The organism is Blastococcus saxobsidens (assembly GCF_010682065.1).
Taxonomy (GTDB): Bacteria; Actinomycetota; Actinomycetes; order Mycobacteriales; family Geodermatophilaceae; genus Blastococcus; species Blastococcus saxobsidens_B.
Window position 1 is genome coordinate 56,266 of sequence record NZ_JAAGWG010000009.1, and the last position, 96,131, is coordinate 152,396.

Annotated in this window: 99 protein-coding genes (1 of these 99 running past the window's edge); 56 read left to right on the top strand and 43 right to left on the bottom strand. The window is 74.1% G+C overall.

Features of this window, described 5'->3' with window-relative positions:
• The 12 genes in view from GCU60_RS07555 to GCU60_RS07610 are tightly spaced (at most 60 nt apart) and all read left to right on the top strand, a layout consistent with a single transcriptional unit that may run on beyond the window.
• A protein-coding gene (locus tag GCU60_RS07555; RefSeq protein WP_163203824.1) for a CaiB/BaiF CoA transferase family protein crosses the window boundary here: on the top strand, window positions 1–491 show its 3' end. Its footprint begins 676 nt before the window's first position; 491 of the gene's 1,167 nt are visible here — the last part of the coding sequence; the start codon falls outside the window, past its left edge; the stop codon is at window positions 489–491.
• Window positions 488–1,483 carry a zinc-binding dehydrogenase gene (locus GCU60_RS07560; protein WP_163203826.1) on the top strand — a complete coding sequence of 332 codons (996 nt, stop codon included), beginning with the start codon at window positions 488–490 and terminating at the stop codon, window positions 1,481–1,483. Before GCU60_RS07555 ends, GCU60_RS07560 begins: the two co-directional genes overlap by 4 nt.
• Before the next feature lie 47 nt (window positions 1,484–1,530).
• Window positions 1,531–3,225, top strand: a complete 1,695-nt coding sequence (locus GCU60_RS07565) for an AMP-binding protein (RefSeq protein ID WP_163203828.1) — start codon at window positions 1,531–1,533, stop codon at window positions 3,223–3,225.
• Entirely contained in the window at window positions 3,222–4,160 is a 939-nt protein-coding gene (locus tag GCU60_RS07570; RefSeq protein WP_204261626.1) for an NAD(P)-binding domain-containing protein, read from the top strand. The genes GCU60_RS07565 and GCU60_RS07570 overlap by 4 nt, the downstream gene beginning before the upstream one ends.
• On the top strand, window positions 4,157–4,567 hold the full coding sequence (locus tag GCU60_RS07575) for a carboxymuconolactone decarboxylase family protein (protein WP_204261627.1): 411 nt from the start codon (window positions 4,157–4,159) through the stop codon (window positions 4,565–4,567). The genes GCU60_RS07570 and GCU60_RS07575 overlap by 4 nt, the downstream gene beginning before the upstream one ends.
• Window positions 4,567–5,412: an N-acyl homoserine lactonase family protein gene (locus tag GCU60_RS07580; protein ID WP_163203831.1), complete on the top strand. Its 846-nt coding sequence runs from the start codon at window positions 4,567–4,569 to the stop codon at window positions 5,410–5,412. The genes GCU60_RS07575 and GCU60_RS07580 overlap by 1 nt, the downstream gene beginning before the upstream one ends.
• Window positions 5,409–5,798: a hypothetical protein gene (locus GCU60_RS07585; protein WP_163203833.1), complete on the top strand. Its 390-nt coding sequence runs from the start codon at window positions 5,409–5,411 to the stop codon at window positions 5,796–5,798. Before GCU60_RS07580 ends, GCU60_RS07585 begins: the two co-directional genes overlap by 4 nt.
• Window positions 5,795–6,682 (top strand): alpha/beta fold hydrolase, encoded by an 888-nt coding sequence (locus GCU60_RS07590; protein ID WP_204261628.1) that lies wholly within the window; start codon window positions 5,795–5,797, stop codon window positions 6,680–6,682. Before GCU60_RS07585 ends, GCU60_RS07590 begins: the two co-directional genes overlap by 4 nt.
• Window positions 6,679–7,584, top strand: coding sequence for an amidohydrolase family protein (locus tag GCU60_RS07595; RefSeq protein WP_163203836.1), 906 nt, complete (start codon window positions 6,679–6,681; stop codon window positions 7,582–7,584). Before GCU60_RS07590 ends, GCU60_RS07595 begins: the two co-directional genes overlap by 4 nt.
• 47 nt (window positions 7,585–7,631) lie before the next feature.
• On the top strand, window positions 7,632–9,194 hold the full coding sequence (locus GCU60_RS07600) for an acyl--CoA ligase family protein (protein ID WP_163203838.1): 1,563 nt from the start codon (window positions 7,632–7,634) through the stop codon (window positions 9,192–9,194).
• A 60-nt stretch (window positions 9,195–9,254) separates the two neighbouring features.
• Window positions 9,255–10,679 carry an NADP-dependent succinic semialdehyde dehydrogenase gene (locus tag GCU60_RS07605; protein WP_163203840.1) on the top strand — a complete coding sequence of 475 codons (1,425 nt, stop codon included), beginning with the start codon at window positions 9,255–9,257 and terminating at the stop codon, window positions 10,677–10,679.
• A 54-nt stretch (window positions 10,680–10,733) separates the two neighbouring features.
• Window positions 10,734–11,726, top strand: a complete 993-nt coding sequence (locus GCU60_RS07610; protein WP_163203842.1) for an NAD(P)H-quinone oxidoreductase — start codon at window positions 10,734–10,736, stop codon at window positions 11,724–11,726.
• Here the strand turns inward: GCU60_RS07610 and GCU60_RS07615 are convergent.
• From GCU60_RS07615 to GCU60_RS07645, 7 genes are all read right to left on the bottom strand, one after another.
• Window positions 11,712–12,083 (bottom strand): hypothetical protein, encoded by a 372-nt coding sequence (locus GCU60_RS07615; protein WP_163203844.1) that lies wholly within the window; start codon window positions 12,081–12,083, stop codon window positions 11,712–11,714. The genes GCU60_RS07610 and GCU60_RS07615 overlap by 15 nt on opposite strands.
• A gap of 82 nt (window positions 12,084–12,165) precedes the next feature.
• Window positions 12,166–14,427 (bottom strand): heavy metal translocating P-type ATPase, encoded by a 2,262-nt coding sequence (locus GCU60_RS07620; protein WP_204261648.1) that lies wholly within the window; start codon window positions 14,425–14,427, stop codon window positions 12,166–12,168.
• A 44-nt stretch (window positions 14,428–14,471) separates the two neighbouring features.
• On the bottom strand, window positions 14,472–15,401 hold the full coding sequence (locus tag GCU60_RS07625) for a hypothetical protein (protein ID WP_163203848.1): 930 nt from the start codon (window positions 15,399–15,401) through the stop codon (window positions 14,472–14,474).
• Between the two features lie 14 nt (window positions 15,402–15,415).
• On the bottom strand, window positions 15,416–15,628 hold the full coding sequence (locus GCU60_RS07630) for a heavy-metal-associated domain-containing protein (protein ID WP_345770461.1): 213 nt from the start codon (window positions 15,626–15,628) through the stop codon (window positions 15,416–15,418).
• Between the two features lie 32 nt (window positions 15,629–15,660).
• On the bottom strand, window positions 15,661–15,978 hold the full coding sequence (locus GCU60_RS07635) for a metal-sensitive transcriptional regulator (RefSeq protein WP_163203851.1): 318 nt from the start codon (window positions 15,976–15,978) through the stop codon (window positions 15,661–15,663).
• Between the two features lie 56 nt (window positions 15,979–16,034).
• Entirely contained in the window at window positions 16,035–16,376 is a 342-nt protein-coding gene (locus GCU60_RS07640) for a helix-turn-helix domain-containing protein (protein ID WP_163203853.1), read from the bottom strand.
• A 134-nt stretch (window positions 16,377–16,510) separates the two neighbouring features.
• The gene (locus tag GCU60_RS07645; protein ID WP_163203855.1) at window positions 16,511–16,996 is read right to left on the bottom strand and encodes an Hsp20/alpha crystallin family protein; all 486 of its coding nucleotides are present in this window, start codon (window positions 16,994–16,996) and stop codon (window positions 16,511–16,513) included.
• 190 nt (window positions 16,997–17,186) lie between these two features.
• Between GCU60_RS07645 and GCU60_RS07650 the strand changes: the two genes are divergently transcribed.
• The 4 genes from GCU60_RS07650 (at window position 17,187) to GCU60_RS07665 (ending at window position 19,981) form a co-directional block, all read left to right on the top strand.
• Entirely contained in the window at window positions 17,187–17,627 is a 441-nt protein-coding gene (locus tag GCU60_RS07650) for an anti-sigma factor antagonist (protein ID WP_163203857.1), read from the top strand.
• Between the two features lie 71 nt (window positions 17,628–17,698).
• Window positions 17,699–18,970: a YibE/F family protein gene (locus tag GCU60_RS07655; protein WP_163203859.1), complete on the top strand. Its 1,272-nt coding sequence runs from the start codon at window positions 17,699–17,701 to the stop codon at window positions 18,968–18,970.
• Window positions 18,967–19,647, top strand: a complete 681-nt coding sequence (locus tag GCU60_RS07660) for a class I SAM-dependent methyltransferase (protein WP_239520652.1) — start codon at window positions 18,967–18,969, stop codon at window positions 19,645–19,647. Before GCU60_RS07655 ends, GCU60_RS07660 begins: the two co-directional genes overlap by 4 nt.
• 4 nt (window positions 19,648–19,651) lie before the next feature.
• The gene (locus GCU60_RS07665) at window positions 19,652–19,981 is read left to right on the top strand and encodes a TraR/DksA family transcriptional regulator (RefSeq protein WP_345770462.1); all 330 of its coding nucleotides are present in this window, start codon (window positions 19,652–19,654) and stop codon (window positions 19,979–19,981) included.
• Window positions 19,982–20,034: 53 nt separating this feature from the next.
• Here GCU60_RS07665 and GCU60_RS07670 read toward each other — a convergent pair whose 3' ends face one another.
• The 5 genes from GCU60_RS07670 to GCU60_RS07690 all read right to left on the bottom strand — a co-directional run bounded on the left by GCU60_RS07670 (window position 20,035) and on the right by GCU60_RS07690 (window position 25,017).
• Window positions 20,035–20,946: a glycosyltransferase gene (locus GCU60_RS07670; RefSeq protein WP_163203861.1), complete on the bottom strand. Its 912-nt coding sequence runs from the start codon at window positions 20,944–20,946 to the stop codon at window positions 20,035–20,037.
• Window positions 20,943–21,800, bottom strand: a complete 858-nt coding sequence (locus GCU60_RS07675) for a glycosyltransferase family 2 protein (protein WP_345770463.1) — start codon at window positions 21,798–21,800, stop codon at window positions 20,943–20,945. The genes GCU60_RS07670 and GCU60_RS07675 overlap by 4 nt, the downstream gene beginning before the upstream one ends.
• A complete protein-coding gene (locus GCU60_RS07680) occupies window positions 21,797–22,882 on the bottom strand; it encodes a prenyltransferase (protein WP_163203863.1) in 1,086 nt (361 codons plus the stop codon). The genes GCU60_RS07675 and GCU60_RS07680 overlap by 4 nt, the downstream gene beginning before the upstream one ends.
• Before the next feature lie 10 nt (window positions 22,883–22,892).
• A complete protein-coding gene (locus GCU60_RS07685) occupies window positions 22,893–23,687 on the bottom strand; it encodes a methyltransferase domain-containing protein (RefSeq protein ID WP_163203865.1) in 795 nt (264 codons plus the stop codon).
• Between the two features lie 79 nt (window positions 23,688–23,766).
• Window positions 23,767–25,017, bottom strand: a complete 1,251-nt coding sequence (locus GCU60_RS07690) for a glycosyltransferase family 4 protein (protein ID WP_163203867.1) — start codon at window positions 25,015–25,017, stop codon at window positions 23,767–23,769.
• Between the two features lie 95 nt (window positions 25,018–25,112).
• Here GCU60_RS07690 and GCU60_RS07695 point away from each other — a divergent pair, with 95 nt between their 5' ends.
• The 3 genes from GCU60_RS07695 (at window position 25,113) to GCU60_RS07705 (ending at window position 27,394) form a co-directional block, all read left to right on the top strand.
• On the top strand, window positions 25,113–25,406 hold the full coding sequence (locus GCU60_RS07695) for a Dabb family protein (RefSeq protein ID WP_163203869.1): 294 nt from the start codon (window positions 25,113–25,115) through the stop codon (window positions 25,404–25,406).
• A gap of 40 nt (window positions 25,407–25,446) precedes the next feature.
• A complete protein-coding gene (locus GCU60_RS07700; protein ID WP_163203871.1) occupies window positions 25,447–26,202 on the top strand; it encodes a hypothetical protein in 756 nt (251 codons plus the stop codon).
• 82 nt (window positions 26,203–26,284) lie between these two features.
• Window positions 26,285–27,394: a DUF4192 domain-containing protein gene (locus GCU60_RS07705; RefSeq protein ID WP_163203872.1), complete on the top strand. Its 1,110-nt coding sequence runs from the start codon at window positions 26,285–26,287 to the stop codon at window positions 27,392–27,394.
• A gap of 15 nt (window positions 27,395–27,409) precedes the next feature.
• Here GCU60_RS07705 and GCU60_RS07710 read toward each other — a convergent pair whose 3' ends face one another.
• The gene (locus tag GCU60_RS07710; RefSeq protein WP_163203874.1) at window positions 27,410–29,488 is read right to left on the bottom strand and encodes an alpha/beta fold hydrolase; all 2,079 of its coding nucleotides are present in this window, start codon (window positions 29,486–29,488) and stop codon (window positions 27,410–27,412) included.
• An 83-nt stretch (window positions 29,489–29,571) separates the two neighbouring features.
• A complete protein-coding gene (locus tag GCU60_RS07715; protein ID WP_163203876.1) occupies window positions 29,572–30,297 on the bottom strand; it encodes an iron dependent repressor, metal binding and dimerization domain protein in 726 nt (241 codons plus the stop codon).
• Window positions 30,298–30,442: 145 nt separating this feature from the next.
• On the opposite strand from GCU60_RS07715, the gene GCU60_RS07720 reads away from it, so the two are divergent.
• Both GCU60_RS07720 and GCU60_RS07725 read left to right on the top strand, forming a co-directional pair.
• Window positions 30,443–31,624, top strand: a complete 1,182-nt coding sequence (locus GCU60_RS07720; RefSeq protein ID WP_163203878.1) for an acetoin utilization protein AcuC — start codon at window positions 30,443–30,445, stop codon at window positions 31,622–31,624.
• Entirely contained in the window at window positions 31,617–34,340 is a 2,724-nt protein-coding gene (locus GCU60_RS07725) for a bifunctional GNAT family N-acetyltransferase/acetate--CoA ligase family protein (protein WP_345770465.1), read from the top strand. The genes GCU60_RS07720 and GCU60_RS07725 overlap by 8 nt, the downstream gene beginning before the upstream one ends.
• Window positions 34,341–34,486: 146 nt before the next feature.
• Here the strand turns inward: GCU60_RS07725 and sigB are convergent, their stop codons facing one another.
• Both sigB and dtd read right to left on the bottom strand, forming a co-directional pair.
• A complete protein-coding gene (gene sigB / locus GCU60_RS07730) occupies window positions 34,487–35,473 on the bottom strand; it encodes an RNA polymerase sigma factor SigB (RefSeq protein WP_345770466.1) in 987 nt (328 codons plus the stop codon).
• Between the two features lie 282 nt (window positions 35,474–35,755).
• The gene (gene dtd, locus GCU60_RS07735) at window positions 35,756–36,187 is read right to left on the bottom strand and encodes a D-aminoacyl-tRNA deacylase (protein ID WP_163203880.1); all 432 of its coding nucleotides are present in this window, start codon (window positions 36,185–36,187) and stop codon (window positions 35,756–35,758) included.
• A gap of 163 nt (window positions 36,188–36,350) precedes the next feature.
• Here dtd and GCU60_RS07740 point away from each other — a divergent pair, with 163 nt between their 5' ends.
• From GCU60_RS07740 to GCU60_RS07750, 3 genes are all read left to right on the top strand, one after another.
• Complete coding sequence (locus GCU60_RS07740; RefSeq protein ID WP_204261630.1) at window positions 36,351–39,083, top strand: endo-1,4-beta-xylanase; 2,733 nt, start codon at window positions 36,351–36,353, stop codon at window positions 39,081–39,083.
• A 189-nt stretch (window positions 39,084–39,272) separates the two neighbouring features.
• Entirely contained in the window at window positions 39,273–39,536 is a 264-nt protein-coding gene (locus GCU60_RS07745; protein WP_163203882.1) for a GlsB/YeaQ/YmgE family stress response membrane protein, read from the top strand.
• Between the two features lie 189 nt (window positions 39,537–39,725).
• Window positions 39,726–41,546 (top strand): phosphoenolpyruvate carboxykinase (GTP), encoded by a 1,821-nt coding sequence (locus tag GCU60_RS07750; RefSeq protein WP_345770474.1) that lies wholly within the window; start codon window positions 39,726–39,728, stop codon window positions 41,544–41,546.
• Between the two features lie 72 nt (window positions 41,547–41,618).
• Here GCU60_RS07750 and GCU60_RS07755 read toward each other — a convergent pair whose 3' ends face one another.
• Together GCU60_RS07755 and GCU60_RS07760 are read right to left on the bottom strand one after the other, a co-directional pair.
• On the bottom strand, window positions 41,619–42,227 hold the full coding sequence (locus GCU60_RS07755) for a DUF305 domain-containing protein (protein WP_163203886.1): 609 nt from the start codon (window positions 42,225–42,227) through the stop codon (window positions 41,619–41,621).
• Between the two features lie 275 nt (window positions 42,228–42,502).
• Window positions 42,503–43,009, bottom strand: a complete 507-nt coding sequence (locus tag GCU60_RS07760; protein ID WP_163203888.1) for a DUF4188 domain-containing protein — start codon at window positions 43,007–43,009, stop codon at window positions 42,503–42,505.
• 100 nt (window positions 43,010–43,109) lie between these two features.
• On the opposite strand from GCU60_RS07760, the gene GCU60_RS07765 reads away from it, so the two are divergent.
• Window positions 43,110–43,718, top strand: a complete 609-nt coding sequence (locus GCU60_RS07765) for a TetR/AcrR family transcriptional regulator (protein ID WP_163203890.1) — start codon at window positions 43,110–43,112, stop codon at window positions 43,716–43,718.
• Window positions 43,719–43,817: 99 nt separating this feature from the next.
• A complete protein-coding gene (locus GCU60_RS20980) occupies window positions 43,818–43,946 on the top strand; it encodes a hypothetical protein (protein ID WP_275585458.1) in 129 nt (42 codons plus the stop codon).
• Window positions 43,947–44,014: 68 nt separating this feature from the next.
• Here GCU60_RS20980 and GCU60_RS07775 read toward each other — a convergent pair whose 3' ends face one another.
• The gene (locus tag GCU60_RS07775) at window positions 44,015–44,875 is read right to left on the bottom strand and encodes an MBL fold metallo-hydrolase (RefSeq protein ID WP_204261631.1); all 861 of its coding nucleotides are present in this window, start codon (window positions 44,873–44,875) and stop codon (window positions 44,015–44,017) included.
• Window positions 44,876–45,158: 283 nt separating this feature from the next.
• Here GCU60_RS07775 and GCU60_RS07780 point away from each other — a divergent pair, with 283 nt between their 5' ends.
• The 6 genes from GCU60_RS07780 to GCU60_RS07805 all read left to right on the top strand — a co-directional run bounded on the left by GCU60_RS07780 (window position 45,159) and on the right by GCU60_RS07805 (window position 48,503).
• Window positions 45,159–45,770 carry a TetR family transcriptional regulator C-terminal domain-containing protein gene (locus tag GCU60_RS07780; RefSeq protein ID WP_204261632.1) on the top strand — a complete coding sequence of 204 codons (612 nt, stop codon included), beginning with the start codon at window positions 45,159–45,161 and terminating at the stop codon, window positions 45,768–45,770.
• 43 nt (window positions 45,771–45,813) lie between these two features.
• Window positions 45,814–46,482, top strand: coding sequence for an enoyl-CoA hydratase-related protein (locus GCU60_RS07785; RefSeq protein ID WP_163203892.1), 669 nt, complete (start codon window positions 45,814–45,816; stop codon window positions 46,480–46,482).
• An 85-nt stretch (window positions 46,483–46,567) separates the two neighbouring features.
• A complete protein-coding gene (locus GCU60_RS07790) occupies window positions 46,568–47,029 on the top strand; it encodes a hotdog fold thioesterase (RefSeq protein ID WP_163203893.1) in 462 nt (153 codons plus the stop codon).
• Between the two features lie 76 nt (window positions 47,030–47,105).
• A complete protein-coding gene (locus GCU60_RS07795; RefSeq protein ID WP_163203895.1) occupies window positions 47,106–47,699 on the top strand; it encodes an HhH-GPD-type base excision DNA repair protein in 594 nt (197 codons plus the stop codon).
• 92 nt (window positions 47,700–47,791) lie between these two features.
• Window positions 47,792–48,139: a DUF3099 domain-containing protein gene (locus GCU60_RS07800; RefSeq protein WP_204261633.1), complete on the top strand. Its 348-nt coding sequence runs from the start codon at window positions 47,792–47,794 to the stop codon at window positions 48,137–48,139.
• 133 nt (window positions 48,140–48,272) lie between these two features.
• A complete protein-coding gene (locus GCU60_RS07805) occupies window positions 48,273–48,503 on the top strand; it encodes a DUF3039 domain-containing protein (RefSeq protein ID WP_104530044.1) in 231 nt (76 codons plus the stop codon).
• A 39-nt stretch (window positions 48,504–48,542) separates the two neighbouring features.
• Here GCU60_RS07805 and GCU60_RS07810 read toward each other — a convergent pair whose 3' ends face one another.
• The 5 genes from GCU60_RS07810 to ppgK all read right to left on the bottom strand — a co-directional run bounded on the left by GCU60_RS07810 (window position 48,543) and on the right by ppgK (window position 55,120).
• Window positions 48,543–49,607 carry a YihY/virulence factor BrkB family protein gene (locus GCU60_RS07810; RefSeq protein ID WP_345770467.1) on the bottom strand — a complete coding sequence of 355 codons (1,065 nt, stop codon included), beginning with the start codon at window positions 49,605–49,607 and terminating at the stop codon, window positions 48,543–48,545.
• Window positions 49,608–49,667: 60 nt separating this feature from the next.
• Window positions 49,668–51,992, bottom strand: coding sequence for a VanW family protein (locus tag GCU60_RS07815; RefSeq protein ID WP_163203899.1), 2,325 nt, complete (start codon window positions 51,990–51,992; stop codon window positions 49,668–49,670).
• A gap of 142 nt (window positions 51,993–52,134) precedes the next feature.
• Window positions 52,135–52,359 (bottom strand): DUF7455 domain-containing protein, encoded by a 225-nt coding sequence (locus tag GCU60_RS07820; protein WP_014377049.1) that lies wholly within the window; start codon window positions 52,357–52,359, stop codon window positions 52,135–52,137.
• Between the two features lie 389 nt (window positions 52,360–52,748).
• The gene (locus GCU60_RS07825) at window positions 52,749–54,092 is read right to left on the bottom strand and encodes an RNA polymerase sigma factor (protein ID WP_163203901.1); all 1,344 of its coding nucleotides are present in this window, start codon (window positions 54,090–54,092) and stop codon (window positions 52,749–52,751) included.
• A gap of 284 nt (window positions 54,093–54,376) precedes the next feature.
• Window positions 54,377–55,120, bottom strand: a complete 744-nt coding sequence (ppgK, locus tag GCU60_RS07830; RefSeq protein WP_163203902.1) for a polyphosphate--glucose phosphotransferase — start codon at window positions 55,118–55,120, stop codon at window positions 54,377–54,379.
• A 105-nt stretch (window positions 55,121–55,225) separates the two neighbouring features.
• Here ppgK and GCU60_RS07835 point away from each other — a divergent pair, with 105 nt between their 5' ends.
• A complete protein-coding gene (locus GCU60_RS07835; protein WP_345770468.1) occupies window positions 55,226–56,047 on the top strand; it encodes an inositol monophosphatase family protein in 822 nt (273 codons plus the stop codon).
• Between the two features lie 13 nt (window positions 56,048–56,060).
• On the opposite strand, the gene GCU60_RS07840 is transcribed toward GCU60_RS07835, so the two are convergent.
• Window positions 56,061–56,600, bottom strand: coding sequence for a LytR C-terminal domain-containing protein (locus tag GCU60_RS07840; protein ID WP_163203903.1), 540 nt, complete (start codon window positions 56,598–56,600; stop codon window positions 56,061–56,063).
• 119 nt (window positions 56,601–56,719) lie between these two features.
• Entirely contained in the window at window positions 56,720–57,766 is a 1,047-nt protein-coding gene (locus tag GCU60_RS07845) for a phosphotransferase (RefSeq protein ID WP_163203905.1), read from the bottom strand.
• A gap of 275 nt (window positions 57,767–58,041) precedes the next feature.
• Here GCU60_RS07845 and GCU60_RS07850 point away from each other — a divergent pair, with 275 nt between their 5' ends.
• From GCU60_RS07850 to GCU60_RS07875, 6 genes are all read left to right on the top strand, one after another.
• Window positions 58,042–58,341 (top strand): DUF4193 domain-containing protein, encoded by a 300-nt coding sequence (locus GCU60_RS07850; protein WP_163203906.1) that lies wholly within the window; start codon window positions 58,042–58,044, stop codon window positions 58,339–58,341.
• Window positions 58,342–58,426: 85 nt separating this feature from the next.
• The gene (locus GCU60_RS07855; protein ID WP_163203908.1) at window positions 58,427–59,311 is read left to right on the top strand and encodes a hypothetical protein; all 885 of its coding nucleotides are present in this window, start codon (window positions 58,427–58,429) and stop codon (window positions 59,309–59,311) included.
• 27 nt (window positions 59,312–59,338) lie between these two features.
• Window positions 59,339–59,845 (top strand): dUTP diphosphatase, encoded by a 507-nt coding sequence (gene dut, locus GCU60_RS07860; RefSeq protein WP_163203910.1) that lies wholly within the window; start codon window positions 59,339–59,341, stop codon window positions 59,843–59,845.
• Between the two features lies 1 nt (window position 59,846).
• Window positions 59,847–60,617 carry a DUF3710 domain-containing protein gene (locus GCU60_RS07865; protein WP_163203912.1) on the top strand — a complete coding sequence of 257 codons (771 nt, stop codon included), beginning with the start codon at window positions 59,847–59,849 and terminating at the stop codon, window positions 60,615–60,617.
• Between the two features lie 64 nt (window positions 60,618–60,681).
• Window positions 60,682–61,059, top strand: a complete 378-nt coding sequence (locus tag GCU60_RS07870; RefSeq protein ID WP_163203914.1) for an OB-fold nucleic acid binding domain-containing protein — start codon at window positions 60,682–60,684, stop codon at window positions 61,057–61,059.
• Between the two features lie 61 nt (window positions 61,060–61,120).
• A complete protein-coding gene (locus GCU60_RS07875) occupies window positions 61,121–61,927 on the top strand; it encodes a DUF3159 domain-containing protein (protein ID WP_345770469.1) in 807 nt (268 codons plus the stop codon).
• Between the two features lie 13 nt (window positions 61,928–61,940).
• On the opposite strand, the gene GCU60_RS07880 is transcribed toward GCU60_RS07875, so the two are convergent.
• Window positions 61,941–62,621 (bottom strand): potassium channel family protein, encoded by a 681-nt coding sequence (locus GCU60_RS07880; RefSeq protein ID WP_163203916.1) that lies wholly within the window; start codon window positions 62,619–62,621, stop codon window positions 61,941–61,943.
• Entirely contained in the window at window positions 62,621–63,289 is a 669-nt protein-coding gene (locus tag GCU60_RS07885; RefSeq protein WP_163203918.1) for an NAD-binding protein, read from the bottom strand. The genes GCU60_RS07880 and GCU60_RS07885 overlap by 1 nt, the downstream gene beginning before the upstream one ends.
• Window positions 63,290–63,519: 230 nt before the next feature.
• Between GCU60_RS07885 and GCU60_RS07890 the strand changes: the two genes are divergently transcribed.
• Together GCU60_RS07890 and GCU60_RS07895 are read left to right on the top strand one after the other, a co-directional pair.
• Window positions 63,520–65,505 (top strand): APC family permease, encoded by a 1,986-nt coding sequence (locus GCU60_RS07890; protein WP_345770470.1) that lies wholly within the window; start codon window positions 63,520–63,522, stop codon window positions 65,503–65,505.
• Window positions 65,498–66,829 (top strand): class I SAM-dependent RNA methyltransferase, encoded by a 1,332-nt coding sequence (locus GCU60_RS07895; RefSeq protein ID WP_163203921.1) that lies wholly within the window; start codon window positions 65,498–65,500, stop codon window positions 66,827–66,829. The genes GCU60_RS07890 and GCU60_RS07895 overlap by 8 nt, the downstream gene beginning before the upstream one ends.
• Window positions 66,830–66,839: 10 nt before the next feature.
• Here the strand turns inward: GCU60_RS07895 and GCU60_RS07900 are convergent, their stop codons facing one another.
• The gene (locus GCU60_RS07900) at window positions 66,840–67,193 is read right to left on the bottom strand and encodes a DUF6968 family protein (RefSeq protein ID WP_163203923.1); all 354 of its coding nucleotides are present in this window, start codon (window positions 67,191–67,193) and stop codon (window positions 66,840–66,842) included.
• 58 nt (window positions 67,194–67,251) lie between these two features.
• Here GCU60_RS07900 and GCU60_RS07905 point away from each other — a divergent pair, with 58 nt between their 5' ends.
• Window positions 67,252–67,479 carry a DUF4177 domain-containing protein gene (locus GCU60_RS07905; RefSeq protein ID WP_104529225.1) on the top strand — a complete coding sequence of 76 codons (228 nt, stop codon included), beginning with the start codon at window positions 67,252–67,254 and terminating at the stop codon, window positions 67,477–67,479.
• Between the two features lie 54 nt (window positions 67,480–67,533).
• Here the strand turns inward: GCU60_RS07905 and GCU60_RS07910 are convergent, their stop codons facing one another.
• Genes GCU60_RS07910 through GCU60_RS07925 form a run of 4 tightly spaced genes read right to left on the bottom strand, consistent with a single transcriptional unit; the run spans window position 67,534 to window position 72,417 of the window.
• Complete coding sequence (locus GCU60_RS07910; protein ID WP_163203925.1) at window positions 67,534–68,307, bottom strand: SDR family oxidoreductase; 774 nt, start codon at window positions 68,305–68,307, stop codon at window positions 67,534–67,536.
• Complete coding sequence (locus GCU60_RS07915; protein WP_204261636.1) at window positions 68,307–69,200, bottom strand: dihydrodipicolinate synthase family protein; 894 nt, start codon at window positions 69,198–69,200, stop codon at window positions 68,307–68,309. The genes GCU60_RS07910 and GCU60_RS07915 overlap by 1 nt, the downstream gene beginning before the upstream one ends.
• Before the next feature lie 5 nt (window positions 69,201–69,205).
• Window positions 69,206–70,234, bottom strand: coding sequence for a TAXI family TRAP transporter solute-binding subunit (locus tag GCU60_RS07920; protein WP_163203927.1), 1,029 nt, complete (start codon window positions 70,232–70,234; stop codon window positions 69,206–69,208).
• Window positions 70,231–72,417, bottom strand: coding sequence for a TRAP transporter fused permease subunit (locus tag GCU60_RS07925; RefSeq protein ID WP_204261637.1), 2,187 nt, complete (start codon window positions 72,415–72,417; stop codon window positions 70,231–70,233). Before GCU60_RS07925 ends, GCU60_RS07920 begins: the two co-directional genes overlap by 4 nt.
• A 121-nt stretch (window positions 72,418–72,538) precedes the next feature.
• On the opposite strand from GCU60_RS07925, the gene GCU60_RS07930 reads away from it, so the two are divergent.
• The gene (locus GCU60_RS07930) at window positions 72,539–73,249 is read left to right on the top strand and encodes a response regulator (protein ID WP_163203929.1); all 711 of its coding nucleotides are present in this window, start codon (window positions 72,539–72,541) and stop codon (window positions 73,247–73,249) included.
• Between the two features lie 19 nt (window positions 73,250–73,268).
• Window positions 73,269–74,684, top strand: coding sequence for an ATP-binding protein (locus tag GCU60_RS21540; protein WP_163203930.1), 1,416 nt, complete (start codon window positions 73,269–73,271; stop codon window positions 74,682–74,684).
• On the opposite strand, the gene GCU60_RS07940 is transcribed toward GCU60_RS21540, so the two are convergent.
• Entirely contained in the window at window positions 74,648–75,631 is a 984-nt protein-coding gene (locus GCU60_RS07940; RefSeq protein ID WP_163203932.1) for a TAXI family TRAP transporter solute-binding subunit, read from the bottom strand. The genes GCU60_RS21540 and GCU60_RS07940 overlap by 37 nt on opposite strands.
• Before the next feature lie 129 nt (window positions 75,632–75,760).
• Between GCU60_RS07940 and GCU60_RS07945 the strand changes: the two genes are divergently transcribed.
• From GCU60_RS07945 to GCU60_RS07955, 3 genes are all read left to right on the top strand, one after another.
• A complete protein-coding gene (locus GCU60_RS07945) occupies window positions 75,761–76,129 on the top strand; it encodes a hypothetical protein (RefSeq protein ID WP_163203934.1) in 369 nt (122 codons plus the stop codon).
• 102 nt (window positions 76,130–76,231) lie between these two features.
• Window positions 76,232–78,175, top strand: a complete 1,944-nt coding sequence (gene dxs, locus GCU60_RS07950) for a 1-deoxy-D-xylulose-5-phosphate synthase (protein WP_163203936.1) — start codon at window positions 76,232–76,234, stop codon at window positions 78,173–78,175.
• Window positions 78,176–78,177: 2 nt separating this feature from the next.
• Window positions 78,178–78,459 carry a thiamine-binding protein gene (locus GCU60_RS07955; RefSeq protein ID WP_345770471.1) on the top strand — a complete coding sequence of 94 codons (282 nt, stop codon included), beginning with the start codon at window positions 78,178–78,180 and terminating at the stop codon, window positions 78,457–78,459.
• Window positions 78,460–78,642: 183 nt separating this feature from the next.
• On the opposite strand, the gene GCU60_RS07960 is transcribed toward GCU60_RS07955, so the two are convergent.
• Window positions 78,643–80,727, bottom strand: coding sequence for a 3-hydroxyacyl-CoA dehydrogenase NAD-binding domain-containing protein (locus GCU60_RS07960; RefSeq protein WP_163203940.1), 2,085 nt, complete (start codon window positions 80,725–80,727; stop codon window positions 78,643–78,645).
• Window positions 80,724–81,935, bottom strand: coding sequence for a thiolase family protein (locus GCU60_RS07965; protein WP_345770472.1), 1,212 nt, complete (start codon window positions 81,933–81,935; stop codon window positions 80,724–80,726). The genes GCU60_RS07960 and GCU60_RS07965 overlap by 4 nt, the downstream gene beginning before the upstream one ends.
• A 230-nt stretch (window positions 81,936–82,165) precedes the next feature.
• Here GCU60_RS07965 and GCU60_RS07970 point away from each other — a divergent pair, with 230 nt between their 5' ends.
• The 3 genes from GCU60_RS07970 (at window position 82,166) to GCU60_RS07980 (ending at window position 85,497) form a co-directional block, all read left to right on the top strand.
• On the top strand, window positions 82,166–83,257 hold the full coding sequence (locus GCU60_RS07970; RefSeq protein WP_163203944.1) for a sugar ABC transporter substrate-binding protein: 1,092 nt from the start codon (window positions 82,166–82,168) through the stop codon (window positions 83,255–83,257).
• A gap of 139 nt (window positions 83,258–83,396) precedes the next feature.
• Window positions 83,397–84,200, top strand: a complete 804-nt coding sequence (locus GCU60_RS07975; protein ID WP_163203946.1) for an ATP-binding cassette domain-containing protein — start codon at window positions 83,397–83,399, stop codon at window positions 84,198–84,200.
• A gap of 10 nt (window positions 84,201–84,210) precedes the next feature.
• Window positions 84,211–85,497: a sugar ABC transporter permease gene (locus GCU60_RS07980; RefSeq protein WP_163203948.1), complete on the top strand. Its 1,287-nt coding sequence runs from the start codon at window positions 84,211–84,213 to the stop codon at window positions 85,495–85,497.
• A 105-nt stretch (window positions 85,498–85,602) separates the two neighbouring features.
• Here the strand turns inward: GCU60_RS07980 and GCU60_RS07985 are convergent, their stop codons facing one another.
• Complete coding sequence (locus GCU60_RS07985; protein WP_163204013.1) at window positions 85,603–86,841, bottom strand: ribonuclease D; 1,239 nt, start codon at window positions 86,839–86,841, stop codon at window positions 85,603–85,605.
• Between the two features lie 135 nt (window positions 86,842–86,976).
• Window positions 86,977–87,612 carry a DUF3000 family protein gene (locus GCU60_RS07990; RefSeq protein ID WP_163203950.1) on the bottom strand — a complete coding sequence of 212 codons (636 nt, stop codon included), beginning with the start codon at window positions 87,610–87,612 and terminating at the stop codon, window positions 86,977–86,979.
• Between the two features lie 103 nt (window positions 87,613–87,715).
• Here GCU60_RS07990 and hemE point away from each other — a divergent pair, with 103 nt between their 5' ends.
• Together hemE and hemG are read left to right on the top strand one after the other, a co-directional pair.
• Window positions 87,716–88,783 carry a uroporphyrinogen decarboxylase gene (gene hemE, locus GCU60_RS07995; RefSeq protein WP_163203953.1) on the top strand — a complete coding sequence of 356 codons (1,068 nt, stop codon included), beginning with the start codon at window positions 87,716–87,718 and terminating at the stop codon, window positions 88,781–88,783.
• A complete protein-coding gene (gene hemG / locus GCU60_RS08000; protein WP_163203955.1) occupies window positions 88,780–90,150 on the top strand; it encodes a protoporphyrinogen oxidase in 1,371 nt (456 codons plus the stop codon). Before hemE ends, hemG begins: the two co-directional genes overlap by 4 nt.
• On the opposite strand, the gene GCU60_RS08005 is transcribed toward hemG, so the two are convergent.
• Window positions 90,147–90,908, bottom strand: a complete 762-nt coding sequence (locus GCU60_RS08005) for a dienelactone hydrolase family protein (protein ID WP_163203957.1) — start codon at window positions 90,906–90,908, stop codon at window positions 90,147–90,149. The genes hemG and GCU60_RS08005 overlap by 4 nt on opposite strands.
• Window positions 90,909–91,539: 631 nt before the next feature.
• On the opposite strand from GCU60_RS08005, the gene hemQ reads away from it, so the two are divergent.
• Window positions 91,540–92,268 (top strand): hydrogen peroxide-dependent heme synthase, encoded by a 729-nt coding sequence (hemQ, locus tag GCU60_RS08010; RefSeq protein ID WP_163203959.1) that lies wholly within the window; start codon window positions 91,540–91,542, stop codon window positions 92,266–92,268.
• Between the two features lie 96 nt (window positions 92,269–92,364).
• Here the strand turns inward: hemQ and msrB are convergent, their stop codons facing one another.
• Window positions 92,365–92,784, bottom strand: coding sequence for a peptide-methionine (R)-S-oxide reductase MsrB (gene msrB / locus GCU60_RS08015; RefSeq protein WP_163203961.1), 420 nt, complete (start codon window positions 92,782–92,784; stop codon window positions 92,365–92,367).
• Window positions 92,785–92,924: 140 nt separating this feature from the next.
• Here msrB and GCU60_RS08020 point away from each other — a divergent pair, with 140 nt between their 5' ends.
• A complete protein-coding gene (locus GCU60_RS08020; RefSeq protein WP_163203963.1) occupies window positions 92,925–93,401 on the top strand; it encodes a hypothetical protein in 477 nt (158 codons plus the stop codon).
• A 97-nt stretch (window positions 93,402–93,498) separates the two neighbouring features.
• On the opposite strand, the gene GCU60_RS08025 is transcribed toward GCU60_RS08020, so the two are convergent.
• Window positions 93,499–93,702 (bottom strand): cold-shock protein, encoded by a 204-nt coding sequence (locus tag GCU60_RS08025; RefSeq protein ID WP_014377016.1) that lies wholly within the window; start codon window positions 93,700–93,702, stop codon window positions 93,499–93,501.
• A gap of 146 nt (window positions 93,703–93,848) precedes the next feature.
• Window positions 93,849–94,277, bottom strand: a complete 429-nt coding sequence (locus tag GCU60_RS08030) for a hypothetical protein (protein WP_163203965.1) — start codon at window positions 94,275–94,277, stop codon at window positions 93,849–93,851.
• Window positions 94,278–94,514: 237 nt separating this feature from the next.
• On the opposite strand from GCU60_RS08030, the gene GCU60_RS08035 reads away from it, so the two are divergent.
• A complete protein-coding gene (locus tag GCU60_RS08035; RefSeq protein WP_163203966.1) occupies window positions 94,515–94,760 on the top strand; it encodes a hypothetical protein in 246 nt (81 codons plus the stop codon).
• A 344-nt stretch (window positions 94,761–95,104) separates the two neighbouring features.
• Here GCU60_RS08035 and GCU60_RS20210 read toward each other — a convergent pair whose 3' ends face one another.
• On the bottom strand, window positions 95,105–95,266 hold the full coding sequence (locus GCU60_RS20210; RefSeq protein ID WP_239520733.1) for a hypothetical protein: 162 nt from the start codon (window positions 95,264–95,266) through the stop codon (window positions 95,105–95,107).
• Window positions 95,267–95,404: 138 nt separating this feature from the next.
• Here GCU60_RS20210 and GCU60_RS20215 point away from each other — a divergent pair, with 138 nt between their 5' ends.
• Window positions 95,405–95,560 carry a hypothetical protein gene (locus tag GCU60_RS20215; RefSeq protein WP_345770473.1) on the top strand — a complete coding sequence of 52 codons (156 nt, stop codon included), beginning with the start codon at window positions 95,405–95,407 and terminating at the stop codon, window positions 95,558–95,560.
• The last annotated feature ends 571 nt before the right edge of the window (window positions 95,561–96,131 follow it).

Consider the following 96,131-nt stretch of genomic DNA (forward strand, 5'->3'; position numbering starts at 1 on the left):
GCGAGACCTGGCCGGAGCCCGGCCGCGACCTGCTCACCGGCGGCAGCCCCCGCTACCACGTCTACCGGACCGCCGACGGCCGGCACGTGGCCGCCGCCCCGCTCGAGGAGCGCTTCTGGCGCCGGTTCTGCGAGCTCGTCGACCTGCCCGCCGACCTCCGCTCCGACGCCGGCCGGGAGGACGAGGTGATCGCCGCGGTGGCCGGGCTGATCGCCGCCGGTCCGGCCGCGCACTGGGCCGGGCTGTTCGACGGCGAGGACGTCTGCTGCTGCGTGGTCGCCACGCTCGAGGAGGCCGCCGCCGCCCAGACGCTGCGCACCCGCTCGGAGCACCGGGTCACCGGGCCCGGGTTCGACGTCAGCGCCCTGCCCGTCCCGGTCGTGGACCAGCTCCGCGCCGAGCCGGGACCCCTGCCCTATCCGCCGTTGCGGACCGGTCCGGAGGCGCTCGCCTTCGACCGCGCCGCGCACCCGTCCGGGAGGCCCGCGTGAGAGCAGCACTGGTCCAGGAGTTCGGCCCGCCGGGGACGCTCGTCGCCGGCGAGCTGCCCGATCCGGTGGCCGGCCCCGGCGAGGTGCTCGTCGGGGTCGCGGCGGCTGGGGTCAACTTCCCCGACATCCTCGTCGTGGCCGGGCAGTACCAGATCCTCCCGGAGCGCCCGTTCAGCCCCGGCAAGGAGATCGCCGGCACCGTCCGCGCGGTCGGGCCGGGCGTGGACGGCTTCGCCGTCGGCGACCGGGTGCTCGCCCAGATCGAGCACGGCGGCTACGCCGAGCTGGTCGCGGTGCCCGCGCCGCAGGTCGTCGCGCTGCCCGACGAGGTCCCCTTCGTCGACGCCGCCGCCTTCGGGCTGGGGGCGATCACCGCGCACTTCGCCCTCGTCCGCCGGGCCGGTCTGCGGCCGGGGGAGACCGTCCTGGTCACCGGCGCCGGCGGCGGGGTCGGCTCGGCGGGGGTGCAGATCGCCAAGGCGCTGGGCGCGAGCGTCGTCGCCGTCGCCCAGGACGAGGAGCGGGCCGCGCTCGCCCGCTCGCAGGGCGCCGACTCCGTGGTGCTGGCCGGCCCGTCGATGCGCGACGAGGTCATGGCGCTGACCGACGGACACGGGGCCGACGTGGTCCTCGAGCTCGTCGGGGGCGAGGTGTTCGCCCAGTCGCTGCGCTGCACCGCCTGGGAGGGGCGGCTGGTCGTGATCGGGTTCGCCTCCGGGGACCTGCCGACCATCAAGGCCGGTCACGTCCTGGTCAAGAACCTCGCCGTGCTGGGCCTGCAGGTCTCGGACTACCGCGACCGCGAACCGGAGTCCGTCCGGGCCGCGACCGAGCACCTGCTGGAGCTCTACGTCGCGGGGCGGCTCACCGTCCCGGTCGCGCGCACCTACCCGCTCGAGCAGGCCGGCGCCGCCCTCGAGGCCGTCCGGTCCGGGAGCGTCGCCGGGAAGGTCGTCCTCACCGTCGACCCGGTCGCCGCCGCACCCAGCTGAGCCCCCCACCTCCAGCCCCACCGACCCCCCCACGAGGAGCGATCGCGGTGACCGACCAGCGAACCAGCACGCCGTCCCCGACCCCGACCGGAGCGCACCCGGGCATCCGGCCCGACAGCCGGCTGACCGCCGAGCTCGCCCGCGAGTACGAGAGCAGCGGGGCCTGGACCGCCGAACCGCTGCGCCGGCTGCTCACCACCGCGGCCGCCGAGCACCCGGACCGGGTGGCGGCGGTCGACCGGACCAGCGGGCAGCCGGGCGCGCGGCGGACGACCTACGCCGAACTCGACGAGCGGGCGCACCGGTACGCCTGCGGGCTGCACGCCCTGGGCGTCCGGCCCGGCGACTTCGTCGCGGTGATGCTGCCCAACTCCACGGACTTCGCCGCCCTGATCTTCGCGATCAACGAGCTGGGTGCGGTCTACAGCGGCATCCCGGTGGCCTACGGCGAGCGGGAGGTCGAGGTCATCCTGCGCCGGACCGGCGCCGCCGTCGTGGTGGTGGCGGAGCGGTTCGGCAGCAACAGCCCGCGAGCGCTGGTGCAGGGCCTGCGGGGCGGGCTACCGGCGATCCAGCACGTGCTGGTGGCCGGCGAGGTCCCGGACGGCCCGGACGGCGACGGCGTCGCGCCCCTGTCCTCGCTGCTCGACGCCCCCGACGTGCAGCTGCCCGAACCCGACCCGCGGGCGCTGTGCCACGTCGGCTTCACCTCGGGCACGACCGGGGAGCCGAAGGGGGTCATGAACACCCATCAGACCCTGTTCGCGGTGCTGCGGAACTGGGTGGCGCACATGGGCCGGGAGACGCTCGGCGACCCCCTGGTCAACCTGATCGCCTCACCGGTCGGGCACCACACCGGGTTCCTGTGGGGCGTGCTGCTGACCACCCACCTGCGCGGGACGGGCGTGTACCTGGACCGGTGGGTGCCCGAGCAGGCCGTGACCGTGGTGCGGGAGGAGGGCGTCACGACGATGTTCTCCGCACCCACGTTCCTGCAGGACCTGGTGCTCACCGGGCTGGCGCAGGACGAGGAGTGCTCGCTGCGCACCGTGGTGCTGGCCGGCGCCCCGGTGCCGCGGACCCTGCCGACGGTGGCCGGCGAGATGTTCGGCGCCTACGTCTGCCCGGCCTGGGGCATGACCGAGCTGGGCATCGGGATCTCCTGCTCGCCGGCGCTGCCCGCCGCGGCGCAGGCGACCGACGGCGTCCCGGTGCCGGGCACCGATGTCAGCGTCGTCGACACCGACGGGGCCGACGCCGAGCCGGGGGTCATCGGCGCGCTGCGGATCCGCGGGGCCGGGCTCTTCCTGGGCTACCTCGACCTGCCAGAGGCGACAGCCCGGGAGATCGACGCCGACGGCTGGTTCACCACCGGCGACACCGCCCGCCGCACCGAGGAGGGTTACCTCCTGCTCGAGGGGCGCACCAAGGACATCGTGATCCGCGGTGGGGAGAACATCCCGGTCACCGTGGTGGAGAGCCTGCTGTTCCAGCACCCGCAGGTGGTCGAGGCCTCGGTCATCGGGGTCCCCGACGTCCGGCTGGGGGAGCGGGCCTGCGCGATCGTGGTGCCGCAGGGCGACGCCGAGCCCACGCTGGCCGAGGTGTGCGAGTTCCTCCTGGCCCAGGGGCTGAGCAAGCACTTCCTGCCCGAACGGCTGGAACTGGTCGACGCGCTCCCCAAGACGCCCAGCGGCAAGATCCGCAAGGTGGAGCTGCGCACCCGGTACGCGGGCTCGTGAGCACGCTCTTCGTGGGGCTGGGCCGCATGGGCGCACCCATGGCCCGCCGGCACGCCGCCCACTTCGACACGGTGCTGTCCGACGCCGATCCCGCCGTCGCCACCGCGCTGGCCGAGGAGCTGGGCTGCCGCGCCCTGGCGACGCCTGCCGAGCTGCCCGACGACGTCGACGCCGTCGTCCTCATGCTGCCCGACAGCCGGGTGGTCGAGACGGTGCTCCTGACCGACGGGCTGCTCGGCCGGCTGCCGGCCGGGTCGCTGGTCGTCGACATGGGCTCCTCCGAGCCCGCCAGCACCCGGCGGCTGGCCGCCGACGCACGGGCCCGCGGCGTGGGGTACGTGGACGCGCCGGTCTCCGGCGGCGTCGCGCGCGCCGTCACCGGAGAGCTGTCGATCATGGTCGGCGGGGACCCGGAGGACGTCGAGCGCGCCCGGCCGCACCTGGAGCCGCTGGGCGGTTCCGTGCTCGTGGTGGGCGGGGCCGGCACCGGCCATGCCGCCAAGGCGCTGAACAACCTGCTGTCGGCGAGCAACCTGGCCGCGGCCGCCGAGGTGCTCACCGTCGCTGCGGGCTCCGGGATCGCCCCGGAGGTGATGGTCGAGGTGCTCAACGCGTCGACCGGCCGGTCCCAGGCCACCGAGGTGAAGTACCCGAAGCACGTCCTGACCGGCAGCTACGACTCCGGCTTCGCCATGGACCTGATGATCAAGGACCTCGGCATCGCCCGGTCGCTGGGCACCGCCCAGGGGGCGAGCACGCCGGTCACCGACGCGGCCTTCGCCGCAGCGGTCGCCGCCCGCGAGGCGCTGGGCGGCCCTGGGCTGGACCACACCGAGGTCGCCCGCCACTACGAGTCGGTCAACCGGGTCTCGCTGCGCAGCGGGACCGGGGACCGGCAGGCACCACCCGCAACCGACGACGAGGAGACCCCGTGACCGACGACCCGCAGGCCTACATCGACGACATGGCCCGATCCCGGGGCTACGTCCTCGACTACCACAAGGTCATGGCCAAGCACGACTTCCCGGTGCTCCAGGCGGCCAACGGGCTGGTGAGCGCGGCGTACCTGGACCAGCGCCGGCTCGACCGGAGGACCAAGGAGCTCATCTTCATCGTCAGCCTGACGGTGATCCGGGCGTCCAAGGGGCACATCCAGAGCCACATCCGGGTGGCGCTGGACCTCGGGGTCAGCCCGGAGGAGATCCTCGAGGCCATCGAGATCGCCCTCCCGGAGGCCGGGATCGTGGCGTTCCAGGCCGGCTTCGACGCCTGGCGCGAGGTCGTGGGCGCCGACGGGCTCGAGCCCACGGTCGCGGTGCACGAGGGCGGCAGCGGGGCCTGATGACCGGGGCCGGGGAGGGCGGAGGCGCACCGGCGGGGCCGGTCGACGTCTACGAGGTGGTCGTCGTCCGGCACGGCACCCGCCGGGCGCGGCGCAGCGAGGTGTTCCTCAACTACGCCCAGTACGGCGAGCCGGACGCCGACTTCACCGTCGACTACTACCTGTGGGTGCTGCGCAGCCCGACCACGACCGTGCTCGTGGACACCGGGTTCGCCCGCGGCCCGGCGGAGGCGCGGGGCCGCACCGTCCTCGTCGACCCCGCCGACGCCTACCGGCGGCTGGGGGTGGACACCGCCGCGCCGCACACGCTGGTGGTCACCCACGCGCACTACGACCACATCGGCAACGTCGGGCTGTTCCCGTCGGCGACCGTGGTGGTCAGCGGCGCCGAGGTCGACTTCTGGACCTCGCCGATGGCGGCCAAGCCGCTGATCGGGCACTTCACCGAGGCCGACGAGGTGGCCGCGCTGACGCGGGCGGACGCCGAGGGGCGGCTGCGCCGGTTCACCGGCTCGGTGGAGGTCGCCCCGGGCGTCGTCGTCACCGAGGTCGGCGGACACACCCCGGGGCAGGCCATGGTCACCGTGCGCACCGGCGCCGGCGTCGTGCTGCTCGCCTCCGACGCCGTGCACTTCACCGAGGAGCTGGAGCGCGACATGCCCTTCATCGCCGTCACCGACCTGCCCGCTCTCTACCGGGGGCTGCAGACCGTCCGCGACCTGCTCGCCTCCGGCGCGGTCGACTCCGTGCTCACCGGCCACGACGCCGGCGTGCTGGACCGGCTCGAACCGGTGTCCCCGGAGCTGGCCGGGGTGGCCGGGGTGCTGGGACGGCTGCCGTCGTGATCCCCGAACGGCTGGCCGGCTGGGCCCGTGCGGTGGCCCACGACCCGGAGAACGCCCACATCGGCCGGTTCACCGCCTTCACCGCCCGCCTGGTCGACGACCGCGGGGGAGACGTCCTGGTCAGCTACGACCACGGCGCGGTGACGGTCGAGGACGGTGTGCCCGGCGCCGACCTGGAGCTGCGCGGTCCGGTCAGCGCCTGGCGGGAGCTGGTCGACCCCGACGCCGCTCCCCGCCGGCACGACCTGCTGGCCCTGACCAAGGCCCCCGACGGCATCGAGGTGGTGTCCGGCCGGGAGCAGCTGATCCGGCACCTGCGGGTCATCACCCGGCTGGTGCAGCTCGCGCGAGCGGCCGGCGACGACGGCGCGGAGGTGGACCGGTGATCGAGGACCCGGTGATCGAGGACATCGTCGGCCGGTACGTCCACCTCCGGTCCTCCGGCACCGACTACCGCGTGTACTTCGAGGAGGCCGGCAGCGGACCGGTGCTCCTGGCCCTGCACACCGCGGGCTCGGACAGCCGGCAGTTCCGGCACCTGCTCACCGATGCCGAGGTCACCGGCCGGCACCGCGTGGTCGCCTTCGACCTGCCGTGGCACGGCCGATCGCTGCCGCCGGAGGGCTGGTGGACCGAGGAGTACCTGCTCACCACCGACCGCTACGTCGCGATCGTGGAGGACTTCTGCGCGGCCCTCGGCCTGGACCGCCCGGTCGTCCTCGGCTGCTCCATGGCCGGCTCGCTCGTTCTCGAGCTCGCCCGGCGCGACCCGGAGCGGTGGGGCGGGGTCATCGGCCTGTCCGGGGCGCTGCACGTCGAGGGCCGGTTCCAGGACTGGTCGCTGCACCCGGACATCAACGCCCAGCAGTCCGTCGCGTCCTGGACGTCGAGCCTGATGTCGCCGTCCAGCCCGGAGGTCTCCCGCCGCGAGGTGTGGTGGACCTACAGCCAGGGCGGACCGGGGATCTACCGGGGCGACACGTACTTCTACTCCGAGGACCTGGACCTCCGCGGCCGGGCAGGGGACATCGACACCGCGCGGTGCCCGGTGTACCTGCTCACCGGCGAGTACGACCACGCCTGCACGCCCGACGACACCGCCGAGGCCCTGGCGGCCGTCCCCGGCGCCCGCGGCGGCACCATGCCGGGCATCGGGCACTTCCCCATGGCGGAGAACTACCCGCTGTTCCGCACCCACCTGCTGCCCGTGCTGGCCGAGCTGGCCTCGGCCCGCGACGGCCGGGCCGACCTCCCGGAGGACCGCCGATGACCGGTATCGATGCCCACTGCCACGTCTTCGTCGCCGAGGGCGTCGACATGTCCCGGCTCGTCGGCGGAGCGGCCTACGAGCCCCCGCCGTTCGACGTGCACGACCACGCCGAGCACCTGCGGGCCGCGGGCTGCGACCGCGGGGTGCTGGTCCAGCCCAGCGCGTACGGCGACGACCACCGGTGCCTGCTCGCCGCGCTGCGGACCAGGCCGGAGGCGCTGCGCGGCGTGGTGTGCGTCGCGCCGGGAACTCCTGCCGACGAGCTGGCCGAGATGCACGCCGCCGGTGTCCGCGGCACCCGCGTGCAGGACGGCTACCCCGGTGGCGTCCCCGTCGAGGCCCTGGTGGAGGTCGGCGAGATGGTGGCGCCGCTGGGCTGGCACGTGGAGGTCTGGACCGACGTCCGCCGGCACGTCGACGGCCTCGGGGACGCCGTCCGCCGCTGCCCCGTCCCGGTCGTCCTCGACCACCTCGGGTACCTGCCGTCGGACGTCGGGCTCGACGCCCCCGCCGTGCGGCTGGTGCTGGAGCTGCTGGCCGAGGACCAGGTCTGGGTGACGCTCTCGGGGCTGGAGCGGCTGCTGCCGCCCGGCGTCGACGCCGAGGGCGGCGAGCCGGTGCCCGCCGAGGTCTGGGAGCGGCACGAGCAGGCGATCGCCGACCGGGTCCGCGCGCTGGTCCAGGTGCGGCCGCAGAACCTGCTGTGGGGCAGCGACTGGCCGCACGTGGGCGTCCGGCTGCCCGTGCCCGGCGCCGCCGGCATGCGTGAGCGGCTCGAGCACTGGCTGCCCGACCCGGCCGTCCGGCAGGCGGTCCTGGTGGACAACCCGGCCCGCCGCTACGGGTTCGACCACGGCGGGGCCGCCGCCGAGCCGGTTGCCGCCCGACCCGGCAGTGTGTGACCCAGGGTTCACCACGCTCCGTTCCGCCGACCGCTCCAGGAGAACCGATGGCCTCGTTCACGTTCAGCCAGCTCAGCCCGACGGCCTACCTCGAGCGCTCGGCGCGGGTCTTCCCCGAGCGGACCGCGATCATCGACGGCGACCGCCGGTTCACCTACCGCGAGTTCGCCGACCGCTCCCGCCGGCTGGCCGGGGCGCTGGCCGCCCGGGGCGTCGCGCCAGGTGACCGCGTCGCGGCGCTGTGCGCCAACAGCTCCACGATGCTGGAGCTGCACAACGGCATCCCGAGGGCCGGCGCGGTCATCGTGCCGCTGAACACCCGACTCTCCCCGGCCGAGCTCGGCTACGTCCTGGAGCACTCGGGCGCCTCCCTGCTGGTCGCCGACCCGCAGTTCGCCGCGACCGCCACGGAGGTGGCCGCGGCGGCGGGGATCCCGCTGGTGCTGGCCGGCGACCCGGACAGCGAGTACGAGCAGCTGCTGGCCGGCGGCGAGCCGCTGGCGCTGCCGTGCGCGGACGAGACCGGGCTGCTCGCGCTGAACTACACGTCGGGCACCACGGGCCGGCCGAAGGGCGTCATGTACGCCCACCGCGGGGCCTACCTGCAGGCGCTGGCGATGGCGATGCACACCGGCCTCGGCACCTCCAGCCAGTACCTCTGGACGCTGCCGATGTTCCACTGCAACGGCTGGTGCTTCCCGTGGGCCGTCTCGGCCGCCGGCGCCACCCACGTCTGCCTGCCCAAGGTCGAGCCCGCCCGCATCTGGCAGCTGTTGCGCACCGAGGGCATCACCCACTTCAGCGCGGCGCCGACCGTGCTGACGATGATCCTCAACGCCGACGAGGCGGCCGACGGCCCGGTCGACCCGCGCGTGGAGGTGCAGACCGGCGGAGCCCCGCCCACGCCGACGCTGCTGGCGCGCATGTCCGCGCTCAACATGAACGTGACCCACCTGTACGGGCTCACCGAGACCTACGGGCCGCTGGCGCTCAACGAGTGGCACCCGGAGTGGGACGACCTGGACGCCGACCAGCAGGCCGAGCTCAAGGCCCGGCAGGGCGTGGGCAACGTGGTCGCCGATCCGCTGCGCGTGGTGGACGACGGCGGCGCCGACGTGCCCCGCGACGCGACCACCGTCGGGGAGATCGTGGCCCGCGGCAACGACGTGATGCTCGGCTACTACCGCGACGAGCAGGCCACCGCTGCGGTCACCCTCGCCGACCCCGACGGGCAGCGGGGCTGGTTCCGCACCGGTGACCTCGCCGTCGTCCACCCGGACGGCTACGTGGAGATCCGGGACCGCAGCAAGGACATCATCATCTCCGGCGGCGAGAACATCTCCTCCGTGGAGGTCGAGCGGGCCCTCGACGCGCACCCCGCCGTCGTGGAGTCCGCGGTGGTGGCCGAACCGCACGAGAAGTGGGGCGAGGTCCCGGTGGCCCACGTGACGCTCCGGTCCGGCGAGGAGGTCACCGACCAGGAACTGGCCGACTTCGTCCGGTCACGGCTGGCCTCCTTCAAGGTGCCGAAGCGGTTCGTCCGCGGCGAGCTGCCCAAGACCTCCACCGGCAAGGTGCAGAAGAACCTGCTGCGCGAGCAGCACGGCTGACCGCGTCCACCGACCTCCGCAGCAACCGCTGCGACCCTCCACACCCCAGGGGAGAACACCATGGCGATAGCCACGATCAACCCGGCCACCGGGGAGACCCTCAAGACCTACGAGCCGCTCTCCGACGAGGCGCTCGAGGACAAGCTCGCCCGGGCGGCCGCCGCCTTCGACGGCTACCGGCTCACGTCGCCGCAGGAGCGGGCCGGCTGGCTGCGCGCGGCCGCCGACGTCCTCGAGGGCGATCTGGACCCCGTCGCCGAGCTGATGACCACCGAGATGGGCAAGACGCTGGCGTCGGCGAAGGCGGAGGCGACCAAGTGCGTCGCGGCGCTGCGCTGGTACGCCGAGCACGGGCCGGCGATGCTCGAGCCGCAGGAGAAGGACGCCGCGGCGGTGAAGGCCGAGCGGGCCTACGTGGTGCACCAGCCGCTGGGCGTGGTCCTGGCGATCATGCCGTGGAACTTCCCGCTGTGGCAGGCGATGCGGTTCGCCGCCCCCGCGCTGATGGCCGGCAACGTCGGGCTGCTCAAGCACGCGAGCAACGTGCCGCAGACGGCGCTGTACCTGGAGGAGCTGTTCGGCAAGGCGGGCTTCCCGGCCGACGTGTTCCAGACGCTGCTCATCGGCTCGGGCACCGTCGAGCGGGTGCTGCGGGACGACCGGGTCATGGCCGCGACGCTCACCGGGAGTGGGCCGGCGGGGCAGTCCGTGGCCGCCATCGCCGGGGACGCGCTGAAGCCCACGGTGCTGGAGCTGGGCGGGTCCGACCCGTACATCGTCATGCCCTCGGCGCACCTGGACACCGCCGCGGAGGTGGCGACCACCGCCCGCAACCAGAACAACGGGCAGAGCTGCATCGCCGCGAAGCGGTTCTTCGTGCACCGCGACGTCGCCGAGGACTTCACCCGCCTGTTCGCCGAGAAGATCGGCGCGCTCACCGTCGGGGACCCGATGGACGCCGACACCCAGATCGGCCCGCTGGCCACCGAGTCCGGGGTCCAGGACGTCGAGGAGTACGTCGAGGACGCCCGCGCCAAGGGGGCCACCGTGGTGGTCGGCGGCGCGCGGGTGGACCGGCCCGGCTGGTTCTACGAGCCGACCCTGGTCTCCGGCGTGACGCCGGAGATGCGGATGCACTCCGAGGAGGTCTTCGGACCGGTGGCGGCGCTGTACGTGGTGGACAGCCTGGACGAGGCCATCACCATCGCCAACTCCCACGACTACGGCCTGGGCTCGAACCTGTGGAGCGAGGACGAGGACGAGCGCGCGCAGTTCGTGCGCGACATCCAGTCGGGGATGGCCTTCATCAACGGCATGACCGCCAGCTATCCGGAGCTGCCCTTCGGCGGCATCAAGCAGAGCGGCTACGGCCGCGAGCTGACCGCGCTCGGCATGTACGAGTTCATGAACGCCAAGACGGTCTGGGTGGGTGGCCCCAGCAGCCAGCAGGCCAAGGGCAGCACCGCCGGAGCCGCCGCGGAGTGACCCGCGGGCAGGTCCGGTCGCAGTACAGGTGCAGGTGGGACGAAGGAGCGGTTGATGCGCGCGGTCACGATGACGGGGTCCGGTGGCCCGGAGGTGCTCGGCTGGGGCGAGGCCCCGGACCCGGTGTGCGGTCCCGGTGAGGTGGTCGTGGACGTCGTCGCGGCGGCCGTCAACCGGGCCGACGTGATGCAGCGGGAGGGGAACTACCCGCCGCCGCCCGGTGCCAGCGAGATCCTCGGGCTGGAGTGCAGCGGCGTCATCAGCGAGGTGGGGGAGGACGTCACCGGGTGGTCGGTCGGGAACCCGGTCTGCGCGCTGCTCTCCGGGGGCGGCTACGCCGAGCGCGTGGCCGTCCCCGCCGGTCAGCTGCTGCCGCCGCCCGAGGGCATCGACCTGGTGACCGCCGCGGCGCTGCCCGAGGTGGTGTGCACGGTGTGGTCGAACGTCTTTCTGCTCGCCGGGCTCCACGCCGGGCAGGTGTTCCTCGTGCACGGCGGGTCCAGCGGCATCGGCACGATGGCGATCCAGCTCGCCGCGCGCGCCGGGGCGCGGGTGGCCACCACGGCCGGCAGCGCGGCGAAGCTGGAGGTCTGCCGGGAGCTGGGCGCCGACATCCTGGTGAACTACCGCGAGCAGGACTTCGTCGCCGCGGTCCGCGAGGCCACGGACGGGCACGGCGCCGACGTCGTGCTGGACAACATGGGTGCGGCCTACCTCGGGCGCAACGTCGACGTCCTGGCCACGGGCGGGCAGCTGGTGACCATCGGCCTGCAGGGCGGCACCCGCGGCGAGCTGGACTTCGGCGTCCTCATGCGCAAGCGGGGGACCGTGCGCGCGACCACGCTGCGCGGGCGCCCCGCCACCGGGCCGGGCAGCAAGGCCGAGGTCGTCGCGGCCGTGCTCGCCGACGTCTGGCCCGACGTGGCGGCCGGCGTGATCCGGCCGGTCGTGGACCGGCAGCTGCCGATGAGCCGGGCGGCGGAGGCGCACGGGCTGCTGGAGGCCAGCAGCCACGTGGGCAAGGTGCTGCTGCTAGCGGGGGAGTGACGCGGCCAGGGACCGGCCGGCCAGGGCGAACGCGGCGGCGAGCCCCCCGGTGACCAGGGCCGCCCGGCGGTAGCGGGGGAGCGCCAGCACCGGCAGCATGCTGGCCGCGTGCAGGCCGTCCACCGCCGCCGCCAGCCGGACGCCGGACGCCGTCGGGGCCACGAGCACGAGCGCGTGCTGCGCGACCAGCCGGGCGCCGAGCACCCGCGCGATCCACAGGCGCTGCGGCGGGAACTCCGGCGCGACGACGTCGGCGACGCGTTCCGGGCGGGTCAGCAGAGCCAGGCCACCGGCCAGGCCGGCACCCGCCAGGAGCCGGGCCACCCTGCGTCGTCCGGCGTCGGGGGGAGTGGTCACGGTGCTGCCTCCTGGGCTGGACGTGCCTGCGTGGACGGTCGGACCTGCTCAGGATGGCGCGAAGCGGGCCGCCGCGCAGCGGTCATCCCCTGGCGGGCGTCCGGTCCGGGGCGGCGGCCGGGCGGCCACCGGCCACGGCCGTCGTCGAGTCCCGGTTCTCCGGCAGCGGGGCGAAGCCGCGCAGCCGCAGGCTGTTGGTGACGACGAAGACGGAGCTGAACGCCATCGCCGCGCCGGCGATCATCGGGTTGAGCAGCCCGGCCGCAGCGAGGGGGAGCGCGGCCACGTTGTAGGCGAAGGCCCAGAACAGGTTGCCCTTGATGATCGCCAGCGTCCGGCGGGAGAGCCGGATGGCGTCCGCGGCGGCACGCAGGTCGCCGCGCACCAGCGTGAGGTCGCTGGCCTGGATGGCGACGTCGGTGCCGGTGCCCATGGCCAGACCGAGGTCCGCCTGGGCCAGCGCCGGGGCGTCGTTGACCCCGTCGCCGACCATGGCGACGCCGCGGCCCTCGCCCTGCAGCCGCTGCACCACCGCCACCTTGTCCTGCGGCAGCACCTCGGCGATCACCTCGTCGATGCCCACCTGGGCGGCGACGGCGCGGGCCGCCCGCTCGTTGTCGCCGGTCAGCAGGACCGGGGTGAGCCCGAGGTCGCGCAGCTGGCGGACGGCGGCGGCCGAGGTGTCCTTCACGGTGTCGGCGACGACCAGCACGCCGCGCGCGGCGCCGTCCCAGCCCACCGCGATCGCGGTGCGCCCGGCCTCCTCGGCCGCGGACACGGCGCGCTCCAGGTCGGCGCCCAGCGGCATGGCCCAGTCGGCCAGCAGGCGTGGCCGGCCGGCCACGACCGCCGCCCCGTCCACCACGCCCTGGACGCCGAGACCGGCCACGTTGGCGAAGTCGGCGACGGCGGGCAGCGCGCCGCGCTCGGCGGCGGCGGTCGCGACGGCGCGGGCGATCGGGTGCTCCGAGGCCGCCTCCAGCGCCCCGGCGAGCTGCAGCAGCCGGTCGCCGTCCTCGCCGTCGGCGGGGACGACGTCCAGCAGCGCCATGCGGCCGGTGGTGACCGTGCCGGTCTTGTCGAGCACGACGGTGTCCACCCGCTGGGTGGACTCCAGCACCTCGGGGCCCTTGATCAGGATGCCCAGCTGCGCGCCGCGACCGGTGCCGACCATGAGGGCGGTCGGCGTGGCCAGCCCGAGGGCGCAGGGGCAGGCGATGATCAGCACGGCGACGGCGGCGGTGAAGGCGGCCGGCAGGCCGGCGCCGGTGCCGATCCAGAAGCCGAGGGTGGCCGCGGCCAGCGCCAGCACGACGGGCACGAAGATCCCCGAGACCCGGTCGGCCAGGCGCTGCACGTCGGCCTTGCCGTTCTGGGCGTCCTCGACCAGCCGGGCCATCTGGGCCAGCTGGCTCTCCGACCCGACCCGGGTGGCGCGGACGACCAGGCGGCCACCGGCGTTGACGGTGCCGCCGGTGACCGGGTCGCCCGGGGAGACCTCGACGGGCACCGACTCACCGGTGAGCATCGAGGCGTCCACGGCCGAGGAGCCGTCGGTCACCTCCCCGTCGGCGGCGATCTTCTCGCCCGGGCGGACGACGAACAGGTCCCCGGGGACCAGCTGCTCGATCGGCACCCGCTGCTCGCTGCCGCCCCGCAGCACCGCGACGTCCTTGGCGCCGAGCTCCAACAGGGCGCGCAGCGCGGCCCCGGCCTGGCGCTTGGACCGGGCCTCGGCGTACCGGCCGGCGAGCAGGAACGCCGTCACCCCGGCGGCCGCCTCCAGGTAGATGTTGGCCGCGCCGTCGGACCGGGCGATGGTGAGCTCGAACGGGTGGGTCATGCCGGGCTCGCCGGCGGTGCCCCAGAACAGGGCGTACAGCGACCAGCCGAACGCGGCGAGGGTGCCCAGGGAGACGAGGGTGTCCATGGTGGCCGCGCCGTGCCGCAGGTTGGTCCAGGCGGCGCGGTGGAAGGGCAGCCCGCCCCACACCACGACGGGGGCGGCCAGGGTCAGCGAGAGCCACTGCCAGTACTCGAACTGCCATGCCGGGACCATCGCCAGCGCGATCACCGGGACGCTCAGCAGCGTGGAGACGAGCAGCCTGGTCCGCAGCGGCGACATGGGATCGCCCTCGGGCGTCTCCTCGGTCGCCGGCCGCAGGGGCTCGGGCAGCGTGGCGGTGTAGCCGGTCTTCTCCACGGTGGCGATCAGGTCGTCGGTGGTGACGTCGCCGGCGACGCTCACCTTCGCCTTCTCGGTGGCGTAGTTGACGGTGGCGGTGACGCCGTCGAGCTTGTTGAGCTTCTTCTCCACGCGGGCGGCGCAGGAGGCGCAGGTCATCCCGCCGATCAGCAGCTCGACGTCGGTGGGTGGGGGTGCGGTGGTCACGGGCCGTGCTCCTCGGAGGCATCGGTGTGCACGGTGAACTCGGCCGTCCGGACGACGTCGCCGTGCTTGAAGTCCAGGAACAGCCGGTAGGTGCCCGCCGACGGTGCGGTGGTCGTGAAGCGGACGTGCGGACCGGGGGCGGCGCTGGTGCCGTCGTCGGCCTCGGCCGGGTGCACGTGCAGGTAGGCGAGGTCGCCGTCGCGCAGCGCGACCAGGTGCCCGTAGGCGCCCAGGTAGGGCTGCAGGTCGGTCACCGGAGCGCCGTCGCGGCTGACGCTCAGGGTGAGGTCGGACTCCTCCCCGGGGGTCAGCTCGCCGGAGAGCACCACGGTGTAGCCGTCGACCTCGGCCACCGCCGCTGGCGCGGGCAGCGGGCGCGGCTCGTAGGAACCGGCGACCGCCAGGTCGGCGCCCAGGATCCGGTTGGCGCCGTCGGCCCCGGGCGCGAAGTCGGCGAACAGCCGCCAGCTGCCCGGCTCCAGCGCCAGATCGGCGCGCCAGACGCCATCGGGGCCGAGCTCGGGGTGCACGTGCTGGTAGCCGCTCAGGTCGCGGCGGACAGCGACGAGGTGCAGGTCGACGTCGTGGTCGGTGGCGTAGGCGGTGACGGGGGATCCGTCGGGCCCGAGGACCTCGAAGGCGACGGGGGTGGCGGCACCGGCGGGCGCGACGGCGTCGGCGAGCGCGAGGGTGTATCCGTCCTGCGTCACCTGCAGCCCGCCGGGCGCCTCGGCCGGGCCGATGCGGGTGGCGTGCCCGCCGTCTCCGTCGCCGTGGCCGGCGCCGGTCTGCCCGCCGGCGTCGTGCGCGGGTGCGGGCGGGTCACTGGGCCCGACCGGGCCGACCGTCGCGCCCACGCCGACCGCGCCACCGAAGACGGCGGCCAGGCCGAGCGCGAACGCGGCGATCCGGGTGGGAGTGTTCATGGTCGCCGGCCGCGTCAGCGGCCGCTCACCTCGTATCCGGCCTCTTCGACGGCGGCGCGGACGGCGGACTCGTCGACCGGCTGGTCGCTGGTGACGGTGAGGCCGCCGGTGGCCAGGTCGACGGCGACGTCGGTCACGCCGGGCACCGAGGACACCTCCTCGGTGACGGCGTTGACGCAGTGGCCGCAGGTCATGCCGGTGACGGTGTAGCTGGCGGTGGTGGTCACGGGAGTGGTTCCTCTCGGGCGTGGGGGAGTGGTCAGGAGCGGACGAGCCGGGCGATGGCCTCGGTGGCCTCGCGGACCTTCTCCTCGGCCTCGCGCCCGCCGGCCCTGGCGGCGTCGACGACGCAGTGGCTGAGGTGTTCCTCGAGCAGGCCGAGCGAGACCGCCTGGAGCGCCTTGGTCATGGCCGAGACCTGGGTGAGGATGTCGATGCAGTACTTCTCGTCCTCCACCATGCGCTGCAGACCGCGGGCCTGTCCCTCGATGCGGCGCAGCCGCTTGAGGTAGTCGTCCTTGCGGTGGATGTAGCCGTGCGCGTGGTCGTGGTCGGCGCAGCCTTCGGTCGTGTCCACGTCGTCCCTCCTGTCGTGCCGCCGGCTCGTGCGGCGGCATCCAGAACCATACCCCCCTAGGGTTCCCCGTCAAGGGGTCGGCGGGAACGGTCGCGCAGCCGGGAGAGCGTGGCCCGTGCGCTCGCGAGCTCGTCCTGCAGGCCGACGATCACCTCCGCCGAGCCCAGCGGGTGCCCGTCGTCGAGGAGCACGCGCACCCGGGCCGCGAGCACCAGCTGCTGGCGGGAGTACCGGCGGTGGCCGCCGGGGGAGCGGTGCGGGTGCAGCACGCCGGCGCTGTCGAGGCTGCGCAGGAAGGCCGCCTGGACGCCGAGCAGCTCCGCGGCCTGGCTCATCGTGAGCGCCGGGTAGTCGGGATCGTCGAGCCGGCGGAGGGGGTCGGAGCCTTCGGGGATCATCGCCGGTGCGCTCCCGTCGTCGTGGTGGATGCGGCCCGGCGGCCGTGTGGCGGTCCGGGTACGGCGCAGGGGCCGGGCCCGTGCGGGCCCGGCCCCTGCGGTGCTGCGGGTGCGGGTGCGGGTGCGGGAGCCGATCAGCTCCCGACCGCCGGCTGCTCGCCCTCGACGGTGCGCGCCTCGACGGCGGCCGGGGTGTCGGCCCGGCTGACGGTGATCCTGCGGGCCTTGGCCTTCTCCGCGACGGGGATGCTGATGGTCAGCACGCCGTCGTGGTAGCTGGCCTCGAGCCGCTCGGTGTCGAGGCTGCGCCCCAGCACGAGCTGGCGGGTGTAGCTGCCGAACGGGCGCTCGGCGACCGTCCACTCCGCGTTCTCCAGCTGCGGCACGGACCGTTCGGCGCTGATGGTGAGGGTGTTGCCCTCGACCGACAGGTCGATCGAGCCCGGATCGACGCCGGGCAGGTCGAAGTGGGCGACGAAGTTGTCGCCGACCCGATAGGCGTCCATGGGCATGCCCGACAGCGGACGGGCTGTGCCCGCGCCCGCCCGGCCGGTGAGCTGGTCGAGCGCGCGGAACGCGGCGGAGGTGGCGGCGAACGGGTCGTAAGCGGTCAGCATCATGGCTGGAACCTCCTGTGACGTCGGTGCTGGTGTTCGCTGCCCCGAGGTCGAACCTCTAGTGGCGACTGGAGATTACCTCGGCGGCGCACCCAGGTAAACGGTCGCGGGGCAGGAATGTTCCCGGCCGGTGGCTCGCGCCCGGGGTGCGAACGCGTGCGTGAACCGGGGCCGCGCTGGGCAGAGGCGGAGGGTGGACCAGACGCCCGATGCCACGCCGCAGCCCACGCCCGCCGGGGAGCTCCGGGACGACGAGCCGACCGTCGCCTCCGAGGTGGACCGCGACACGGCCCGGCTGACGATCAGCGGTGAGCTGACCGATGCCGCCCGCCGTCCGCTGGTGCGCACCCTCACCGACATCCTGCTCGCCGAGCACGCGCTGCAGCGGGTGGAGCTGCAGCTGCGGGACGTCGCCTTCATGAACTCCGCCGGCCTCGCCGTGCTCGTGCAGCTGCAGAAGATGGCGGTGCCCCGGGGCATCGAGATGGTGCTGGTCGAGCCGACCGCCGCGGTGTCGCGGTCGCTGCAGCTGACCGGGCTGTGGCACCGGTTCACCGTCGTCCAGGCCGACGGCGAGGTCTCCGAGCCCTACGGCGAGGGAACGCCCCGCTCCGGCCCGCGGCAGCACTCCTGACCGGGGTCGCGGCACCGGGCCGACCGGTGTCGCGGCGCGAGGCGTTGCCGGCTTGCTCCTAGCCTGACCGGGTGCCGTCGTCACCCGCTCACTCCCACGGTCCCGATCCGGACGCGCCGCCGCCCAGCGACGAGGCGCTGAGCCGCCGCCGTCGGGCGGTCTGGCTGATGCTCCTGCTGCTGGTCCCGGTCGGCCTCGCCACCGTCATCGGTCTGCTGGTGATGTGGCCCGGGGACGAGCCCACCCGCGCCCAGCAGGTCGCCGCCGAGTACCTCCCGCCGGGGACGACCTACCCCGACGGGCGGGTGGTGTCGGTCGAGACGTTCGCCTGCGGCAACCCCGAGGGCCCGCCGGCCGACTGCGCCCGGGTCGTCGTGGAGGTGCTCGACGGCGAGGGCGCGGGGGACTACCAGCAGGTGGAGCTGCAGTCCGACGTCGTCGCCAGCGGCGTCGAGGAGGGCGACACCCTCGTGCTCTCCCGGGACCCCGCGGCCGACGGCGGGCCGTCCTACCAGTTCTTCGACTACCAGCGCGACGTCCCGATCATCACCCTCGCGGTGGCGTTCGCCCTGGTGGTGGGGCTGGTGGCCCGGTGGCGCGGCCTGGCCTCGCTGGTCGGGCTGGGGTTCGCCTTCTTCGTCCTGCTGCAGTTCGTGCTGCCCGGGCTGCTGACCTACGACTCGCCCGCGCTGGTCAGCCTGATCGGCTCCGCGGCGATCATGTTCGTCGTCCTGTACCTGGCCCACGGCTTCTCCGCCCGCACCACCACCGCGCTGGTGGGCACCCTCTTCGGGCTCTCGCTGGTCGCACTCCTCGGATCGCTGTCGGTGGCCACCGCCCGGCTGACCGGGCTGACCAGCGAGGAGACAGCGACGTTGAACACCTTCGACCCGACGCTGGACTTCTCCGGGCTGGTGCTGGCCGGGATCGTCGTGGCCGGGCTCGGCGTGCTCAACGACGTGACGATCACCCAGGCCTCGGCGATCTGGCAGCTGCACGAGGTGGACCCGTCGACGACGTGGAAGGAGCTCTACACCCGCGGCATGGCCGTCGGCCGCGACCACATCGCCTCCACCGTCTACACGATCGTCTTCGCCTACGCCGGTGCCGCCCTGCCGCTGCTGCTGCTCTTCGAGCTCTACGACCAGCCCGGGTGGGTGGTGCTGACCAGCTCGGCGCTGGCCGAGGAGGTCATCCGGACGCTCGTCGGCGCCATCGCGCTCGTGCTCGCCGTGCCGGTGACCACGGCCGCGGGAGCCTTCTTCGCCAAGGCCGCCGACACCGAGGCCGGTGCCGCCACCGAGCGCCGGCTCACCGCCATGCGGGCTAGGTTCGCACGATGATGATCAACCGGCCCCGTCCCGAGGCTCGCCCCGAGCCTGCGAGGGGGGAGGAGGACGGGGTCCTTTCGCTGCTCGCCGCCGCCTCCGCCGCCCCCGGGTTCATGCCCGACGACGAGGGGCGGGCCCTCTACGAGGCCGCCCGCGCCGTCGCCGTCCCGGGGCCGCTGCTCGAGGTGGGCAGCTGGATGGGCAGGTCGGCGCTGTACCTCGCCGCAGCCGCCCGCGAGACCGGTCGGCTGGTGGTCACCGTCGACCACCACCGCGGCTCCGAGGAGCACCAGCCGGGCTGGGAGTACCACGACCCGTCGCTGGTCGACCCCGCCGTCGGCCGGATCGACACCCTGCCGCACTTCCGCCGCACCATCGCCCAGGCCGGGGCGGAGGACGTCGTCGTCGCCGTCGTCACCCGCTCGGAGACCCTCGCCCCGCTGTGGGCCTCGCCGCTGGCGCTGCTCTTCCTCGACGGCAGCCACACCGAGGAATCGGCGCGCCGGGACCAGGACGCCTGGGTGGCGAAGCTCGCCGTCGGCGGCACGCTCGCCATCCACGACGTCTTCCCCGACCCGGCCGACGGCGGGCAGGCGCCCTACGGCGTCTACACGCGGGTGCTGGAGAGCGGGGACTTCACCGAGCTGCCGGGCACCGGGTCGATGCGGCTGCTGCGCCGTGAGCGGTGACCCGGTGGGCGCCGATCCGCTCGGTGCCGAGCGGGCCGCCGCCCAGGCACAGATCGAGGCGCTGACCCGCATGTTCGACGAGGTGGTGGACGCGTCGAAGTCCTCCAACGCCGACGACGAGCACGACCCGGAGGGGGCGACGATCGCCTTCGAGCGCCAGCAGGTGGCCGCGCTGCTGGACCAGGCGCGCCGGCGGCTGGCCGACGTCGACGCCGCCGTCACCGCCGTCGAGGCCGGCACCTACGGCCGCTGCGAGAGCTGCGGCCGGCCGATCGCGCCGGAGCGGCTGGCCGCCCGGCCGACGGCCCGCACCTGCATCGACTGCGCCCGCTGACCCCGGCAGAAGGTGCACCAACCGCCGGGCAGAAAGTGCACGAACCGCCGGGCTCAGGAGACGTAGCGCCGGGCGGAGGACGACGCCTGCGCGGCCTCCAGAGCGGCGAACCGCGCCTCGGCGTGCGGCGGCAGGACCCGCCGCTCCCGCAGCACCCACGGCATCCCGCGGACGGCCGCCGTCAGGCCACGGGCGGTCACCCGGTCGCGGGGCACGGTGCGCAGCAGGTGCACGGTGCGGCGCAGCGCGGGCCGGACCGGCCGCCGCAGCCAGGTGGTCCAGAGCGTGTTGCGGATGCCGTCGGCCCGCCGCTTGTGCGGATCGCGGGCGCGGCTGGCCTGGTGGTGCACGGTGAGCGCCGACAGGTAGCAGAGCTCCCAGCCGCGGGCGGCCAGGTCCCCGGCCATCAGCTCCTCCTCGCCACCCAGCCACAGCCGCTCGGAGAAGCCGCCGACCTCCTCGAAGGCCTCCCGGCGCAGCACCGAGGCGCCGGCCAGGAAGGAGCCCAGCGCGGGCCCGGGCAGCCACCCGGCGCCGCGCACGGGGGAGTCGCGCAGCTCGGCGACGATCGGGTCCTCCGTGCTCCCGGGCTCGACCACGATCCGGGCGGTGACCACGGCCAGCCGCGGATGGGCGTCCAGGACGTCGGCCGCCGTCCGCAGCGAGCCGGGCTCCCACCACGTGTCGTCGTCGCAGAACGCCACGTAGGGGGTGTCCAGCCGGGCGACGCCGAGGTTGCGGCCGATGGCGCCGAGGTTCTCCGGGCTGGCGAGGAGCTCCACCTGCGGGAAGCGCTCCCGCACCGCGGCCGTGGTGCCGTCGGTCGAGCCGTTGTCCACGACGACGACGTGCGGCCGCTCCGGCAGGGCCACGAGCCGGTCGAGCGCGAGCAGCAGCTCGTCGCGGCGCTGGTGGGTGATGACGACGACGGCCACCCGGGCATCAGGGCCCGCGGACGCGGTCACGCCGTGTCCCCGGCGAGGATGCGCAGGTCGGCGAGCACCCGCTCGGGCACCGGCCGGCGGGAACGCAGCGCGGCCGGGACGTCGGGCAGCGCGCGCAGGAGCCCGCGCCGTTCGGCCGTGCCGGTGCTCAGCGCCCGCAGCACCACCCGGCCCACCTCGGGCGCCGGCTGGCGCATGACCGCGGTCAGCACCCGGCTGCGCCAGATCGCCGCGCGGCGCTGGTCCGGGGCGCTCCGGCGGGGGGAGGGGTGGTGGTGGACGGTCACCTCGTCCACGTAGGCCATGCCCCAGCCGGCGGCGGCCAGGTCCAGGGAGAGCCGCTCCTCCTCGCCCGGGAACCGCACGACCCGGTCGAACCCGCCGACCTGCAGGAACGGCTCGCGGCGCACCATGGCGCCGCAGGCGACGAAGCCGAGCAGCGCGGGCCCGGGGAGGTCGGCCGGGGTGCCCAGCGGGCTGGCGGCCATCTCCTCGCACACGCCGTCGAGGCGCTCCTCCGGACCGACCAGGATGCGGGCGTTGAGCACGGCCAGCCGCGGGTGCGCCCGCATGACGGCCGCCGCGCGGGCGAGGTCGCCCGGCGCCCACCAGGAGTCGTCGTCGGCGAACGCGACGAACGGCGTGCCGGCGTGCTCCACGCCGATCGTCCGGGCGTAGGAGCCGACGTTCTCCGGCAGGGGCAGGACGGTGACCTCCGGGCGCGCCGCCCGCACCGCCGCCACGCTGCCGTCGGTGGAGGCGTTGTCGACGAGGATCACCGGCGCCTCGTGGCGGGGGAGGCTGGCCAGCAGCTCCTCCCGCCGGTCGCGGGACATGACGACGACGCTCACGTCGGGACGATCGGGGAGGGTCACGGGTGGACCGTGCCCGCACCTCCCGCGAGCCAACCCGGCGTTTCCGTGTTCCGTCCCATGCCGGCGGCCGGCAGCGCGCCCGGGTCGGCGAACAGCCCCGAGGCGGGGGACGCCCCGGAGAGCGCATCGGCGGCCAGCACCACCGCGCCCGCCGTCCAGGTGGTGCGTTCCACCGGCCACCGGGCGTCGTCGGGGTAGACGAAGCCGGTCCAGTACGAGCCGTCGTCGTGCCGCAGGTGCTGCATCGCTGCCAGCTGCTCGATCGCGTCGTCGGTCCGGCCGGCCGCGGCCAGGGAGAGCACCAGCTCGCAGGTCTCCGCCCCGGTCACCCACGGCCGGTCGTCGACGCAGCGGATGCCCAGGCCCGGCACGACGAAGCGCTCCCACCCGGCGCTCAGCCGGTCCTCGGCCGCGGCACCGGTCAGCGCACCGCCCAGCACCGGGTAGTACCAGTCCATCGAGTAGCGGCCGCGGTCGGCGAAGGCGTCCGGTCGCTCGCGCAGCGCTGTCCCGAGGTCGGCGACGGCCAGCTCCCAGTCCGGCTGCGCCTCGCCGGTCAGCTCGGCCAGGGCCAGTCCGCAGCGCAGCGCCTGGAACAGGCTGGCGTTGCCGGTGAGCAGCGCCAGGTCGTCCGGGGTGCCGTCGGGCCGCAGCGCCCAGCTGATCGCACCGCCGGGCAGCTGCATGCGCGTCACCAGGTCCAGCGCGCGCCGGACCGCCGGCCACAGCTCGGTGACGACCTGCTCGTCGCCGGTGCTCAGCCAGGAGTGCCACGCGCCGACGGCCAGGTAGCCGGCGTGGTTGCTCTCCGCGGCGGGGGCGGTCTCGACGCCGGCGCGGTACTCGGCGGCCCAGCTGCCGTCGACTCGCTGGCGCCCGGCCAGCCACCGGTAGGCCGCCCGCGCCCGCTCGTGCTCGCCGCCCACGTCGAGCGCCATGGCGGCCTCGACGGAGTCCCAGGGGTCCAGCTGCCCGTCGCGGAACCAGGGGAGCCCGCCGTCGGCGTACTGCTCCCCGGCGATCCACTCGACCGTCTGCCGCACCTGCGCGGCGCTCAGCACCCCGGGGAGGTCGGGGAGCACCGCCTGGCGGTCAGCGGGACGCAGTGGACCGCTCCGGCTGCCCGACCGCGCCGAACGCCCGGGCCGTGCCGGTGGCGGCCGGGCCGGTGGGCTCGTCGGCGGGCTTGTCGGCGTAGACCACGAAGCTCTTGCCGATCAGCGGGTCGAGGACCTTCTCGGCCAGCCGGGTCACAAGCGGGCGGGTGGTCAGGTCCCAGACGAGCAGCCGGTGGTAGGCGCGCACCAGCGCAGAGTCCTTCTCGACGCCGACGGCGCACTTGAGCCACCAGTAGGGGGCGTGCAGCGCGTGCGCGTGGTGGCTCCTGCCCGGGACCAGACCGGCGGTGGCCAGCCGGGCGCGCAGCACGTCCCCGCGGTAGATGCGGATGTGCCCGCCCTCGTTGGCGTGGTACTCGTCCGACAGCGCCCAGCACACCCGCTCCGGGCCGTAGCGCGGCACGGTGACGACCGCCCGCCCGCCGGGCTTGAGCACCCGGAAGATCTCGCGCATCGCCGTGGCGTCGTCGGGGATGTGCTCGAGCACCTCCGAGGCCATCACCCGGTCCACGCTGGCGTCGGGGAAGGGCAGGTGCAGCAGGTCCCCCCGCACCACCTCGAACCGGGCCATCGCCGGCGCCTCTCCGGCCTCGGCGATCGCGCCCAGCCAGCGCTTCGTCGTCTCGACCTCCTGCTGCCCCCAGTCGACGGCGACGACCTCGGCCCCGCGGCGGTAGGCCTCGAAGGCGTGCCGTCCCTCGCCGCACCCGAGGTCGAGGACCCGCATCCCCGGCCGCAGGTCGAGCAGGTCGTAGTCGACGGTCAGCACGATGCCTCGAGTTCGACTCCGGACTCGATCCGCTCCTCGGTCGCTGGCGCTCCCTGCGATGCTCCCTCGCCCGTCGTTCTCACGACCGTCCCTTCCGTTCCAGGATCTGCGCGTACCAGTCGGCCGTGCGCTCGGCGGTGGCCCGCCAGGTGAAGGTCTCCAGGACCCGCCGCCGGCCCGCGCGGCCGAGCTGCTCGGCGAGGGACGGCGAGTCCAGCACCAGCTGCAGGGCGGCGGTCAGCTCACCGACGTCGCCGGCCCGCACGCGCAGGCCGGCCTTGGTGCCGACGACCTCGGGGAGGGCGCCGGCGTCGGTGGTGACCAGCGGGGTGGCGCACGCCATCGCCTCGACGGCGGGCAGCGAGAAGCCCTCGTACAGCGACGGGATCGCCACCACGGTGGCCTGCTGGAAGAGGCGGACCAGCTCGTCCTCGGGCACCGGGCCGGTGAACCGGACCGCGTCCCGCAGGCCCAGCCGGTCCAGCGCGGCCTCGGCCGGCCCTCCCGGGCGGGCGGTGCCGACGACGGTCAGCCGGACGGGCCGCTCGGTGCGCAGCTTGGCCAGCGCCTCCAGCAGGTGCACCAGCCCCTTGAGCGGCACGTCGGCGCTGGTGATGGCCAGGACGGAGTCGGTGTCCCGCGGCCGGTCGGCCGGTGGCGGGGTGAAGCGGTCGGGGTCGATGCCGACCGGGATGACCGCCATCCGCTCGGCCGGCAGACCCATGTGCGTGGTGATGTCGCGGCGGGAGTTCTCCGACACCGTGGTCACCCCGTCCAGCCGCTGGACGACGCGCGCCTGCATGCCGGTGAAGGCGTACCAGCGGCGCAGCGTGAGCTTGCGGCGCAGTGTCGGCGCGGCGGCCAGCTCCAGGTCGCGGTCGATCGCGATGGGGTGGTGGACGGTCGCCACGGTGGGGATGCCGGCGTTCACCAGCCGGAGCAGGCCGTAGCCCAGCGACTGGTTGTCGTGGACGACGTCGAACTCGTCGCCCCGCGGGAGCAGGTGGCGCGCGGCGCGCAGCGTGAAGGTGAGCGGCTCCGGGAAGCCGGCGGTGCACATGGTCGCCCACTCGGCGACGTCGACCCAGTCCCGGATCTCCGACGGACGCGGCGTGCGGAACGGATCGGGTTCGCGGTAGAGGTCCAGGCTGGGGACGCGGGTCAGCGGCACGCCGGCGTCGAGCTCGGGGTAGGGCTGACCGCTGAGCACCTCGACGCGGTGCCCGAGCTCGCGCAGCTCGCGGGAGAGCGCCCGGACGTAGATGCCCTGGCCGCCGCTGTGCGGCTTGCTGCGGTAGGACAGCAGTGCGATGCGCAACGACCGTCCCATGGCCCGGACTCTAACGACCGGCGACCGGCCCCCGGCTACCAGCCGGTAGCCACGCCACCCGGCCGATCGACAGCGCGGCTGGCAGAATTTTCCCGATGATCCGTCACGTCGTGCTCTTCACCTGGTCCCCGGACGCCGACGCCGACCGCCGGGCCGCCACCGTCGCCGCGCTGCGCGACCTCCGGACGCGGGTGGGTGGCATGACCTCCCTCGTTGTCACCGAGGACGCCGGCCTCCGCGACGGGAACGCCGACGCCGTCCTGCTCGCGGAGTTCCCGGACGCCGAGGCGTTCCTCCGCTACGCCGACGACCCGGTGCACCTGGCGGTCATCGCCGAGCACGTGCGCCCGATCCTGGCCGCCCGCAGCGCGGTGCAGTACCGGGTGTGACCGGGCGCCGGTGCCGCCCCGCACCGGTTACCGTCGCACCATGACCTCCTCACAGCGGCGTCGTCTCCCTCGGCTGGGCGCCGGTCTGGCCACGGCCCTCGTGCTCGTCGGTTGCGGCGGCGGCGACTCCGAGGAGGCGGCGTCCTCCAGCGCGGCGACGTCGTCGGCCGAGGAGTCGTCGGCCGAGGAGCCGGCCTCCGACCTCGCGCAGGGGCTCCTGCCCGCCGAGGCGTTCGGCCCCGACGCCACCGTGACCGCCGTGTCGCCGGACCAGCTGGAGCTGGGGGCCGGGGTCGTCGCGGGCCAGGACGTCCAGGTCGAGCCGGAGTCCTGCCGCGCGTCGGTGGAGAGCACCCAGCCCGATCTCACCGAGTTCGACGACGTCGCCGCCCAGAGCGCCTCCGCGGGCTCCGTGGCCACCGTGGAGATGCTGCTGCGCGGTGGGCCGACCGACGACGTCGCGGCCCTGCTGCGCGAGGCCGCCGAGCGCTGCCCGCAGGCGACGATCACCTCCCCTCAGTTCGGCGAGGCGACGCTCACCTTCGAGAACCTGCCGGTCGACGAGCTCGGTGACGGCGCCGCGCTGGCGCGCCTCACGACGGCGGTCGCCGCTCCCGACGGCAGCCAGGTGTCGGTGCCGACGCTGATCGGCATGGTCGAGGACGACGACCGGCTGCTCGTGCTGGTGACCGTGGTCGTGGACCCGACGGCGGGCGAGGGGGCCGGCACCGACCCGGCCGAGTTCGCCGCGCTGCTCGAGCAGGCCTACGAGACGCAGGCCGACGCGCTGGGCTGACCTCGCCGTCCACAGCCCCGGGGCCGTCCACAGATCGCTCCGGTCGCGGCCGCGGCCCCCGGCGCGTCGGCAGGGTCGGGGCATGGACGCCCTCCCTGCGCAGCCCGGCCCCGACCGACCCCGGGTGCGGATCTCCGACCCCGGTGAGATCGCCGCGGCGCTGCCGCAGCTCCTGGGGTTCCGGCCGCAGGAGTCGGTGGTGCTCATCGGGCTCGGTGGGGAGTCCGGCGGCCGCGTCGGGCTGACGGTGCGGGCCGACCTGCCTGCCGGTCGGGACCGCGCGGGCGCCACGGCGCTGATCGTGCGCAGCCTGCGCACCGACCGGCCGGCGGCGGCGCTGCTGGCCGTGGTCTCCGAGGCGCCCGACGAACTCGACCCCTGGGCCTGCGGCGAGGGGTTCGACGGGCCGCCGGGGCCGGTTCCCGAGCTGCCGCACCGGGCGCTGGTGCACGAGCTGGTGACGGCGCTGGCGGCCGACGACGTGCCGGTGCGGGACGCACTGCTCGTGCGCCGGGGCCGGTGGTGGTCCTACGACTGCCCGCACCCCTGCTGCCTGCCGTCGGCGGGCACGCCGCTGCCGGGCGGGGTGAGCGCGCTGGCCGCCGCGGCGGTGAGCACCGGCCTGGTGGTGGCGCCGGACCGGGCGGCGCTGGCCGCCCGCCTCGACGCCCCACCGGGCGACCGCCCGGCGATGGTCGCGGCCTGCCTGCGCACGGCGGGGGAGCGGGCGGCCCGGCTGCGGGAGGTCGGCCGGTCGGCGATGGCCGACGAGGCGTGGGTCCTCGTCGAGCACGGGCTGGCCCGCTGGCGCCCGGGCACCCTGCCACCGCCCGCCCCGCTGACCGACGACGAGGTCGCCGGACTGGCGTGGGCGCTGCGGGATACGCGGGTGCGCGACCGGGCGCTCGGGCTGGCGCTGGGCGAGGACGCCGCGGCCGCCGAGGCGCTCTGGACGGAGTGCACCCGGCGGGCACCGGCGCCGCTGGACGCGGCGCCGGCGACGCTGCTGGCGGTCAGCGTGTGGCTGCGGGGTGACGGGGCGATGGCCAACGTCGCGCTGGACCGGGCCCTGGACGGGGACCCGGACCACACCCTGGCCCGGATGCTCGCCCAGGGGCTCGCCGCCTGCCTCACCCCGGCCGACCTGCGGGAGCTGATCGAGCGGGCCGTGGCCACCGACGCGAACCGGTGACCACGGGTGCGCCGCTCAGAGCAGCTCGGGTCGCCGCCAGTCCTTGCCGTGGACGTGCTCGTCCAGGAAGGCCAGCACCGCGTCGTACCAGACCTGGCTGTTCCCCGGGGTCAGCACCCAGTGGTTCTCGTCGGGGAAGTAGAGGAACTTCGACGGCACGCCGCGCTTCTGCAGGGCGTACCAGAGGGCGAGGGCCTCACCGATCGGGACGCGGTAGTCCTTGTCGCCGTGGATGACCAGCATCGGCGTGCGGATGGCGTCGGCGAAGCGGTGCGGGGAGTTCTGCTCGTAGCGCTTCGGCTCGGTGAGCGGGTCGCCCCACTCCTTCTCCCAGTAGTACGCGGCGTCGGTGGTCCCCAGGAAGCCCTCGAGGTTCCACAGGCTCGCGTGGGTGACGATCGCCTTGAAGCGGTCGGTCTGCGTGGCCACCCAGTTGGCCATGTAGCCGCCGAAGGAGCCGCCCATGGCCGCCGTCCGCGACGCGTCGATCTCCGGGCGCTGCTCCGCGGCGTCGACCGCCGCCATCAGGTCGGTGTAGGGCTCCTCGCCCCAGCGACCCCAGCCGCGGCGCACGAAGTCCTGGCCGAAGCCCTGCGACAGCGCCGGGTTCGGCAGCAGCACCGCGTAGCCGCGGGCTGCGAGCACCCAGGGGCACCAGCGCCACGACCAGGAGTTCCAGCTCATCAGCGGGCCGCCGTGGATCCAGAGCACGAGCGGGGCGGGCGAGTCGGCGGAGGCGCCCTCGGGCAGGACGAGCCAGGACTGCACCTGCGCGCCGTCGGGCGCGGTCGTCGTGAACTCCTGGAGCGTGCCGGGCAGCTTCGCCACCGTCGCCGGGCCGGGGATCGGTTCCGGGTCCTGCATCGGGGTCGCCGGGTCGAGCCGGACGGGCACCGGAGGGGAGTCGTAGGCCGAGCGCAGCGCGTACAGGGCGCTGCCGTCCCGGGCCACCTGCAGGTCGGCGTAGGCGCCATCGCCGGTCAGCCGCACCGGTTCGCCGCCGTCGGCCGGCACCCGGAAGACCGCGTGCCGGCCGCCCTCGTCGGCGAGGAAGTAGACGGCCGTCCCGTCGGCGGAGAACTGCGGGGCGCTGGGCCAGCGGTCGAAGTCCACCGTGAGCTCGCGGGCGGTGCCGTCGGCGACGTCGACGAGCAGCAGCGTGTAGTCCGGCGGCTCGGCGTAGGTGGACATCGCCTCGCGCACGCACACCAGGTGCTCGCCGTCGGGGGAGAACGCCGCGCCGTAGACGTCGGCCAGCGGGTCGTCGACGAGCACCCGGGTGTCGCCGGTGGCCGTGTCGGTCACCACGAGCCGGCTGCGCCGGCCGGCCGGGCCGTCGGGCACGTCCTCCGCGCGGGCGAGCCGGGCGCCGTCGGGGGAGAGGGCGAGGTCGTCCCCCGCGCCGGTCGGGGGCAGCGCGTCGGGCGTGAGGTCGCGGAGCTCGACCGGCGCCGGACCACCGGGCTCCTCGTCGGCCGGCAGCCGGCCGGCCCAGAAGAGGTGCGGCGCCGCGGGGCCCAGGTCGTGGTCCCAGTACCGCACGGGATAGGCCTCGTGGAGCACGGCCGTCACACCGGCGTCGGCGCGCTTCTTGCGCAGCTCCTCGTCGGTGGCCGGGTCCGACCCGCCCGGCAGGACCGACGCCACCACGACGACGTCGCCGCTGCCGGTGGCGACGGCGAAGGAGCTCACGCCGCCGGGGCGGGCCAGCACCGGCCGGGCCTCGCCGCCGTCGGCCGGGAGGCGCCAGAGCGCCGGCTTCGGGTCGTCGGCCGCCGGGGCGCCGGGGTCGGGACGCGCCGAGGTGAACAGCAGGGAGCCGTCGGGAGCGAACGCGGGGGAGGACTCACCCGGTGCGCTGCGGGTCAGGCGGCGGGCCGGGCGCCGTCCCTCCGGGTCGAGCTCCCACAGGGCCGACCGCCACTTCTTGCCCTCGGGGTCGAGGGTGTGCAGCGAGACGGCGAGCCGGTCGCCGCCGGGGGAGAGGGCCAGCGAGCCGATCCTCGGGATGGCGACGAAGTCGGCCAACCGGTGGAAGGGGCTGGGCGCCGGCTCGGGGGCGGTGTCGGCGGGTGCGGGAGCGGACGAGCTCACCGGGGCCTTCTCTCACGCGGCAGCAGGGACGCCGCCCACCGTAGTGAGCCGCATCCCCCCGCCGCGCCCCGAGCGGACCCCCCTCAGAGCAGCGGCGCGGCCTCGAGCGGGGTCAGCTCCTCGTCGACGGCGCTCACGAACATGTGCTGGGCCACGCCCGACGGGAGCACGTACCCGTCCAGGCTGACCGAGCCCTCGAGCAGCCGGGCGGTCATCGTGACGCCGGGCCGCACGCCGTGGTCGGCCAGGGCGCGCAGCAGCTCGGCGTTCTCCTGCAGCTGCTCGCTGATCCGCCGCACGACGACCGGCCGCCCCTCGGCGCTGGCGGTCGTCGACAGCAGCGTGAGGGAGTCGAGGACGGCGGAGGTCTCGCCGCCGAGCGGCTCCTCGCCGCGCAGCGCCTCCAGGCCCGGGATCGGGTTGCCGAAGGGCGACACCGTGGGGTTGCCGAGCAGCGCGAGCAGCCGGCGCTCCACGGCCTCGCTCATGACGTGCTCCCAGCGGCACGCCTCCTCGTGGACGTCGGCGTAGTCCAGGCCGATGACGTCGACGAGCAGGCACTCGGCCAGCCGGTGCTTGCGCATGACGGCGGTGGCGAGCTGGCGGCCCTCCTCGGACAGCTGCAGGTGGCGGTCACCCTCCACGGTGAGCAGGCCGTCGCGCTCCATGCGCGCGACGGTCTGGCTGACCGTCGGGCCGCTCTGGTGCAGGCGCTCGGCGATGCGGGCCCGCAGCGGGGTGATCCCCTCCTCCTCCAGCTCGAAGATGGTGCGGAGGTACATCTCCGTGGTGTCGATGAGGTCGTTCACAACCACTCCTCGGTGTCGGCTGTGGAGTCTACGGGCCCGCACGAGCCCGGCCGTCGCGCCGGAGAACGGCCTACGGGACGCCGGGCCACCCGGTAGCGTCGGCGCCCGAGCGGGCGCGCCGGGGCGCCGGCAGGGGAGGGGGCCCGTGAGCGACTCGATCGCGGTCGTCTGGGACGACGCGCTGCTGGGCTACACGATGGGCGGCGACCACCCCCTGCACCCGGTCCGCCTCGACCTGACCATGCGGTTGGCCGACAGCCTCGGGGTGCTGGCCACCGACCGGCTGCGCGTGTTGCGGCCCACGCCGGCCGACACCGACCTGCTCACCCTCGTGCACGACCCGGCCTACCTCGAGGCGGTGCGCCGGGCGCCCACCGACCCGGGGGTGGGGCACGGGCTCGGCACCGCGGACAACCCAATCTTCGAGGGCATGTACGACGCCGCGGCGCTCATCACCGGCGGCAGCGTCCTCGCCGCCCAGCAGGTGCACAGCGGAGCGGCGCAGCACGCCGTCAACATCTCCGGCGGTCTGCACCACGCCATGCGCGGCAGCGCCTCGGGCTTCTGCGTCTTCAACGACGCCGCCGTCGCGATCGCCTGGTTGCTGGGCCAGGGCTACGAGCGGATCGCCTACGTCGACCTCGACGTCCACCACGGCGACGGCGTCCAGGCCGCCTTCTACGACGACCCCCGGGTGCTCACCGTCAGCATCCACCAGACCCCGCTGACCCTCTTCCCGGGCACCGGCTACCCCGAGGAGACCGGCGACGCCGAGAAGGCGCTGGGCAGCGCGGTCAACCTGGCCCTGCCCAACGGCACCGACGACTCCGCCTGGCTGCGGGCCTTCGCCGCGGTCGTGCCCAGCGTCCTCAAGGCCTTCGAGCCGCAGATCATCGTCACCCAGTGCGGGTGCGACGCCCACCACGAGGACCCGCTCGCCGACCTCGCGCTCACCGTCGACGGGCAGCGGGCCAGCTACAAGGCCATGCACGAGCTGGCCCACCAGCTGTGCGACGGCCGGTGGATCGCCCTCGGCGGCGGCGGATACGGCCTGGTGCGGTGCGTCCCCCGGGCGTGGACCCACCTGCTCGCCGAGGTCAGCGGCAGCCCGCTGGACCCGGCCACCGAGATCCCGGCGTCCTGGCGGGACGACGTCGTGAAGCGCGGCCTCCGGGCCCGGCCACCCACGCACATGACCGAGGGCGGGTACACCGGCTTCTCCCGCTGGGACAACTTCACCGAGTCCCGCGTGGACCGGGCGATCATGCGCACCCGCCGCGCCAGCTTCCCCTACTTCGGTCTGGACCCGGACGATCCCCGTGACTGAGCAGCAGCCGAGCACCGGCACCGCACCCACCGCCGCCGACGAGGAGGCCCTGCCCACGCCGCCGCCGGGGTGGGAGGCCGACATCGTGGCGGCCGACGGCGGGACCGTGCACCTGCGCCCGATCTGCCCCGACGACGGCGACGGCCTGACCGGGCTGATGGAGCGCAGCAGCGACCAGACCCGCTACTACCGCTTCTTCGGCCCGATGAAGCGGTTGTCGGACAAGGACCTGCACCGGTTCACCCACGTCGACCACGACAAGCGGGTGGCCTTCGTCGTCCTGCTCGGCGACCAGGTCATCGCCGTCGGTCGCTACGACCGGTACCCCGGCACCGACGACGCCGAGGTCGCCTTCCTCGTCGAGGACGCCCACCAGGGCCGGGGGCTGGGCTCGGTGCTGCTCGAGCACCTGGCCGCCGCGGCCCGTGAGCGCGGGATCAAGAACTTCGTCGCCGAGGTGCTGGCGCAGAACAGCAAGATGGTCCGCGTCTTCCGCGACGCCGGCTACAAGGCCGAGCGCTCCTACGAGGACGGCGTCGTCCACCTCACCTTCCCGATCGAGCAGACCGAGGACGCCCTCGCCGTCGCCTACGAGCGCGAGCAGCGCAGCGAGTCGCGGTCCATCGCCCGGCTGCTCAGGCCGTCCTCGGTGGCCGTGGTCGGCGCCAGCAACGACGCGGGCAAGATCGGCAACGCGCTGCTGCGGCACCTGCTCGACTACGGCTTCGCCGGCCCCGTGTACCCGGTCAACCCGGGCGCGAGGCACGTGCGCGGCGTCCCCGCCTACGCCGACATCGAGTCGATCCCCGACGACGTCGACCTGGCAGTCCTGGCCGTGCCCGCCGACGAGGTCGCCGGCGTCGTGGAGGCCTGCCGCCGCAAGCGGGTGCGCGGTCTGGTGGTCGTCTCCGGCGGGTTCGGCGAGACCGGCGCCGACGGGCAGGACGCCGAGCGTCGGCTGGTCGCCGCGGCCCGGGCCTCGGGCATGCGCGTGGTCGGCCCCAACTGCCTCGGGATGGTCAACACCGACCCCGAGGTGCGGCTCAACGCCAGCCTCGCGCCGATGGTGCCCGGACGCGGGCGGGTCGGGTTCTTCGCGCAGTCCGGGGCGCTCGGCGTCGCGCTGCTGGAGCGGGCCCGCAGCCGCGGGATCGGGCTGTCCACGTTCGTGTCCGCCGGCAACCGCGCCGACGTCAGCGGCAACGACCTGCTGCAGTACTGGGCCACCGACCCGGCCACCGAGGTGGTGCTCCTGCACCTGGAGAGCTTCGGCAACCCCCGCAAGTTCGCGCGCCTGGCCCGCACCGTCGGCCGCACCAAGCCGGTCGTCGCGGTGAAGAGCGGCCGGCACGTGAACGTGACGCCCGGTCTGGCCGGCACGTCGGTGGCGGTCCCCGAGCAGTCCGTGGCCGCCCTGTTCGCCTCCGCCGGCGTCATCCGCGTCGAGACCGTTGCCCAGATGTTCGACGTCGGCAGCCTGCTGGCCCACCAGCCGCTGCCCGAGGGCTCGCGCGTCGCCATCGTCGGCAACTCCACCGCCATCGGCATCCTGGTCGCCGACGCGGTCCTGGAGGAGGGGCTCGAGCTCGCGCACGAGGCGCCGGTCGACATCGGCGTGACCGGCAGCGCCGAGGCGTTCCGCTCGGCGCTGCAGGCCGCGGTGGACGACGACGGGGTGGACGCCGTCGTCGCGGTCTTCCTGCCGCCGCTCATGTCCGGCTCGCAGGAGTACGGCCCGGCGCTGCGCGAGGTGGCGCGGGAGTCGACCAAGCCCGTCGTCGCCAGCTTCCTCTCGACCGAGGGCATCCCCGACGAGCTGGCGGTGCTCGACGAGGACGGCATGCCGGCCCGCGGCTCGGTGCCCTCCTACTCGACCCCCGAGCGCGCCGTGATCGCGCTGGCCAAGGTCGCGGAGTACGCGCGCTGGCGCCGGCGCCCGGTCGGCGAGGTCCCGGAGCTGCCCGACGTCGACGAGCCGGCGGCCGAGGACCTCGTGCGGCGGGTGCTGGCCGGCAGTCCCGGCGGCCGGGAGCTCACCGACGACGAGCTGATGAGCCTGCTGGGCGCCTACGGCGTGCCGCTGCTGGGCACCCGCACGGTCACCGACGCCGAGGCGGCGGTGACCGCTGCCGAGGAGATCGGCTACCCGGTGGTGCTCAAGTCGACCGCGCCGTGGCTGCGGCACCGCTCCGACCTGGGGGGCGTGCGACTGGACCTGGTCGACGCCGACGCCGTGCGCAGCGCGTTCGCCGCCATCCCGTCCGGGGACCCGGTGATCGTGCAGGAGATGGCCGCGCCGGGCGTGGCCACCGTGGTCGAGATCGTCGACGACCCGTCCTTCGGCGCGCTGGTCAGCTTCGGCGTCGGGGGAGTGGCCACCGAGCTGCTCGGCGACCGCGCCTTCCGGACGCTGCCGCTCACCGACCTGGACGCCGCCGAGCTGGTCCGGGCGCCGCGGGCATGGCCGCTGCTGAACGGCTGGCGCGGTTCCGAGCCGGTGGACGTCGCCGCGCTGGAGGACCTGCTGCTGCGGGTCGCCCGGCTGGCCGACGACCTGCCCGAGGTGCTGCGGCTGAGCCTGGAGCCGGTGATCGTCGGGCCGGCCGAGCCGTGGCACGGGGGTCGCTCGCTTGTGGTCGCCGGTGGCACGGCGCTGGTCGGGCCGCCGACCGCCCGCGTCGACCCGGGTCCTCGCAGGATGCGCAGCCCCGTCTGAGGGCCCGCCGTCCCGGTTCAGCACGGCGGGCGCTGGCTCACCACCGGTGCTGAGCCGGGACCCGGAACGGTCGGCAGACCTGATCACCGGGACGGCGAAGGGCCGGTCACCCGCGGGTGACCGGCCCTTCGCCGTGTGGGCTGTTCCTACGCGAGGTAGTCGCGGAGGGCGTCGGCCCGCTGCGGGTCGCGCAGCTTGTTCATCGTCTCCCGCTCGATCTGGCGGACCCGCTCGCGGGACAGCCCGAACTGCTTGCCGATCTGCTCCAGCGTGCGAGGCTGGCCGCCGTCCAGACCGAAGCGGAGGACGACGACGTCGCGCTCCCGCTCCTCGAGCGTGTCCAGCACGTGCCGGACGTCGCCCTTCATCATCTGGAAGGCGACCGCGTCCTCGGCGACCGCGGCGTCGGCGTCCTCGATGAAGTCACCGAGGCGGGACTCCTCGTCGGTGCCGACGGTCTGGTCGAGGCTGACCAGGTCGCGGCTGTACTCCAGCAGCTCGACGATGCGCTCCTCGGGCAGGTCGAGCTCCAGGCCGACCTCCTCGGCGGTGGGCTCGCGCTCGAGCTCCTGGTGCATCCGCCGGCGGGTGCGCACCACCTTGTTGACCTGCTCGGCCAGGTGGACGGGCAGCCGGATGGTGCGGCCGGAGTCGGCCATGGCGCGGGTGATGGCCTGCCGGATCCACCACGTGGCGTACGTCGAGAACTTGAAGCCCTTGGTGTAGTCGAACTTCTCCACGGCGCGGATCAGGCCGACGTTGCCCTCCTGGATGAGGTCCAGGAACGTCATGCCGTGGCCGGTGTAGCGCTTGGCGACCGACACGACCAGCCGGAGGTTGGCCTCCAGCAGGTGGGCCTTGGCGGCCTTTCCGTCGGTGGCCAGGATCTTGTAGTCGCGCTTGCGGGCCGGGGTGAGCCCGGTCTGCTCGCCCAGCAGCCGCTCGGCGTAGAGGCCGGCCTCGATCCGCTTGGCGAGCTCGACCTCCTGCTCCGCGGTGAGCAGAGCGGTCTTGCCGATGGTGTTGAGGTAGACGCGGACGAGGTCGGTCGAGACCAGGCCGCTGGCGTCGGGCTCACGCCGGGGAGAGCGCACGTCCAGGGTGTCGGTGGGGGAGGACTGCAGCAGCGTCACGATGAGTCTTCGTCCTTGCCTTCGATTCGGATGCATCCGCCGGGCTTCGATGGGCGGCGGTGTCCATCCAGGCGTGGGGTGGGCTCTCGGCTACGGGGTCACCGGCCGGTCCCACCCTTCTCTGTCCGGTGTGGTACGCCCTGCACAACGGCCGCCAGGGGGTCCGGTGTTCCATGAACCCGCGCTTCACAGCAAACCGACAGGGAGTGTCTTCGGTCACCCACCGGTACCCGGCACCGCCGAGTTCCAGACATGTGATTCGGCGCGGTGCGAACTCCGAGGTCAGACCTCCAGGAGCAGCGTCATCGGCCCCTCGTTGACCGAGGACACCTGCATCCGCGCCCCGAACCGCCCGGTCGCCACCGTGGCGCCGCGGCGGCGCAGCTCGGCCACCACCTCCTCCACCAGCGGTTCGGCCACCTCCCCGGGCGCCGCGTCCTGCCACGAGGGGCGGCGGCCCTTGCGGGTGTCGGCGTAGAGCGTGAACTGGCTGACGACGAGCACCGGCAGACCCAGGTCGGCGGCCGACACCGAGCCGTCGTCGCCGGGGAGGATCCGCAGCTCGTGCACCTTCCGGGCCATCGCGCGGGCCGACGCCTCGTCGTCGGACCGGCCGACCCCCACCAGCGCCAGCAGCCCCGGTCCGATCCGGCCGACGACGTCGCCGTCGACGGTTACAGCGGCTGTACTGACTCGGCTGACGACGGCGCGCACCCCTGCATTCTGGCCTGCCGGGGCGGCGATCGGAAAACACTCCGATAGTTTCCGAAAGTCGTTGACGCGGTCGAATGTGACTCGCTTCACTCATGCGGAGGAAGTTGCTCGACAGTTCCGATGCGGTCGCCGAAAGCCCGGAGCCGCCCCGAAGGGATCACACATGACGCGACGTCGTCTGGCGGCCGGGGCGACAGCCCTCGGCATGACCGCGGGAGTGGGCCTGCTCGCCGTCCCCACCGCCGGAGCCGCCCCCTCCACCGTCCACGAGGCCGGCTTCGAGACCGGCACGGACGGCTGGTTCGGCCGCGGCGCGGCGCAGGTGGCCTCGAGCACCGAGATCGCACGCACCGGCACGAGGAGCCTGGCGGTCACCGGCCGCACGGACGGCTGGCACGGGCCGGCGATCGACGCCAACGGCTTCCTGCCCGCGGGCACGTACGACGTCGAGGCCTGGGTCCGGCTCCCCGCCGGCTCCGGGAGCGACCTGGTCACCGCCAGTGTCGCGCGCACGCCCGCCGGGGGGGCCACCAGCTACGACACGGTGGCCTGGCAGGTCGCGGTGGACGACACGGGCTGGACCAGGGTCGGCGGCACCTACACGCACGCGACGGCCAACAGCGGGCTGGAGCTCTACCTGGAGAGCCCCGACGCCACGCAGAGCTTCTACGTCGACGACGTCCGGATCGTCGGCGAGGCCTCCGGGCCGGCGCAGCCGGGCACCCCGCGGCCGGTCGCCACCGACTTCGAGACCGGCCTGCAGGGCTGGGGCCCGCGCGGGGACGGTGTCTCGGTCTCCCGGACGACGACGGCCGCGCACGGCGGGACCGCCAGCCTGCTCACCACGAACCGCACGCAGGGCTGGCACGGCCCGACCCTCGACGTCACCACGAACCTGGCCGTCGGCCAGACCGTGCAGGTCACGCTGTGGGCCAGGCTGGCTCCCGGCCAGGCGCCGGCGTCCCTGCGGGCGACGATCCAGCGCGACCGCGCCGGGACGGCCACCGCCTACGAGGGCGTGCCCGGCGCCAGCGCCGTCGTCACGGCCGACGGGTGGACCCGGCTCCAGGGCCGGTACACCCTCGGGGCGCCGATCGACACGGCGCAGCTGTACGTCGAGGGCGACGCCGGCGTCAGCTTCCTGATCGACGACGTCACCGTCGAGCCCTTCACCGAGACGCCGATCCAGGACGTCCCGGCGCTCAAGGACGTGCTCGGCGCCGACGGCATCGAGCGGGTCGGCGTGGCGATCGACTCCCGGGAGACCGTGGGCCGCTCCTCGGCGCTGATCCAGAAGCACTACGACGCGATCACCCCGGAGAACGACGGCAAGCCGGCCGAGATCCAGCCGACCGAGGGCACCTTCACCTTCGGCGACCTGGACGCGCTGCTGGACTACGCCGACGCCACCGGGCTCGACGTCTACGGCCACGTGCTGGCCTGGCACTCGCAGACCCCCGACTGGTTCTTCACCGACCGGGACGGCACGCCGCTGACCAGCAGCCCCGAGGACCAGGCCCTGCTGCGCGCCCGCATGGAGGCGCACATCAAGGCCATCGCCGAGCACATCGACGCCCGCTACCCCGACGGCGACAGCCCGGTCTGGGCCTGGGACGTCGTGAACGAGGTCATCGCCGACGGCGACACGGCCAACCCGCACGACATGCGGGACAGCCGCTGGTTCCAGGTCCTGGGCGAGACGTTCGTGGACGACGCCTTCCGCTTCGCCGACCGGTACTTCCCCGAGGCCGAGCTGTTCATCAACGACTACAACACCGAGTTCCCGGAGAAGCGGGCCGACTACCTCGAGCTCATCGGCGCCCTGCAGCAGCGCGGCGTGCCGATCGACGGGGTGGGCCACCAGGCGCACATGGACTTCGCCCGACCGGTGCAGTGGCTGGACGACTCGCTGACCGCGGTCGAGCAGCTCGACCCCGACCTGCTCCAGGTGATCACCGAGCTGGACATCAGCACCTCGGCGGAGAACTTCGGCGCCGACGTCAGCGGCCCGGGCACCCCGCAGCACCGGCCCGGCATGGCCGACCAGCAGGACGCGGAGACGGAGAACGGCTACTACTACCGCGACCTGTTCGACATGCTCCGCTCGCACTCGGACTCGATCGAGTCGGTGACCTTCTGGGGGATCAGCAACGCCCGCAGCTGGCTGCGGACGTGGCCGGCCGCCCGCCCGTGGGAGGCGCCGCTGCCCTTCGACGACGACCTGCAGGTGACCCCGGCGTACTGGGGCATCGTCGACCCGACGCGGCTCGCCCCCCGTCCGGCCGACGAGCTGGCCCCGCGGATCCTCGGGCACGACGACGTCGCGGCATCGTCCACCAGCCCCCAGGGTGCGACCGTGACCTACGCCCTGCCGGTGGCCGCCGACACCCGGGACGGCGCCGTCACGCCGGTGTGCACCCCGCCGTCGGGGTCGCGCTTCCCGATCGGCACCACCGAGGTGACGTGCACCGCGACCGACGCCGCGGGCAACGAGGCCAAGCCGGTCACCTTCGACGTGGTGGTGACCCCGCCGGCGACGACGACGAAGCTGTACCAGCAGATCAACCACGGCTCGGCCGTCCGGGCCAACGTCAAGCAGACCGTGCAGGTCGTGGTGCAGTTCGGCAACAAGGGCCGCGGGACGCTGCTCGGCAGCTCCTTCGGCTACGAGTGCACCCAGACGTCCGGGCCGCGGACGGTGCTCGAACTGGCGCCGGGGTCGGCACGGCAGGTGGCCAACCGCGACTACCCGGCCGGGCAGAACGCCAACTTCCAGCTGCGGGCACGTCCCACGCAGACGGGCACGGCGGTGTACGAGTGCACGCTGTCGATGACCGACGCCCTCGGCGCTCCGGTGACCAGCGTCGCCACGGTGACCGTCGACGTCCGCCGCTAGATCGCCCGCCGGACCGGTCCCCGACCACCTCGTGGTCGGGGGCCGGTCCGCGTCGTGGCCCGGTTCCGGTCGGTACAGCCACTGCAACCACGGCGGCGGGGTGTCGGGCCCGACCGCAGCCGTCGACGGGCCCCCGGCCGGACGGCCGGGGCGTTTGCCGCGCCGTACCAGCAGGTACAGCGACCGACCATGATCGGATTCCTCGTCGCCGGCCTCGTGATCGGCGCGCTCGCGCGCCTGCTCAAGCCGGGCAAGCAGAACCTCAGCCTCGTCGCGACGCTGCTCCTGGGGTTGGTCGGATCGGTGATCGGTGGGCTGATCGCCAGCCTGCTGGGCACAGGTGACATCTTCGAGCTCAACGTGCTGGGCTTCGTCCTGGCGGTGATCGCCGCAGTCCTGCTGATCGGCGTCGCCGAGGGCCTCGCCGGCACGCGCCACCGCTCGGTGCGCTGACCCCGCCCGCTGGTGCAGTTCCCGCGGCCGGGTCCCGTCCCGAGGCCCGGCCGCGCTGCCCGCGGGACGCGTCGCACCTCGCTCGCCGGGTGGCGGAGCCCGACCGGCTGGTCGCGGGCTTGCCCCCAACTGCCACAGTGTCCCCAACCGCGCCGAACGAAAGGCTGAGCTGTGATCGACGTTGACGCCGTGCTCGATGAAGCAGGGGTGAGGAACGGTCGCGTCCGCGACTTCGTCCGCCAGTGGGCAGAGCACACCGGCGCGGCCCGGGTCGAGGTGGTCAACGCCTCCGACGACGCCCGGTTGATCCAGGAGTCGCTGGAGGCCGGCGAGCTCCTGCCGGCCGGCGAGGGCCGCTACTACTCCCGCAGCCACCCCAAGGACACCGCGCGCTCCGAGGAGCGCACCGTCGTCGCGACGAGCAACCCCGACGACAAGGGCGAGTACAACAACTGGCGTCCGGCGTCGGAGATGCGGCCGATGCTCGAGGAGCGGATGAAGGGCAAGTCCGCCGGCAAGACCATGTACGTCGTCCCCTACGTGATGGCGCCGCCCGGGTCGCCGCTGGAGTCCTACGCGACCGGCGTCGAGCTGACCGACACGCGCACCGTCGTCCTGCACATGAACCGGATGGCGCGCGTCGGCGTCGAGTACGTCAACGACCTCGCCGACCAGAACAGCTTCGTCCGCGGGGTGCACGTCACCGGCGACCTGGACAACCTGGGCCAGGGAACCGCCGACGACCAGCGCTACTTCGTCACGGTCGCCGACGAGCGCACGATCCTGCACTACGGCTCGTCCTACGGCGGCAACGCTCTCCTGGGCAAGATCGCCCACGGGCTGCGCCAGGCGACCTACGACGGCTGGGCCTCGGGCAGGTTCCTCGCCGAGCAGTTCCTGCTGCTCGGCATCACCGACAAGGAGACCGGCCGCACGTACCACATCTGCGGTGGCATGCCGAGCGCGTCCGGCAAGACGAACCTGGCCATGATCCTCGCGCCCGACGCCCTCGGTGACCGCTACCAGGTGCACTTCTACGGCGACGACATCGCCTGGCTGTGGGTGGACCCCGAGGACGGCCGCGTCTACGCGATCAACCCCGAGTACGGGGCCTTCGGCGTCGCCAAGGACACCAACGAGGTCACCAACCCCACCGCCGTCGAGGCGATCGCCGAGGGCACCGGGACGATCTTCACCAACGTCGCCTACAACGAGCAGACCCAGGACGTCTGGTGGGAGGGCAAGAGCAAGAACCCGCCCGCCGACGTCACCGGCTGGCGCGACTGGCAGGGCAACCTCATCAGCGAGCGGTCCGAGGCCGACAAGGATGCCCCCTGGGCGCACCCGAACAGCCGCTTCACCACCACGCTGGCCAACATCCCGAACATCGCCCCGGACTACGAGAACCCGAAGGGTGTGCCGGTCGACGCGATCATCTTCGGTGGGCGCACCCGGGACCGTGAGCCGCTGATCCGCGCCATCACCGATCTCCCCGAGGGCGTCTACGACGGTCTCACCCTGGGCGCGGAGGCGACCTTCGCCGCCGAGGGCACCGAGGGCGTCCTGCGCTACGACCCGATGTCGATGCGGCCCTTCATGGCCTACTCCGAGGGCGCGTACGCCGCGCACTGGCTGAAGATCATCGGCGCCGCGAAGGACGGGCCGATCTTCGCCCACGTGAACTGGTTCCAGCGGGGCGAGGACGGCCGCTTCCTGTGGCCGGGGTACCGGGACAACCTCCGTCCGCTGCTGTGGCTCATGCAGCTGCGCAACGGCGAGGTCACCGGCCGGCAGACCCCGGTGGGCGTCGTGCCGCTCAAGGAGGAGCTCCAGCTGGAGGGCATGGAGCTGGACGAGGGCGACCTCGACACGATCCTGTCCATCGACACCCAGCGGTGGCAGCAGGAGATGGCGCACCGCGAGCAGCACCTCTCGCTGTTCCGCGACCTGCCCCAGGCGATCTGGGACGCGCACCGCCGCGTCGCCGCTGCGCTGGACGCCGAGGCCTGACCGTGCCCGTGCGGCCGACCCGAGGACGCTCCTCGGGCCGGCCGCGCGGCCGGGCCACCTGAGCGGCCGCCGCTACTCCGGCGGGCAGTCGCGCAGCGCGGAGCCCTCGAACGAGGGGACGGGGCGGGCCCGGGCCTCCTCGAGCGTCTCGGCCTCCCCGTTCGCCTCGATGTCCTGGATCAGCCACTCCATCTCGCTGATCTCCCGCTCCTGGGCCGCGATGATCTCGACCGCCAGCTGGCACACGCGGACATCGGTGATACCGGCGCGCTCGGACCGGGTGATGGCCAGCGAGTGGTGCGGGATCATCGCGCTCATCCAGGCCGTGTCCTGCACGGTGGTCTGGCTGCGGTCGAGGAAGACGCCGCCGCCCAGGAGCAGCAGGCTCGCCGCCACGATGGCGATGTTGCCCTTCATGTTCTTGTACATGTTGAGCATCCAGGCGAGCATGACCAGCCCCATGGTGCCGCCCATGGTGAGGGCCATGAAGAGCCGGCTCTCGCTCCACCGGACGTGACCCCACTCCCACGTGCCGGCGAACATGGTGAAGTACATGACCACCATGGACGTCGTGATCATCGCGGCGAAGCGGAGGTACATCTTCGCCTCGTGCGACAGGCCGCCCCGCTCGCCGTGGTCCTGCTCGTCCTGGTGCTGCTCGGCGTCCATCTTCCTCGCCATGGCGGATCCTCCGGGGTCGTCGGTCGGTGGAGCCGGGTCCTGCGCCGTGGGCCGGCGGTGAGCACTGCTCGCTCTCCCGGTCCGGCCGTGCTCCTGTCGCACAGGCGCGGGTCCGCGCGCAACGCTGCGACGTGCCATGGGCCCGGCGGCAGTCCGGTGCCCGGGCGACCTGTGGACAAACTTGACAGTTCGATGACGCGGCACGGCCGTCGTCCAGGCTGGCTCCCCACCGAGGCGATGCCTCGCACCGCCCGCGCGCCTGAGCGGCTCGCCGGTCAGTAGGGAGCGACCGCGGGGACGTCGGGCACCGAGGAGTCCAGCCGGTGGGCAGCGCGCTGTCCGCGGTGGGCCAGCGGCGTGAGGCCGGTGGCGCCGCCGAGACCGAAGTCCTCGGGCATGTTGACGTAGACGGTCTCGGAGCGGTCCAGGACGTAGGTCTCGTGGAAGATGCCGACGTCGCCGTTGTCCCGGACCCGCCGGTTGAAGTCCCGCCAGGCGGGCAGGTGGGCGTGGTCCCGGGCGCGGGCGTAGCGGTCGAGGTCCTCGGCGCTGCGCCAGTACTGCACGGTGAGCACCGTCCGCCCGCTGACGTAGGTGCGGGCGGCGAGCAGGCCGAGGTCGGGCTGCGCGAGCAGCTCCTGGAGCATCCGGGGCATCGCCGTGGCGACCGGCAGCCACTGCCGGACCTTCCGCACCCGGTTGACCCGCATGCCGATCAGGAAGGCGACCGTCCCGGGGGGTGCGTCGGCGGTCACCCGGCCGGCGAGGGCTGTCCTGCTCATCGTGGTTCTCCTGTCGGTGGCGCCACGTGCCGATCTCGTGCCCACGGATGTGGACACCGGCAACATGGACACCACAGCAGGGGAGGTGGACACTGTCAACATGCTCGAGGATCCCGGCGGCGCGCGTCGCTACCACCACGGCAACCTGCGGGCCGCGCTGATCGACACCGCCGTGGACCAGGCCCGCTCCGGCGGCGCGGACGCCGTGGTGCTGCGCGACGCCGCCCGCCGCACCGGGGTCTCGCACAACGCGGCGTACCGCCACTTCGCCGACCGCGACGACCTGCTCGCCGAGGTCTCCCGGCAGGGCATGGCCGAGCTGGAGCGGCGGATGCGCGACCGGCTGGCAGACCTCCCCGACGACGACACGGGTGAGCCGGCTTCCGCGCGGCTGCGGGCGGTGGGCCGGGAGTACGTGCACTTCGCGCTCGCCGAGCCGGGGCTGTTCTCCACGGCCTTCGCCTGCGCCCGGCCGGAGGACGGCGCGCCGGGGCAGGGCGCCTACGGGGTGCTCTCCACGGTGCTGGACGACATGGTCACGGCCGGCGTGCTGCCCGCCGAGCGACGTCCCGGTGCCGACGTCACCTGCTGGGCAGGGGTGCACGGGTTCGCGGTGCTCTGCCTGCAGGGCCCCCTGCGGGACCTTCCGGAGGACGACCGGGAGGCGCAGCTGGAGGGCCTGCTCGAGCGGTTGGCGCGAGGGCTCTAGGCGGCGGGGGAGTCCCACCCGGTGCGAGCGCGCCGTCCGCCGACGGGCTGCGCAGCGGCAGGTGGTCGCACCCGGACCGGGTAGGGCACCATCTCGGGCGTGCCGAACCTCCGCATCGCCCAGGACCCTGCCGCCGACGAGCTGCTCGGACGCGACCCGCTGGCGCTGCTGATCGGGATGCTGCTGGACCAGCACGTGTCAAGAGGAACAGTAGAACCCTCGGCGTGAAAGGTGCGCTGACCTACGTCACCGAGGGCGCCCCCCAGGATGCTGATGGCTCTGGGTGCGGGAATGGCTCAGCGCGGCGGTGAGGCGGGGCTCGGGTTGGCCGGCGAGAGGCCGAACATCAGCCACGCCTGGTGGCTGACCCAGTCGGGGTACAGGTCGGCCATCGCGTCGTAGAGCTCCTGGTCGCTCGAGGTCGTCTCCTGCAGCCGGCCGAAGTCGGTGAGGTAGCGCTTCGATGCCTCGATGGCCGCCGGTGTGTCCGGGGCGCCCGGCTTCTTGTGTCCGGCGACGGCGGTCTTCGGGCTCAGTGCCGTCAGGCGGTCCAGCGCGGCGATCCAGTTGGCGCGGCTCTCGGGTGTGCTCTCGGCGACGTACATGTGGCACTCGTTGTAGAAGACGTCGCCACCGACGACAAGGTCGATCGAGGGCACGTGTAGGGAGGTGGTGTCGACGGTGTCGGTGCGGCCCTGCTCGATGATGCGCACCTCGTGTCCCTCGAGGGTGAACACCTCGTCGTCGTAGGGCTCGGGAAAGGCTATCGCAGCAGGCAGCTGCCCGGGCCAGAGCTTCCGGAAGAACGGCAGCCGTGAGCTCTGCTTGCGCATCAGCTCCACCGACTTCGGGGTGGCGATGGCCCGTGCGTCCGGGAAGCGCTGCAGCAGCACGCTGAGTCCGGTGAAGTGGTCGACGTGGCCGTGGGTGATGTAGATCGTGGTCAGGTTGCGGTGGTGCAGCGCGACCCAGTCGGCCAGCGCCGCGGCCTCGGCGGCGGTGGTGAGGGTGTCGATGAGGACGGCGTCGCGCTCGCCGTAGATGAGCGTCGAGGTCACCGGATCCCAGGCCATCGGCGGCCCGAACGGCCGGGGCCGCTCGCCCACGATGGCCTTCTCCGGTGCTGTGAAGACGTTGACGCCGAGCGGAGGGGTCATGTTGGGAGCTCCGAATCTTTGGGGGAGGAGCCGGGGCTCCTCCGGGGCGCGCGGGCCCGTGACGTGTCGGGCGCCGTCATGGTGGGCTGCTGCAGGGGTTCCGGCTCGCTGCAGGGGCTGACGGCGGCGGCAGGACCCCCGCTACAATGTTCTATGGCATAGACCATAGAACCCGGCGGAGCTGTCCACCAGCCGGGTGTGCGCGAGGGAGGTCACCGGGCATGGCGGAGTGCCGGAAGGCCGGTGGCGGGATCTTCGGCCGCGCGTGTTCCGAGGTGGGCCGGTGAGCCCGCGCAGGAGCGATAGCCGGGAGCGGATGGTCCGCAGCACGATCACGCTGCTTCGCGAGCACGGCGCCAGCGCCACCAGCATCGACCGCGTGCTCGCCCACAGCGGCGCCCCGCGCGGCTCGGTCTACCACCACTTCCCCGGCGGACGGACGCAGCTGATCGGCGAGGCCGTCGCGCTGGCCGGTGAGTTCATGACCGGGCTGATCCAGGCCGCGATCCAGGCCGAGGACCCGGTGCAGGCCATCGACGAGTGGTTCGCGCACTGGCGCGACCAGCTCGAGCGCAGCCGCTACCGGGCCGGCTGCCCGGTCGTGGCCGTCGCGGTGGAGACCAACGACGACGCCCCCCAGCTGACCCGCTCCGCCGGCGCGGTCTTCACCGGCTGGCAGGAGGCGTTCACCGCCCTGTTCCGACGCCACCGGCTGCCCGAGGACCGCAGCCGCCGACTGGCCGCCCTCGTCGTCGCCGCCGAGGAGGGCGCGGTGATCCTGTGCCGCGCCGAGCAGAGCACCGCCCCGATGGAAGCCGTCGCGACCGAGATCCACGACCTGCTGGTGCACGCCCTGAGCACCCGGCCCGCGGCCGACACCACCCCCCGGCCGTAGACAACCCCTGCGCCGCCGACCCGCCCACCTCGAAGGAGCCGCAATGCCCACGCTGGACCGCCACGACGACGTGTTCGTCCTCGACCTCGGCGACGGGGAGAACCGCCACCACCCCGACTGGATCGCCGCGGTGAACGCGGCGCTGGACGAGCTGGACAAGGCCGACGGCCCGCGCGCGCTGGTCACCGCCGCCACGGGCAAGTTCTTCTCCAACGGCCTGGACCTGGACTGGCTGTCGGCCCACCGCGACCAGCACCGGGACTACCTCGCCACGGTCCACGAGCTCTTCGCCCGGGTGCTGTCGCTGCCGGTGATCACCGTCGCCGCCATGCAGGGGCACGCCTTCGCCGCCGGCGCGATGCTCACCCTCGCTCACGACTTCCGGGTGATGCGCGCCGACCGCGGCTTCTGGTGCCTGCCCGAGGTCGACATCGCCATGCCGTTCTCACCCGGCATGGCCGCCCTGATCCAGGCCCGGCTGGCCCCGCAGGCCGCGCACGAGGCCATGCTGACCGGCCGCCGCTACGGCGGCGCCGACGCCCAGGCCGCGGGCATCGTCGACCGGGCGGTGCCCGAGGACGTCGTCCGCGACACCGCCGTGCAACTCGCCGGGTCGCTGACCGGCAAAGCCGGGGACACCCTCGGCGCCATCAAGGCGCGCATGTACGCCCCGACCCTGGCCGTCCTGCGCGACATCACAGCCCGCGACTGACCGCCACCAGCGCAGCGACAGCCGTCGCCGAACCCCTGCCCACCCCACGCCCCCCGCGCCAGCGCACCACCCAGGAGACACCGCCGTGACCAGCACCGACCTCACCGCCATGACCGGCCTGGAACTGCTGCGCTGGCTGCAGGCGACCGACCAGGAAGGCCTCGACCGCCCCTCCATCCGCCGCCTGATCGGCATGCGGTTCGACGAGATCGAGCACGGCCGCGTCGTCATGTCCCTCGACACCCGCCCCGACTTCACCAACCCCCTGGGCACCGTGCACGGCGGGATCGCCGCCACCCTGCTGGACTCCGTCATGGGCTGCGCCGTGCACACCACCCTGCCCGCCGGTGTCAGCTACACCAGCCTCGAGATCAAGGTCAACTACATTCGCGCCGCCCGCACCGACGGCCAGACCCTCACCGCCACCGGGTCCGTCGTGCACGTCGGCCGCCGCACCGCCACCGCCGAGGGCAAGGTGCTCGACGGCAACGGCAAGCTCATCGCGCACGCCACCACCACGTGCCTGGTTCTCTCGGCCGCCAGCTGAGGGAGCCCAGAGAACGTCCACCGCAGGCGGTGTTGTCCCACAACCCTCTCGACGGGGGTGCGGCAGGATTCCGCGGGTGCCCGTCCTTCACATCGCCCAGGACCCCGCGGCCGACGAGCTGCTGAGCCGAGATCCTCTCGCCCTCGTTGTTGGGATGATGCTCGACCAGCAGTTCCCCATGGAGCGCGCCTTCGGAGCGCCCCGGCTCCTGGCCGACCGGCTCGGTGTCGACACGCTGTCGGCCGAGCAGCTGGCCTCGATCGACCCCGAGGAGCTGGTCGCGATCTTCCAGAGGCCGCCGGCGCTGCACCGCTACCCGGGCTCGATGGCCGGCCGCGCCCAGGAGGTCTGCCGGGCGCTGGTCGCCGACCACGACGGCCAGGTGACCGGGCTGTGGGCCGACGACCCCGACGGGGCCACCCTGCTGAGGCGGCTCAAGGCGCTGCCGGGGTTCGGGGCCCAGAAGGCGAGCATCTTCCTGGCGCTGCTCGGCAAGCAGTACGGCGTCACCGTGCCGGGCTGGCGGGAGGCGGCCGGGGAGTACGGGACGGAGGGCTCGCGCCGGTCGGTCGCCGACATCACCGGGCCGGAGTCGCTCGCCGAGGTGCGGGCCTTCAAGCAGGAGCAGAAGCAGGCGGCCAAGGCGGCGAAGGAGCCGGCCGGGAAGTAACCGACGGCACGAGCATCGGCCCTCCCGCGGTGGCACGATGGGTTGTGCACCGCGCACAGCCCGGGATCCCCAGGGCGCACGGTCGTGGAGGGATGGAGCCCGTGGCCTCGAGCCAGCAGTTCCCGCGGTCGCGCAGACCGGAGCCGGTCCTCATCACCGAGGCGGAGGTCAGCCCCGCCGAGCAGCACGCCGCCCGCAAGCGTCGTTACGCCATCACGATGGGCATCCGGGCGGTCTTCATCATCCTGGCCGCCACCTTCTACCAGGTGGTCTGGCTGATGCTGATCTTCGCGTTCCTGGGCACCGTGCTGCCCTGGATCGCCGTCCTCATGGCCAACGACCGGCCGCCGAAGAAGCGGACGGACATGCGGGGCTACACCCCCCGGCCGGACCGCCAGCTGGAGAGCCCCGCCACCAAGGTCCGGGTCATCGACGTCTGACCGGTGGCGGCGGCCGGGCTGGACGGGAGCACCGCGAGGGCGCCCTGTCATCATGGTCGGCGGCGGCGACCGGCCGCGCGGCGGGCCCGTCGCGCGGGCGCCGCAGGACAGCATCGTCGAGCAGGGAGCCCGCATGAGCAGCAGCGACATCCTCGAGCGCCCGGACGTCCGCGACGCCGACACCGGCAACGCCAACGAGGTCTTCCACTACGTGCGGAAGAACAAGATCGCCGAGAGCGCCGTCATGGGCACCATGGTCGAGGCCCTCTGCGGCGAGGTGTTCCCGGTGACCAAGAGCCCGAAGCCCGGCAGCCCCGTCTGCCCGGCGTGCAAAGAGGTCTACGAGCAGCTGAAGAAGGACTGACCGCGCACATCGCCACCGGTCGTCCGGAGGACGACCGGGTCAGGACCGCAGGCCGAGCCGCCGGGCCTCTTCCTCGAGCTTCGCGGCGCGCCGTGCCCGCCGCCGGCGGTCGTGCCGGCGCAGCGGCGCGGGCCAGCGCTCCTGGATGGTGGTGTTGAGCTCGGCGCCGAACAGCACGGCCATGCCGAAGAAGAAGCAGAACAGCAGCGCACCGATCGGCGCCGCCAGCGCGCCGTAGGGCAGTGCCGTGGTCAGGATGTCGCCGATGTAGGCACGCAGCAGCAGCGCCGCCACGAGGAAGAAGCCGAGGCTGAGCAGCGCCCCGGGCAGGTGCCGCCGCCACGGCAGCCGGTGCGGAAGCACGACGTGGAAGAAGCTGGTGAGGGCCAGCAGCAGCCCCACCAGGACCAACGGCCAGTAGACGGCGTCGATCAGCATCCCCGTGGTGCCCCGCCAGTCCGGCGGCGCGAGCCCGACCAGGGTCTCCCGCCCGAGGACCAGCAGCGGCAGGGTGAGCACCGCCATGATCATCCCGATGATGAACAGCCACAGCGCCTTGAGGCGCGTACGGATCGGCCCGCGCACGTCACGCTGGTCGTAGGCGATGACGATGGTGTTCATGAAGGTGGCGGTGGCCGACGAGCCGGCCCACAGCGACACCAGGAACCCGACGCTCACCACGTCCAGCCGGCCCGACCTGAGGATGTCGTCCAGCGTCGGCGCCACGAGCGAGTCGACGACCCCGGGGGTGAGCGCCTCGGAGGAGGCGTCGAGGAGCTGCTGCTCGATCCGGAGCACGGTGTCGGCGCCGATGACGTCGCCGAGGTAGCCCAGGGATCCCAGCAGGCCGATCAGCAGCGGTGGCACCGAGAGGATCTGCCAGAAGGCCGCTTCGGCCGACAGGCCGAGGATGCGGTCCTGCCAGGCCTTGGCGACCGTGCGGCCCAGCACCTGCAGCGGCACCCGGAGCACGGCCGGCCAGCGCCGCAGCCGGGATGCCCTGGGTGCCTCGTCGGGCGTCCCACCGGCCGGGCCGGTGCTCGGCGGACCGGCGTCGACCCGCTCGACCTGCGCGGCCGAGCCGCCGGGCAGGACGGTGCTCACCCCGACAGTGTGCACGTCACCCGTGCGGTCCGGTGGTCGCGGTGCCGGTCGAGGACCTGCTCAGACCGTCCGGAGACGCGGCCGACGGCCTCCCGGCGTCGGCGGGCCACCGGGGGTGGTGCCCTCCGGGCCGGCGGGCGGCGCGGCGGGCGCCGGCGGGACGCACCGGATGACGGCCTCGGCGGCGTAGCGGGTGTTGAACTGCTCGCGCTCGATCTCCGAGCCCGTCGTCAGGTCGCGGAACACCCGGGTGACCGTCACGTCGAAGCCGGGGACCCCCGACTGCGGGATGCAGTCGCCGTCGTCGGGCTTCTCCAGCTGCGCCGGCTCGCGCCGGTTCGTGCGCGGGCCCTCGATCGCCTGGATCTCGTACCGCTTGGTCCCGTAGAAGGTCACCGTCAGCGACCCCGACGTCGTGGCGGTGTCGACGTAGATGCCGGTGTCGCTGTCGTTGCGCCACTGCAGGTCGATGAGGCCCTCGTAGACGGTGGCCTCGCGCCCGGCGGGGTAGCGGTCGATGTAGAAGCTGTGCGGCTTGTGGTAGACGTCCTCGAGGCCGGCGAAGAAGACGGCGTTGAACATCGTGGTGGCGAACTGGCTCACGCCGCCGCCGACGGCCTTGGACAGCTGCCCGCCGCTGATCACGGTGGCCTCGACGTAGCCCTGCGGCACGCCGCGCGGGCCGGTGTAGCCGTTGAGGCTGAAGGTCTCACCCGGCAGGACCAGCGCGCCGTCCACCTCCGCGGCCACCACGCGGATGTTGGTGCCGCTGGCGGGGTTGGAGATCCGCGTGGTGAAGCTGCTGACCTCTTCCCGGATCCCGAGCGCCTCCGCCTCCTGGGTGGTGAGGTCGGCGGGGACGGGGCCGAGCTCGGCGGTGACCGTGCGCGGGGCATCCTCCGGCAGCACCGCGAGCAGCTGCTCGGCGAGGGCGGCCGGGTCGATGCCGGTGCCGTCCACCGAGGGGACGACGGAGACCGAGCCTCCCGAGATCTGGAAGGTGGCGTCCTTGGCCGGGGTGCCGAACCGCCCCAGCTCGTCCCCGAGAGCGGTCTGCAGCTGCGCCGGGTCGATCCCGACGGCCAGCGTGCCGTCCTCCTGCGGTGTGAAGGTGAGCGACGCCGCGATCGCCTCCGCCGAGACCTCCGCCGTCGTGGCGCCGTCCTGGCTGACCACGGCGACCGGTGCCGACAGGCCCGGCGCCACCGTCTCGTCGAGGACGCGCTCGGCCTCCGCCGCGGTGACCGACACACCCTCGACGTCGACGGGGAGCTCGATCGGCGTCGTCGGGTCGCTCCCGGCCGCCAGCGCGTCGGTGATGGCCTCGGCGGCTCCGTCGCGGTCCAGGGTGCGCCCGTCCTGCGGAGCCACCACCGAGGGCGTGGTGCCCTCGATCGCGATCGTCGCGTCGACCGGTGCCCGGTCGACCTGCTCGGCCAGCGTGTCCATCTGAGCGGCCAGGGCGGTGTCCTCGCCGGTGAGGACGGGCTCGACCTCGCGGTCGGAGAACAGGGTGACCAGGCGGGTCCAGGGGTTCAGCGGCTGGTCGTCCGCGACGTCCACGGTCGCGTCGACGTCCAGGCCGATGCCGGCCGTGGCGGGGGAGAACGGCAGGGTGACGTCGTCGGCGCGCACCTGGTGCTCGGCGGCGACCCGGGGGGCCAGCTCCTGCTCGAGCACCTCGGCGGCGCGGGCGGGGGACAGGCCGCCGACGTCGACGCCGGCCACGACGGTCGAGCGCGGCACGTCGCCCGAGGAGAGCAGCAGGTCCACGCCGTAGGTCGCGGCCAGGAGCGCCAGGGCGCCGGCCGGGACCAGCGCGGCACGACGCCGCCACCAGGGCGTGCGCGGGCCGCCTGCGGGCGGCTGGGCCGGCGGGGGGCCGTCGCCGGCCCCGGAGTGGTCGTCGATACCGGAGCGGTCGTCGATGCCCGAGCGGTCGTCCCCGGCGCGGTCGCCCAGCGGCGGGACGACGGCGGTCGGGTGGTCGGTGCCGCCGAACCCGTGGCCGGACAGGTCCAGGCGCTGGGTGCCGTCGAGGTCCTCGCCGGCGGAGGTGGCGTGCGGCCCGTGCGCCGTGTCCCCGGCGGCCGGCGCAGCGGCCGCCGGATGGGCGGCGGGCTCCGGGGGAGCGGAGGGGGCGGGCGGCTGGGCGGCGGGCGGCTCAGCGGCAGCCGGCGGAGCCGCAGCGACCGGGACGGCCGGCGGCTGGGCGGCGGCCGGTGGGGCCTCCGGAGCGCCACGCTGCCAGTCCCGGCCGACCGGGCGGGTGTCGTCGGGCTCGGCACCGAAGCCCTGGCCCGACGTCGCCGGGCCGGGACGTCCGTCTCCGCCGTCCGCAGGCATGCGGACGGTCTCGTCGGACACGGGGTGCTGCTGGGACATCGGGTGTTCCTCCGGTTGGCGCTGGCCGGGGGTCCCCGGGAATGACGGAGCCGCCGGCCCGACGCCCGCACGAGGCGGGGAGTCGGACGCGGCGGCGTCGTCGGGTGAGGCAGTCATCGCGGGCGCGACGATATCGCCTCTCTCACGCGGTTACGTGCTGCTCGCCCTCTGTGTCGATGATGTCGACGGCGATGTCACGGAGCTTGCTCTCGTACTCCCGGGCGTGGTGCCCGCAGAACACGAGGTCGCTACCGCTGGCGAGCACGACACGGACCTTGGCCAGGGCGCCACAACGGTCGCAGTGGAAGGGCACGACCAGGTCGTCGGCGGCGGGGGTCGTCGTCAGCGTCTGGGTCATCTGGGTCATCACTCGCTCTCTACCGCACGGACCCGCGGCTGCGGATCGGCCTCCTGCACAGCGCCAGGATGGCCCCTCGTGTTCCCGTTCCCGTTGCCATCGTCGCGGACTCGCCGAAAGAGATGAGTCCGTGACCGACTGCAGCGCGGTCGGGTCCAGCAGGGGACATCACTGGGTGGAACTGGTGGTGCACGTACCGGTCGTCATCGGAGCCCCGGGTGGGAGACCGGGACGACCGTCTGTCCCTGCTGTCTTGCCTCTCCCACGCTACGCCGTCTACCCGACGGATGCCGACGTACACCGGCCGCTATCACTCTGTGACCCGTCCGGGTCACCCGGCGGCTCCGCGCGACGAGGGCCCGGCATGCGGTGCATGCCGGGCCCTCGTCGTGGTCGGGCTAGTCCAGGTAGTCGCGCAGCACCTGGGAGCGGCTCGGGTGACGCAGCTTGGACATGGTCTTGGACTCGATCTGGCGGATCCGCTCACGGGTGACCCCGTAGACCTGCCCGATCTCGTCCAGGGTGCGCGGCTGGCCGTCGGTGAGGCCGAACCGCAGCCGGACCACGCCGGCCTCCCGCTCCGAGAGCGTCTGCAACACGCTGGTCAGCTGGTCCTGCATGAGGGTGAAGCTGACCGCGTCGACGGCCACGACCGCCTCGGAGTCCTCGATGAAGTCGCCGAGCTGGCTGTCGCCCTCGTCACCGATGGTCTGGTCGAGGCTGATCGGCTCCCGGGCGTACTGCTGGATCTCCAGCACCTTGTCCGGGGTGATGTCCATCTCCTTGGCCAGCTCCTCCGGCGTGGGCTCGCGGCCCAGGTCCTGGAGCAGCTCGCGCTGGATGCGGCCGAGCTTGTTGATGACCTCGACCATGTGCACCGGGATGCGGATGGTGCGGGCCTGGTCGGCCATGGCGCGGGTGATGGCCTGGCGGATCCACCACGTCGCGTAGGTCGAGAACTTGTAGCCCTTGGTGTAGTCGAACTTCTCGACCGCGCGGATCAGGCCGAGGTTGCCCTCCTGGATCAGGTCCAGGAACGCCATGCCGCGGCCGGTGTAGCGCTTGGCCAGCGACACGACGAGGCGCAGGTTGGCCTCGAGCAGGTGGTTCTTGGCGCGCTCGCCGTCGCGGACGATCCAGTTGAGGTCCCGGCGCATCTGCGGGGAGATCTTCTGGCCCTCCTCCTCGACCTGGCGCAGGCGCTCGGAGCCGTAGAGACCGGCCTCGATCCGCTTGGCGAGGTCGACCTCCTCCTCGGCGTTGAGGAGCGCGACCTTGCCGATCTGCTTGAGGTAGGCGCGGACGGAGTCGGCCGAGGCGGTGAGCTCGGCGTCCTTGCGGGCCTGGCGGAGGGCCTCGGACTCCTCCTCCTCGTCCCACTCGAAGTCGGTGCCGCCCTCGGTGGTCTCCTCCTCGGCGGCGACCTCGACGCCGTCCTTGCCGGTGACGACGGTCTCGTCGAGCTTGAGACCCTCGCTGCCTGCGTCGACGACGGCGACCGCGGAGCCGTCCGAGGCGACGGCGGTCAGGACGGTGCCCTCACCGGCGGCGCTGGAGGGGGTGATCGCCGGCTTGGTGCGGCTCTTGGTCGGCGCCTTGGCGGCGGCGGCCTTGGCCGGTGCCTTCTTCCGGGCGGCAGCCGGCTCGACGGCCTTCTTCGCACGGGTACCGGCCGCGGCCGTCCTGGCGCGCGGAGAGGTGCTCGCTTCGGCTGCTTCCGGTGCTGGCTGGTCGGCGGGCACTCAGGTTCCTTCCCGTACTGGGTTCGTTCCCCGGGGGACCGTGTGGTCCGCGGGCAGCGGCTCCGGCCAGTGCCCGGGGGCGGGGGAGGTCCCGGCAGACCGGCGCGGCGTTTGACCGCGATCGGAGCAGGGGATCCCTCCCGGCTGGAGGGCGACGGGCTGGGGCTTCACCATTGTAACGACGTCCCGCGGTGAAACCATCGCCTCGGATCGGTGGTCCTCGCTCCGACGGGGCGGTCGGGGCCGGACCGGGAGGGTGCGGTGCCGTCCCGGCAGCACGCCGGTCAGGGTTCGAGCTGCTCGGCGGCGGCCAGCGCGGCACCGACGATCCCGGCGTCGTTCTGCAGTTCCGCCGGGACGACGGGGGTGCGGGTGGTGAGCAGCGGCACCCACTTGTGCGACTTCTTGCTCACCCCGCCGCCGACGATGATCAGGTCCGGCCAGAGCCCCGCCTCCAGGACGTCGAGGTAGCGGTCCACCCGGGCGGCCCAGTCCGGGTAGCTGAGCTCCTCGCGCTCGCGGGCGGCCGCCGACGCCCGCCCCTCACCGTCCTCGCCGTCGACCTGGATGTGACCGAACTCGGTGTTGGGGACGAGCCGGCCGTCCACGAACAGGGCGCTGCCGATGCCGGTGCCGAAGGTGAGCATGAGCACGACGCCGGCACGGTCCCGGCCCGCGCCGTAGCGCATCTCGGCCAGGCCGGCGGCGTCCGCGTCGTTGAGCGTCTGCACGGCGCCGGGGATCCGCTGGGACAGGCCCGCGTCGACGTCGGTCCCGATCCAGCTCTTGTCCACGTTCGCCGCCGTGTGCGCGACCCCGGACTTCATCACCCCCGGGAACGTGACACCGACCTCGCCGGTCCAGCCGAAGGAGTCCACGATCGTCGCGACGACGCCGTAGACCGACTCCGGCAGCGAGGGCTGCGGTGTCTCGATCCGCAGCCGCTCCCCGATGAGTCGTCCCTGGTCCAGATCGACCAGGCACCCCTTGATGCCGCTGCCGCCGATGTCCACCCCGAAGCCCTGCACGCGGACAGGTTAGTAGAAGGACCCCCCGCCCCCCCGCCGCTCGCAGGCTCGCAGCGGGCCCCTGCGAGAGGGCCGCGCGGTGCGAGCTGCGGCAGGATCGGAGTCGTGAACGCTCCCGGCCGGGCCGACGACACCCCCTCCCAGCTGCTCGCTCTCGCCGTGGCGGCCGCCCGCGAGGCGGCCGACCTGGTGGCCCGCGGACGGGACGGCGCCGGCGAGCACGTCGGCACGAAGTCCAGCCCGGTGGACGTCGTGACGGCGGTCGACGCGGCCAGCGAGGCCCTCCTGGTGGACCGCCTGCTCGGTGCCCGCCCGGACGACGGCGTCCTGGGGGAGGAGGGTGCCTCGCGGGAGGGGACCAGCGGGGTGCGCTGGGTCGTCGACCCCATCGACGGCACGGTCAACTTCCTCTACGGCGTACCGGCCTACGCGGTGTCGGTGGCGGCCGAGGTCGACGGCGTGGTCCGTGCCGGCGTGGTGCTCGACGTGGCCACCGGCGAGCTGTTCACCGCCACGTCCGGTGGAGGCGCGTGGCTGACCGCGCCGGGGCGCCCGGAGCTCCGCCTGGCGGTCTCGGGGCCGTCGTCCCTGGAGCTGACCCTCGTGGCGACCGGGTTCGGCTACCGGGCCGAGCAGCGGGCGGCGCAGGGGCAGGTCGTCGCCCGCCTGCTCCCGCGGGTGCGCGACATCCGGCGGTTCGGGAGTGCGGCGCTGGATCTCTGCGCGGTCGCCGCCGGCCGGGTGGACGCCTACTACGAGCTGGGCCTGAACCCGTGGGACCACGCGGCGGGAGCCCTGGTGGCCGCCGAGGCCGGCGCGGTGGTCTCCGGTCTCGGGGGCGCGGCGCCCGGGGAGCCGATGATGATCGCGGCCGCGCCGACGGTGGCCGCGGAGTTCCTGGACCTGGTGGAGGAGCTGCACCGCTGACGGCGGCGCCCGGTCAGCAGCCGGTGGGGGCGTCCTCGACGGCGGTCAGCGCCGCCTCGACGTCCTCGACGCTGGCCAGCCCGGGGAACTCCGGGCCGAGCACCAGGTCCACCTCCGCGGTGGACCGGGTGTCCTGGTACTCGGTCGCACCCGGGAGGTAGACCGACATGTACCGGGCCTGGTCGCTGCCGCGCTTGCCGAAGCGGACCTCCCCGACGCCCTCGACCTCGCGCTGGCCGGAGTCGTTGGCGACCTCGGTCACGGTGAGCCCGCGCTCCCGGAGCTGGTCGGCCACCTGGCCGGCCAGGCCGCTGGAGTCCGTCGCGTTGAACACACGGACCAGCACGCTGCCCGGCTCCAGCGAGGGCGGGGCCGCCTCGGCGCTCGCGCAGGCCTGCGCCTGGTCGGCCTCCCGCTCGCGGTCCTGGCGCACCACGGTCCACCAGACCGCACCGGCGGCGAGGGCCAGCACGAGCAGGAAGATCAGCGGGGGCAGCGGCCGGCGACCACTGCGGGGGCGCACCGGGGGGCGGGCGGCGGTGCGCTCGGTCACGGTGATGCTCCTCGGGCGTGCACCCGGAAGGCGCGGCGTCATCCGGTGCCGGGGCGACCGGACGGCCCACGTCCTGGTGCGGACGGCTGTCGGTCCGAGCTTAGGGGCGCGGCGCGCTCCTAGATCGCACCGTCCTCCAGCGCGGCGCGTCCCAGCTCCACGCACGGATCGATCCGCTCGGCGTAACCGCTGGTGTCCTTGCCGGCCATGGCCCCGGCGGCCGAGCGGGCGACGATGCCGGCGACGATCGCCGCGAACTTGAAGTAGGCGAAACCCACGTACCAGGACAGGTCGGAGAGGTCCAGGCCGCTGCGCTCCGCGTACCGCGCCGCGACCTCCGCGCGGGTGGGGAACCCCTCCAGCGCCGTCACCGTGCTCTGCCCGGCGACGCTGCGCTCGCCGGCCTGCGGCCAGTAGACGTGCAGCATGCCGAGATCGGCCAGCGGGTCGCCCACGGTCGACATCTCCCAGTCCAGGACCGCGCGGACGCGGCCGGGGACCTCGGGGTCGAGCAGGCAGTTGTCCAGCCGGAAGTCGCCGTGGACGATGCCGTGCCGCTGCGTGGTGGGGACGGTCTCGGCCAGCCGGGCAGCGAGGGCGTCCAGGCCCGGGCGCTCGCGGTCGCGGGTGGCCTCCCACTGCTGGGTCCAGCGACGCACCTGGCGGCCCATGAAGCCCTCCGGGCGGCCGAAGTCGGCCAGGCCCACCGCGACGTGGTCGACGGAGTGCAGGTCGGCCAGGACGTCGACCAGGCCCTCGCCCATCGCGCGCCGGCGGGCGGGGTCGTCGGCGTAGCCCGCCGGGATCCGGTCCACGACGTGCAGGCCGACGACGCGCTCCATCACGTAGAACGGCGCACCCAGCACCGCCGGGTCGGTGCACAGGTGCAGCGTGCGGGGAACCGGGACCGGCGTGGCACCCAGCGCCGAGATCACCCGGTGCTCACGGGCCATGTCGTGCGCGGTGGCCAGGACGGCCCCCGTGGGCGGCCGGCGGAGGATCACCGCGTCGTCGGCCGACCCGCTCTCCGGCGTCACCACGTAGGTGAGGTTGGACATGCCCGCCGCGATCAGCTCGACGGACACCGATCGCCAACGGTCGTGCCCCAGGGCGGAGGCCAGGTAGGGGCCTACGACGGCTGGATCGGCACCTGCGGGAGTCGCCACGGCCGCAGGGTAACCTCTGGCGCTCCGCCGCCCGCCCGACCGCGCGAGGGCCCGATGTGTCGCCTCTGCTGGGGCGGGCACAAAACGGGCCCCTGCAGCGTTGGCGGGCTGCCGGTCCTCTGCGAGGGGGACCGGTTCGATCGGGCGCCCCACCACCGGGCCCCGGACCGACCACCGATCGCCCACCGGCGACCGGAAGGACGACGGCGCGCACCCGGCGCCGCGTCAGACGAGCGGGTACGACACCCGCGCGACCCCGGAGGAGGGGCACACCCATGGCCACCGACTACGACGCCCCGCGCCGCAACGAGACCGACGAGCTCGGCGAGGACTCGCTGGAGGAGCTCAAGGCGCGGCGGGCCGAGGCGCAGTCCTCGTCCGTCGACGTCGACGAGACCGACTTCAACGAGAACCTCGAGCTCCCCGGCGCCGACCTGTCCGGCGAGGAGCTCACCGTCCGCGTCCTGCCCAAGCAGGAGGACGAGTTCACCTGCTCGCGCTGCTTCCTGGTGCAGCACCGCACCCGGCTGGCCTCCACCCGGGGCGACCAGCAGCTCTGCCGCGACTGCGCCTGACGAAGGACCCCGTGCCTCCCGCCACTCGCACGCTCGCGGCGGGGCCCTGCACGGGGCCGTTCCATCCTGCTGCTGAGGGGGACCGATGACGGATCACACGGCGCGCACCGGCGCGCCTCGGGACGTCCCGCCCCCGCGGCCGGTCTCGCCGCCCCCGCCGGTGCCCGCCGAGGAGAGCCCGCTGGCCCGGGCGGGCCGGGCGATCGCCGAGGCGGTGGCCGGCCTCGCCGGCTCGGGCCCCGGACGGTCGGCCGCCGGCGGGCTGCGCGACGTCGTCGGCGCCGTCGCCGGTGCTGTCGCGGGCGCCTTCGGGACGTCGGGCGAGCAGCCTGCCCCCGACGCGCGGGCGACCGGTGTCCCCGGCCAGGGGACGACGGGCCAGGCGCGCAACCCCGGGGCGCTGCTGGGAGACCTGCTGGCCGTCACCGTGCCCCGCCTCCCGGTCCGGGACCGGGAGCGGCTGCGGCGGGCCCACCCGGGGTCGTCGGACGAGGAGATCGCCGATGCGCTCGTCGCCCGGGCCGCCCGCATCACCTCCGGCATCGGCGCGGCCACCGGCGGCCTGTCGGCCGCCCACTGGTTCGCGCCGCCCTCCCTCCTCGCGGTGCCCCTCGAGCTCGGCGCCGAGACGGTGCTGGTCGCCGCCGTGGAGGTCGTCCTCGTCGCCGAGCTGCACGAGCTGCACGGTCGTCGCCCGCCCGGCGACGCCGCCGAGCGCGCGTCCGCGTACCTGGGGAGCTGGTCGGAGCAGCGCGCCGTCGACGCCCAGGGCGTCGGCGGGCTGAGCTCCCTCCTCGGCGCTGCCGGCATGCGCGCGCTGCGCCGCCGGATGACCCGCCGCCTGGCCGGGGCCGTCCCGTCGGCGGCGCCGTTGCTGATCGGTGCCGCGATCTCCGGGCGCGTGAACCGCCGGGCCACCGAGTCGCTGGCGCAGCGGGTCCTGGGCGGCCTGCGCCGGCCCCCGGCCTGAGTGCCGGCGCCTTATAGGGTCGCCGACGTGCCCGAGCCCCTCGCCGAGCTGGACGTCCCGGTCCGGCTCACCCCGCCCGACGGCGTCGTGCCGGGCTACGCCCTGCCCGGCGACGCCGGCGCCGACCTCGCCGCCGCCGAGGACGTCGAGCTGGCTCCCTTCGAACGCCGGCTCGTCGGCACCGGGGTGGCCGTGGCGATCCCGGAGGGGTACGCCGGCTTCGTGCACCCCCGCTCGGGTCTCGCCCACCGGCTGGGCCTGAGCCTGGTCAATGCCCCGGGCACCATCGACGCCGGGTACCGCGGCGAGATCAAGGTGAACCTGATCAACCTCGATCCCGTTCGCCCGCTGCGGCTGCGCCGGGGCGACCGCATCGCCCAGCTGGTGATCCAGAAGGTGACCCGGGCCCGGTTCGTGCCGGTCGCCGAGCTGCCCGCCAGCGAGCGCGGCGAGGGCGGGCACGGCTCGACCGGCGGGCACGCGGGCCCGCCGTCCGCATCCATCGATCCACCAGCACGTGAGGGGCGGAACTGACATGCCGTTCGGACGGCGCCGCAACCGCATCGACCGCAGCCTGCGCGAGCGCGGGGTTCCCCCGGAGCCGCAGCAGCGGGTCCGGGACGTGCCGGCCACCTCGGGGCCCTGGGACGAGGGCGATGCCCCCGACGACGGGCTGGCGCGGATCGACCTGGGCGCCGTCCGGCTGCCCGCGATGCCGGGCATGGACCTGCGCGTCGAGCTCAACCAGCAGCAGAAGGTCATCGCCGCGACGCTCCGGCACGGTGAGTCCCTCCTGCAGGTGTCGGCCTTCGCCGCGCCCCGGGCGACCGGGATCTGGGACGACGTCCGCACCGAGCTCGCCCGCAGCGCCTCCGGTCAGGGCGCCTCGCTGCGCGAGGTCGAGGGCCCCTTCGGAACCGAGCTCGCCGGCACGATGATGGCGCCGGTCCCGGCGCAGCCCGGCCAGCCGGCGCCGCAGCCGGTCCGGCGCGCCGCCCGGTTCCTCGGTGTCGACGGCCCGCGCTGGTTCCTGCGCGGGCTGATCACCGGCCCGGTGACCAAGGACGCGCCGGTCGACCAGGCGGAGCTGGAGACCGCGTTCCGCGGCATCGTGGTGGTCCGCGGTGCCGAGCCGATGCCGGTGCGCGAGCCGCTGCCGCTCACCCTGCCCGCCCAGGCCGCCGCCCAGCTCGCCGCCCAGCAGCAGGCGGCCCAGCAGCAGGCCCCCCAGCAGCAGGCCCCCCAGCAGCAGGCGCCCCGGCAGACCCCGCCGCCGGGCGAGCGGCCCGGCGCGGGCCCCGCGTGAGCGGCGCGCCGGCATGACAGCGGTCCGCGGACCCGTCTGCGCGGCACCGCACTACGCTGGGCCCGTGACGGAGACCCGACCGGCCGGCTGGTGGTCGCGCACGCTGACGCGACTCACCGCCGACGACCACAGCATCGACGCCGCCGAGCTGCGCGCCGATGCCGTCAGCGCCGGGTGCGAGCCGGTCAGCTCGTGCCGCAAGGGCGCGGTGGTGACGGTGACCGGTCGGCTCAAGTCGGTGGTCTACACCCCTCGCGAGACGGTGCCCACGCTCGAGGCCGAGCTGTTCGACGGCTCGGGCTCGGTCACCCTGGTCTGGCTGGGCCGGCGGCGGATCCCGGGCATCGAGCCCGGCCGGACCCTGACCGCGCGAGGCCGGTTCGCCGCCTTCGACGGCCGCCAGGTCATCTACAACCCCCGGTACGAGCTGATCTCCTGCTGACGCCCCCGGCGGTGCGAGCCGCCGGGGAAGCGAGCCGGACGTTCCGACAGGGGAGAGCACGGTGACCGCACCACGCCCGGAGGACGGGCCCGACAGCCCGGCCGACGACAGCGCCCCGGAGAGGTCGACGCCCCTCTTCGACCGCGAGATGCTGCTCCAGCAGCTCGGCGGCTGGCGCGGCATGGTCGACGCGACCCTGCCCACGGTGGCATTCGTCGTGGCCAACGGCATCGACGGGCTGCGCACCGGGATCTGGGCGGCCGTGATCTCCGCGCTCCTGGTGTTCGCGCTCCGCCTGGCGCGCAAGGAGAGCATCCAGCAGGCGGTGAGCGGGCTGTTCGCCGTCGGCGTCGCGGTGGCGATCGCCGCCGCGTCCGGTCAGGCCCGCGACTTCTTCGTGCTCGGCATCGTGCGCAGCCTGGTCATCGGTGTGGTGCTGCTGGCCTCGATCCCGTTCCGCTGGCCCCTGGTGGGGGTGGCCGCCGAGTTCTTCGCGCCCAGCCACGTCGGGTCCATGGCGGGGCACGTCATGCCGTGGAACCGTGCCCGGCGCGCCGCGGGGACGGCCGAGGTGGCGCCGGTCCCCGAGCCGGCACCGCCGGCCGCCGATCCGGAGCCGGAGCAGCACTGGCGGGACGACCCCCGGCTGCTGCGCGCCTACGCCTGGCTGACGGTGCTCTGGGCCGCGACGTTCCTGCTCCGCGCCGGCGTGCAGTGGGTGCTCTACCGGGCCGACGAGGTGGAACTGCTGGGCACCGCGTCGGTCGTCCTCGGGCTGCCGCTCACCGCCGTCGTGCTCGTGGCGACCTTCTGGGTCGTCGCCCGGCTGCACCGCCACCGCGCGGGTCCTCCCGACCCCGCGGTCTGAGCTCGCGCCGCCGTCAGCCGGCGGTGCTGCCGGGACCGCCGGGCGCGAAGACGAACTGCAGCTGGTCCTCGGTGTCGCCGTGCGAGACGAAGAGCAGCTCGTCGCCGGACTCCAGCGGCTCGTCGGGCGTCGGGGTGATGACCCGGTCGCCGCGCAGGATGGTGGTGAGCACCGTCTCGCGGGGCAGCGGCACGTCCCGCAGCGGGTGGCCGACCCAGGGGGTGTCGTTGCCGAGGGTGATCTCGACCAGGTTCGCCGCGCCCTTGCGGAAGCTCATGAGGCGGACGACGTCGCCCACGCTCACCGCCTCCTCGACCAGCGCGGCCAGGACCCGCGGGGTGGAGACGGCGACGTCGACGCCCCACGCCTCGGTGTAGAGCCACTCGTTGCGCGGGTCCTTCACGCGGGCCACGACCCGGTTGACGGCGAACTCCGTCTTGGCCAGCAGCGAGACGACCAGGTTGGCCTTGTCGTCACCGGTCGCGGCGACGACGACGTCGCACGTGGCCAGCTGCGCCTCCTCCAGGGAGGACACCTCGCAGGCGTCGGCCTGGACCCACTCGGCCCCCGGGACCGAGCGGGTGCGCACCTTGCGGCCGTCCTTCTCGATCAGCATCACGGTGTGGCCGTTCTCCAGCAGCTCCCCGGCGATGGAGCGGCCGACGGCGCCGGCCCCGACGATGGCGACGCGCATCAGTGCCCACCTCCCTGGGGGCCGTGCTCGACGACCTCGTGCACGCGGGCGGTGAGCTCGTCGGTGACTGCGACGATGAGCTGGTCGCCGTCCTGCAGGACCGTGGTGGCGGTGGGCAGCATCGCGTCACCGAAGCGCACCAGCCAGGCGGCGCGGGCGCCGGAGGCGCTCTCCAGCTCGGCCAGCCGGTGGCCGACCCAGCCCTCGGTGACGGTGACCCGCATGAGCAGCACCTGGCCGGTGGGCTCCCGCCACAGCTCGCTGACCTTCACCGAGAGCAGCTCGCGCAGCAGGCGGTTCACCGTCCACGGCACGGTCGCGACGCTCGGGATGCCCATGCGCTCGTAGACCTCTGCGCGCTTGGAGTCGTAGATGCGGGCGACCACGTGCTGGACGCCGAAGGTCTCGCGGGCGACCCGGGCGCTGATGATGTTGGAGTTGTCGCCGCTGCTCACCGCGGCGAACGCGCCGGCGGAGTCGATGCCGGCGTCGAGCAGGGTCTGCCGGTCGAAGCCCAGGCCGGTGATCTGCCGGCCGCCGAAGTCCGGGCCCAGCCGGCGGAACGCAGCGGGGTCCTGGTCGATCACCGCCACGCTGTGCCCGATCTGCTCGAGCCGGCGGGCGATGGCCGAGCCGACGCGGCCGCAGCCCATCACGACCACGTGCACGTTCACTCCCTGCGACGACAGGTCACGCCGGCGCCGTCCGCCCGCGCATCACCGGGCGCGAAGCTACACCCGGAGCGGGCCGGCCAGCGCGCAGGCGGGGCGGGTCCCCCCGTCGGGGCGAGGTGGGCCGAGTCACCCGCGCGCGGGCCCTCCCGGTCCGTAGCATCGCCGCCGTGCCAAGCCTGTCCGACCTCGGACAACTCCCGAAACGCCTCGTCGTCGGTCGTCCTGTGCGCAGCGACCGGATGGGGGAGTCGCTGCTGCCCAAGCGGCTCGCGCTGCCCATCTTCGCCAGTGACCCGCTCTCCTCGGTGGCCTACGCTACGCAGGAGATCCTCATCATCCTCACCCTGGCCGGCACGGCGTTCCTGTACCTGGCGCCGTGGCTCGCGGCGGCGGTCGTCGTCCTGCTGGTGACCGTCGTGCTGTCCTACCGCCAGGTGGTGCACGCCTACCCCTCGGGTGGCGGCGACTACGAGGTCGCGATGAAGAACCACGGCCAGTTCGCCGGGCTGACGGTGGCCAGCGCGCTGCTGGTGGACTACGTGCTGACCGTGGCGGTGTCGGTCTCGGCCGGCACCGACAACATCATCTCGGCGTTCCCGTCGCTGAACGAGCACCGGGTGCTGATCGCCGTCGGGCTCGTGACGCTGCTGGCGGCGGCCAACCTGCGCGGGGTGCGGGAGTCCGGGCGCGCCTTCGCCGTGCCCACGTACCTCTTCATCAGCGGCATCCTGGTCATGATCGTGACCGGGCTGATCCGCTACTTCGTCACCGACGAGGGCATCACCGCGGAGACATCGGCCTACACGGTCACGCCCGAGCCGGGGTACACCCAGCTGGCCGGGCTGGCGCTGATCTTCTTCGCGCTGCGCGCCTTCGCCTCCGGCTGCACCGCGCTCACCGGGGTCGAGGCCATCGCCAACGGCGTCCCGGCCTTCCGGCCGCCGAAGAGCCGGAACGCGGCCACCACGCTGGCCCTCATGGGCGGCATCGCGGCCACCATGTTCGCCGGGGTGACGGCGCTGGCGCTGCTCGCGGGCGTGAAGTACGTCGAGCACCCCTGCGACCTGGAGGGCTTCGCCGACTGCGAGACCGAGCCGCAGCGCACGGTCATCGCCCAGCTGGCCGCGGCCGTCTTCGGGGGCGACGGGTCGGTCGGCTTCTTCTTCATCCAGGCCGCCACCGCGCTCGTGCTGATCCTCGCGGCCAACACGGCGTTCAACGGGTTCCCGCTGCTCGGCTCGGTGCTGGCGCAGGACCGGTTCATGCCGCGGCAGCTGCACACCCGCGGGGACAAGCTCGTCTACAGCAACGGAATCCTCGTGCTGGCCGGGTTCGCCGCGCTGCTGATCGTGGCCTTCGGCGCCGACGTCAGCCGGCTGATCCAGCTCTACATCATCGGCGTCTTCACCAGCTTCAGCATCGGCCAGTGGGGCATGGTGCGGCACTGGAACCGGGAGATGAAGGCGGCGCCCGACGCGGCCGCCCGCCGCCGGATGCGCCGCTCGCAGGTCATCAACACCATCGGTGGCTCGCTGACCAGCGCGGTGCTCCTGATCATCATCGTCACCAAGTTCACCCACGGCGCCTGGCTGGTGCTGCTGGCCATGCCGATCCTGTTCGTGCTCATGCGGGCCATCAACCGGCACTACTCGCACGTCTCGAAGCAGCTGGTGCCCGACTCCGACGCCCGCACGCTGCCGAGCAAGGTGCACGCCGTGGTGCTGGTCTCCAAGGTGCACAAGCCGACGCTGCGCGCGCTCTCCTTCGCCCGGGCGACCCGTCCCGACGCGCTCACCGCCCTGACGGTCAACGTCGACGACGCCGAGACGCGGAGCCTGCAGTCGGACTGGGAGCGCTACGACATCCCGGTGCCGCTGACCGTGCTCGAGTCGCCCTACCGCGAGATCACCCGGCCGGTCCTGGACTACGTCAAGAGCATCCGCCGGGACAGCCCCCGCGAGCTCGTCGTCGTCTTCGTGCCGCAGTACGTCGTCGGGCACTGGTGGGAGAACGCCCTGCACAACCAGAGCGCGCTGCGGCTGCGGGCCCGCCTGCAGTTCCAGCCCGGGGTGATGATCACGACCGTCCCCTGGCTGCTGGAGAGCACGGTCGGCCACGACGACGCCGACGGCCGGCGGGGCGGCCCGGCTCCCGGGGACCTGCGGCGCGGCTACACCGACGACGAGGTCGACGTGACGCCCTATGGCTGAGAAAGGACCCCGCCGCCCCCCACCGCTCGCACGCTCGCGGCGGGCCCCTGCGGCGGCGCCGAAGGGCTTGGGCTGGACCGGGACCGAGTTCGAGGTGACGGTCGGGCCGGTGGCGCACGGCGGGCACTGCGTGGCCCGGCACGAGGGCCGGGTGGTCTTCGTCCGGCACACGCTGCCCGGCGAGCGGGTGCGCGTGCGGGTCACCGAGGACCGGCACCCCGGTTTCTGCCGGGCCGACGCGATCGAGGTCCTGGAGCCCGCGCCCGCGCGGGTGGAGCGGCCGTGCCCGTACAGCGGACCGGGCAGGTGCGGCGGCTGCGACTGGCAGCACGTCGACCCCGCGGAGCAGCGCCGGCTCAAGGCCGCGGTGGTGCGCGAGCAGCTGGTGCGGCTCGGCGGCCTGGACGCCGGCGACCCGGTGGTGGCGGGGCTGGCCGTCGAGGAGCTGCCCGGCGGACCGCTGCGCTGGCGCTCGCGGGCCCGCTTCGCCGTCGACCGCACCGGTGCGCCGGGCCTGCGCCGGCACCGCTCGCACGACGTCGTCGTCCTCGACGACTGCCCGATCACGGTGGAGCCGGCAGCCGGTGCCGTGCTCGGGCGGCCCTGGCCGGAGGCCGGCGCCGTCGACGTGTCGATCGACTCCACCGGCGCGGTGACGGTCGCCCCGCTGGACCGTCGTGGGCACGCCCTGGGCGCCGAGGTGCTCCGGGCGGGCGAGGAGCTGCCGGCGGAGCCGGCCGCGCGCGCCGAGCGGCGGGCGGGGGGACGCGACTGGGAGGTCGAGGGCACCGGCTTCTGGCAGGTGCACCCGGCGGCCGCCGACACGCTGGTCACCGCCGTCGAGGATCTCGCCGCGGTGATCCCGGGGGAGACCGTGCTCGACCTCTACGCCGGCGCCGGCCTCTTCGGTGGCGCCCTCGCCCCGCTGGTCGGGGAGCAGGGGCGCGTGGTCTGCGTGGAGTCCGACCCCGGCGCCTGCGCCGCGGCCGACGCCAACCTCGCCGGGCTGCCCCAGGCCGAGGTCTGGCAGGGCGAGGTCGACGCCGAGGGGCTGGCCGAGCTGCTGGCCGAGCTCGGCTCCGCGCCCGACGTCGTCGTCCTGGACCCGCCGCGCGCGGGAGCCGGGGCGGCGGTCAGCCGGCTGCTCGCCGGGACCGGGGCACGCGCCGTGGTCTACGTGGCCTGCGACCCGGCGGCGCTGGCCCGGGACGTCGCCGCGTTCGCCGAGGCGGGGTACCGGCCGGCGGCGCTGCGCGGGTTCGACGCCTTTCCGATGACGTCGCACGTGGAGTGCGTCGCGCTGCTGGTCCCTTCCGGGTCCTAGCCGCGACGCCTCAGTCGCGGGGCCGCAGCCCGAGATAGGGGGCGGGGTCCACGGTGAGCCCCGTGTGCGGCAGGCCCAGCCACTCGAGGCGGACCGACGCCTCCTCCGCGCGCTGGTCGAGCGCGAGTTGCAGCGCGTGCACCGAGAGCAGCAGCGCCTGCAGGGAGTCCACGCCGAAGGCCCCGCCTCCGGAGTCCTCGCCCAGCCCCTCGACCCGGTGCGGGCAGAACCAGTCCCCGCCGGCCGCCGGGTCCGGCACCGGTGCGCCGATCAGCACGGTCACCGGCGTGCGGGCGCCGTCCCCGGCCACCGCCTCGAACCGTCGCTCGGCCACCACCTGACCGAGCTGCTGGGTCGTCGTCACCACGTGCCTCCTCGTCGTCGCCGGGACCGGCCGGGATCCCATTGGATAACGTCTGGGGGTGCCCACGTGGGAATACGCCTCGGTCATCACTGCCAACGACGCCGAGTCCCAGCGCGCCGGGGTGAGCGTCAAGCTCCCCGGCGGTGTCTCGGAACGGCAGCAGGGCGACACCAGCTCGGTCCTCAACCAGCTCGGCGCCGAAGGGTGGGAGCTGGTGAGCTACCACTCCAGCGGCGCCGGGACGTGGGGGTTCGAGCAGTTCTGGCTCAAGCGCCAGGTCCCCTGACAGCGCGCCGCGGACCGGACCGGCCCGGCGCAAGGGTCGGGCCGGTCCGGGCGCTCACAGGGTGCGGACCAGCCCGCCGTCGCAGCGCAGCGCGGTGCCGGTGACGTAGCCGGCGGCCGCGCTGCACAGGAACGCGGCCACCGCGCCGAACTCCTCCGGGCGGCCGTAGCGCCCGGCCGGGATGGTCGCCCGCGACGCTTCCTGCACCTGCTCGACCGTCCGCCCGGTGCGGCCCGCCGCCGCCTGGTCCAGCTCGGCGACCCGGTCGGTGGCGATCCGGCCGGGCAGCAGCAGGTTCACCGTGACCCCCTCGGCGGCGACCTCGGCGGCCAGCGTCCTGAGCCAGCCGGCCAGCGCGGCCCGTCCCAGGTTCGAGGCCGCCAGCCCCGGCAGCGGTGCGGCGACGCCGCTGGAGCCGACGGCGAGCACCCGTCCCCAGCCGCGCTCCCGCATGCCGGGCAGCACCGCCGCCACCAGGCGGCGGTGCGGGGCCACCAGCGCGGCGACCGCCCCCGTCACGTCGTCGTCGGTGAGGTCGGCCGCGAGGCCGGGGCGGGGCCCCGGACCGTTGAGGACGGCGACGTCCACCGGTCCGAACGCCGATTCCGCCGCGGCGACCAGCCGGGCCGGGCCGTCGGGGTCGGTGAGGTCGACCTCGACGCCGACGGCTGAGGGGAGCTCGGCGGCGAGCTGCCGCACGCGTTCCCCCCGCCGACCGGAGACGACGACGTGCGCGCCCTCGGCGGCCAGTGCCCGGGCCACCGCCTCGCCCAGCCCACCGGTCGAGGCGGCCACCACCGCGGTGCGGCCGTGCAGTCCCAGGTCCATCAGGCCCGCCCACCGACCGCGCCGACCTGCGCGGTGACCTGCTCGCGCAGCGCAGCCGGCATCCCCGGCGACGGCGGTCGCACCGCGGCCCCCGCGATGAGACCGCGCGCGACCATGCACTCCTTGCGGATGGCGAGCCCGATCCCCGGTTGCTGCTCGAAGGCGATGAGCGGCAGGTAGGGCAGGAAGGCGTCCCGCGCGGCGGCGAAGCCCTCCTCGGCGAACGCCCGGGTGCAGGCGACCAGGCCCTCCGGGAAGGAGAACCCGGTCATCGCCCCGGCGGCGCCGACGGCGAGCTCGTCGAGCAGCCCCAGTCCGCCCAGCCCACCGAACACCGGCACCTCCAGGCGGGCGGTGAGCATCGCCACGGCCGCCGCGGTGGGCTGTGACTCCGCCTTGACCGCGGCGACGAACGGCAGGCCGTCGATCGCCCGCACCAGGTCCTCCCCGCCGATCCGCACCCCGCTGGCCACCGGGTAGTCCTGCACCACCACGGCCGCGCCGGTCGCGGCGTGCACCGCCTCCAGGTGCGCCCGCAGCAGGTCCGCGCTCGGGGAGTGGACCTGCACCATGACCGCCGCCAGCCGGTCGCCGGCGACGTCCTGCGCCATCCGGACCTCGTCCAGCAGCGGGGCGGTGGCCAGTGACGTCGCACCCACCACCAGGGGCAGCGCCACGGCGTCGACCACCGCGGCGAGCACCGCCCGCCGCTCGGCGACCGACAGCCGGGCCGCCTCGCCGAAGACCCCCAGCACCGTCAGCCCGGTGGCGCCCGCGGTCTCCAGGTGCCCGGCCAGCCGGGTGAGGCTGGCCCGGTCGACCTCGAGCTCCGGGCCGGCGAACGGGGTGGCCAGCACCCCCCACACGCCCGGTGCGAGTGCGACGTCGCCCACGCCGGTCAGCCCTGCTCGTCGAAGTAGGCCTCGGCACCGGGGTGCAGCGGCACGTCACCGGTGTCGGTGGCGATGTCGGCGGAGATGTTCTCCGCCTCCGGGTGCACCTGGGCCAGGTCGTCGAGGTTCTCGAAGATCGCCCGCGTCACGTCCTCGGCGACGTCCTCGGGCATGGCGTCGCTGACCACCAGCAGGTTGGGGACGGCGACCGTCTCGACGTCGCCCGGCAGACCGTAGGTGTCGGACGGGACGGTGCCCGCGGTGTAGGCCTCGCCGTAGGCGTCCTGCAGCTTGGGCAGCTCCTCGTCCAGCGGCAGCATGCGCACGTCGTCGCCCAGGGAGGTGACCAGGTCGGTGATCCCGCCGGTGGGCAGCCCGCCGGACCAGATGAGCGCGTCGATGGAGCCGTCCTTCATGCCCTGCACGCTCTCCGGGAGGCCCAGGCGCTGCTGCTCGATGTCGCCGGTCCCGAGGTCGTTGACCTCGAGCAGCCGGGTGGCGATGACCTCCGTGCCGGAGTTCGGGGAGCCGGTCGAGACCGACTTGCCGGCCATGTCCGCGATCGACTCGATGCCGGAGTCGGCCCGCACGAAGACCTGCGTGTAGTTGTTGTAGATCCGGGCGAGCGCCTGCACCGACTGGGGGTCGCCCTCGAAGCCGGCCTCGCCGTTGACCGCGTCGGCGGCGGTGTCGGCCAGGCTGAAGCCGATGTCGCTGTCGCCCGCGCACACCAGCTGGATGTTCTCCGCCGAGGCGTTGGTGGCCTCCGCCGTCGCCTCGGTGCCCTCGACGTTGTCGGTGAGCACCGCGGCGATGCCGCCGCCGAGGATGTAGTAGACGCCGGTGGTGTTGCCGGTCGCGATCGACAGCCGGCCGCCGCCGGCGGGCTCGGCGCAGCCGGGGGCGTCGGAGCCGCCCGAGCCCTCGCCCTCGGCGGCGGTGCCGCCCCCGCCGCCGGCCTCCCCGCAGCCGGCGAGGACGAGCGCGGTGGCCGAGGCCAGAGCGAACAGGACAGGGGTGCGGGACTTTCTCACGGGGTGACCTCCTGGGTCGGGGTGGGCGGGGCGGGTCGGTTCGGGTCGGAGCCGCTCGATTGGCCGGGAGCCGACCCGTCGTCGTCGGGCGGGGGTTGCCGGGGCGTCGTGTCGGGGTGCCGGCGCCGGCCGATCAGGTGGACCACGACGGCGAGGGCCAGCGCGGCCAGACCGATGAGCACGGTCGTCGTCTCCAGGTACAGGAGCAGGACGGCGGCGACGCCGGCGAGCACGCGCTCGGGCAGCCGGGCCGGGCCGAGGAGCCACTTGCCTGTGACGACGGCCAGCGCGGCGACGGCGAGCGCGGACACCGCGGTCGCGAACAGCACGGTCGCCGCGCCGCCCTGGCCCACCAGGCCCTGGCCGTTGCTGGTCAGCACGAAGGCCAGCGGCACGAGGAAGGCCGGCAGCGTGTACTTGAACGTCATGATCATCGTCTTGAACGCGTTGCCGCCGGTGATGGCGGCCGCCGCCACGGCGGCCAGCGCCGTCGGCGGGCTCACCTCGGAGAGCACCGCGTAGTAGAAGATGAACATGTAGGCCTCGGGGGTGGAGACCCCCAGCGTGGTCAGCGCCGGCGCGATGATCACCGCGGCGATGATGAACGACGCGGTGACCGGCACGGCCAGGCCCAGGACGAGCACCGCCACGGCGGCCAGCACGCAGGTGACCATCAGGACGACCGTCGCGTTGCTGGAGACCAGCCCGGCGAGGTCGACGATGATCGACGAGAGGTCCAGGCCCAGCCCGGTCAGCGTCAGCACCGCGACGATCAGGCCCGCGGCGGCCGTGGTCGCCGCGACCGGCAGCACCCCCGCCGCGCCCTTGGCGAGCGCGTCGAACACCCGGGGCGGGGTCATCCGCCGGTTGCGGTCGAGGAAGGAGAGCAGGAAGGCCAGCGCGGTGGCGTAGACGACCGCCTTGAACGCCGACTGGTCGAGCGCCAGCAGGACGACGATGACGATCAGCGAGCTGAAGTGGTAGCCGAAGCGGCCGAGCAACCGCCAGAAGCTCTGCTGGACCACCTCCACCTGCCGCACCCCGAAGCGGCGGGCGTCGAACTCCACCGCCAGGAAGATGCCCAGGTAGTAGAGCAGCGTGGGGATGAGGGCGTAGCCCAGGACCGTCAGGTAGGAGACCCGCAGCAGCTCGGCGATGATGAACGCTGCCGCTCCCAGCGTCGGCGGGGACAGGATGGCGCCGATGCCGGCCGCGGCCAGCACGCCACCGGCGGACTCCCGCGGGTAGCCGGCCTTCTTCAGGATGGGCCAGGCGACGCTGCCGAGGCTGACCGCGGTCGCCGTGCCCGAGCCGGACACGGTGCCCAGCAGGAACCCGGCGAGGGTCACCGTCCGCCCCGGTGCCGACTTCGACCGGCGGAAGGCGGCGAAGCTGATGTCGAGGAAGAACTGCCCGGCGCCGGAGTACTCCAGCACGGCGCCGTAGATGGTGAACAGGATGATGTAGGTGGCCGCGACGTCCAGGGGGACGCCGTAGATCCCCTCGGTGCCCATCACGAAGGCCGAGGTCAGCCGCGGGTAGTCGTAGCCGCGGTGCCCGACGAGCCAGCCGTTGGGGATCAGGTTGCCCAGGAACGCGTAGGCGATGAAGAGCCCGCAGATGACCGGCAGGACCGGTCCCACGGTGCGCCAGGTGGCCACGAGCACCAGCACGACCAGCGTCAGCCCGCAGAAGACGTCGATGTACAGGGGGCGGAAGCCGCGCGAGATGTACTCGTCGAACCCGGCCAGGAGCGGCCAGAGCGTCACGAACAGCGACAGCGCGGCGAGCGCCCAGTCCAGGATCCCCGGCCGGTCCGGCCCCTCCGCCCGGCCGCGCAGCACCCGCACCGCCGGCCGGTAGAGCAGGAAGGTCAGCGGCAGGACGACGGCCAGGAAGATGATCCGGTACTGGAGCGCGGGCACCGGGAAGAACACGTTCCACAGCGCGTACACCGACAGCAGGGCGGCCACCACGCTCACCGCGAGGCGCAGCTTCCCGTCCAGCACGCGCGCCGGCTTCTCCGCGTCGGCCTCGGCGGGCACCTCGCCGAGCGCGCCGGGACGCTCCGGTTCCTCGGCGCGCGCCGAGGCGCTCGCGGCCGGGGCGGGCGCCCCGGTCCGGTCGGCGGTGCCGGTGGCCCGCTCGCCGGGGCTCCCCGCGTCGGTTCCCTGCGCAGTCACGGTGTGGCCTCCCTCACGTTTTCCTGGAGGACCGTGACAGGATCTGCGGCCGTAGCCCAGCGCCGGGCGAGGACTTGACGTTCTCCTAACGTCGCCGGGGCCGGGGGACAGGAGGCGCGACGTGCGGGTGCTGCTCGTCGAGGACGACGACCGGGTGGCCGCCGCGCTGGGCGACGTGCTGCGCCGCCACGGCGTGCTCGTGCAGCGCGTCTCCTCCGGGGAGGCGGCGCTGGCGGCGCACCCGGTGGACCTGGTCCTGCTGGACCTCGGGCTGCCGGACATGGACGGCCTGGCCGTGTGCCGGGCGCTGCGCCGGGTCGTCGACGTGCCGATCATCGCGGTCACCGCCCGCGCCGAGGAGCGCGAACGGATCGCCGGGTTGCGTGCCGGCGCCGACGACTACGTGGTCAAGCCCTACAGCAGCGCCGAGCTGCTGGCCCGGATGGAGGCGGTGCTGCGGCGCAGCCACCGGGCCCGCCCCGACGGCGCGGCGGTGCCGGCCACCGCGCCTGCGGCGTCGGCGTCGGTGACGGTCATCCGGCTGGGCGCGCTGGAGATCGAGCCTGGCGCCCGGCGGGCGACGCTCTCCGGTGCGGAGCTGAAGCTGTCCCGCAAGGAGTTCGACCTGCTGGCCGTGCTGGCCGGTGCGCACGGGGCGGTGTGCTCGCGGGAGCTGCTGCTGGACCGGGTCTGGGGAGCCACCATCTTCGGCTCCACCCGGACCCTGGACGTGCACGTGGCCACCCTGCGCGCCAAGCTCGGCGATCCCGACCTCGTGGAGACCGTCCGCGGCGTGGGGTACCGGATGCGCTCGGTCGTGCCGTTGCCGTGAGCGCCCCCGGAGGGCGCCGGTGAGGCGCCGGCTGATCGCGCTGCTCCTCGGACTGGTCGCCGTGGTCCTGGTGGCCGTGGAGGTGCCGCTGGCCGCCAGCTACGCGCAGTCGCGGACGCAGGAGCTGCTCATCGACCGCACCGGGGACACCGCGCGGCTGGCGCGGCTGGCCGCACCCGCCCTCGCCCGGGGCGCGGTCCAGACCCTCGAGCCGGAGGTGCAGGCCTACGCCGGGCTGTACGGGGTCCGGGTCGAGGTGCGCGGCGTGGACGGCGAGGTGCTGCTCAGCTCCGGAGGGGGCGAGGAGCCGGGAACCGACGGGGGGAGCCAGGCGCTGGCCCAGGCGCTCGCCGGCCGGCGGTCCAGCCCGCCGCCGACCGTGCTGCCCTGGCGGGCCGCGCCGGTCACGGTCGCCGAGCCGGTGCTGCGCGGCAGCGAGGTGGCCGGGGCCGTCGTCACGGTCTCGCCGACCGGGGAGCTGGTCCGGGACGTCGTCCTCTACTGGGCCGTGCTGGCGGTCGCCGGGCTGCTCGTGCTGGGCCTCGTCGCGGTGGCCACCTGGCCGCTGTCCCGGTGGATCCTGCGCCCGGTGCACCGGCTGGACGACGCCGTGCACACGCTCACCACCGGTGACCTCGACGCCCGGGCCGAGGTGGGCCACGGGCCGCCGGAGCTGCGCCGGCTGATCGCCGACTTCAACCGGATGGCCGAGGCGATCCGCACGTCGAGCGCACAGCAGCGCGCCCTGGTCGCCGACGTCTCCCACCAGCTGCGCAACCCCCTGACCGCGCTGCAGCTGCGGGTGGACGCGCTGGAGTCCGGTCTCGTCCCCGCCGCCCGCGGCGACCACCGGGTGGCGATGGAGGAGATCCGGCGGCTGACCCAGGTGCTCGACGACACCCTGGCGATGGCGCGCGCGCAGGAGGACCGCGGCGCTCCGGTGGCCGTCGACGTGGGGGCGTGCGTCCGCGAGCGCCTGCGGGTCTGGAGCGACGCCGCGGAGGCCGGCGGTACCGAGATGCAGCTGTCCGCCGAGGGCTCGGCCTGGGTGCTGACCCCACCCGGAGCGCTGGACACGGTGCTCGACGCGGTGCTGCACAACGCCCTGCGGTTCACCCCCGGCGGCACCGTCCGGGTCTCGGTCGGGGAGGGGCCGGAGGGGCGGGTCGAGCTCCTGGTGGCCGACGACGGCCCGGGGCTCCCGTCGGAGCAGTGCGCCGCCGCGACCCGGCGCTTCTGGCGGGGGCCCGACCAGCAGAACGTGCCCGGCTCCGGGCTGGGCCTGGCGATCGCCAGCACGCTGGTGGAGCGCTGCGGGGGAACGCTCACGGTGCGACCGGCCGCACCGCACGGGCTGTGCGTGGAGGTCCGGCTGCCGCGGCTGGAGGCCGTGCCGGCTCAGTCGTCGTCGACCCCCGGTTTGGCCGCCCGGTAGTAGGCGGCCGCGCCCGGGTGCAGCGGCACCGGCGTGGTGGTGATCGCGCTGCGCAGGTCGAGGTGCCGGGCCTCCGGGTGCGCCGCGAGCAGCTCCGCCTGGGAGCCGAACAGCGTGCTGGTGAGCGCCTCGGCCAGGTCGTCGGGCATGTCCGCCCGCACCAGCAGCAGGTTCGGCACGCCGATGCCGCTGACGTCGGCCGGCAGCCCGTAGACGCTGGCCCGGATCGTCTGCTCGACGACGTACTCGGCATGGTTCGCGCGCATGGTCACCAGCAGGTCGTCGGTGGGCAGCAGCCGCACCGGCGCCGTGTCGACCAGCTCCTGGATGCCCTCGGTGGGGAGCCCGCCGGACCAGAAGAAGGCGTCCAGCCGCCCGGCCGCCAGGGCCTCGGCGGAGTCGCCGACGCCGAGTCGCTCGGTGGCCGCCGACCGCTCGCCGGTCACCCCGGCGACCTCGAGCAGCCGCATCGCGGTCAGCTCGGTCCCGGACCCGGGTGCGCCGACGGAGACGCGCAGGCCCGCGAGGTCGGCGACCCGCTGGGCGGGGGAGTCGGCGGGGACCACGACGTGCACCGCGTTGGTGTAGAGCCGGGCGATCGCGCGGACCGGGACCGGTGCGTCGAACGGGCCGCTGCCGGTGACCGCCTCGGCGGCGGTGTCGGCGAGCGCGAACGCGACCTCGGCGCTGCCGTCGGCCAGGCGCCGGATGTTGTCCACCGAGCCGCGGGTGACCACGGCGGTGGCGTCGGTGCCGGGCAGCTCGGTGGCGAGGGCCCCGGCCAGCCCGCGCCCGTAGCGGTAGTAGACGCCGGAGGACTCCCCGGCGGCGATGACCAGCTCGGCCGGGGGCTCGGCCACCTCCGGGCCGGTGGCGCAGCCGGTCAGCACGGCGCCGAGCAGGCATGCCGTGGCCAGCGCCGCACGCGCTCGCGCCCTGCGTCGCACGCCCACCTCCGCACCCGGTGCTGTCGGCGCCGACCCTAGCTGCGCCGGCAGGGAAGAGGGGACGTCACGATTCGAACACATGTGCGATCCGGTGTCCCGTGCCGCGGGACGGGGAGCGACACTGGCGGGGTGGACGCGACGGTGCCGCCGGGCTGGCCGGAGGAGGTGCGGCCGCCGGGTGCGCCGGACTGGGAGCGCACCGCCGTGGCCTGGCTGTTCGACCTCGTGCCTCCCGACTACCGGGCGCACGAGGTGCTGCGCCGGTACCCGGTGCTGCTCGCCCGGTTCGCCGCCGACCACGTCGCCGCCGGGGTGGAGGCCGCCCGGAAGGGGTGGCGGACCGTCCGGGTGGAGCTCGCCGACCAGCTGCCGGTCGAGGCGATCGAGGCCGCCATCGCGGCGTACGAGCGCGAGGGCGCCCGGCTGGCTGCCGCCGGCCGCGGTGTCGAGGTGGTCGGCGGGGCGCTGCGCGGGGAGCGGTGGGTGCCCCGGCTCTGAGCGGCAGCGATCTTGCTCACCGTGCCTGCGCCGATTCCGCGGCTACAGTGAACCGGCGGCCTCCGTCCGGGCCGCGCTGCCCACGAGAGGACACCGCGACCCGTGCCGCTGCTGCGATCGCTCCGGGGCCCCGAGGACCTGCGTGCCCTGCCCCCCGAGCAGCTCCCCGCCCTCGCGGCGGAGATCCGTGACGCGCTGGTGGCCAGCGTGGCCAAGACCGGCGGTCACCTGGGCCCCAACCTCGGCTGCGTCGAGCTGACCATCGCCCTGCACCGGGTGTTCGAGTCGCCGCGCGAGCCGATCGTCTTCGACACCGGCCACCAGTCCTACGTGCACAAGATGCTCACCGGCCGGGTGGAGGAGTTCGAGCGGCTGCGCCAGCGCGGCGGCCTGTCCGGCTACCCGAGCCGGATCGAGAGCGAGCACGACTGGGTCGAGAACAGCCACGCCTCGACGTCGCTGTCCTACGCCGACGGGCTGGCCAAGGCCTTCGCGATCCGCGGCGACGGCCGCCCGGTCGTCGCCGTCATCGGTGACGGCGCGCTGACCGGCGGCATGGCCTGGGAGGCGCTGAACAACATCGCCGCCGCGCAGGACCGCCCCGTCGTCATCGTCGTCAACGACAACGGCCGCTCCTACTCGCCGACCATCGGGGGCGTGGCCGACGCGCTGGCCACCCTGCGGCTGCGCCCGGGCTACGAGAACGCCCTGCTCCAGGTGCGCCAGGCGCTGCACAAGGCGCCGGTCGTCGGCTCGGCGCTCTACGACGCGCTGCACGCCATCAAGAAGGGCCTCAAGGACGTCCTGTCGCCCCAGGGCATGTTCGAGGACCTGGGCATGAAGTACATCGGCCCGGTCGACGGGCACGACGTCGAGGTCATGGAGTCCGCACTCCGCCGGGCCCGCTCCTTCGGCGGGCCGGTCATCGTGCACGCCGTCACGACCAAGGGCTTCGGCTACCCGCCGGCCGAGACCGATCAGATCGACGCCTGGCACGCCACCGGGGTCTTCGACCCCGACAGCGGCACCAGCGTCGCCGCCGCGCGCGACTGGACGACGGCGTTCTCCGACGAGCTGGTGCGCATCGGCGCCGAGCGGTCCGACGTCGTGGCCATCACCGCCGCGATGCTGCACCCGACCGGCCTGGCGGCGTTCGCCGAGCGGTTCCCGGAGCGGACCTTCGACGTCGGCATCGCCGAGCAGCACGCGCTGACCTCGGCCGCGGGCCTGGCGATGGGCGGGCTGCACCCCGTCGTCGCCGTCTACTCGACGTTCCTCAACCGCGCCTTCGACCAGTTGCTCATGGACGTGGCGCTGCACCGCCAGCCGGTCACCGTGGTGCTCGACCGCGCCGGGGTCACCGGCACCGACGGCGCGTCGCACAACGGCATGTGGGACATGTCGATCCTCTCCGTCGTCCCCGGGATCCGGCTGGCGGCGCCGCGCGACGAGTCGACGCTGCGCGAGGCCCTGCGCGAGTCGGTCGCGGTGACCGACGGGCCGACCGTCGTCCGCTTCCCCAAGGGGGCGCCGCCGGTCGACATCCCCGCGCTCGAGCGGCGGGGCCCGGTCGACGTGCTGCGGCGGGGCGAGCGGATGACCGGGGACGGTGGGCGGGTGGAGAGCACCGTGCTGCTGGTCGCCGTCGGCTCCATGGTGCCGATGTGCCTGGCCGCCGCCGAGCGCGCCGCCGACCACGGGATCGGGGTCACCGTCGTCGACCCGCGGTGGGTCCTGCCGGTGGCCGACGAACTGCTCGACCTGGCCGCCGGCTACCGGCTGGTGGTCACCGTCGAGGACGGCGGCCGTGCCGGGGGAGTGGGCACCACGCTCACCCAGGCGCTGCAGGACCGCGGCGTCGACGTGCCGGTGCGCTCGATGGGCCTGCCGCAGCAGTTCTTCGACCACGGCAGCCGCGGCCAGGTGCTCGCCGACGCCGGGCTCACCGAGCAGGACGTCGCCCGCCGGATCGCGGAGTGGACGTCGCGGCTCGCGGAACGCACTGAGAGCGCCGTCCCCGAGCGGGTCGACGGCGCCCAGCAGTGACCGTGATCGCCGAGATCCAGGTGGCGCCGTCGCCGCCCGGGACGGCGGAGGACCCGCACGCGCACGTGGAGGCCGCGATCGCGGTGATCCAGGCGTCGGGGCTGCGCCACGAGGTCGGCGCGCTGGGCACCACGCTCGAGGGCGAGGCCGACGAGGTGTGGGCGACGCTGCGCGCCGCGCACGAGGCCATGCTCGCCGCCGGCGCGACCGCCGGCCTCTCCCACATCAAGGTCGCCTCGGTGAACCGCACGATGGACAGCCTGACCAGCAAGTTCCGGCTCTGACACCGTCGTCCTCCGGACGACACCGCGGCCACGTGCCGACCCCCTACGCCGCTGAGCCGCTGCGTCGTCCCTGCGCGGGACCCTCCGGGCCCCACTCGGGCCGACAGTCCGTTCCCGCCTCCGCACGACGAACGGCCCGGCTCCCTCCACGCTGAGGGGGCCGGGCCGTCCGGGCTCTTCGGATCAGGCAGGCAGCGAGGCCACACCCTGCGGCAGGAACCGGGAACCGGTCACCTTCTCCGAGACGCCGGTGCGGTCCAGGTAGGCGGTGATGCCGCCCAGCCAGAACGGCCAGCCCGCGCCGAGGATCATGCACAGGTCGATGTCCTGCGCGGCCTGCACGACGCCCTCGTCCAGCATCAGCCGGATCTCCTGCGCCAGTGCCTCGACCGCGCGGTCGTGCACCTGCTCCTCGGTCAGCGGGGAGTCGCCGGCGAAGGCGTCCACGAGCTCGGGGTCGACGACGCCGGGCTCGGAGAAGACGCTGGTCTTGCCCAGCTCGACGACCTTGCGCAGCCCCTCGCCGACGGCGAACCGGTCGGGGAAGGCCTCGTGCATGCGCTCGGCCACGTGCAGCGCGACCGCCGGGCCGACGAGCGAGAGCAGCTCGAACGGCGTCATCGGCAGGCCCAGCGGGTCGAGCGCGCGCTCGGCCACCTCGACCGGCGTGCCCTGCTCCACGGCCGCGGTGACCTCGCCCAGGAAGCGGGTGAGGAGGCGGTTCACCACGAACGCCGGGGCGTCCGCGACGAGCACGCAGCTCTTCTTCAGCGACCTGCCGACGGCGAAGGCGGTGGCCAGCGTGGCGTCGTCGGTCTGCTCGGCGCGCACGACCTCCAGCAGCGGGAGGACGGCCACCGGGTTGAAGAAGTGCAGGCCGACCACGCGCTCGGGGTGCTCGAGCTTGGCGGCCATCTCCGTCACCGACAGCGCGGAGGTGTTGGTCGCCAGCACGCACTCCGCCGAGACGACGGCCTCCACCTCGGCGAACACCTGCTGCTTGACCGACATCTCCTCGAAGACGGCCTCGATGACGAGGTCGGCGTCGGCGAAGACGTCCTTGGACAGCGAACCGGTGACCAGGCCCTTGAGCTGGTTGAGCTTGTCGGGGTTCAGCCGGCCGCGCTGGGCCAGCTTGTCCAGCTCGCCGTGCACGTAGGCCACGCCCTTGTCCACGCGGGCCTGGTCGATGTCGGTCAGCACGACCGGCACCTTCAGCTGCCGCACGAACAGCATGGCCAGCTGCGAGGCCATGAGCCCGGCACCGACGACGCCGACCTTGGTGACCTTGCGGGCCAGCGACTTGTCCGGCGCGCCGGCCGGCCGCTTGGCCCGCTTGTTCACCAGGTCGAAGGAGTACAGCGAGGCCCGCAGCGGGTCGCTCATCAGCAGCTCGGCGAGCGCGTCGTCCTCCGCGGCGGTGCCGGCGGTGAACGCCTCGCCGTCGACACCGTTGCGGGCGAGCTCGAGCAGGTCCACCGAACGCACGGCGCCGGGGGAGGCGTCGCGGGTGCGGGCGGCCACCACGCCGCGGGCACGGGCGATCGCCTCGTCCCAGGCGGAGCGGTCGACCTCGGGACGGGCGGGCGTCACCGAGCCGTCGAGCACCCCGACGGCCCACTCGAGCGAGCGCTCGAGGAAGTCGGCCGGCTCGAACAGCGCGTCGGCGATGCCGAGCTTCGCCGCCTTCGGCGCCGGCGTCATCTTGTTCTGGGCCAGCGCGTTCTCGACGATCACCGTGACGGCGGCGTCGATGCCGATCAGGTTCGGCAGCAGCTGAGTGCCGCCCCAGCCGGGGACCAGCCCGAGGAAGGCCTCGGGGAAGCCGACGGCCGCGCCCGCGCTGATGGTCCGGTAGGAGCAGTGCAGCGCCAGCTCCAGGCCACCGCCGAGGGCGACGCCGTTGACGAAGGCGAACGTCGGGACGCCGGCGTCCTTGAGCCGCCGGAACACCCGGTGGCCGGTCTCGGCGATCTCCCGGGCGGCCGACGCGTCGGTCACCGAGGGAACGCCGGAGAGGTCGGCGCCGACGGCGAAGATGAACGGCTTGCCGGTGACCCCGATCGCCGCGGGGGCGGGGGAGTGGGCGGCGATCTCGTCCAGCGCGGCGTCCAGCGAGGCGAGCCCGCCGGGGCCGAACGTCGACGGGCGGGTGTGGTCGTGCCCGTTGTCGATGGTGATCAGGGCGAACTCGCCCGAGAGGCCGGGCAGGTCCAGGAACCGGACCTTTGCCTCGGTGACGACCTCGTTCTCGAAGACCGCGCTCACTTGGCAGCCCCTTCCCAGTTCGGGTTCTCCCAGATCACGGTGGCGCCCATGCCGAGGCCGACGCACATGGCGGTGAGGCCGTAGCGGACGTCGGGGCGCTCGGCGAACTGCCGCGAGAGCTGGGTCATCAGGCGGACGCCGGAGGAGGCGAGCGGGTGGCCGACGGCGATGGCGCCGCCCCACGGGTTGACCCGCTCGTCGTCGTCGGCGATGCCGAAGTGGTCGAGGAAGGCCAGCACCTGGATGGCGAAGGCCTCGTTCAGCTCGAACAGGCCGATGTCGGAGATCGACAGGCCGGTGCGGGCCAGTGCCTTCTCCGTCGAGGGCACCGGGCCGATGCCCATGACCTCGGGCTCGACGCCCACGAAGCCGTAGCCGATCAGGCGCATGCCGACGTTCAGCCCGAGCTCCTCCGCGACGTCCTCGGCGGCGAGCAGGCAGGTGGTGGCGCCGTCGTTCAGACCGGCGGCGTTGCCGGCGGTGACGTTCCCGTGCGGGCGGAACGGGGTCTTCAGCGTGCCCAGGCCCTCGAGGGTGGTCTGCGGCCGCGGCGGCTCGTCGACCGTCGCGACGCCCCAGCCGTTGTCCTTCGAGCGGGTCGCCATGGTGACCAGCTCCGGGCCGATCTGCCCGTTGGCGACGGCCTTGGCGTACTTCTGCTGGCTGGCCAGCGCGAACGCGTCGGCGCGTTCCTTGGTCAGGTGCGGGAACCGGTCGTGCAGGTTCTCGGCGGTGGAGCCCATGACCAGCGCGGAGGGGTCGACCAGCTTCTCGCTGATGATCCGCGGGTTGGGGTCCACGCCCTCGCCCATGGGGTGGTTGCCCATGTGCTCGACGCCGCCGGCGATGGCGACGTCGTAGGCGCCGAAGGCGATGCCGGACGCGGTGGTGGTCACCGCGGTCATCGCGCCGGCGCACATGCGGTCGATCGAGTAGCCCGGAACGGTCTTCGGCAGGCCTGCGAGCAGCGCGGCGGTGCGGCCCAGGGTCAGCCCCTGGTCGCCGATCTGGGTGGTGGCGGCGATGGCCACCTCGTCCACCCGGTCGGCCGGCAGTGCCGGGTTGCGGCGCATCAGCTCGCGGATGCAGCGCACGACGAGGTCGTCGGCGCGCGTCTCGGCGTAGATGCCCTTCGGGCCTGCCTTGCCGAAGGGAGTGCGTACGCCGTCGACGAAGACGACCTCACGCAGCGAGCGTGGCCGTCGCACTTTCTGGGACACAGAACCTCCGCGGGATTCGTAACCGACCCAAGAGGGCCGGCACGGACAAGTTACCCGTCGGTAACCGGGCCGCCAAGCGCGGCACGACCCCCGTTCGAGGGGGCCCGCGGTCACGGTCCTGCAACGGCGACGGGGTGCGCGTTGCGATCGGGCGAGGGGGGCGCGCAAGATGACCCGCTGGAATTTATCTGTAACCCCAACGAATTGAGGTCCCTCTCATGGCGCGACGGCGCACTGTGACGACGGCGATCGCGGCGGCCATGGTCTTCGGCCTGGCCGCGTGTGGTGGCGACGACGGCGGTAACGGCGGCAACGGCGGTGGTGGCGGCGGCGACGCGGCCGGCAAGATCGGCGTGATCCTCCCCGACACGGCGTCCTCGGCGCGCTGGGAGTCGGCCGACCGCCCGCTCCTGGAGGCAGCCTTCAAGGAGGCCGGGGTCGAGTTCGACATCCAGAACGCGCAGGGCGACGCCCAGCGGATGAAGACCATCGCCGAGCAGATGATCACCGAGGGCGTCACCGTCCTGGCGATCACCAACCTCGACTCGGCCTCCGGTGCCGCGATCCAGCAGCAGGCCGAGCAGCAGGGCGTGCAGACGATCGACTACGACCGTCTGACCCTGGGTGGCGAGAGCGACTACTACGTCTCGTTCGACAACACCGAGGTCGGCCGCCTGCAGGGCGAGGGCCTGGCCCAGTGCCTCGGCGAGGAGCCGGCGAACATCGCCTACCTGAACGGCTCGCCCGACGACAACAACGCCACCCTGTTCTCCGAGGGTGCGCACGAGGTCCTCGACGGCATGGACCAGTACACGGTCGTCGCCGAGCAGGCCGTGCCGGACTGGGACAACCAGCAGGCCGCCACGATCTTCGAGCAGATGTACACCCAGGCCGGTGGTGACATCCAGGGTGTCGTGGCCGCCAACGACGGTCTCGCCAACGCGGTCGTCTCGATCCTGGGCCGCAACAACGTGGCCGGGCAGGTGCCGGTCACCGGACAGGACGCCACCGTCGAGGGTCTGCAGAACATCCTCGCGAACCGTCAGTGCATGACCGTCTACAAGCCGATCGAGGAGGAGGCCAACGCCCTGGCCGAGCTCGCCGTGGCCCTGGTCAACGGCGAGACCCCCTCGGTCGACGGCGAGGCCGAGGACCCCGAGGGTGACCGCACGGTCCCCTCGGTGCTCCTCGAGCCCATCGCGATCTTCCGGGACAACGTCAAGCAGGTCATCGACGACGGCTACCAGACCGCCGCCGACGTCTGCACCGGTGAGTTCGCGGCTGCCTGCACGGAGCTCGGGATCTCCTGAGCCGTCGGGCCGGGGCACCCGCTGACGGGTGCCCCGGCCGTCTGCTCCTGCCCTGCGGGTGCCGGTTGGCCGGCACCCGCAGGGCACCAGACCGTCCCCGGCCTTCCGTGGCCGCACTCCTGCAGGAAGGGACCCATCGGTGTCCGGAAGCGAACCGACCCCCACCACCACCCTCGACCGGCCCACCCTGAGCCTGCGGGGCGTCAACAAGAGCTTCGGGGCCGTGCAGGTCCTGCACGACGTCCACCTGGACGTCTACCCCGGCAAGGTCACCGCGCTCGTCGGTGACAACGGCGCGGGCAAGAGCACCCTGATCAAGAGCATCGCCGGCATCCACCCGATCGACTCCGGGACCGTGGAGTTCGAGGGCGACCCGGTGCAGCTCAACGGCCCCCGCGACGCCGCCCGGCTGGGCATCGAGGTCGTCTACCAGGACCTCGCGCTGGCCGACAACCTCGACGTCGTCCAGAACATGTTCCTGGGCCGCGAGCGCAAGCGGGGCCTGCTCCTGGACGAGGCCTCCATGGAGGAGGCGGCGCGGGACACCCTCACCAAGCTGTCGGTGCGCACGCTGAAGTCGGTGCGCCAGCTGGTGTCGAGCCTGTCCGGTGGCCAGCGGCAGACCGTGGCCATCGCCAAGGCCGTGCTGTGGGAGTCCAAGCTCGTCATCCTCGACGAGCCGACGGCCGCGCTCGGCGTCGCCCAGACCCGCCAGGTGCTCGACCTGGTCCGGCGGCTGGCCGACACCGGCCACGCCGTCGTCTTCATCACCCACAACATGGTCGACGTCTTCGAGGTCGCCGACCGCGTGGCCGCCCTGTACCTGGGCCGGATCGCCGCGGACGTGCCCATCTCCGACGTCGACCGGACCCAGGTCATCGAGCTGATCACCTCCGGCCGCTCCGGCGACCTGGGCCTCTCCGCCGATGACCTCGAGGACTGAGAGGACCGTCATGTCGAGCAACACGCTGACTGCCGCCGAGGCGAGCGGACCGCACAAGCCGGCCGGCGGCTTCGAGGGCGACCGCCAGGACAACACCGTGCGCGGCGTCGCCCAGGGCTACCTGAACAAGCTGCGCGCCGGTGACCTCGGTGCCCTGCCGGCCGTCCTGGGGATCGTGGTCCTCGGGATCCTCTTCACGGTCCTGCGGCCGGGCACCTTCCTCACCCCGCTGAACCTGGCCAACCTGCTCGTCCAGGCCACGCCGATCATCGTGCTCGCGATGGGGCTGGTCTTCGTCCTGCTGCTCGGTGAGATCGACCTGTCCGCCGGTGTCGTCAGCGGCGTCTGCTCGGCGGTGCTGGCCCAGCTGCTGGTGCAGGGCGGCTTCTCCTGGCCGGTCGCCGTGCTCGCCGCCATCGCCGCCGGTGCGGTGATCGGCATGTTCACCGGCAGCCTGGTCGGCATCATCGGCATCCCGTCGTTCGTGGTCACCCTGGCGCTCTTCCTGGGCTTCCAGGGCGTGACGCTGCGGCTGATCGGGCAGGGCGGCACCGTGCCGGTGCGCGAGCCGGTCATCCGGGCGCTGGCCAACGAGAACGTCCCGGTCACCCTCGGCTGGGTGCTGGCCGTCCTCGTCGCCGTCGCCTACGCCGCCGTCGAGCTCTGGCGCTGGCGCTCCCAGCGGTCCCGCGGGCTGGCGCACCAGCCGCTGATCATCGTGGTGGCCCGGATCGCGGTCATCGCCGCGGTCGTCTTCGGTGTCACCGCCCTGCTCAGCGTCGACCGCGCGCTGGCCGCCGCGATCGACCTGGCCGGCATCCCGTACGCGGTGCCGCTGGTGGTCGTCCTGCTGCTTGTGCTGACCTTCGTGCTGGCGCGCACGAGCTTCGGCCGGCACGTCTACGCCGTCGGTGGGAACGCCGAGGCCGCCCGCCGGGCCGGCATCAACGTGACCCGGATCCGGGTGGCGGCGTTCGTGATCTCCTCGAGCCTGGCGGCGATCAGCGGCATCCTCGCCACCTCGCGGCTGAGCTCGGTGACGCCGGACGCCGGTGCGGGCAACACGCTGCTCTACGCCGTCGGGGCCGCCGTCATCGGTGGTACCAGCCTCTTCGGCGGCCGGGGGAGGGCGCGCGACGCCGTCCTCGGCGGGCTGGTGATCGCGATCATCAACAACGGTCTCGGCCTCCTCGGTGTGGCCGCGTACCTGAACTTCATCATCACCGGTGGGGTGCTGCTGCTCGCGGCCAGCGTGGACGCGATCGCCCGCCGACGGGCCGCCACGGCCCGACGATGACCCCTGCCGCCCGCCGTGCTCGAGCCGGCGGGCGGCAGGTGACCACGCAGGAGGGGCGCCGCCCGGCAGCGGACGGCGCCCCTCCGGCGTGTGCGGGGTCCCTGGTCAGGCGCGGCCGACGGCGTCGGTGAGCACGTCGAGCGTCAGCTCGACCTGCCACTCGCGTGCGCCACCGGCGCGCAGCGCCTCGGCGACGGTCGCTGCCACGCGCGGCTCCGGCGGGCTCCACATGATCCGGCGCACCAGGTCGGGGGAGACGATGTTCTCCACCGGCACGGAGTGCTTCTCCGAGAGCTCGGCGAGCCCGGCCCGGGCCGCCTGCAGGCGGGTGGCGGCGGCCGGGTCGCGGTCGGACCAGCGGTTCACCGGCGGCGGGCCGTCGCCGGGCTTGCTGTGCAGCGGGAGCTCGTCCTCCGGCAGCGCCTTGCCGCGGGCCAGGGCGGTGAACCAGTGGGCGACCAGCCGGCGGTTCGCCCGGCCGCGGAACACCGGCAGCTCGAGCAGAGCACCCTCGTTCTTCGGGTCGGCCTGCACGGCGGCGACCATCGCCGAGTCGGGGAGCACCCGTCCGGGGGCGACGTCGCGGCGGCGGGCGAGGTCGTCCCGCGCCTCCCAGATCGCCCGCAGCATGCCCAGCTGGCGCCGGCTGCGCAGCCCGTGCACCCCGGAGGTGCGCCGCCACGGGTCCTGCTTCGGGGCCGGCGGGCCGGCGGCGAGGATCGCCTCGAACTCCTGCCGGGCCCACTCGGTCTTGCCCTGCTCCTCGAGGATCGCGGCCAGCGCGTCCCGGAGGTCCACCAGCACCTCGACGTCGAGGGCGGCGTAGACCAGCCACTCCTCGGGCAGCGGCCGGGTGCTCCAGTCGGCGGCGGAGTGGCCCTTCTGCAGCGAGAAGCCCAGCAGGGACTCGACGACGGCGCCGAGGCCGACGCGGGGCAGGCCGGCCAGGCGGGCGGCCAGCTCGGTGTCGAACACCCGGGCGGGGACGAGCCCGATCTCGGCCAGGCACGGCAGGTCCTGGTTGGCCGCGTGCAGCACCCACTCGGCGTCGCCGATGGCCTCCTGGATGGCCGACAGGTCCGGCAGCGGGACGGGGTCGACCAGCCCGGTGCCCGAGCCGTTGCGGCGCAGCTGCACCAGGTAGGCCTTCTGGCCGTACCGGTAGCCGGAGGCGCGCTCGGCGTCGACGGCGACCGGGCCGGTGCCCGAGCGCAGCGCATCGGCGTACTCGACCAGCTGGGTGGAGTTCTCGATGACCGGGGGGAGCCCGTCGCGCGGGGCGAGGAGGGGCGTGGCCTCCGGGGGGGTGTCCTCCTCCGGCGGGGGAGTGGGGTCGGTGCTCAGTTGCCGTCCACCTTCTTGCCGGTCCTCGTCGGTCGGGCCGCCGGCGCCCGGCCGGGTCCGCCGCGGTGCGACCGCGGGATCCAGGGGGAAGGAGCACCGGCTCCGCGGGCAGGCGCCCGTCGTGCCGGCTCGATGTTAGAGAGTCTCGCTACCGACCCGGTCGGAGGGACCCAGCAGCCGCACCCCGGGGGGCGGGAGACCGGCCGCGTTGCCCAGCACCTCGAGCCATGCCAGCAGGTGCCGGTCGAGGTCGGTGCCCTCGGCGGTCCACGAGGCGCGGATCTCCACGTCGACGGAGTGCTCGGGCCCGGCCAGCTCGCCGAACCGGGTCGAGGCCGTGCGGGTGACCGTGCCGCCGACGGTGTGGTGCCCGGTCTCGGCCTCGGCCAGCGCGTCGGTCAGCCAGCTCCACGCGACCTCGGAGAACATCGTGTCGTCGACCAGCTGCTCGTCGGTGGCCGCGGAGAGGTAGCCGACGCAGCGCATGGTGCCGTGCCACGCCTCGTGACCGTCGGGGTCGAACAGCACGATGAACCGCGCGCTGGCGATCTCGAGGTCGTCCTCGCCGCCGTCCCCGTCGGGATCGGGCACCCGGGCCCCGATCGCGTGCGCGTAGGGAGCGAGGCGCTTCGGGGCCGGGATGTGCTCCAGCTCGATCTCCGGGCGGATCCGGACCGAGGCCAGCGACTCCAGGGCCGCACGGAAGGCCGCGGGGACGTCGGGGACGTCTCCGGCGGGTTCCCCGGCGTCTGCCAGGTTGCGCGGCTCCACGAAGCGCAGAGTAGGCCGGGAAACACCGGGGGGCCGCAGACGCGCCGCACGCGCACGGGACGCGGGCCACGCGTCCGCGCCGCGTCTGGGAGGATCGACGCTCGTGAGTCCCGCACCCGCGTCGGCGTCCCCGGCCGAATCCGATCTCGTCCGCGCCGCCCGAGGGCTCCCCGTCTCCCGCACGCCCGTCTGGTTCATGCGCCAGGCCGGGCGCTCGCTGCCGGAGTACCGGGAACTGCGGGCCGGCACCAAGATGCTCGAGGCCTGCCAGGACCCCGACCTGATCACCGAGATCACCCTGCAGCCGGTGCGCCGGCACGGGGTGGACGCGGCGATCTTCTTCTCCGACATCGTGCTGCCGCTGGTCGTGGCGGGCGTCGACATCGAGATCAAGCCGGGCGTCGGCCCGGTCATCGCGAACCCGGTGCGCAGCGTCGCCGACGTCGACGCGCTGCCCGAGCTCGACCCCGCCGCGCTGGACTTCATCCGGACGGCGGTCGGCCGGCTGGTCGCCGAGCTCGGCCCCACGCCGCTCATCGGCTTCGCCGGCGCGCCGTTCACCCTGGCCACGTACCTGATCGAGGGCGGGCCCTCCAAGGAGCACGCCCGCACCAAGGCCTTCATGCACGCCGAGCCGGAGGCGTGGGCGCGGCTGCTGGAGCGGCTGTCGATCTCCTCCTCGATGTTCCTGCGCACCCAGGTCGACGCCGGCGCCTCGGCCGTGCAGCTGTTCGACTCCTGGGCCGGCGTGCTCTCGGCCGTCGACTACGCCGAGCGGGTGCTGCCCCACTCGCGGGCGGTCTTCGACGGGATGGGCGATGGGCGGGCGGGGGAGGACAGGGTGCCGCGCATCCACTTCGGCGTCGGCACCGGTGAGCTGCTCCCGCTGATCGGGGAGGCGGGGGCCGACGTGGTCGGGGTCGACTGGCGGGTGCCGCTGGACGAGGCTGCGCGGCGGGTGGGCCCCGGCTACTCCCTGCAGGGCAACCTCGACCCCGCCGTCCTGCTGGCCGACCGGGCGACCGTCGACCGCGAGGTGCGTCGCGTCGTCGAGCAGGGCCGGGCCGCGCGCGGGCACGTCTTCAACCTGGGCCACGGCGTCCTCCCCGACACCGACCCCGGCGTGCTCACGCACGTCGTCGAGCTGGTCCACGAGCTGACGGCGAAGTGACCCGCCGCCTGGTGGTGGTCGGGGCCGGGATCACCGGCCTGGCCGCAGCCTTCGAGTGGCGGCGACGGCGCCCCGACGACGAGATCGTCGTCCTGGAGGCCGGCGACCGGATCGGCGGCAAGCTGCACCGGATCCGGCTGGCCGGCCACTGGTACGACACCGGCCCGGAGGCGATGCTCGCCCGGGTACCGGAGGCCGTGGAGCTGGTCGAGGCCCTGGGACTGGGGGACCGGCTGGTCTCCCCGGGCACCACGCAGGCCTCGGTCGTGCTGCCCGAGGGGCGGTTCCCGCTGCCGGCCGGCACGGTGCTGGGCGTCCCGGCGTCCGCCGAGGGACTGGACGGCTTCCTGTCCCCGGACGGCGTCGCGCGGGTACGGGCCGAGGCCGAGCTGCCGCCGCTGACCCTCGACGGCGACGTCGCCGTCGGCGGGCTGCTCCGCGAGCGGCTGGGCGACGAGGTGGTCGACCGGCTGGTCGAGCCGCTGCTCGGCGGCGTCTACGCCGGCCGGGCCGACGAGCTGTCCCTGCAGGCCACCATGCCGGCACTCGCCACGCACCTGGGCCGGGAGCGGTCGGTGCTGGCCGCCGCGGCGGCGGCCCGCGCGGCCGGCGACCGCAGCCGCGGCGACGCCGACGGGCCGGTGTTCCGCACGGTCGACGAGGGGATCGGCTCGCTGCCCGCCGCGCTGGTCGCCGCCGCGCGCGCGGACGTGCGGCTGCGCACCCCGGCGCACGCCGTCCGCCGGACCGCGACCGGCTTCGAGGTGCTCGCCGGGCCGGTGGCCGCCCCCGAGGTGTTTCCCGCCGACGCCGTCCTGGTCGCCGCCCCGGCGGGCAAGGCGGCCCGGCTGCTGCGCGACGTCGCGCCGGACGCGGTGGAGCCGTTGCAGGGCATCCCGTACGCCTCCATGGCCGTGGTGGCGATGGCCTTCCCCGCCCAGGAGGTGGACGCCGGGTCCGGGTTGCTGGTGCCGCCGGTGGCCGGGCGCTTGGTCAAGGGCGTGACGGTGTCGTCGGCCAAGTGGCCGCACCTGGGCGACGACGTCCTGCTGGTGCGTTCCTCGGTCGGCCGGTTCCGCGACGAGTCGGAGCTGCAGCGCACCGACGAGGACCTCGCCGCGGCCGTCGTGGCCGACGTCGTCGACCTGCTCGGGCTCTCGCGCCCGGAGCCGGTGGACACCGCGGTCGCCCGCTGGGGCGGGGGGCTGCCGCAGTACCTGGTCGGCCACCCGGCGCGGGTCGCGGCGATCCGCGGGGCGGTCGGCGAGGTGCCGGGGCTGGCCGTCGCCGGTGCGGCGTTCGAGGGGGTGGGCATCCCCGCCTGCATCCGGGACGCGCACCGGGCGGTCGACGCGCTGCACGGCTAGGGCCCTGAGCGGTCGGACCGCCGGCTGTGCACCAGGTGCCGGGCGAAGAACCGGTTGGCGTCGTCGCCTTCGAACGGCGGGACGCCGGTGTGCCCACCCGTGTTGGCGTGCAGTGTCTTCTCCGCGGAGCCGAGGGCGTCGAACAGTTCGAGGGCCATCCGCCGGTCGTTCCCCTCGTCGTCCCACTGCAGCAGGACCAGCAACGGGACGGTGACGTGACGGGCCTCCTCGTACGTCCTGCGGGGCACGTAGCTCCCGGCGAACAGGAGAGCTGCGGAGATGCGCGGCTCGACCGCCGCCAGGCGGACTCCCATGGCGGTCACCCCGCCTGAGTAGCCGACCGGGCCGTCGATCCCGGGCAGCGCGAGCATGGCGTCCAGGGCCGTCTGCCATTCCGGCACCGCCGTGTCGACCAGCGGGAGGACGAGCCGGTCGACGATCTCGTCGCGCACCGGCTGGCCGGCCGCGAGCGCTCGCCGGAGGTCGGCTCCGGCCTTCTCCGCGGAGGCGGACCCCGGGCGATCGCCACTCCAGGGCAGCTCGATGGTGGCCGTGGCGAAGCCCTCGAGCGCCGAATGCCGGGCGCGAGCGACGAGCCGGGGGTGCATGGCGGCCAACCCGCCGGGGTGCCCCAGCAGGATCAGCGGGGCCGGTGCGGGTGTGCTGGCCGGCGTCCACAGGATGCCCGGGATCTCACCGAGGAGGAACCGCCGTTCGCGGAGATCGTCGTCGAGGAGTCGATCGGAGGAGAACTGCATGGTCGTGCCTTCCAGGGGTGTGCTGGAAGGCGCTCCCGGACGGCCTCCCGTCCCACGGGAGCCCTCGCGGGGAGCGCCTGTGCGGTACTTCGTGCACGGGTACCACCCCCTTGATCGCCGGCCGCTGTCGCGGGCAACGTAGCTGAGGGGGCGGCGGGCCACCACCGCGTTCTCGCTGCGGATCAGGGCCGCGGCGGTCGGCGGGCGTGCGCTCCGCGCCGTCGTCCGACCGGTAGGGCACCTCGATGGCCCGGCCGAGGGGGGCGCTCCCGTGTCGGACGCCACGGGGGTCCGGGGCATCGGGACCTCGCCGTCGGTGTTGGCACTCCAGTGAGCATCACGTACCCCATCCACCAGACCAGTTCGTCTGATCGCGGCCGCGTCCCCAGCCAGGCCGACCGGCAGGCCCAGTGCCTTCGCCACCACGTGTGGATGGCCGCCTGCTCCGTCTGCCGCGACGCACGCCGCCCGCGGGCCGATGACCGCCCGGAGACGCTGCGCACCGCGCGCTGACGCGGCCCCGCACCCGCGGCCCCGGGCCTCCCCCTGCGGAGGGGCCGGGGCCGCGGCGTGAGGAGGGCGACGTCCCGGGTGCCTCCCGGGCGGGAACGAGGAGAGGGAGAATGGCGGCATGACCGAGCAGACCGGGACGCAGTCGGGCGAGCGCAGCATCGGCAAGCGGGCGAACGAGCTCAACGACATGATCCGCTACACCATGTGGTCGGTGTTCCGGCTGGCCCGGCCGCTCGCCGACGAGGGCCGGCAGCAGGCGGCCGCCGAGGTCGACGAGCTGTTCGCCGAGCTGGCCGGCAAGGGCGTCGTGGTCCGCGGCACCTACGACGTCGCGGGTTTCCGGGCCGACGCCGACGTCATGGTCTGGTGGCACGCCGAGACGCCGGAGGCGCTGCAGGAGGCCTACACCCGGTTCCGCCGGACGGCGCTGGGCCGCAGCCTGGACCCGGTGTGGTCGCAGATGGCGCTGCACCGGCCCGCGGAGTTCAACCGCAGCCACATCCCGGCGTTCCTCGCCGACGAGGAGCCGCGCCGCTACATCTGCGTCTACCCGTTCGTGCGGTCCTACGAGTGGTACCTGCTGCCCGACGAGGAGCGGCGGGACATGCTCAAGGAGCACGGCATGCAGGCGCGGCCCTACCCGGACGTGCGGGCCAACACCGTCGCCGCCTTCGCCCTCGGGGACTACGAGTGGATGCTCGCCTTCGAGGCCGACGAGATGCACCGCATCGTGGACCTCATGCGCGACCTGCGGGCCAGCCGGGCCCGCCGGCACGTGCGCGAGGAGGTGCCGTTCTACAGCGGCGTCCGCAAGCCCGTCGCGGAACTGGTCGCGGACCTGGCCTGACGCGACCAGACCTGCCTTTCCGCGGAAGAGCAGGTCGAACGCCCGAGGGCGGTCACCGATCGCTCGGTGACCGCCCTCGGCGTGTGCGGGTGGAGCTCAGCTGGTGGCCGGCTGCAGCCTGATGCTGACGGAGTTGATGCAGTACCGGTCGCCGGTGGGCGTCTGCGGGGCGTCGTCGAACAGGTGGCCCAGGTGGCTCTCGCAGGAGGCGCAGAGCACCTCGGTGCGGACCATCCCGTAGCTGCGGTCCTCGCGGAGGATCACGTTGTCCTCGGCGGAGGCCTCGTAGAACGACGGCCACCCGCAGTGCGAGTCGAACTTGGTCTCGGAGCGGAACAGCTCGGCACCGCAGGCGCGGCACTCGTAGACGCCGACGGTCTTGGTGTCCACGTACTCGCCGGTCCAGGCCCGCTCGGTGCCGGCCTGGCGGAGAACCGCGTACTCCTCCGGCGACAGCTGCGCCCGCCACTCCTCGTCGGTCCTGCTGACCCGGGGCTTCTCGGGGGAGGTCGTCATGCCCGGGTCAACGGTCGCGGCCGGAGCGCCATTCCCGCCGGCTCCCGTGCCGAGGGCGTCCGGCAGGGCGGGGAACGAGCGCCCACCCCGCCGGGGGGAGGCGGGACGCCGCCGCGTGCGCGGCCGGGGAGACTGGGGGAGTGACCCCCGCCCCGCAGCCGTCCGACGGCCTCCTGCCCGACACCTGGTTCACCCGGGACCTGCCCGTGCTGCGGGCCATCGCCCGGCTGGTCGACGCGCCCGAGCACGGAGGGTCGCCCTACCTCCTGGGCGCGGTGGTGCCGGCGAGCGGGCTGCCGAAGGCCGACGTCGTCACCGCCGCGAAGGCGCTGGTCGCCGGCGGGTACATCGAGCCCCTCACCAACCACGCCGGCGACATCGTGCGGATCACCGGCATCTCGCCCGAGGCGCGGCGGCTGGCCGGGCTCTGGCCCACGCCGCAGGGGGAGTGGGATCGGCTGCTCGAGCAGCTGACCGTGCGCGCCGAGAAGGCGCCCACCGAGGTCGAACGGCAGCGGTGGCGGAGCTTCGCCGATGCGGCGGCCGCAGTGGGGGAGTACGACGGCGCCATGCTGATGTCGGCGCTCATCGGCGGGTACGTGCCGCGGCACCGGTGACGCCGGTCTGCGAACGACAGCGCCCCTGAACGACAGCCCCCAGAACGACAGCGCCCCCGCCCGGGGTCCGGGCGGGGGCGCTGTGCTGATCAGGTGATCAGAGCGGCGTGACGTTCGCAGCCTGCGGGCCCTTCTGGCCCTGCTCGATGTCGAACGCGATCCGCTGGCCTTCATCGAGCGAGCGGTACCCGCTGGACTGGATGGCCGAGTAGTGGACGAAAACGTCCGGGCCGCCGCCGTCGGGGGTGGCGAAGCCGAACCCCTTCTCCGCGTTGAACCACTTGACAGTTCCTTCGGGCATTGCTCGCTCCTAGCTGAGGTGGTGCATCGGGGTCCTGCCATATCGCAGGGCCTTCCCGACGGCACAACCCTAGCCAAACTCCGCCGGAAGGGAACAAGGCGCGGCACAACTGTGAGCTGCGGCTCACCGACGGTGGCTCGCCGGCATCACAGCAGGTGGCCGGGCTCCTCGGGGAAGGACGGTGCGACCCGGCGGTCCCGGCGACGCCAGACGCTGCCGGACGCCCCCACCTCGTACGTCCCGCGCACGGGCGGCCGGGCCGGTGCCGGGGCGGGTGCCGCGGGCAGCGCCACGGGGTCGGCGCGCCACGAGCGGACGCCCAGCGGCGCGGTGGGGAACACCTCGACCAGTCCGGCGGTGTGCAGGCGGGCGGCGAGGGCCGGTCCCCAGCGGCGGGCCGCCAGCTTCAGGCCGAGGATCGCGGCGAGCGCGAGGGAGACGGCGAGGAAGGCGTCGGTCACCGCGGTGGCGACGTCCAGGGCGGTGACCTGCGGCCAGCCGACGGACGCCAGGGAGTGGCCGATCATCTCGATGACGACGTAGAGCACGCCGTACACCAGCAGCCAGACCCTCACCGATTTCCCTCCGTCGACGTCCAGGCCTCCATCGACCCGCGATACCCCGGCCTGGAGCAGCGGCGGGCAGGCGGCCCGGTCGGCTCACCCCTCCGGGTCAGCGGGGTGGTGCGGGTGGCCGCCCCGGCCCGGCTCTTGCGGAATTCCTGCGGTTGTCCCGTGCCCCTCGTGCGGCGCGCGCCGGATGGTCATGGAGCCGGACGGATCCGGCGAGACACCCGAGCCAGGAGAGCCACCATGCAGTTCGCCGCCGCCACCCCCGCGCCCGCCCGCACCGCCACCCAGGACGGCGCCGTGTTCCTGCGCGACATCGACGACCTGCACGACGCCGACCTGGACCTGGTCCTGGCCGATCGCCTGGCGGAGTCCGCCGGCGCCCTCCGCGCGATGGTCGCCACCGCGACGCTGGCCCTGCAGATCGGCTCCCCGGCCGCGGTGGCGGCGCACGCGCTGGGCGAGTCGGCGCGCCGCCTCGCCTCCTGACCGCTCCGGGCCTCCGGCTCCCGGCCACCGGCTCCTGGGCGTCTCACTCCTCCGGGGTGGGTCGGCGCTGCGGAGTCAGCCGATCAGGCGAACCTGCCGAGAAGTGAACCGCTACCACCACGGTGCCGCCCATTTCTTGAGTGCAGCAGGTGGAGGTCCCCGATGAGCGAGTCCGACTCAGTTCGTCCCGAGGTCAGCATGTCGGCCGACGTCACGCTGGTCGCGCGTGGCATCACCGTCACCGCGTCCGTCGAGGTGTCGAACGAGCACGTGATCGCCGTCCGCCCGCAGGGCGAGGGCACGGCGTGGAAGACGTCGGTGAAGCCGGGCGACTCCGTCGAGCTCTACTGGGTCGCCGGGTACGAGGAGCGCACGCTCCCCGCGAAGATCGTCGGTGTCGACGACGACACCGAGGAGGTCGTGTGGAACCTGACGGCGACCGGCCCGGCCGAGCGCAGCCAGCGGCGGCGCAGCGTGCGGGCCCGCGTGGAGCTGTCGGTGAGCATGCCCTGGTCCGACGGTCGGCTGGCCGGCCTCACGGTCGACCTCAGCGAGGCCGGGATGCGGGCCCTGGTCGACGGCTGGGGTCTGCCCCCGGACAAGGCACCCGCACCGACGTCACCCTCGACCTGGGGGACACCACGGTGCACGTCAAGGGCGAGATCGTCCGGCAGACGTCCCAGGGGCCGCGCTGGCTCCTGTCCATGCAGTTCCTGGACGTCAGCGAGACCACCGGCGACGCGCTGCGCCGCCGGGTCTTCAAGGCCCTGCGTGACGAGCGGGCCGCCGCGGCCGGCTGAGCGGCCGGCTCAGCCGTCCTTCGCCGCCGGCTCAGCCGTCCTTCGCCGCCGGCTTCCTGGCCCGGCTGGGCTGTACTCGCATGGGCTCGCCCGGCATCTTCGGGGAGCAGGCCCGCTGAGCGATGTGCATACAGGCCAATGCGCAGGTCGCCTTGGAGCGAAACCGGGAGAGTTATCCGGTGAGCGCGAGCGCTCTGCCCGCGAACCAGGTTGTACACGAACCCGGGCCCGGCCCCGGCAGACGCTCTGGCTGTCATCCAGTGTCCACCCATAGCTGCCAGGGCCTCAGCTACTGAACCGCTCGGTCTGGGGTGCCGGCACCGACGGCCGTGGCGGACCCCGAACTGCGGGTCTCGGGGGAGCGGGGTTCCTCCGGACGACGGTGTGCACGGGGTGTTGTCCCACCATCGCGAGGAACCGCTCGGCCCAGGGCGCCCGCGGCGACATGAGGACCGCAGCGCGGATGAGGTCGGCCTGGTGGGCCTCGCGGGGCGCTAGTTGTACTGAGCAGGACCGTTGTTGACGTGGGAGCGACCTCCGGGTCGGGTGGAGCTGTCTGACGGCATCCATT

What these genes read in the sequence shown, in the direction of transcription:
- GCU60_RS07580 (WP_163203831.1), top strand. Translation starts at nt 4,567, where the DNA reads ATGACCGGGGCCGGGGAGGGCGGAGGCGCACCGGCGGGGCCGGTCGAC.
- GCU60_RS07595 (WP_163203836.1), top strand. Translation starts at nt 6,679, where the DNA reads ATGACCGGTATCGATGCCCACTGCCACGTCTTCGTCGCCGAGGGCGTC.
- GCU60_RS07600 (WP_163203838.1), top strand. Translation starts at nt 7,632, where the DNA reads ATGGCCTCGTTCACGTTCAGCCAGCTCAGCCCGACGGCCTACCTCGAG.
- GCU60_RS07605 (WP_163203840.1), top strand. Translation starts at nt 9,255, where the DNA reads ATGGCGATAGCCACGATCAACCCGGCCACCGGGGAGACCCTCAAGACC.
- GCU60_RS07610 (WP_163203842.1), top strand. Translation starts at nt 10,734, where the DNA reads ATGCGCGCGGTCACGATGACGGGGTCCGGTGGCCCGGAGGTGCTCGGC.
- GCU60_RS07620 (WP_204261648.1), bottom strand. Translation starts at nt 14,427, where the DNA reads ATGACCTGCGCCTCCTGCGCCGCCCGCGTGGAGAAGAAGCTCAACAAG.
- GCU60_RS07625 (WP_163203848.1), bottom strand. Translation starts at nt 15,401, where the DNA reads ATGAACACTCCCACCCGGATCGCCGCGTTCGCGCTCGGCCTGGCCGCC.
- GCU60_RS07640 (WP_163203853.1), bottom strand. Translation starts at nt 16,376, where the DNA reads ATGATCCCCGAAGGCTCCGACCCCCTCCGCCGGCTCGACGATCCCGAC.
- GCU60_RS07645 (WP_163203855.1), bottom strand. Translation starts at nt 16,996, where the DNA reads ATGATGCTGACCGCTTACGACCCGTTCGCCGCCACCTCCGCCGCGTTC.
- GCU60_RS07660 (WP_239520652.1), top strand. Translation starts at nt 18,967, where the DNA reads ATGATGATCAACCGGCCCCGTCCCGAGGCTCGCCCCGAGCCTGCGAGG.
- GCU60_RS07690 (WP_163203867.1), bottom strand. Translation starts at nt 25,017, where the DNA reads ATGGGACGGTCGTTGCGCATCGCACTGCTGTCCTACCGCAGCAAGCCG.
- GCU60_RS07695 (WP_163203869.1), top strand. Translation starts at nt 25,113, where the DNA reads ATGATCCGTCACGTCGTGCTCTTCACCTGGTCCCCGGACGCCGACGCC.
- GCU60_RS07700 (WP_163203871.1), top strand. Translation starts at nt 25,447, where the DNA reads ATGACCTCCTCACAGCGGCGTCGTCTCCCTCGGCTGGGCGCCGGTCTG.
- GCU60_RS07705 (WP_163203872.1), top strand. Translation starts at nt 26,285, where the DNA reads ATGGACGCCCTCCCTGCGCAGCCCGGCCCCGACCGACCCCGGGTGCGG.
- GCU60_RS07740 (WP_204261630.1), top strand. Translation starts at nt 36,351, where the DNA reads ATGACGCGACGTCGTCTGGCGGCCGGGGCGACAGCCCTCGGCATGACC.
- GCU60_RS07745 (WP_163203882.1), top strand. Translation starts at nt 39,273, where the DNA reads ATGATCGGATTCCTCGTCGCCGGCCTCGTGATCGGCGCGCTCGCGCGC.
- GCU60_RS07755 (WP_163203886.1), bottom strand. Translation starts at nt 42,227, where the DNA reads ATGGCGAGGAAGATGGACGCCGAGCAGCACCAGGACGAGCAGGACCAC.
- GCU60_RS07760 (WP_163203888.1), bottom strand. Translation starts at nt 43,009, where the DNA reads ATGAGCAGGACAGCCCTCGCCGGCCGGGTGACCGCCGACGCACCCCCC.
- GCU60_RS07765 (WP_163203890.1), top strand. Translation starts at nt 43,110, where the DNA reads ATGCTCGAGGATCCCGGCGGCGCGCGTCGCTACCACCACGGCAACCTG.
- GCU60_RS07775 (WP_204261631.1), bottom strand. Translation starts at nt 44,875, where the DNA reads ATGACCCCTCCGCTCGGCGTCAACGTCTTCACAGCACCGGAGAAGGCC.
- GCU60_RS07785 (WP_163203892.1), top strand. Translation starts at nt 45,814, where the DNA reads ATGCCCACGCTGGACCGCCACGACGACGTGTTCGTCCTCGACCTCGGC.
- GCU60_RS07800 (WP_204261633.1), top strand. Translation starts at nt 47,792, where the DNA reads ATGGAGCCCGTGGCCTCGAGCCAGCAGTTCCCGCGGTCGCGCAGACCG.
- GCU60_RS07805 (WP_104530044.1), top strand. Translation starts at nt 48,273, where the DNA reads ATGAGCAGCAGCGACATCCTCGAGCGCCCGGACGTCCGCGACGCCGAC.
- GCU60_RS07815 (WP_163203899.1), bottom strand. Translation starts at nt 51,992, where the DNA reads ATGTCCCAGCAGCACCCCGTGTCCGACGAGACCGTCCGCATGCCTGCG.
- GCU60_RS07820 (WP_014377049.1), bottom strand. Translation starts at nt 52,359, where the DNA reads ATGACCCAGATGACCCAGACGCTGACGACGACCCCCGCCGCCGACGAC.
- GCU60_RS07850 (WP_163203906.1), top strand. Translation starts at nt 58,042, where the DNA reads ATGGCCACCGACTACGACGCCCCGCGCCGCAACGAGACCGACGAGCTC.
- GCU60_RS07855 (WP_163203908.1), top strand. Translation starts at nt 58,427, where the DNA reads ATGACGGATCACACGGCGCGCACCGGCGCGCCTCGGGACGTCCCGCCC.
- GCU60_RS07865 (WP_163203912.1), top strand. Translation starts at nt 59,847, where the DNA reads ATGCCGTTCGGACGGCGCCGCAACCGCATCGACCGCAGCCTGCGCGAG.
- GCU60_RS07880 (WP_163203916.1), bottom strand. Translation starts at nt 62,621, where the DNA reads ATGCGCGTCGCCATCGTCGGGGCCGGCGCCGTCGGCCGCTCCATCGCC.
- GCU60_RS07895 (WP_163203921.1), top strand. Translation starts at nt 65,498, where the DNA reads ATGGCTGAGAAAGGACCCCGCCGCCCCCCACCGCTCGCACGCTCGCGG.
- GCU60_RS07910 (WP_163203925.1), bottom strand. Translation starts at nt 68,307, where the DNA reads ATGGACCTGGGACTGCACGGCCGCACCGCGGTGGTGGCCGCCTCGACC.
- GCU60_RS07970 (WP_163203944.1), top strand. Translation starts at nt 82,166, where the DNA reads ATGGCGCGACGGCGCACTGTGACGACGGCGATCGCGGCGGCCATGGTC.
- GCU60_RS07980 (WP_163203948.1), top strand. Translation starts at nt 84,211, where the DNA reads ATGTCGAGCAACACGCTGACTGCCGCCGAGGCGAGCGGACCGCACAAG.
- GCU60_RS08005 (WP_163203957.1), bottom strand. Translation starts at nt 90,908, where the DNA reads ATGCAGTTCTCCTCCGATCGACTCCTCGACGACGATCTCCGCGAACGG.
- hemQ (WP_163203959.1), top strand. Translation starts at nt 91,540, where the DNA reads ATGACCGAGCAGACCGGGACGCAGTCGGGCGAGCGCAGCATCGGCAAG.
- msrB (WP_163203961.1), bottom strand. Translation starts at nt 92,784, where the DNA reads ATGACGACCTCCCCCGAGAAGCCCCGGGTCAGCAGGACCGACGAGGAG.
- GCU60_RS08025 (WP_014377016.1), bottom strand. Translation starts at nt 93,702, where the DNA reads ATGCCCGAAGGAACTGTCAAGTGGTTCAACGCGGAGAAGGGGTTCGGC.
- GCU60_RS08035 (WP_163203966.1), top strand. Translation starts at nt 94,515, where the DNA reads ATGCAGTTCGCCGCCGCCACCCCCGCGCCCGCCCGCACCGCCACCCAG.
- GCU60_RS20210 (WP_239520733.1), bottom strand. Translation starts at nt 95,266, where the DNA reads ATGCTCACCGACAGCTCCACGCGGGCCCGCACGCTGCGCCGCCGCTGG.